We start from the raw sequence: 115,343 nt of genomic DNA, 5'->3' as shown, positions 1-115,343 counted from the left end.
GCTTGCGGTACATAAGCTCGACGGTGAATCGATAGAAACCGGTGAACATGTCAAATCATACTCCACCACGCTGCTCGCGACGGTATCGTTGCGTACTGCGGATGGGCTGTTTGCCGCTTCATTCTGGCTGGGCGATGGGGCTATCGCCGCCTACGGCCCGGTGGGCAAAGTGCGTCCATTAGGCAAGCCAGATAGCGGTGAATATGCAGGGCAGACCCGCTTTCTGGATCTGAATGCTGTACAGGATCCTCAGTTTCATGAGCGAGTCATTATCGGCAAATGGAGCGATATTTCGCACCTGATCCTGATGACGGACGGGGTGTCCGATCCGTATTTTGAAACCGATAACGGGCTAAAAAACCCGGAAAAATGGGATGTGCTGGTCGCCGATATTGCCCCCTGTCTGAATGACAGCGAACAAGCGGCAGAACAACTGGCTGAGTGGCTAAACTTTTTCTCGCCCGGAAACCATGATGACCGGACGATCGTCGTGGCATGGTGAGTCTCAGAAATGGATCGCTGGTGATAATCAATGGCTAATATTATTAGTTGTACTACCCGAGACGGTGAGCCTGTCCAATACGTTGACGAAATCATCGGTTCGGGTTCGATGAAGGATGTCTATTTTTCCCCTGATAAGACCTACGTGGTGGCTTTCTACAAAAAGCCCCAGAATGAGCAGGCGAAAGAACGGATCGCGATGATCACCGGCCGCTATCGGCAAAGTATTTTTGAGCAAGCGGGGGGCGACTACTGGCAAGACCTGTTCTGCTGGCCGACCAGCGTGGTTGAGCATCAGGGGCGGATAGGGATTGTGGTGCCAACCTACCACAGCCACTTTTTCTTTAAGTATGGTTCTAAGAATGATGATTTTCTTGGTATCAAGGGGCGGGAAAAAGAAGGGAAATGGTTTGCCAGTGCGAATAACCAGAATAAATTCCTCGATCCGCGTGAGCGCGGCAACCTGCTCAATTACCTGAAAGTCTGCCTGTTGTTGACCCGTGCGGTACGGCGCATGCACGCAGCGGGTTTGTGTCATAGCGATCTGAGTTATAAGAATGTGCTGGTGGATCCTGAAGCCGGACATGCCTGCGTGATCGATATCGATGGTTTGGTGGTGCCGGGGAAATACCCGCCGGACGTTGTCGGCACGCCGGACTTTATCGCCCCTGAAGTCGTGAAAACCACTCATCTGGCGAAAGAGGATCCCAATCGGATCTTACCGAGCATCAGCACCGATCGCCACGCGCTGTCAGTATTAATCTATATGTATCTGTTTTACCGACACCCGCTACGGGGCGGTAAAATTCATGACATGGATGATGAAATGCGGGACGAATCCCTGTCTATGGGGAAAAGGCGCTGTTTATCGAGCACCCGACAGACCGCAGCAATGCGGTTAAGCTCAGCCAGGTTAGCCCATCATCCTTACCGTGGGCAGATACGGATAAGATCCCCTATACCGTTCTCGGGCCTTATCTTACGCCTCTCTTTGAGAAAGCCTTTATTACCGGTTTGCATGAGCCAACCAAGCGCCCAACGGCCGACGAGTGGGAAACGGCACTGGTGAAAACGGTCGATCTCATCCAGCCGTGCCAGAATGCAGCCTGTGAGCAGAAATGGTATGTATTTTCCGGTAAAACGCAGCCTTCATGCCCTTACTGCGGCACGCCGTATAAAGGAAAACTGCCGATACTGAATCTGTATTCTTCACGGACAACGGGAAGCTATCGTCCCGATGATCACCGCCTGATGGTATGGAACGGCCAGTCCTTGTACGCGTGGCACGTGAACCGATTAATTGCCCCCAATGAGCGCACGACACCAGAACAAAAGAAGCGTGTTGGCTATTTCGTGTTTCATAATGACCAATGGTGGCTGGTTAATGAAGGCATTGAGGAACTGATGTCGTTACCCGATAAAAAGAAGGTCGCCATCGGAGATAAACTGGCGTTGACGGACGGTGCCCAGTTTGTGCTTTCCACCCAAGAGGGGGGAAGGCTGGTGGTGGTGCAGTTGGTCACAAATTAACACGGCACTATGTTAGCAGAGGACATGTGCTAACCGGTATCGCTGCCCTTGTGCGTCTCTGTTGATCAGCGCAAGGGCAGGAATGAGGTTTACTTCATGCTGGCGGCGAGGGTATCGACGTTGTGCTTAAACGCCGCCGTGTAGGTTGCCGCGGGGCCGGAGGCGTCGGTCAGAGCCTCCGGGTACAGCTCACCGCCGGGCTGTGCGCCGCTGGCCGTCGCGATTTGCTTCACCAGACGTCCGTCGGTCTGGTTTTCAATGAAGTAGCTTTTCACCTTCTCCTGCTTGATTTGCTTAATCAACGAAGCCACTTTTTTGCTGCTGGCTTCCGATTCCGTGGAGTAGCCCACCGGTGACAGGAACTTCACGCCGTAGGCCTGGCCGAAATAGCCGAATGCGTCATGGCTGGTCAGCACTTTACGTTTTTCTGGCGGAATGGTGGCGAACGTTTGCTTCGCGTAGTTATCCAGCCCCTGTAACTGTTTGATATAGGTTTCACCCTGCTGGCGATAGTAATCGGCATTCGTTGGATCGGCTTTCACCAGCGCGTTGACGATGTTGTGCGCGTAGACCACGCCGTTGCTCATGCTGTTCCAGGCATGCGGATCGGTTTCCGTTTTTCCGTCTTCGACCATAGTGCGGGTTTCAATCCCGGTTGAGGCCGTAATGACGTCGCCACGGTAGCCGGAGGCGGTGACCAGCCGGTCGATCCATCCCTCCAACCCCAGACCGTTAACGAAAACCAGATCGGCGCTAGCCAGCGTTTTGCTGTCTTGCGGAGAAGGCTCAAACTCATGCGGATCGCCATTGGGCTTCACCAGATCGGTGACGGTAACGCGATCGCCGCCGATGTGGCTGACCATATCGCCCAGCACGGAAAAGCTGGCGACAACCTCAAGGTTCTTTGCCATCGCCAGTGGGCTAAGCAGCAGGCCGGATAACGCAATAGCTAACAGTGAACGTTTCATTTTTCCCTCACAGACAGTTGCAGATAACGAGATTCATCGGTCACCGACGCAGGCGTAACAGCCCACCGTTGTGACCAACGCAGACCGAGAAACAGAAAAACAGCGTAATCGTCAGAATGATGGCAGGCCCGGCGGGCAGCTCGGCATAGTAGGACCACAGCAGCCCGATCAGGCTGGCGAGCATCCCTTGCAGCACCGCAATGCCGAGCATGACAGGCAGGCGCTGCGTCCAGAACCGTGCGCTAGCGGCAGGCAGCATCATCATGCCGACCGTCATCAGCGTGCCTAACAGCTGGAATCCCGCGACCAGATTCAGCACCACCAGCGACAGAAACAGCCCGTGGATCAACGCCCGATAGCGCCCTGAGCTGATGCGCAGGAAGGTCACGTCAAACGATTCAATCACCAGCGCACGATAGATCACCGCTAGCACCAGCAAAGAGGTCGATCCGATCAGCGCAATGTCGATCAGTGCGTCGCGATCCACCGCGAGGATCGAGCCGAACAGCACATGCAGCAGATCGACGCTGGAACCGCGCAGTGACACCAGCGTGACGCCGAGCGCCAGCGAGCCGAGGTAAAATCCGGCGAAGCTGGCGTCCTCTTTTAACTCCGTGTGGCGTGTGACAAAGCCGGAGAGCATGGCGACGGCCAGTCCGGCGATAAAGCCGCCGATCCCCATTGCCAGCAGTGACATCCCGGAGATGAGGTAGCCGATGGCGACGCCGGGTAAGACCGCGTGCGACAGCGCATCGCCAATCAGGCTCATACGCCGCAACAGCAGGAAACAGCCCAGCGGCGCGGCGCTCAGCGTTATCACCAGACAGCCGACCAGCGCACGGCGCATAAAACCGAACTCGGCAAAAGGAGAAGTAATGAGGTGAAATAGCATCATGACGTGACGATCCTGAGCGTTGGCGTATCGCTGTCGGCCTTGCGCAGGCTGTGTAATATGGGCTGAGTCTCTCCCCAGTGAGGGCCGTCTGGGGTGAGGTGCAAGATGTTGGGAAAATGCTGCCCGACCAGTTCCAGATCGTGCAACACGGCCAGAATAGTCCTGCCTTCGGCGTGAAGCTGCTCGATGATCTGCAAGAGTGTCCGCGTGGTGTGGCTATCGATGCCGGTAAAAGGCTCATCCAGCAGAATGATGGGAGCCTGTGTCAGCAGCAGCCGCGCGAAGAGCACGCGCTGTAGCTGCCCACCGGACAGGACACCAATATGCCGATCGGCGAAGTCCGTCATGGAGACGGCGTCGAGTGCGTCAGTCGCTTTTCGATGCCAGTTGGCGTTGATACCTCGCAGCAACCCGCGATGGGGCAGCGACCCCATAAGCACCAGATCGCGCACGCTGATAGGGAATTGCCGATCGAATTCGGAGAGCTGCGGTAAATAGCCGATAGCATTATCTTTGCAACCGTTACCGAGGCTGAACGAACCAGAAAGCGGCGGCAACAGACCCGCCAGCGTTTTCAGCAGTGTAGATTTTCCGCTGCCGTTCGCGCCAATAATTGCCGTTAGCGAGCCTTGATGAAAGCATCCGCTGAGCGTCGCGAGCGGTGGCTGATGACGATAGCCAAAGGCCAGTTCCTGAAGGGCAATCATGGCAACACCACCGCCCACTCAACCAATAGCCACAACGGCACCAACAGCAGGGAAACCAGTAACATGCGCTTCAGCGCGGAGAGAGAGTAAAAACTTGTCATTATCATCGGTAAAATCTAAATTGTTATATTATAACATACCGATTTTTATCGATGATGATAGAGGGAATAGGTAAAAAATTATGTAAGCGGATTAGGTTTGGTTGTAAGTGGTTTCTGGGGCGGGAGTGCAATATTTCGTGCGCTGCAAGCACTGTTATCATCATGCTACGTCGTAGCACGCGCCCGACATAGGGGGCTACGCCAGCCCCCTATGAACCCCGGCTTTTGGCGGAAATTATGCCGCTAACGCGGTTCCTTCGGTGCCCATGCCCGCTTTTCGAGCCGCCAGTGACGCGTTCCCGACGCGGCACTGGCTTTCGCGGCGTCCATGCCGCTCACTCGGCGTTCATGTTCACCTCAGCATAATTTTTTACGCCGTGAAGAGAAGACCCGTGAGCAATATGAGTTGGCTCAGCTTTATCTTCAGTGTGGCGCACGAAACCGTCTCCGCATGTACATAACCCATGTGACTAAAAGAAAACATCACACTGTTAAAAAATTCCCCTGGATATCAACCACAAAGCGAGTCGCTGGCTCATCATTGATATAACCGGCGAGGATTTTTAGCATCAGGCCGAAGCGATATTGCAGGCTATCCGGCGGTAGCGTGGCCGTTGGCGTGTAGGCCGCCAGCAGAGCGCGGTACTGTTTCACCCGCGCAGACGGAATGTCCTGCCAGGCGAGATCGCTGCCGTTGCGCAGGCAATACCAGTCGGTCACCAGCGTGAGCAACGAAATATCCTGTAACCCATCTGTGCCTGCAACCGCATTCTGTTTGCGCTCGGAGGCGTCGGGCAGAGTTTTGGCGCTGAGCGGTTCCTGTTGCTGCGCGATCCACAGGAGATCGGCGCAGTTCAGCGTATTGATGAGGGGCGATAAATCTTCCGGCCAGTCTTTCACCAGAAAACGCTGGCGTACCAACAGCGCCAGATGATGGTGCAGGAAGTCGTAATAATCGCGGCTTTTCAGAATGTCGCCCAGCGGTTCACCGGTGCGATCCAACTCTTTCTGATAGAACGGGAACAGATGGTTGAACTGCGGCACGTTGCGCAGGACCAGCGTATCGATATCGACTCGGTCACTATGCAGCGTCGCCAGCTTCATGGCGGGCGGGTAAGCGGCCAGCGACGGCACCGCGACATTCACCAGCGTTCCCTGTGAACCGCGATACACACCGGTGTCGTTAACGTGCAGGTGACCGCTGAAGTGCAGGCGAATTCCAGCCGCCAGCGCCTGTTCTGCAACCTCCGGCCGTGGCGTGCGTTTAATGAAGCTGTTGCTGCCAAACAGCTGTTTTTCGTCTTCTACCGTGCCATCGAGGAAATCGACCAGCGGATAGTGTGAAAACACCAGCAGCTTCTTGTTCTGCGCTTTCGCCCGCTGTACCACCGATTTCACCCACGGCAGCATGAACGGTTTCTCGGTCAGTAGTGCGTTCCAGCCGGTGTTGCTACTGGTGGAGTAACCTTCAATTCCTTCGCGTTTCTCCGGGCCGTCTTTGACCTGATATACGTTGGCATCGATGGAAAGCAGCCACAGTCCCGCTTCCGGCTCCACCAGATAGGACGCGTCCACGATATTCCACTGCTTGCTGCCGTCCGGCGAGCGGGCGAGATACTGGCGTTTACTGAGTTCGTCGCTGTCGCCAAACGGCGTTTCCCAGTGCAGGAAGTCGTCGCGTTTAAAGAAACCAAACGGCTTCATCAGCGGCAGGCCGCGTTCATAGCCGAGTGCCTGCATCTTGGCGGTGACAATCAGCGACTGCGCGTCGCCAAGTTTAACGCCGGGTTTGCTGCTCAGCATGGTGCTGCTGCCGTCGGCGTTGAGCATTCTTTGCCAGGAGTCATCACCCTGTGGACGATTGACATCGTGGTTGCCGGGCGTGGCGAAGAAGCGCATGCCGTGGCGCTGTTCATACTGCGTCAGGATAGCGGCAATCCCTTCAACGGTAGGCTGTTGGCCGTCATCAGAATAATCGCCGGACAGCACCACGTATTTCACCTGCTGTTTTGCCAGTTCGTCCAGCGCGGCTAGCAGCGCAAAGTAGGGCTCGTTGAAGATGCGGGTCGAATTCACCGAATCTTTCAGGGTGCGAATGGTCAGCTTTTTTCCAGTCTGCGCATCGGGCAGGCCGTCAAAATCGTAGTTGCCATAGATATTGTGGACGTGGACATCCGAAATAATGGCGATACGCAGCGGCCCGGCGGGGGCGGCTGATTCGCCATTCGCGTGAAAAAAGCCGCCAGCCAGCGTAATGGCGCTGCCTGCGCCGAGCTTGACGAAAGTTCTACGAGTGAGTGATTCCATGACTATCTCCATAGTGGGGTTGCTGGTCGAACCCAAAGGACTAGCGGTATAACGCATAATCATGACAGGCAATCAATCGTGCGCCGTCGAGCGCATCGCCCATCGGGGCGGCGAGTTGGGATTGCCACTCGTCCGGCAGCCACGGGCGAATGTGTAAGCCGATGCTGCCCATGAGCGATAAGCGAGGCGTCGCGTGGCGTGCCACGGCGGCCAACAGCAGGCTGATTTCGCTGGCCGTCTGCGCCAGCAGCGCGTGAGAAACGGCATCGTCCTGCTGAGCGCAGTCAAATACGTGGCGAGCGAATTGCGCATAGTCGCCCGGTTTCGCCTGCTGGCTAAATGTCTGTAGCGCGTCGAGCGTGTTGGTAGCCTGCGTGGGCGCTGCGCTGACGGAAAAGACGTCGTCGATACTCTGGCTGAGCGCAGACGGTGCGCACCAACCTTGCAGCACATTATAGGTATGTTGCAGCGCCGCCAGCCCAAGCCGTGCGCCGCTGCCCTGATCGGAAATCGGGAATTCATGGCCGCCGTAGGCGGTAATCGTCTGGTTCTGCCACGCCAGCCCGCAGGAGCCGGTCCCGGCAATGACCACGCCGGCCTCTTTCCCTTGGTTGACGGCCAGACAGGCACCCAGCGCATCGGTATTGAGCACCTGACTCGCGTAAGGATGTGGCAACGCCAGAAATGCCTCATAGGCGGCGCGATGTTCTGCGCTGGCGAGCGCCAGCCCGACGTTCAGCCGGGATACGTCATCCGGTGACAGCCCGCTGTGCTTCAACGCCTGCGCGATGGCATCGTCCACCGATTGGCGCACGCTCTCCACGCCGAGCAGCAGATTGGCGCGACCGCCGTGTCCCTGACCGAGCGGCGTACCGTCGGCCTGATAAATACGAGCCCGACAGCCTGTACCGCCGCCATCCACGCCAGCATAGAGCCATGTCGTCATGATGCGTGTGCTCCAGAATCCAGATAGGGAAGACAGGCCACCGCCAGATCGCCGCTGAGGCTGACCGCTTCCGTCTGCGAGTCAGGTAGGCTGTTGAGCAGCAGAGCCAGCTCACCTGCGCAACGGGTCAGCAGTTGCACCGCCAACGCGTCCTGTGGATGTGCCAGCACAACGTGCCCGAGCGTGGTGTAGTCTGCGGCCTGCACCTGCTTTGACCAGTCGATAACCCGATCGACATGCTTATCGAAGTGCAGGAACAGCGCTTCACTGAGTGGCGTCAGCAGAGTGATGCCCTCAACCGCCTGAAGCATCTCCTGCACCGCCCACAGCCCCAGTCGCGACAGGCTGGCCGGGTTGCCGATGGGGAAGCTGTCACCGCCGCGACAGGTCAGGAGGCCGTCATGCCAGTGCAGCAGTCGGGTGAAGCCGCCGGTGACCAGCAGATAGCGGTTTTGCCCCGGCCAGCGCTGTTCGCATATCGTGCTTTCGCTAATGCGATCAAAGGGGCGATCGCCATCGATGCCGATCGCCCTCAGATGCCATTTCACGGTGCGTTTTTCCGCTGTTGTTGATTCGTCGCGATCGTTTCGTTGAGGCGCTTCACATCGTTTGACGTCAGACGCAGATACTCATCAAACGACACTTGATCGTTCAGGTATTGGGTAAAGCGCGTCAGGATGATCGGGTACAGCTCGTTCGCGCCCAGACTTTCCATACGTTCCCAATCAAAGACATAAGACGGGATCTTTTTGATCTCTTCGCGCGCGGTGTTCAGGCCGTCGATCACGTGCTTATCTTTGGTCTGGTAGTGCAGATCGGTAATATCCGCGCCGACGATGATATTGAAGCGCTCGGCGATCTCACGTTGCAGCGGTTCGCTGCCCAGCCACTCCATGAATTCGGCGACTTCCTGCGGGTGTTTGGTGGTGGTGAACGGCATGATGAAGGTCGCGCCGCCCATCGAGATGCATTTCTCTTTGCAAGGCGCAGGCAGCACTTTCCAGTCAAAACCGTCGCCAATCTGCTTACTGAACTGGTTCAACAGCCAGTTGCCGGAGAAGTAGGTCACGATGTTGCCGTTCACGAAATCGTCCGCCATGCTCTTGTACTGGCCGCCGCCTGCCGCACCCCACATTTCACGCGGGAACACGCCTTCGTCCGACCAGCGTTTCAGATCTTTAATCCACTGCTGCGCTGCTGCGTCCGGGAAGTTGATCAGCCCGTCTTTATCGTACCGTGCGCCGTAAGAGTAGGCCGGACCGGAGAAGCGGAAACCGCTGCGGTCGATGGTGAAGGGGATATGCACGCCGGTTTTTTCTGCGACCAGCTTCGAGGCTTTCATCAAATCATCAATCGTATAGCCCGGCTGCGGCAGAGGAACACCCGCCTGTTCAAACAGCGTGACGTTAACGAACGGCAGGTCGGCAGTCCAGGAAGCGACAAAACCCGGCAGCGCATCCGCTTTATGCACGCCTTTCACGCGCATGATCTTTTCGATACCGGCGCTATAGCGTTTCTCAAAGGCAGCTGGGTCTTTCAGATAGGGGCGCAAATCCAGCGTATAGCCGAGCAGCCCCATTTGCGTGGTTTTGGCAATATCCGGGCCTAAACCCGCCGCCAGCTGCATCGGTAATTGTGTTTGCAGCGCGTTATAGCCGGTGCTGACAAAATTCACATCGATGCGCTCATTACTCTGGGAGAAAGCTTTTACTTTCTGCTCCATGAAATGCACTAATTCGGGATCGTCGTCACTATATAAAAATGTTATTTGCGTTTTGGCGGCTAACGCGCTGCTGCTGAATAACCCCAGTGCAAGGGCGGAAAAAAATAACGCGGTGTTGGAACGCATCATAAACCTCTCCGTTGGTGAGCACATCTTATGTTTGATTAATGACGTAAATACCCTGGCGTTGGCGGCGGGGTTTATTTTATTCCTGTGATTTATGCTGTCTTTTAATTAATGCAAATTTGCATTCATCTGTCATTTTCATCATGCAATCATGGACAGAACGCTGATTGATTTATGTGAAGCAGGTTAAAGATATTTTAAATGTTGATTTAAATAAAGCATTTTTGTGATATTAATCACATATATAAACGCGATAATCTTATTTATTAATGCGAAATGTCAATAAATGAATGCAAATGACAATTTAATGCAAATTTGCATTCTAATTGCGATATCACGGTGCAGGGAATGACCCGCTGCCCTAAATATTGGCAGGGTGTGCACAGCGAGAGTGCAAATAAGTGCCGCCATACATTTTCGTTATTTTATTTTTCAACGCCGTAAACAGGATTCCGTATGAATATCGGTTGGAAATTAAAGAAGAACGGCGTCATTAATCGGTTTCTCATCACCGAGTTGACGGAAAAACGTTATTTCGCCGAGCCGGATACGCTGCCGGATAAGGTGAATTACCGCTTTATTAACGGTTTTGTCGATGTCGGCGTGCTGCCCTGTCGCGTGCGTTTTTTACAGGAAGAGGCAAAGCGCGACGTGGCGCTGCCGGACGATTTACGCTTCCCGCTGATGTGGAGCGGCGGCGATGAAAGCCGCAGCGTGAATTTCAGCGATTTCTGGCCGTGTCCGGTTCACGTGCAGCGCTTTTCCCGCTGCGTGATCCACAGCGACAGCGCGCAGGCGGCAGCGTTTACGCTCAGCACCTGTGGTGGCGTTACGCTGTGGCTGAACGGTGAGCCGATTACCCGCTTTACGCCGTTTACCCGCAATACCGAACAAACCTGTGCTATCACGCTGCCGCTGCAAGCAGGAGCGAACACGCTGGTGGTGCATAGCGAAGAGCTGTGCGAGCGCGATACCGACTACCTGTTCAGCCTGTGTTATCAGGGAGACGGCACGCTTTTCTGGCGTCTTGATGAAGATGCGGCGCTCAGCGCACAGCTGGCCGCGCTGGATAGCTGGGTGAATGGGCTGACGCTGGAAAATAATCTGATCCAACCACCTGTGCTGGTGCTGAACAGCACGCAACCGCTGCCGGAATCCGTGACGATGGCACATCGGCTGATTGGCAACGTCAACGAATCCGTCCCCGCATGGCAGCAGAAACAAACGCTGCCTGCTGGCAATCTCGGCTGGCAGGTGGATCTGCCTGCGGTTCTGGTGGGCTATTACGATCTGGTCTGTGCCGCGACCTGCAACGGCATTACGTTGACGCGAACGCTCAGCTTTGGGCGCTTGCCTGAACAAACGATGCCCGCGTTATCGACGCTGGCGGCACGGCGTGAAGCGGTACTACGCCATACCGCGCTGCACGGTTTTGAGCGCCTCGGGCGGCTGCTGGCGATTGTCGCGACGGGCGCGGGCAGCGATGCCGCCGTGCCGATTCTCAACAGCGCATTGCAGAAAATCAGCCGCCGCGAAGACTGTGCTGATTTCCAACTGGTGCCGTTGATTTGGCTGTGGCAGCGCTATCAGGGGCAACAGTTGCCGCCGCAGGACTGGCGGCGCGTGCGCAGCGCGATTCTCGGCTTCCGCTACTGGATTGATGAACCGGGCAACGACACCATGTGGTTCTGGAGCGAAAACCACTGCCTGTGTTTCCACGTCGCACAATATCTGGCTGGGCAAAACTTCCCTGATGACACCTTCCCATGCAGCGGCCGTCACGGTCTGGAGCAAAAGGCGATTGCCCACGAACGCCTGACGCGCTGGTTTGATTCTATTCTGGAACACGGTCTGGTGGAGTGGAATTCGGCGGCCTATTACCCCATCGATCTGATTGGGCTGGTGGCGCTGTATGAACTGGCGCAGGACGCCGATCTGCGCGAGAAGTCTCGCGTGGTGATTGACCGCATCATGCTGATGACGGCGTGGGTGCATCAGAACGGTGTCGCGGTTGGCACCATGGGACGTGCCTACGATAAAGAGCTGCGCTCCGGTATGTTGACCGAGCTGTCCGGCCTATGTGCGCTGATGTGGGGCGAGGGCTGGCTGATTCCACACTGTGCCGCGCTGCCGCTGCTGTGCCTGAGCGACTATCAGCCGCCGGAAACGACTGATCAGATCGCGCACTGGTCACTGCCGCACGGTGCAGAAGCACGCTGGGTGCAGGGGCTGAACCGCAGCGCCCGCATCATCGCTTGGAAGCAGCGCGACGTTGCGTTTTCCTCCGTCTTCGATCATCACCCCGGTCAGCCAGGACACCAACAGCATCTGCTGGATGTGCGGCTGGGTTCGCACTATGCCGCCCGCCTGTGGGTGAACCACCCCGGCGAGGATCGCCCTGACGGCGTGCACCGTCCTTCTTATTGGGCGGGCAACGGACGCTTGCCGCACCTGATGCAGCATCGCAATCGCGCGCTGATGGTGTTCGATCTGCAACAGGATATCCGCCCGTGGACGCACCTCTATTTGCCGCAAACTGCGCTGGATGACGTCATCGTTGAAGATGTCTGGTGCTTCGTGCGCGGCGGTAACGGCTATGCCGCCTTCCATAATCCCGCCGGATTACAGCCGTTTGCGACCGCAGGCCAGCAGGCGGAAGGCGAACTGCGAGCTTACGGCGAGCAGAACGTCTGGTTCGTTGCCGTGGACTGCGGCGACGGTGAGGCAGGATTCGCCGCGTTCGCTGACCGCTTCCGCGGGCGCGTTCTGACCCTCGATAGCAACGGCGTACGTATCGACGATCCCGATTACGGCGAACTGGCCTTTAGCTACGCGGCAGGATTCAGCGTGGCGCAGCAGCCTTTTGTTTTCCCCGACGATGTCCCGGTCGTCCCGCAGTTCAACACAGGAAACCCATGACATGCAGACAGGTTCACTTAACCGACAACAAACTGAAGCGCTGCTGGCGCAGGTGGCGCGGGCATTTTGCCGCCTGAAAGCGATCGACAGCGTGACGCAGGACGATGCGCTGGACGCCGGACTGACGATTCAATTCGAAGAGTGGGACTGGGAAGTGGGCGTCGGGCTGTATGGTTTCTGGAAACTGGCGCATTTGACGCAGGACGACACCATGCTGACGACGCTGGCGAACTGGTATCAGCAAAAGCTGGATGCTGGGCTGCCGCCGCGCCAGATCAACTCGACGGCGCCGATGCTGGTGCTGGCCTTGCTGTGTCAGGACAAGCCAGATGCCCCTGCGCAGTGGCGTGAAACTGTGAGCGACTGGGCTGACTGGCTGCTGCATTCGCTGCCGAAAACCGAGGACGGCGGTTTCCAGCACACGGTGAAAGAGCGGCCGAATACCGGACAACTGTGGGACGACACGCTGTTTATGGCGGGTCTGTTTCTGGTGGTCGCAGGGAAATTACTCTCCCGCCGCGATCTGATCGAAGAGGCGGAATATCAGCTCGTCACGCACGCGCGCTATCTGGCTGATGTGCGCAGCGGGCTGTGGTATCACGGCTGGACGTTCGTCGGCCGTCATCACTATGCGAATGCGTTCTGGGGGCGCGGCAACGCCTGGATCACGCTGGTGCTGCCGGAAATGCGGGTGCTGGCGGAGGATCAGCTGTCCGCGCCAGTGCTGCGCACGCTGGAGGCGATTCTGGAACAGCAAACGACAACGCTGGCACGCTGCCAGCACGATTCCGGCCTGTGGCACACGCTGCTGGATGACCCGGATTCGCCGCTTGAAACGTCTGCCAGCGCCGGATTTATCGCCGGGATTTTGACGGCACGTCGATTGGGCATGCTGCACGATTTCCCGCAGGACGTACTGGAAAAAGGCTATGCCGCCGTGGTGGCGCAGATTGACGCACAGGGCGTGGTGCAGGGTGTCTCGGACGGCACGGCGATGGGACACGACTTACAGTTCTATCGCGATATTCCCAATGTCGCCGTGCCTTACGGGCAGGCGCTGGTCATGCTGATGTTATTGGCACAGTTAGATTCTGTTTGCGAGGGCTGACAATGGCGAGTCTGGAACTAAAGAACGTCCACAAAAATTATGGTGCGGTGAGCATCATCAAAGGCGTGGACTTAACGATTCATGATGGCGAGTTCATGGTCTTTGTCGGCCCGTCGGGCTGCGGAAAATCCACGCTGCTGCGCATGATTGCCGGGCTGGAAGAGATCAGCAGTGGCGAGCTGTGGATCGACAACCGTAAAGTGAACGATCTCACCCCAGCGGAGCGCAAGATTGCGATGGTGTTCCAGTCTTACGCGCTCTATCCGCACCTCTCGGTGCGCAAGAACCTCGCGTTCGGGCTGGAGAACCTGCACTTCCCCAAAGACGAAATCGCCCGCCGTATTGATGAAGCCGCCCGCATGTTGGGGCTGGAACCGTATCTGGATCGCCGACCACGTGCGCTGTCGGGTGGGCAGCAGCAGCGCGTGGCCATTGGTCGCGCTATCGTGCGTGAACCCGACCTGTTCCTGTTTGATGAACCGCTCTCCAATTTGGATGCCAAGCTGCGCGTGCAGACGCGCGGCGAGCTGTCTCGTCTACACCAGAAGCTACGCACCACCATGATTTACGTGACTCACGATCAGGTGGAAGCGATGACGATGGCGCAGCGCATTGTGGTACTGAATGCCGGCCGCATCGAGCAGGTTGGCACGCCGCTGGAGCTGTTCAATCGGCCGAAAAACAAATTTGTCGCGGGCTTCATTGGTTCACCGCGTATGAATATGTTCCCGGCGCAGATTGTCGCCACCTGCGCGGACGGGGTTGAAGTGCAGTGCCCGTCCGGCAATCGTCTGGTGCTGCCGTTTATCGGCACCGTCGGGCAGAACGTCACGCTCGGCATTCGTCCTTCACACTGCGAGCTGGTAGAGGACGGCGAGGGAATGGCACTGTGCGTCGATCGCTGCGAGATGATGGGGCATGAGACCTTTATCTACGGGCGAATGAGCGGTATTGACGATGAGATGATCGTCCATCTGGCGCAGCACCGTGAGTTCGCCGCGGGTGAATCGGTGTTCGTCCGCTTCCCGCCGACGTATTGCCATCTGTTCGACGGCAAAACGGATGACACATTGCCGCGCTGTACCGAGCACTAATTATCGCGACGGGAGAGGACGACATGAAAAAGATTGCCTTACTGCCCGCAGGATCGCTGATCGATAAGCTGGTAACGCCAGTGGAAAAAGCGGTGAATCTGCTACAAAAACTCGGTGGTCGCAAAGTGATGCCGTGGTTTTTTATCGCGCCGAATATGCTGCTGTTCGCCGTTTTTGTCTTTATTCCGATTCTGCTGGCGGTGTGCTACGCCTTTACCGGCGGCACCAATATCCTGCTGTGGGAGCGCCCTTACGTCGGCGTGGATAACTTTTCCACATTGCTGAGCTGCGGCAATTACGCTGAGCCATCGACCTGTGAACAGGATCTGTTCTGGACCGGCGTCTACAACACGGTGTCGTTCACCTTTTTCAACGTGCTCTGCACGCTGCTAGTGGCATTGGTGACGGCGCTGATCCTCAACCGCAAGATTATCGCCCGTGGCTTTTTCCGCGCCATGTTCTTCTATCCGGTGCTGCTGTCGCCGGTGGTGGTGGGGCTGATCTGGCAGTGGTTCCTTAACCGCAATGGCCTGCTGAATCTGGTGCTGTCGTCACTGGGCGGGCAGCCGATTACCTTCCTGCTCGACCCGACGTTTTCGCGCTTTTGGGTGGTGTTTGTCTCCGTTTGGTTTCACGTCGGGTTTTATACCCTGATCCTGCTGGCCGGATTGCAGGCGATCCCGCGTGATATTTATGAGGCGGCGGCGGTGGACGGTACCTCGCGCTGGCGCGGTTTCTATCGCCTGACGCTACCGCTGTTGGCACCGAACATTTTGGTGGTGGTGATTTTGCTGACCATCAACAGCGTGCAAATCTTCGATGAAGCCTGGGTGCTGACCAACGGCGGCGGCCCCGGCACGGCCAACAGCTTTATCGTGCAGTACATCTACCAGACGGCCTTTTCGTCAAACGCGTCACTCTACGGGCTGGCTTCGGCGGCCTCGGTGCTGATGGGCGTGGTGCTGATGATCCTGACGGCGTTGCAGTTCCTGCTGACGCGTCGGCTGGAAGGGAAAAAATAACGGGAGCCATGATGAAAATAATCGCATTTCTCACCCGTACCCGTCATCCGGGGCGCATTCACATAACGGATATCATGAGCTGGGTCTGGCTGGTGGTGGGTACGCTGCTGGTGATGATTCCGGTGATGTGGGCGGCGATGTCGTCGTTCAAAACGCCCGCAGAGATCAACCGCTTTCCGCCCAGCTTTCTGCCGCAGGCGGCGGATACCATCACGCTGCCGGAGTACCCGAAACCGCTGGAGCTGTGGCAGGTTAAGCAGGACGACGGCGAAGCGAAAACCATGGCGCTGGTGCGGCGCATCGGCCTGATTGCACAGCTGGTGAACCCGGATGCGCCGAGTGAAGTGGTGCGTGTATCGACGAAAGATCTGGTGCCGATGAAGGCCTTGCATCTGGAGACGGAGAACTACACGACGCCGATAACGAAGTTCCACTTTGCCACCTACCTGAAGAACACCGTGTTTGTGACGGTGATGGCAACGCTGCTGACCCTGTTGCTCAGTTCGATGGCGGCGTTTGCGCTGTCGAAATACGAGTTTCGCGGGCGCGGGACGGTGCTGACGCTGTTTCTCTCCACGATGATGATTCCGCTGTCGGTGGTGATGGTGCCGACGTTCCTGGTGGTGATTGGCCTGAACATGGGCGATAACCTGTGGGGCGTGATTATTCCCACGGTGGCGACGCCAACTGGCGTATTCCTGCTGCGGCAATACATGCTGACGATCCCTGATGAACTGATCGAGGCGGCGCGTATCGATGCCGCCAGCGAGTTCCGTATTTACTGGAAGATCATCCTGCCGTTAACCGCCCCCGCGCTGGCGGTGCTGGCGATCTTCTCGGTGATCTGGCGCTGGAACGATTTCCTCTGGCCGCTGATCGTCCTCTCCAGTCAGGATAATTTTACGCTGCAAATCGGTCTGAATGCGTTTCAGGGGCAGTTCTCGGTGCAGTGGCATTATATACTGGCGATGACGATGCTCTCGCTTCTGCCGGTGACGGCGGTGTTCGTCTTCCTGCAAAAATACATCACGACGGGGATTGCCAACACGGGGATGAAATAATGGCGACACTCAAGGATATTGCTGACCGCGCGGGGGTTTCCATCAGCACGGTGTCCCGCGCGTTGAACGGGACGGCACCGATCAGCGCCAAAGTCAGGCAGCACATTATGGCGATTGCCACCGAGCAGGGCTATCCGCTGCATAAAGTGGCTAAAGCGACCGTCGCGCAGACGGAACCGCTGCGCCACATTCTGCTGGCGACGCCGCGCAATCTGATGCTGGAGAGTGAGTACAATCTGGTGTCGCTGACGCTGATTAACGCTCTGAAAACGCTCTGTCTGCAACGCAATATCCAACTGCGTCCGTTTCTGGGGGAGCACGATACCATTAACGAACAGCAGCTATTGCGTGAACTTCAGGGTGGAAAAGAGAGCGGCATTCTGATTGTGAATGACGATCACCCGACGCTGCTGAACGCTGTGGCAGAAAGCGGCATTCCGGCGGTGTTGATCAACGGTGAAGATCCCTCAATGCGCTTGAGCAGCGTCACGCCAGCCAACCACTATGCGGCGGCGGCGGGCGTGCGTTACCTGATCGAGCAAGGGCATACGCGGATCCTGCACCTGACCTGGACGTCACGCATGACGATCAAACAACGTGAGCGCGGCTATCGGGATGCGCTCATGCAGGCGGGGATTGCGGTCGATGAGGATCTGATCCTCTCGCTGCCGGATTTCCATCCGCGCACGGCGCGTGATGCGCTGCTGCGCTGGCTGACGGCTAACCCTGACAGACTGGGCGTCACCGCGATTTTCTGTGCGGCGGATAATCAGGCCATCGGCGTGATCGATGCGCTGTATCAGCATGGGCTGCGGGTGCCAGAGGACATTTCCGTCATGGGTATGGACGACATCCTGCCGTTTGATATGCTGCCAGTTTCGCTCACCACGGTACATCTGCCGTTTGAGACCATCGCCCGCGCGGCTCTACAGCTGCTGGCGCAGCAAATGACGCCTGCACAGGCGCTCGGCATCGCCCAGCGCACCGAGCTGGCCGGACAGGTAGTGCTCAGAGAATCGGTGCGGCGGGTGGGGTAGGGCGGGGCGTTATTTACAGGGACGTTTCACCCCGCATAAGCACTATAGTTTCTGCATAAGTACTATAGTTAAAGCGGCATTCTGTATTCTATAACGCCCGGTTTTTCCGCCACCCAATCATAAAGTCGCTGGGCTGTTTTATTGGTTTCCTGAGTATGCCAATACAGTCGATCGCAGCTTTTTTCCTGTGCCTGTTCTCTCACGTATTCAATCAGTTTTTTCCCGACGTGTTTACCGCGAGCGGTCGGAGCAACAAACAGATCTTCTAAGTAACAATAAGAGTTTACTCCCCAGGTGGAATCGTGAAAAACAAAGTGCACGAAGCCCACAATATGTAATCCTTCTCTCGCTACCGCGCAATAAACAGGGATATCGGCTTTAAAAAAGCGGCTCCAGGTGGCTTCCGTGACCTCATCGGAAAGCTGCACCTTATAGAATTCCTGATAACTCTTCCAATAGGGCAGCCACTGCGCGTGATCTTCTGGCTCAACGGGATTAACAATAATTTCTTGTTCTGTATTCATCATTTTATTTTCCTATTATCGTGGATAAGTGCTGGCAATCAGGCTGATATGTACCGGAATAAAATAGCAACCAAATAGACGGATGTGCCCATCCACTTATTGAGAGAGAACCAGACCAATTTTCACTCCCTATAGCCCGATACATGAAATGACATAACTTGCCGGTTTTTTGGCGCACTTTGCATATATCCAGCATTGCGCGTTGGCATATACTCATTTCAGTAGGGTTAACGTGTAAGTCTGCTTCTCACGCGACAATGGAGATTGAATGACTCGTAATCAGGGCTTTCCTTTAGATATTGGCTGGCGGACTCTGCTAAAGGATTTTGGCTTTCGGCCTGAGCATGTATTACGCCGGGCGGGGTTACCGGAAGACCTCTTTTCCCGTGGCGAGCAGACGCTTTCCGTGGAGGATTACTTTCGATTTTGGCGCAGTCTGGAGACGGAGGCTGACGATCCATTATTTCCCTTGAAACTTATCGAACTGGTCAGCGTGGAACTGTTTGATCCTCCTCTTTTCGCGGCGCTTTGTAGCGCGAACCTGATGCAGGCCACGCAGCGGCTTGCCAGATACAAACAATTGATACTCCCTATGCGGCTGGATATTGATGTTGCCAGCAATGGGGATTTGGACGTGTCACCGCATTGGTTATTAGCACAGAGCGATGTACCCCATTCATTACAGGTTGCGGAGATTGCCTTTCTGGTTCGCTTGGCTCGGCTGGCGACACGCGAGCCGGTTAAGGCCAAACGCGTTAATCTGCCAGTCCTTCCTTCTGCCGCTTATGCGCCGCACTATAAGGCATTTTTTGGTGTCGCAGTACACTACGATCCGAACTTAAGTGTGACATTCTCCGCCACCGATGCCCTTCGCCCGTTTTTGACCGTCAACGAAGGCATGTGGCGAGTATTTGAGCCTGAATTACGTCGACGCCTGAGCGAGCTGGATGCCACGGCAGCCACCACCGAGCGTGTGCAAGCTTTACTGCTGGAGCTAATTCCCAGCAACACGGCAACCATTGATGTTGTTGCTGAGCGTCTGGCGATGAGCAAGCGGACGCTACAGCGCCGCTTAGAGGAGGAGGGCGAGAACTTCCGGACGCTGGTTAACCATACCAGAGAGAAACTGGCTCGGCATTATTTGGCTAACTCCACGCTGTCCGGCGGTGAAATCGCGTTTCTTCTTGGTTTTGAAGACCCTAACTCGTTCTATCGTGCATTTCAGGGCTGGACGGGGCAAACGCCCGACAATGCACGTCAGACGATGCGGTTAAACTGATGCCTTAAACCGAAAGCGGAGAAATCACACGTTCATTAGAGCGAGTGAGTATTAACGTCTAATCAACGCGTTAAGCCGTGCTGGTGAAATCTTCTCTCGATATCTATTCCGCAACAATTCCCAGTGAAAAGCACCCAGTAAAAATCCCCAGTAAAAACACCCACAAACCTGCCTTAGGCAATCCAATCGCGACGATCAATTTCATCCTCTCCATCGCGCCGCAGAACGTTCGTCGAACGCGCGGAATACGGCTGGCGCAATCTGCAAGTGCTATGGCGCATGGCGCTAGATGATTGGCGCACGCGGCCTTATATAGTGGCACCCATATTCATGCGGTGCTGAAAACGGCCGCTTGCAACCTCTACGTCAAGACAGGAATAGCCAATATGAATGCGAAAGTTTCTTTAGTCACAGGGGCTTCTTCTGGAATCGGGCAGGCAACTGCTCTCAGATTAAAAGCGCTGGGCCACACTGTATACGCTGCCGCTCGCCGCGTCGACAGAATGAAAAATCTGGCCGATGCCGGTATTCACACGCTGGCGATGGACGTAACCGATGACGCCTCTATGCAGGCTGGTATTAATGACATTCTCGAAAAATCGGGACGTATCGACGTGCTGATCAATAACGCGGGGTATGGCTCATACGGGGCGCTGGAAGAGGTTTCACCTGATGAGGCTCGCGAACAGTTTAACGTCAACATCTTTGGCGCGGTTCGCCTGATCCAACTGATTCTGCCCCACATGCGTGCTCAGCGCTCGGGCACCATCGTCAACATCTCTTCGATGGGGGCAAGATGTATACCCCGCTGGGGGGCTGGTATCACGGAACAAAATTCGCGCTGGAAGCGATAAGTGACTGCCTGAGGCTGGAGGTAAAGCCGTTCGGTATTGATGTGGTGATCGTTGAGCCGGGAGGTATCAAGACCGAGTGGGGGAGTATCGCCGCGAATAAACTGCGCGACGTCTCCGGCACGGGCCCCTATGCGCCTCAGGCGGTGGCAATGAGTGAATCGATGATTGGGGAAGCGAATAGCAAACGCCTGTCACCGCCAGAAATCATTGCTGACACGATTGCTCGTGCGGTAAGCGCACGGCGACCAAAAACACGTTATGCGGTTGGCTTCAGTGCCAAACCCATGATCTTTTGGCGCGGGCTGTTACCCGATCGGGCCTTTGACTGGCTGATCGGCAGCGCGACGGGCGTATCTCGCCACTGGAAAAGCTAAGGCGTATTTCTTTTTTAACCACCAGCTTAATCGCAGATCACAAGAGGAAGAGTCTATGTCACAAAAAGTATGGTTCATCACCGGCGCTGGACGTGGATTTGGCCGTATATGGGCTGAGGCTGCTCTGGCACGTGGCGATAAGGTCGCGGTTACCGCGCGAGACATTTCGGTGCTCAATGACATCGTTGAGCGTTATCCCGAGCAGGCGCTGGCCCTCTCGCTTGATGTGACTGAGGCAAGTGAGGTTGCTGGAACTGTTTCTCAAGCATATCGTCACTTCGGTCGTTTAGATATGATTTTAAATAATGCGGGTTATGGTCTTTTCGGTGCCGCCGAGGAAGTGAAGATTCATGACGTGCGGGCTGAATTCGATACCAATTTTTTCGGCGTTCTAAGCGTAATACAAACCACTTTACCCATTCTGCGAGCGCAGGGTCATGGGCACATCATTAGCGTTTCCAGTATTGCCGGAGTGATTACTCATCCGATAGGTGGCCTGTACAACGCTTCCAAATGGGCATTGGAAGCCATGCATGAGAGCCTGGCTGTTGAGGTCGGCAGCTTCGGCATCAAGGTCATGCTGATTGAGCCCGGTGCGTACGCGACAGATTTTTCGACGCCTTCATCTCTTAAGATTGCCGACGGCTTAGAAGCCTATGTCGCACTTCGTGAGCAGATTTTTGCCTATGCTGCACAGATCGATTTCGGCGATCCCTATGCGACCACGGACGCGGTTCTGCAACTTGTCGACACAAATGAACCACCTCTCCGGCTTTTTCTCGGCACCGAAGGGCTGCCAGCTGCGCGGGCGGCGTATGCCGCAAGATTGGCCGAGTGGGAAAAATGGGAGGAGGTGTCTAATGCAGCTCAGGGCGTATCCCGCCGTCAGACTATCGCAAACTAGTTAGAACCGCAGAGTTGGCCCCAATAACAAAAACCACCGCTTCAGGATGAAGGCGGTGGTTTTTGTACATATGAACTACGAATGGAGGATCGAAATCAGAACGGAATGTCGTCGTCGAAATCCATTGGTGGTTCGTTGCTTTGTGCTGGAGCGCTGTTCTGTGCTGGGCGTTGTTGAGACTGCGCGCCGCCGCTGAACTGGTTGCCGCCCTGCGGCTGCTGAGGTTGACCCCAACCGCCTTGTTGCTGACCGCCACCTGCATTGCCACCGCCTGCTGGTGCGCCGCCGCCTTGGCGTCCACCCAGCATCTGCATGGTGCCGCCAACGTTAACAACGACTTCGGTGGTGTAGCGCTCTACGCCAGCCTGATCGGCCCATTTACGGGTTTGCAGTGCGCCTTCGATGTAAACCTGAGAGCCTTTACGCAGGTATTCGCCCGCGACTTCTGCCAGTTTGCCGAACAGGACCACGCGGTGCCATTCGGTCTTCTCTTTCTGCTCACCGGTTTGCTTGTCACGCCAGCTTTCCGACGTAGCCAGCGTGATGTTGGCAACTGCACCACCATTCGGCATATAGCGGACTTCCGGGTCTTGACCCAGATTCCCGACAAGAATCACTTTATTAACGCCTCTGCTGGCCATGCTCGTCTCTCCTGATGAATCGATAGATTTATTTTAAGTCTAAACGATCAATCTTACCATGTGGAAAACTCTCTGTCATACCTGCGAAATGGCTTCAGAAATGAAAGTAAGGTTTGCAGCGTTTGCAAAGTAAACGGGTTTAATACTGGATATCCATTCAGTTTTTTTTGTGCCATAATTGCTCGTTTCGTACCGGTTCTCTCCGTTCGAGAGGCGATGACAAACCGTTTTTATTCCGGGAAGTGTGTGAATGGATAAGATCGAAGTTCGTGGTGCTCGTACCCATAATCTCAAGAATATCAACCTGATAATTCCTCGTGACAAGCTGATTGTAATCACCGGTTTGTCTGGTTCGGGTAAGTCATCGCTGGCGTTTGACACGCTGTATGCCGAAGGGCAGCGGCGCTATGTGGAATCACTCTCCGCCTACGCCCGTCAGTTCCTGTCGCTGATGGAAAAACCGGACGTCGATCATATCGAAGGGCTGTCGCCCGCCATCTCCATCGAACAGAAATCCACCTCGCATAACCCGCGTTCCACGGTCGGGACGATTACCGAAATTCATGACTACCTGCGTTTGCTGTTTGCACGCGTGGGTGAGCCGCGCTGCCCGGAGCACGATGTGCCGCTGGATGCGCAGACGGTCAGCCAGATGGTGGACAACGTGCTGGCGCAGCCGGAAGGCAAACGCCTGATGCTGCTGGCGCCGATTGTGAAAGATCGCAAAGGCGAACACAGCAAAACGCTGGAAAACCTGGCTTCACAGGGCTATATCCGCGCCCGTATCGATGGCGAAGTGTGCGATCTGTCCGATCCGCCGAAGCTGGAATTACAGAAAAAGCACACCATTGAAGTCGTCGTTGACCGGTTTAAAGTGCGCGAAGATTTGGCGCAGCGGCTGGCTGAGTCGTTTGAAACCGCGCTGGATCTGTCCGGCGGTAGTGTAGTGGTGGCGGATATGGACGACCCGACGCAGCCAGAACTGCTGTTCTCGGCGAACTTTGCCTGTCCGGTGTGTGGCTACAGCATGCACGAACTGGAACCGCGTATGTTCTCGTTCAACAACCCAGCGGGCGCGTGCCCAAGCTGTGATGGTCTGGGCGTGCAGCAGTTCTTCGATCCGTCCCGCGTGGTGCAAAATGCCGAGCTGTCGCTGGCTGGCGGCGCGATTCGCGGCTGGGATCGCCGCAACTTCTACTATTTCCAAATGCTGCGTTCACTGGCGGAGCACTACAAATTTGACGTCGATGCCCCGTTTGAAAGCCTGAGCGCCGCGGTTCAGAAAGTGATTCTGTACGGCTCCGGTAAAGAGAACGTCGAATTCAAATACATTAACGATCGCGGCGATACCTCGGTGCGTCGCCATCCGTTCGAAGGCGTGCTGCACAACATGGAGCGCCGCTATAAAGAAACGGAATCCACGGCAGTGCGTGAAGAGTTGGCGAAATTCATCAGCAACCGTTCCTGCGCCAGCTGCGGCGGGACGCGCCTGCGTGAAGAAGCGCGTAACGTGTTTGTCGAGCAGACGACGCTGCCGCAGATTTCCGATATGAGCATCGGCCATGCGATGACGTTTTTCCAGAATATGAAGCTCAGTGGGCAGCGCGCCCAAATCGCCGAAAAAGTGCTGAAAGAGATTGGCGATCGACTGAAGTTTCTGGTGAATGTCGGGCTGAACTATTTGTCGCTCTCCCGTTCGGCGGAAACGCTGTCCGGCGGCGAGGCGCAACGTATTCGTCTGGCGAGTCAGATCGGTGCCGGGTTGGTTGGCGTCATGTACGTCCTAGATGAACCGTCTATCGGCCTGCATCAGCGTGACAACGAGCGCCTGCTGGAAACCCTGATTCACTTGCGTAATCTGGGCAATACCGTCATTGTGGTGGAACATGATGAAGATGCGATTCGTGCCGCCGACCATGTGATTGATATCGGTCCCGGCGCGGGTGTGCACGGCGGCCAGATTGTCGCAGAAGGCACGATGGAAGAGATCATGGCGGTGCCGGATTCGCTGACGGGGCAGTTCCTCAGCGGTAAGCGCAAGATTGAAATCCCGAAACAGCGCGTGCCTGCGGATCCGACCAAAGTGCTGAAGCTGATTGGCGCGAAGGGCAATAACCTGAAAGACGTCACGCTGACGCTGCCGGTTGGGCTATTTACCTGCATCACCGGCGTGTCGGGGTCGGGCAAATCCACCCTCATCAACGATACCTTGTTCCCACTCGCGCAGCGTCAGTTGAACGGCGCGACGCTGGCGGAACCCGCAGCTCACCGCGAGATTCAGGGGCTGGAGCATTTCGATAAGGTGATCGATATCGATCAAAGCCCGATTGGTCGTACGCCGCGCTCCAACCCAGCAACTTATACCGGTATTTTCACACCGATTCGTGAACTGTTTGCCGGCGTGCCGGAATCCCGTACTCGTGGTTACAATCCGGGCCGTTTCAGCTTTAACGTGCGCGGTGGACGCTGCGAAGCCTGTCAGGGCGACGGCGTGATCAAGGTCGAAATGCATTTCCTGCCGGATGTCTATGTGCCGTGTGACCAGTGCAAAGGCAAGCGCTATAACCGCGAAACGCTGGAAATTCAATATAAAGGCAAAGGCATCCATGAAGTGCTGGATATGACTATCGAAGAAGCGCGAGAGTTCTTTGATGCCATTCCGGCGCTTGCACGGAAGCTGCAAACGCTGATCGACGTCGGTCTGTCCTACATTCGCCTTGGGCAGTCGGCCACCACGCTGTCCGGCGGGGAAGCGCAGCGTGTAAAACTGTCCCGCGAGCTGTCAAAACGCGGAACCGGACAGACGCTGTATATTCTCGACGAACCTACGACTGGCCTGCACTTTGCCGATATTCAGCAGCTTCTTACCGTTCTGCATCAACTGCGCGATCAGGGCAATACCATTGTGGTGATTGAGCACAATCTGGATGTAATTAAAACGGCAGACTGGATTGTCGACTTAGGGCCAGAAGGCGGCAGCGGCGGCGGAGAAATTCTGGTCTCCGGTACGCCGGAAACGGTGGCCGAGTGTGAACAGTCTCACACCGCGCGCTTCCTGCGACCGATTCTGGCACGCGAAGCCTGATAGCAGGATACGGCGATGTGGATACAATATGAAATCCGCCTGAAGCAGAAAGCCAGAGGCTTCCATCTGGTGACCGACGAAATACTGGCGCAGGTTATCGCACTGCGCCAGATAAACGTCGGGCTGATACAGGTGTTCATCAAACATACCTCGGCGGCGCTAACGATTAATGAGAATGCCGACCCCACGGTGCGGCAAGATTTCGAGAGTTTCTTTAATCGTTTAGTGCCGGAGAATGAACCGTACTACCGTCATACTTATGAAGGTAGCGACGACATGCCCGCGCACCTGAAAGGCAGCCTGCTGGGCAACAGCCTGACGATTCCCATCACCAATGGACGCCTGAACATCGGCACCTGGCAGGGCATCTACCTGTGCGAACATCGTAACCACGGCGGTAGCCGCTCGCTGGTTGTCACGCTCAGCGGGGAATAGCTCCACGATATGCATCGCGCCAGCGACGCATTCTGATAAGCATCTGGCTGCCTGTACGGCAGTGAACGCTGACCGTATACGCTCTGCGCGCGTCACTTTTTCTAAGCGGCTTCGCGGCAGCTTAGAAAATCTGCGGATGCCGGCAAAGTGCCGCTGTATTAGTTCACGCTGTCGATCCTAACCTACATTTATTTCCCGCCAGTTCAGCCAGATTCGCATATCAAATTCCAACTGGTGATAATCAGGATCCATATGGCAGCAGAGTTGATAGAAAGCCTTGTTGTGGTCTTTTTCTTTGAGGTGAGCGAGTTCGTGTATCACGATCATCCGCAGGAAATCTTCCGGCCCGTCACGGAATAGCGTCGCTATCCTGATTTCGTTATTGGACTTTAATTTTCCACCCTGCACGCGCGCCACAAACGTATTAGTGCCCAGCGTCCCTTTTATCGGATTCTGTTTATTGTCGTAAAGCACCTTTGATATCGCCGGGGCGTTTTTTAGATAGCGCTGTTTCAGCTCGGCGACAAATTGATAGAGCGATTTATCACTCTGGATCGGATGGCGAGCAGGGTATCTTTTTTCCAGCCAGAGGCCGAGTTTGCCTTGATCGAGGAGCGTTTGCGCTTGTGCAACAATCGTTGGGGGATAGCCGTTCAGGTAGCGTAACTGGGTCATGGGATTTTTATCACACAGGCCACTGAGTTAAGCGAGTTCACAACGGTGAGTCGGTTAAGCCAGTGGCGTTGTCATTTACAATTTACTGAATCGCGGCGAAAGCCGCAGCGACGCGCTGGACGTTGCTGTGGTTTAGCCCTGCCATACACATACGGCCGCTGGCGATCAGGTAGACGCCGAATTCTTCACGCAGACGATCGACCTGTTCCGGGCTGAATCCGGTGTAGCTGAACATGCCGCGCTGGGTGAGCAGGTAATCGAAGTTACGGTTCGGCAGCGCGTTTTTCAGTGCCGAAACCAGCTCCTGACGCATGCTCAGAATACGGGTGCGCATCTCTTCGACTTCCGCTTTCCAGTCAGCGTTCAACTGCGCGTCGTTCAGGACTTTAGATACCACCTGTGCACCGAAATTCGGCGGGGAAGAGTAGTTGCGGCGAACGGTGGCTTTTAACTGACCCAGCACGCGCTGTGCGCTGTCGGCATCGTCACACACCACGGAAAGGCCGCCGACGCGCTCGCTATACAGCGAGAAAATTTTGGAGAACGAGTTGGCGATGAGTGCCGGAACGCCCGCGCTGGCAACGGCGCGAATCGCATAGGCATCCTGCTCAATCCCGAGGCCAAAGCCCTGATAGGCGATGTCCATAAACGGAATCAGCTCACGCTGGATGATGACCTCAATGACGCGATCCCACTGTTCTGTAGTGAGGTCAGAACCGGTCGGGTTGTGGCAGCACGGGTGCAGCAGCACGATGCTGCGTGCTGGCAACGCTTGCAGGGTGGCGAGCATGGCGTCAAATTTCACGCCCAGGTTTTCGCCATCGAAATACGGATAGGTGTGAACGTTAAAGCCCGCGCCCTCAAAGATCGCAATATGGTTTTCCCATGTTGGATCGCTGACCCACACCTCTGAGTTCGGGAAGTAGCGTTTCAGGAAATCCGCACCGACTTTCAGCGCACCGGAACCGCCCAGCGTCTGGATGGTGGTGATGCGACCGGCTTCCAGCGCCGCGTGGTTTTCACCAAACAGCAGGTGTTGGATCGCGGTACGGTAAGGCTGTAACCCTTCCATCGGCAGATAAGAGCTCGCGCTCTGCGCCGGCTGTTTCAGGCTGCTTTCGGCCGCGCTGACGGATCGCAACTGCGGGATAATATTCTGCTCGTTGTAGTAGAGCCCGATACTCAAATTGATCTTATCCGCTCTTGGATCCTGTTTGAATTTTTCCATCAGAGACAGGATAGGATCTCCGGCATAGGTATCAACGTTTTGAAACACAGTGTAGCTCTCCTGAGTGTGTCATTTTTATGGGTACCGCAACCCCGACAATGGTGGGGGACAATCAGGCCGCGTAACGGCCGGGGCGATGGTTCATCGCGATAATCAGGTTCAGGATGGTTGCCCCCAGAATCGAAGCAATCAACATCGGTATGCTTACCACGAACAGGGAAGTCAGCACAATCACAACATCAACGCCCATCTGGAGTTTTCCTGCCCGCAGGCCGTATTTGTCCTGAAGATACAGCGCCAGAATATTCATACCGCCGAGGCTGGCCTTATGGCGGAACAGCACCACGAAGCCGATGCCGGTGATGATATTGCCAAACAGCGTGGCGTAGAACGGGTTGAGCTGATCGAAATGGACGAACATCGGGTGCAGGTCGGAAAACAGAGAAACCAGCCCGACGGCGCAGAACGTTTTCACCGTGAATTCCCACCCCATGCGGCGCACGGCCAGATAATAGAAGGGCAGGTTCAGCAGGAAAAAGGCAACGCCAAAGGAGACGTTAGTCAGATAGTGGGTAAGGAAAGCGATGCCAGCGGTGCCGCCGGTGAGGGCACCGGCCTGACGCAGCAGAATGACGCCAAACGACACCATCAGCGTGCCGATCAGTATCGCCAGAATATCTTCCAGCAGCGTGTGTGATATTTTTTGTGTGGGAATAACGTTATCCATGGTGAGCACTCAACAGACTGTCGTAAAAACATGTGCTTACCAAAGCAAGAATCGCACCAGATAGTGCTGCTTAGCGTCTGGCGTCTGCATAATCTCGCCTGCGATAAGAGCAACGTATTGAATTATATAAATGAAAATAATGCGTTATTCATGCGTTTTTTATTATCCGTTTGTCTTTTTTGTGCGTTTTTGTGGTTTTTTTTGCGTGAAATGTTCATTTTCTGCACCAAGGAGATGCAATCGCCCCAATTCAGGGCAACGCAGGCAGTTCTGGCATCATCAAACCGTTCTCTTTGAGGCGGTTCAATACCACGGAGGTTTTCAGGTGCGCGACGCTCTTATTCTGCGACAGAATCTGGCTAATCAGCGTGCTGAGCCCGGGCAGATCTGCCACGGCGACTTTTAACAGATAATCGGCATCACCCGTGGTTTTATAGGCGTCGATGATGGCGTCCACTTCCCCCAGCATCTGGTGAAAGCGCTCAACATATTCGCTGGTGTGGTTGATCAACCGCACTTCAATCAACCCCAGACATTCCAGCCCGACCGCGTTCGGCGACAGGCGTGCATGATAGCCGAGAATCATCTGTGCCTGTTCCAGCGCGATGCGACGGCGGGAACACTGCGAGGCGGAAAGCCCAACCAGATCGCTCAGTTCCTGATTGGTCAGGCGGCCGTTCGTCTGTAGCAGCGTCAGGATTTTCAGATCGAAGTCATCAATGTGGTACATCGCGTTTCCTAAACAGTATCAGGCAGTCGGCCAAACAGACTACCAGCTTTTTAGGCCACGTTGCCTATGAGTTTTTTATTGCTGATTTTCGGCGCGTTTTATTTTCGTAACTGCCTGTGCGGCAGTGAACACCTCTTCTTTCGCATTGAGAAAATCGCGCATTTTCTAAGCTGCCTATACGGCAGTGAATCGTAAAAATTTCATGCTAATCATCAGATTATTAAAGAGAATACTCTGTTTTTTCAGAAAAACCCTTTTTTATAGTCTCGGTTTTGGGTGGTTAAAAATCAGTAAGTTACGACTAACCGTTAAAAAAGGGTTGAGAAGAAGCTCGCTACAGATTTTATTCTCCACCCCATCTGATTCAATCCCCATCACTCCACAATAATCCGCTCGTCATTGTCTCCCAGACATACCGTTAACTGCTGACCGCTGGGGCTAAAAGCGCAGTAGGGGAGAGGTTCACGTAGGTAGAGGTGCAGAGGCAATGCCAGATAAAGCGCGATCAGCAGCAATGCGGCGACCGTTTTAGCACTCGTTGGACGTGGAGCGACTGGGTTGCGACGCGCGTGTCGATATTTCACAACGCCGATGGCGGTCATGCCTGCGCCTACCAGCATGGAAACATACAGTTCGCCGGGCATCGGGGAAAGTATCAGCTCTTCGTTTTCATACGCTTGCCAATATTGAATGCGCCACAGGGCGCTGATACCGATTTGCACCAGCCCCGCGAGTATCCAGGCAACACGCCATCCCGAGAGTCGAAAGAGCGCCAGAAAGCAGAATCCCGATGCCGCACAAGACCAGTAGATCAGATCGAACATCGCATCGAACATGCCGCCAAATAGCGTGCCGCCGACATCCGTTGGTTTCAGAGTATAGAAATTAATGAGGGCAAACAGCGTCAGGATAGCGGAGACGGCAAGCCAGCTCGCCGCATAGTAGATAACTCGTTTTAAGGTCGGCAAGCCAGGAGCCTGCCGATAAAAACCAGTCGGTCCGTTTTTACTCACCGTCGACGTATTCCAACGCAGTACGCTGGGTTAAGCGCGTGATGAGTTCGTAGGCGCTGGCACCCGTATGCGCGGCAATGCGTTCAACCGGTAGCGTTGGGCCCCAAAGGATGACCTCATCGCCGACCTTGTCCTGCGCATCCGGCCCTAAATCCACCGTAATCATATCCATTGATACGCGGCCGGAAAGCGGCACTTCACGGCCGTTGATGAGCACCGGTGTACCAGCCGGGGCGCAGCGCGGGTAGCCATCACCATAGCCGACGGCGACCACGCCCAGACGGGTATTGCGTGGGCTGGTCCAGGTGCCGCCGTAACCGACAGATTCACCTGCATTGTGCTCGCGAACGGCGATCAGGTGAGACGTAAAGGTCATCGCAGGCTGAAAGCCGAAATGCGCGGCGTCTTCATTATCCAACGGTGACACACCATAGAGAATAATACCGGGGCGAACGCGATCGCGGTGCGACTGCGGCCACAGCAGAATGCCGCCGGAAGCCGCAATGGACTGTGCGCCGGGCTTACCCTGCGTAAAGGCATCGAAGCAGGCGAGCTGGCGTTCGGTGGTTCCCGCCTCAGGTTCATCGGCGCGGCAAAAGTGGCTCATGATATTGACTGGCTGAACCACATTGCGGCATTCGGTCAGGCGCTGCCAAAATGTGTCGGCGTGTTCCGGCAGAACGCCAAGGCGGTGCATGCCGCTATCGAGCTTCATCCACACGGGTATCGGCTGTGGCAGCGTGGCCTGTTCCAGTGCGGCAAGCTGTTCAGGGCTGTGAACGGCGGTTTCTAACTGGTGCTCCACCAGAAGCGGGAGATCGTCGGCGGAAAAAAAGCCTTCCAGCAGGACGATTGGCTTGGTGATACCCGCGGCGCGCAGTGCCAGCGCTTCGGAGAGCCGCGCGACGCCGTAGCAATCAGCGTCGGAAAAGGTATGGGCAGCGTCGATCATGCCGTGGCCGTAGGCGTTGGCTTTCACGATGGCAACGACCTGACTGCCAGGCGCTAGCTGACGGATACGTTGCAGGTTGTGGCGCAAAGCACGCCGGTTAATGACGGCAGTTGCCGTTTTCATTCTTGTTCCTTAGTGCAGTGTTGTCATTGCTGAGCGCTGCGTTATTCATCGTCATATTGTGGGCCGGCATAGTTATCAAAGCGCGACCACTGCCCGTTAAAGGTTAAACGAACGGAACCAATCGGGCCGTTACGCTGTTTCCCCAGAATGATTTCAGCGATGCCTTTCAGGTCGCTGTTTTCGTGATAAACCTCATCACGATAGATAAACATAATCAGGTCGGCATCCTGCTCGATGGAGCCGGATTCACGCAGATCCGAGTTAACCGGGCGCTTATCGGCGCGCTGCTCCAGACTACGGTTAAGCTGCGACAGAGCGACGACCGGAACCTGCAATTCTTTTGCCAGCGCTTTGAGCGAGCGGGAAATTTCCGCAATTTCCAGCGTACGGTTGTCGGACAGTGACGGCACACGCATCAATTGCAGGTAGTCGATCATGATCAGACTCAGACCGTCATGCTCACGGAACACGCGGCGAGCGCGGGAACGAACGTCGGTCGGCGTCAGGCCGGAGGAATCATCAATGTACATGTTACGTTTTTCCAGCAGGATACCCATGGTGCTGGAAATACGCGCCCAGTCTTCATCGTCCAACTGACCGGTACGAATGCGGGTCTGATCCACGCGAGACAGGGACGCGAGCATACGCATCATGATCTGTTCGCCGGGCATCTCCAGACTGAAGATCAGCACGGGCTTTTCCTGAGTCATGGCGGCATGTTCACACAGGTTCATCGCAAAGGTGGTTTTACCCATCGATGGACGGGCTGCCACAATAATCAAATCGGATTTTTGTAAGCCGGCGGTTTTCTTGTTGAGATCCTGATAGCCCGTATCGACCCCTGTCACGCCATCGTGCGGTTTCTGGTAAAGTTGCTCGATACGGGAAACGGTATCTTCCAGAATGCGGTCGATGCTTTTCGGGCCTTCATCTTTGCTGGCGCGGTTTTCGGCGATTTGGAATACGCGGGATTCCGCCAGATCGAGCAGATCTTCACTGCTGCGGCCCTGTGGATCGTAACCTGCATCGGCGATCTCATTGGCGACGGAGATCATTTCACGCACCACCGCGCGCTCGCGCACGATGTCGGCGTAGGCTCCGATGTTGGCAGCGCTCGGCGTGTTCTTTGCCAATTCAGCCAGATAAGCGAAGCCGCCAGCGGATTCCAACGAGCCTTGCAGTTCGAGCGATTCGGACAGCGTAATCAGGTCGATCGGCTTGCTCATTTCCAGCAGGCGATGCATTTCGGTGAAGATCAGGCGGTGGGCGCGGTTATAGAAGTCGTTCGCGACAACACGCTCGGCGACATTATCCCAGCGCTCATTGTCGAGCATCAGGCCACCCAATACCGATTGCTCCGCTTCCAGCGAATGTGGCGGAAGTTTCAGACCTTCCATCTGGCGGTCACGGGGTTCATTCGATTTATTGGTGGGTCTTTTCTCTGCCATGAAACGGGTTCTTTACCGGTTGATTTGCCATTGGATTAGGGGGCATTGTATATGCCACTCGTCCGAAATAACACAATATACCCGTCATACTTCAAGTTGCATGTGCGTTGGCTACGATCAGTCGCCCGAATCACTTACTCAAGTAAGCTCATCGTGCTCCTTCGCTTGCCGCCTGCCTGAAACTCGAATTATTTAGGGTATACGTATTATAGAGAGACAACGAACCTGTCACGATTAAGGAGATAACATGGCAAAACGCGTTCAGTTCCGAGCTTATGGTGGCCCAGAGGTTCTGCAATATGTGGATTTCACGCCTGCCGACCCCGCAGCGGGAGAGGTTCAGGTTGAGAACCGCGCCATCGGCATTAATTTTATCGATACCTATATTCGCAGCGGCCTGTATCCGGTGCCTGATTTGCCTTCCGGGCTGGGAACCGAAGCGGCGGGCATTGTCACGAAAGTCGGGGCCGGGGTTAGCGTGCTGAAAGTTGGCGATCGCGTGGTGTATGCGCAGTCCGGACTCGGCGCGTACAGCGACGTGCATAACGTGGTGGCGGAGAAGGTGGCGTTGTTGCCGGATGCCATCAGCTTTGAGCAGGCGGCAGCCTCTTTCCTGAAAGGGTTGACGGTTTACTATCTGCTGCGCCAGACGTATGAAATCAAGCCAAATGAAGTCTTCCTGTTCCATGCCGCAGCAGGTGGCGTTGGGCTGATTGCCTGCCAGTGGGCGAAGGCGCTGGGGGCGAAGCTGATTGGGACGGTGGGCTCCGATGAGAAAGCTGAGCGGGCAAAACAGGCAGGTGCCTGGGCGACCATTAATTACCGTACCGAGAATATTGCACAGCGCGTCGCAGAACTGACCGATGGGCAGAAGGTGAGCGTCGTGTATGACTCCGTTGGGAAAGATACCTGGGAAGCTTCTCTCGATAGCCTGCGCCGTCGCGGATTAATGGTCAGCTTCGGTAATGCGTCCGGGCCGGTCACCGGCATCAATCTGGGGATTTTGAACCAGAAAGGCTCGCTGTACGTCACGCGTCCGTCGCTGTTTGGCTACGTGACGAACCGTGCCGAACTCGAACAGGCCAGCAATGAACTCTTTTCACTGCTCGCCAGCGGGGCGATTACGGTAGACGTGCCGCAGAACCAGAAATTCGCGCTAGCAGATGCGCAAGCCGCTCATCGGGCACTGGAAAGCCGCAGCACGCAAGGCTCCTGCCTGTTAATTCCGGGCTAATCACTCAATGAGGTTATCGCGTTCTGGCGATAACCTCGCTTCTCCTTCCTCGCTTTTTCCATGCAGGGAAAAGGGAGGCCGATAGTATTACTTCTTAACAAAAAAACCAAAATACTCTGTTTGTTTTTTAAACACCCCTCTGTAGGATTTGACGAAAAATAGATTAAGACGGTCATTCAGATCCTGTGCCTTGCTCGTTATCTGCGCCGTATATCAATCCCAATAAGCAGAGTCGAACGCATATGTCGCGTCTGGCAGTGAGCATCGGTTCCACGGCATTTTTTCAAAAATGGTTCTCTCTTTACCTCTTCGCTATCTCGATTGTTGTTTTCACAGGTTATTTCTCGCCTGATTTTGAACACACTAAAGAAGGATGTGAGTATGAGATCCATCAAGCGCCTGCCAACACCCCCAACCCGAAGCATTCTCGGGCATATTGATTACCTAAAACGAAGTGATGTTCATCTACAGATGCTGCGGTGGAAAGAGCAGTACGGCCGCTTTTATCGCTTAAGGCTGGGGCTTACGTCCGCGATAGTGATTGCCGACGTGGAATGTATTCGCACCATCATGAAATCCCGCCCTGACGAATTTCGGCGAATCAACAGCATTGAATCCGTGTTTCAGGAAGCCGGGTTGAACGGTGTTTTCTCATCGGAAGGGCAACGCTGGGAGCATCAGCGCAGACTGACGGAGCCGATGTTTCAGCCCGCCCATCTGAAATATTTCTATCCCAGTCTCAGGAAGGTAACCTCCCGGCTATCTGACCGTTTCGCGATGCTGGCTGAAACTGGGGAAACCGTTGTCCTCGTGGAAGAATTCAAGCGCTATACGGTTGATATCACGTCATTACTGGCTTTTGGTGAAGACGTGAATACGCTCGAACAGGGGGAGAACCCGCTGTCGCAAAGCTTGCGTCGCCTATTTCCTATGATTAATTCCCGCAGTGGTTCCTTGTTTCCTTTATGGCGGTACATCAGGCGGGAGCAAGATAAGCAGTTCGATGCAAGCCTGAGCCTGATTCGTGAATACGTTGATGGATTTATTTATCGCCAGCGGAAACGCATCCGGTTAAATCCGCAATTAATGGAAGCGCCGGAAAATATGCTACAGGTGATGCTCGCCGAGCAGAAAAAAGACGGGACGCTGACAGATGACGACATTATGGCGAATGCGATTACGCTCCTTATCGCAGGGGAGGACACAACGGCGAATACGCTGGCTTGGATGAGTTTTCTCCTGTGTTCGTCGCCTTCGGTAGAAGAGTGCGTTTTTCAGGAGTGCAAAGAGGCGGCTGATGGAGCTGGGGCTATCCTTCCGTGGCCGCTGCCGCGTATGCCTTGGCTCACCGCCGTGATGTATGAGTCAATGCGGCTCAAGCCCGTTGCGCCTCTGCTGTATCTTGAGCCAACGAAAAACACCGTCATTGATGATTTCCTGATCAAAAAGGGCACGCCTTTGTTGCTGATGCTGAATGCGAGCGGGTTCGATGACGCGCTGTTTCAGCAGCCCTATGATTTCATGCCTGAGCGGTGGCTTGAACGTGGAAAGGCCTCTTTTTCCGATCTCCAGCCTTTCGGTGGTGGTCCACGCATGTGTCCCGGACGGTCGCTGGCATTAATGGAAATTAAACTGGGGTTTCACGCGCTGTGCAGTGGGTTCCGCGTCGAGGCGCAGCAGCCTGCATCGGACGTCACCGAGAACTTTGCTTTTACGATGTCGCCATCGGGTTTTCGCGTGAAGTTACACAAGCGCGAGCCGTTGCAGTAGCAAAGCTGGACGTGGTGTGTGAGTGAACGTGCTGAGGTCAGGGAAGGCGGTTGCTGAGTGACAAAGCCTGACAATAATACCGACTCGTTAAGAGTCGGTATTATTGCCTGAAAGGCCTTGGCCGTTACGCTAATTTCATCAGACTGTATGTAGGGTACAGCGTGGTGATCGTCACGAAAGTGCCGCTGTGCGGCTATTATTTCCCTGACGATGATGAAATCGTGTGGCTTTTTGCCACCATGGTTTATTTACCATGTGTAGTTTGCTCACCCTTTAAACCACAATCGGGTGTCAAACTGTGGCGTCATCCTAGCAGCCACATCAGGGAAAAAATATCTGCTGGCGCACACTTTTGTACTAAAACAGGCCGTACTCAAACATGTAGTATTCAAACAAGGTGGTGTTAAACACGGCCTTGCCCGTCATTTTCGCGCGCAACTCATTTTCGTGTAACCCAGATTTTTCCCTTTCTGGCATTACCACTCATTTCCGTTGCGCTGGCGATACGTGTATTTTCGATAGGTATAGCGGTGCGAGTTGTAGACAGGTCGACCGCTAAATTTTCGCCACAGCCACACCGCCGCGACGGCTACAATCAGCCACGGCAGCACCTTTATCGCGATGCTAAACAGCCCACCAATCAACATAAAAAGGGACGCCACAAACAGTGCTGCAATCACGCCCAGCAGTGACACGCCCGTCAACATCAGCATGATAAAAAAGCCAATAACGAAGAAAATTTCCAACATGGTGTGCTCCTGTAGCGGTTAAACCGTATCTTACGCAGGGAAGAAAGGGTTCTGCGTGCTACATAAGCTATAACAAGAATCATGCCAAGATGCGCCGCTGGTAAGTGATTGATTTACCAGCGGCGTCAGGAAGAGAAATGAAAGAGTGTTGATGAAAAACACTAACTGTTAGTATTTTTTAAACCAGATTAACCAGCGCCAGCGCACGCTCAACCACCGCAGCATCGGCACCGGGTTTGTGGGCGTTTTCGCTCAGATAGCGTCGCCACTGGCGAGCGCCGGGAATGCCCTGAAACATGCCGAGCATGTGACGCGTGATGTGGCCTAATGACGCGCCGCCAGAGAGTTCGCGCTCGATATAGGGATACATGGCTCGCACCACGCCAGCCAGATCCGGCGTGGCGGTATCGATGCCAAATAGCTCACGGTCGACCTGCGCCAGAATACCAGGATTTTGGTAAGCCTCACGGCCCATCATCACGCCGTCCAGATGCTGTAAGTGCGTTTTGGCTTCTTCCAGCGTTTTGATGCCGCCGTTGATGGCGATAGTGAGCGCCGGGAAATCGCGCTTGAGCTGGTAAACGCGCGGATAATCCAGCGGCGGAATCTCCCGATTCTCTTTCGGGCTCAGGCCCGATAGCCAGGCTTTGCGCGCGTGGACGATAAAGGTATCGCATTCGCCGCGTTCGGCGACGGTTTGAATAAAGTCGCACAGGAATTCATAGCTGTCTTGATCGTCAATGCCGATGCGGGTTTTCACCGTAATCGGGATTGAGGTACTGTCTTTCATCGCCTTGATACAGTCTGCCACCAGCGCCGCTTCGCCCATCAGGCAGGCACCGAAACGGCCATTCTGTACACGGTCAGACGGGCAGCCGACGTTCAGGTTAACTTCATCATAGCCGCGTTGTTCTGCCAGTTTGGCACACTGCGCCAGCGCTTGCGGATCGCTACCGCCGAGCTGTAGCGCCAGCGGATGTTCTTCTTCGCTGTAGGCCAGATAGTCACCTTTGCCGTGAAGAATCGCACCTGTCGTCACCATTTCAGTATACAACAGCGTCTGACCAGTCAACTGGCGAAGAAAATAACGGCAATGGCGATCGGTCCAGTCCAACATCGGCGCGATGGAGAAGCGGTTAAGGTGAGAAGCGCGGGAGTCGGTGGATACCGTGTTGTGTGTACCTGATTTTACGTCGGTCATGGTTTGTCAGTCATCGTTTCGTGTGTGTCTGGCGGTATTGTCTGAGGTTATCTTTGCTGGCGCTGACTATAGCACAGGGAGCGGGCCGTGACTGATAGCTATCTTACTCAGGTTAGGGGACATGCGTCTTTAGTGCGCGACAACCTGAGATCAATAAATATAAATTACGACGTTAGCTAAGCATTAATAAATATTTTAACAAACTTGTCGATGTCCCATTCTTTGGTATCAGAGACTTGGCCATCACCAATTTCTATCAGGCGAAGTTCACCAGAAGCGTTTTCAACCATATCAATCGAGAAAAAGGGTGAACTGATATGCTGTGCTATTTCAATAACAAGATCTGGAACAATACCGTCAGAGGAGTACACGTTATTTCTAAAGGAAAAATAGCGCCTTTCACTGGTTTTTATAATATCTTCAACTTTTCTTAGACTAATTCCACCTTCGATGTCGCCACGGAATTTCTTAATAGAGGCTATTATTTCTCGGATCTCTTCAGCATTTTTAGCGATAGAACCTCTGGATGTGGTTAGTGACTTAACATAGTCTTTAACGAAATAGGTGGACCATTTTAGCTGGTTAATAATCTGGTCGAAGTCATCATCTTCTTTTACGAAAACCGTGTCAGGTGTGTATTTCCCACATGATTTATACCATCCTGTAATATGATGGCTTGAGAGATAGTCCTCTAAGGAAACGAGCATGTTACCGCCATTCTGATTTACAGCGTCGCTCAATCCTCTATATTCATCAGATTTGAGCATCCAGCCTCGCCAAATGGCGGGCGTATTCGGTTCAAAGCCCTTTGAAAATTTGTATTTTCCGTTTGATACATGCTGTGTTGATAATAATAGGCAGGATAAACCACTTTCTTTTGCAGAATGATATTCCGCCTCAAAAATCTCATCTGCTTTGGAACCATCAAAGTAATCACTAGGGTAAATTATATTCATGTAAATTATCTCAAAATGGATAGTATTAATATCACATAATTTATCACACTTCTTAAAAGTAAACAGCTTATCTCCAGCATGAAAGATATCTCTTTCGTCAGTGCAGGAGTTGGTTAATTACTGGTGTTCTACGCTGAAGTTATAAATCAGATTAATAAAACATCTCCGGTGTTTTTTATACACTAACTAAGTACTGCATATCTCATATTATATTTAGAATGCTGTTGGCTATAATTAATGCCTCAGGGTCTTTTTATTATGGATGTGACAGAACGTTAATTCCATTCCCTAAATAAATTAATATAGAGAGGTTAATTATGTTAGAAGCCGGAACGTATTCTAGTGAAGATGGTAAACATACACTAGTCATTACCGATCCTGATTTTGCAGGAGCAACATTTACTGGGACATTCACCGCAAAAGATACACCTGTAGGTGAATACATTTATCAAGGCGAGTCTTTCTCTGGGTCATGGCTCTATACTGCTGGACGGGCCACGATTAATTTAGGTGTTGCATGTACCTATCGTAATAATATTGGCGGTTATAACTATGTCATTCGTGACTATTGGGTTGGAACATCAACGGATACCCCTCAACAAATTACGTTAAGCGGCAGCCGTTCATATACCACGATTAGTGGTGGCCAACAGCGCTTCTCGTTTGAAGACGTTGTTTTTACCCGCCAGCCAGACTGATTACATTCGTCATAGCCTATCATTAATTCGGGTTTCTGCTAAGCCTCGACCATTTCGTCGAGGCTTTTTTGATCAAGTAATCCCTAGGGAAAATCAATGCAGTTCAACTTCCCAGTCTTCATAAGGCGGTTCGACGGTGAAACTGGGGTCGCAGTATTGTCGTAAATAGTCTGTCGCCGGTTTACGTGCAGAGTTTTGCTTTAGGCAGGATTCATCGTTACAACATTGGAAGGTTTTCAGGTAGGTTAGATTGCTTGATTCAACCCTAAAAGCGCTAACAAATTTCTGAAGGTTCGGCGAGAGGGTCGTTGTGATAAATGCTGGTATTTAAAAACTTTTTTCAAAAAAGCATGATCGTTATCAATAGTATTTTTTTGAGTCTTCTTTACTCTGCCACGAGGTTCTTCTCTAACTAAAAATCATGAAAAAAATACTGATAATAGCCTTATGCCTATTAATGACAGGTTGTGCTGCGCGTGACGATCAAGGTCAGATTATCCATAATGCCGATGGGAGTGAAAAAATTAGTTTTTGGAGAACAACAGGGCTCATTGTTGGTGTACCGCTATTCATTTTGAGCGTAGTAGTCGCTGCTGAATCCGATGATGAGGATTCAAAGAATGACTACCCAGGAAGGTGTCGCTATGAGTACGATATTGCAATTGATGGTTCTAGGTGTGGTTTGAGAGCTACAGATTCACGTCTTGGCGGTTATTAAAAGAAAAGGGAGCAGGCCGTTGGCGTACTCCCTTAATGAAGGTTGATGCGGACGATTATGCGGTGGCGTGGCTGACCATCTGTGTCAGCACCTTGCGCCATGCGTCTACCTGACCCAGATAGTTTGAGGCTGGGATTTGCTGGAAATTCCCGTTGGCGTCTTCCAGCGCAAAAGTAGGGAAGCCTTGTCCACGTACTTTCGCCAGTAATTCCCGGCTAGCGTTGATGTGTTTTGACAGCGTTTCTGCCTGAATAAAAGCGAACTCGGTGCTGAAAGCCTCGCCATCCAGACCGATTGCTTCCGCACACTGACGCAGCACGGCGGCGTCGACGATTTTTAGCCCGGAAACGTAGTGCGCACGCTCGATCTCGTGCAGCATCACCATGCCTTTATCATCCATCGCTTCCGCAGCGAGTACGGCAGCAGTCGGCGGCGCGGAATCCAGCACGACGCTGGTGTCGCGTAGCAGCCCTTCGTAATACGCTTCCCCGAAGGTTTGCCCGGTCATTTGTGCAATGCGGCGATCGTGGGGGATCACGTAATCGTGCCACTCCGGGGTGATGGTGCGGCTATTGCTGCCCGTCATCATACCGCCGCCGTGGAGGATCAGATCCAGCCCGTCAATCTCCAGCGCTGCCAGCGCGAGTGGGGCGGCACCGTAGCACCAGCCACACAGCGGATCGTAAATGTAATGCAGTCTTACTGTGGCCACTTCATTTCACCTTTCAGGACTTTGGCGCTCAGTTCAAGACCCGACTCTTCTTTCAGCGTCGGGTAGTGTTTTTTCATTGCTGCGATCAGCTCGGCAGAATCTTTGCTTTTTGCCAGCTCTTTTTCCACCGTATCCAGATATTGCAGCGTAAACGTCACGTTTTTCAAGGTGTAATCCGTTGGCGCGATAAAGTGACCCGGCGCGACGGTTGTTGGCTTCAGCGCTTCAATGGATTTCAGCGTGTCACGCCAGTGAACGCGAGATTCTGGCGTTTGGGTATCGGCAAGCCAGACGTGGATATTGGCAGACACCGGAATACCGCCGACTACGGCTTTCAGCGAAGGGATCCAAACATAAGTGCGATCCGGCGTTGGCCCTTTCAGTCCTTTCACTTCCAGTTTTTTGCCGTCAACGGTAAAGCTATCGCCTTCCAGTGCTTGAGGAACCACGATCTCCTTCGGCGCGTTTTCTTTCAGGACCGGGCCCCAATGCGCAACCTTGCCGTCTTTGCTGGCGTTGATCGCGTCGATAGTCGCCTGAGTCGCAATAATTTTCGCGTCTGGGAAAGCGGCTTTAATCACGTCCAGACCGAAATAGTAGTCAGGGTCGGAATGGCTGATATAGACGGTAGTCAGTTTTTTTCCGGTGGCTTTGATGCGATCAACCAGCGTTTGAGCATCGTTACGCTGGAACTGTGCATCGATCAGCGCAACTTCTTTATCGCCGCTGATAATTTCAGAAGAAACCGGGAATATGCTGGCTTCACCTGGATTAAACACGTCGATTTTTAACTCGGCGGCGTTAGCCGCAGAAGCCAGACCCAGCGATGCAGCGAGTAAAGATACGGTAAAAGCGACAGATTTAGACATGGTGATACTCCACAGGTATGACAGAAAGTGGGTTCATGTTATGTTGCATTAATCGTACGAAAAACCGCAAAACGGGCAATTGTTTGTTGCATAAAACGGACTAATTTATGGATCGTATTACAGCTGCTGAAGTGTTTGTAACGATTATAGACCGCGGTAGCATGATTGCGGCGGCAGAGACGCTGGATATGTCTCGGGCGATGGTGACGCGCTATCTGGCGGAGATGGAAGCATGGGCGGGAGCGCGGCTATTGCACCGCACCACGCGCAAGCTGAGCCTCACGGATGCGGGTGAAAAAACGCTGGTGCGCTGTCGGGAAATGCTGGCGCTGACGGAGGATATGCGCGTCGAGGCCGATACCGACGATGCCACGTTAAGTGGTTTGCTGCGCGTCAGCTGTTCGCAGTCGCTGGCACAGGGGGCGCTCGGTATGGCGATAACGGCTTTCCTGCGACGGCATCCTCGAGTCGCTATCGATCTGCAAATGAATAACCGAACGGTGAATCTGGTCGAGGAACGTATCGATCTAGCGCTGCGCATCACCAACGAGCTGGATCCCAATCTGATTGCCCGACCGCTTTCAAGCTGTGAGTCGGTGCTGTGTGCATCGCCTTCTTATCTGAATGAGCACGGGATTCCGCGACAGCTGACCGACCTCTCGATTCATAACTGCCTGACCTACACCTATTTCGGCAAAAGCCTGTGGCATTTTTCCCGTGGTGATGAAAAATTTACGATTCCCGTTAGCGGTAACCTGAGCGGCAACGAGTCGCTGGTGCTGCTGGCGGGCGCGCTGGAAGGGGCCGGCATCGCGCTGCAACCGCGCTATTCTGTTGCACCTTATCTCGCTAGCGGACAGTTGGTGGCGCTGTTGCCGGAATACCGCCCGCAGGCGATGGGGATTTACGGTATTTACACCTCGCGCCGCCAGATGCCTGCTGCGCTGCGTACCCTGTTGGATTTTCTGGTGGAATGGTTTGCTCACGATCCTCGCTGGCGGGCGCTGGCACAGCCATCTACGATGTGACGGCGCTAATCGCAAGCGAATTACGTTATTAGCGCTGCAAGACCTGCTCCAGACGGGAAGGCACATCGGCGGCATACTGCTTGAGTTGAGCAATCACGGTATCGACCAACGCCGAAGCAGGGCGATGCAGCGGACGAATCAGGCTGACCGTAAAGGGCACGTCGATGCTGAAAGGCCGCACGACCACGCCGGAGGCGGCATAATCCAACGCGGTGAGTGGGTTAACGATCGACAGCCCGATGCCCGCCCGCACCATCGCACACACGGACGCCGCGCTGTGAGTTTCCAGTACCATCCTGCGCGACACGCCCTGTTCCTGAAACAGCTTATCCAGCAACTGGCGATAGCTGTCGGCGCTCGACAGGCTGATAAAGGGTTCATCGGCAAAATCCTGCGGCGTGAGTACCGCTTTTTGCGCCAGCGGATGCCCGGCAGGTAACACGCACACTTCATTGAGTAACATCAGCGTTTGCCGTTCTGTACCCGCGGGCGTGAGGCTGTTTTCCGTTAAGCCCAAATCGTGGCGCTGGGCAGACAGCCACTCTTCCAGCAGCGGCGACTCTTGCGGAATGATGTGCAGATTAAGCAGTGGGTAACGCGCCAGCAGCGTTTTGCAGGCATCGGGCAGCAGCGACTGCGAGAACACGGGAAGGCAGGCAATCGAAAGCTGTGCCTGCTGAAAACGGCGAATATCGCTGGCGGCGTTGATGATCCGATCCAGCCCATAATACGAGCGCTGCACTTCTTCAAACAGCTGTAGCCCCTGCGCGGTGGGGTAAAGCCTGCCGCGCAGTCGTTCGAACAGCGTCATCTGAATTAGCTTCTCAAAGCGTGCCAGTTCGCGGCTGACGGTCGGCTGCGACGTGTTCAGCAGGTCCGCTGCTTCCGTCAGATTCCCGGTCGTCATGACTGCGTGGAAAATTTCGATGTGCCGTAAGGATATTGTCATGATGTTTTCCCTCTACCCATATCAAAAATGAATAGAGTCTGCGTAAAACGATATTTGTTTACCAGAATGGTAACGCCGTATAGTTAATTCAACCACTTTTGGTAACTTTTAATGCATTTATGGATAATTGGTAATTATTTATGCCACACGATCTGAATGACGTAACCCATGCTCTGAACGCGCAAAGCCTGCGTGAACTGCCTGCCCGCTTTGGTTGCCCGGTTTGGGCCTATGACGCGCAGACTATCGTTAACCGCATCGCCCAACTGCGCCAGTTCGACACCATCCGCTTCGCGCAAAAGGCGTGTTCCAACACGCACATTTTGCGCCTGATGCGTGAGCAGGGTGTGAAAGTGGATTCGGTATCGCTGGGTGAGATCGAGCGTGCGCTGATTGCAGGATTTGTACCGGGCACCGACGCGCATGAGATCGTGTTTACTGCCGATCTGCTGGATCGTCCGACGCTGCAACGTGTTTCTGAACTGAACATTCCGGTGAACGCCGGCTCGGTCGATATGCTGGAACAGCTGGGTCAGCAGTCGCCGGGGCATCCGGTGTGGCTGCGCGTGAATCCGGGCTTTGGTCATGGTCACAGTCAGAAAACCAATACCGGCGGTGAGAACAGCAAGCACGGTATCTGGTACGGCGATTTGCCGCTGGCGCTGGCGCACATTCAGCGTTATCAACTGAAGCTGGTGGGAATCCACATGCACATTGGTTCCGGCGTCGATTACGGCCATCTGGAACAGGTGTGCGAGGCGATGGTGCAGCAGGTCGTTGAACTGGGTCAGGATATCGAGGCGATTTCAGCGGGCGGCGGGCTGTCGATTCCCTATCGTCACGGCGAAGAAGCGATTGATACCGAACACTATTACGGGCTGTGGAACGCGGCGCGTGAGAAAATTGCCGCGCATCTCGGTCATCCGGTGACGCTGGAAATCGAGCCGGGACGTTTTCTGGTCGCGGAATCCGGCGTGCTGGTGGCGGAAGTACGGGCGATAAAATCCATGGGAAGTCGCCACTTCGTGCTGGTTGATGCCGGGTTTAACGATCTGATGCGTCCGGCGATGTACGGCAGCTATCACCACGTTTCTCTGCTGCCGGGCGATGGCCGCGATATTAGTCAGTCCACGCTGCGCGACAGCGTGATTGCCGGGCCGCTGTGTGAGTCTGGCGATGTGTTTACCCAGCAGGCGGGTGGCGGCGTGGAAACGTTCGCGCTGCCGGATGCGCAGGTTGGCGACTATCTGGTCTTCCATGACACCGGCGCGTACGGTGCATCCATGTCCTCGAACTACAACAGCCGTCCGCTGTTGCCAGAGGTGCTGTTTGAAAACGGTGAACCGCGCCTGATTCGCCGTCGCCAGACGCTGGACGAGCTGCTGACGCTGGAAGCACTTTAATCGAGATTATTCGACTGGATCGGGGGAGAAGCCTTCTGCTTTTCCCCCGAATGTGCAGCCTGACGCAGGCGATCCCTTTTCCTGTTGAAGGTGATACGCCAGTCGAACGTCATTCCGGCGGCGGACAGCAGAATGGCGACCGCCCCGGCAAGTTGCATCGCGTCAAGTCGATGCCCAAAAGCCACCCAGTCGACCAGCGCCGCGATAACGGGATAGATAAACGACAGTGCGCCAACCAGCGCGGTCGGGATCTTCTGGATCGCGCTGTATAACAGCGTCGACATCAGCCCGGTATGGATCACGCCAATCGCCACAAGCATTCCCCACTGCGAAGTCGTAGGAGAAGTAGGCACTGCCGCGAAGGGTACAAGAACCACGACGCCAACGAGCAACTGTATCAGCACCAGCAGGTGCGGCGGGATCCCTGACAACTTTTTCGTTATCGCAGCTGCCACGGCGTAGAAGAATGCCGCACCCAATGCCATCAGCACGCCGGACAGATAGCCTTTGCCATCGCTGTCGGCTCCCGTTTGGGCGCTGACGATCAGGACGATGCCGCCAAAGGCGCACAGTAACCAGCTGGTTTTGTTGAGGGTCAGCGCTTCCCTGAAAAAGATCGCGCCTAGCCCCACGAGCATAAAGGGCTGCGTGTGATAAACCACTGTGGCGACGGCGATAGAGGCGTGTGCATAAGCGCCAAATAGCAGCGTCCAGTTGAGCACCAGTGCCAGGCCGCCGAGTACGGCAATGCCCGCCTGCTTTCTGCTAATGATGCCTCGCCGCAGCAAGCCCAATAGCCCGCAGACGATTAACATCGTCAATGCGCCTAACGCGCAGCGCCAGAAGACGGCTGTCATCGCGGGTTGCCCTGCTGTTAAAACGAACCAGCCAACCGTACCGGAAATGATCATCGCGAGAGTCATTTCTATCGTGCCGCGAGTCTGTGGTGTCATCTTTTTCCTGCCTGTCAGTGTGAAAAGTGTGCTGCTATAGCGAACAAAATTTTTTATAATGAACAACAGGACAAAATAATGAACACAAACCACTTGTTCGTCAAGTCGAACAAGTGGACATTATGGTGAACACTATGACGATCGATAATCAGGAAAATGGCGCGCAGGAAATCACGCCTATTGCACGGCTGGCCGTTGCTATTCGGCGTGAACGTGAGCGGTTAAACCTGTCAGTCACCGAGCTGGCAAAGCGCGCAGGGCTGGCAAAATCAACGCTTTCGCAGCTGGAAACCGGGGTCGGCAATCCAAGTCTGGAAACGCTCTGGGCGCTGGCGATGGCGCTTGACGTGCAGGTCAGCCAGTTGATTGGTCAGTCTCGCCAGCATGTGCAGGTGATTCGGGCTAACGAAGGCGCAGCAACTTATTCGGAGCAGGCAAACTATGCCGCAACGCTGCTGGCGGCGTGTCCAGCAGGTGTGCATCGTGATATCTATCGGCTGAAGGTACAGCCGGGGGAAGCCAGAGTCTCCCAACCGCATAAACCGGGGACGATCGAACACGTGATTCTGAGCAGCGGTCGCGCCAGAATTGGGCCTGTCGCACAGCCCGTTGAACTGAGCGCGGGGGATTACATCAGCTACTCCGCCGATGTCCCGCACCTGTTTGACGCGCTGGAAGCGGATACGAGCGCGGTGATGCTGATTGAGCATGGCTAAAGAGGCAAACCCCGTGCAGGCTGTTTGCGCGGGGCGTAATTTTACGGTGAGTTTTACTTAGCGTAATACGGCCCTTTCTGTACTGACTCGCGCAGCTTGAGTTCGCCAGTGAAGGGCTGTAGCGGATTGACGTCTTTGCCTGCGAGCAGATCCAGCACTTGCGTAATTGCAGTGGCGGCCATTTCTTCAATCGGCATGTAGACGGTGGAAAGAGAAGGGTGCAGATAGGTCGCGCAGGGTTCATCGTCAAAGCCGAAGACGGAGACATCCTGCGGTAATTTTTTCCCTGCCTCGTACAGCGCTTTCATTGCGCCAATCGCCATGTGATCGTTGCTGACAAACAGCGCGCTAAAGCTGACGCCGCTGTCCAGCAGCTGGCGTGCGGCCTGATAGCCGCTGGCGACCATGCTGGTTCCGTGCGCCACCCGACGCGGATCAACCTCGATCTGATGGGCGGTTAATGCCTGCTGATAGCCCGCGAGCCGCGCTTGCGCCGTCGGCGTTTTCATCGGTGCGGTGATAAAAGCGATCTCACGGTGGCCCTGCTCAATCAGGTAATTGACCACGTCAAACGCGGCCTGCTGCTGACGGAAGAAAATACAGCGTTCCCGTGCCTGCGGCAGATCGCGATTCATCACGATCATCGGAATGGTCAGCGTGTCGAGCAGCGTCATGAGGTCCGATTCGGACATATAGCGGGTATAGAGGATAATGGCGTCGCATTGTCTGTCAGACAGAAGCTGTACCGCACGATGCTCATCTTCCGGCGTATCGTGCCCGTCGGTAACGATGAGGTGCTTACCGTTGCTTTCCGCGATATCCGCCGCACGACGCAGCAGGCGTCCAAAGTAGGGGCCGTCAAAATTGGAAATAACGAGACCAATACTGTTTGAAGTACGACGAGCCAGCGAACGCGCCAGAAAGTTAGGACGGTAGCCTAACTCCTCCATTGCCTGATATACGGCATCGCGTGTTGCCTGTTTGACCTGACCTGTGCCGTTGAGCACTCTGGAGACGGTCGCTTTAGACACTCCTGCACGTCTTGCCACCTCAAGCATGGTTTTCATCGCTGCACCTTAATTGAGTATGATGACGGGCTAAAAACGCCTATTCATCCCTGTTACGAACATCATGCGCCATGTTACCACAGGCATATTGTTGGATTTAACGCCTGATGTTCGTTTCTCAACCAGATTTTTGTCAATTTTGTGATGCAGCCATTTCACGGCGTAACAAGACAATCTCTTCCGCCAAATCCCGGCATAGCATGGCGGTCATCAAATGATCCTGCGCATGTACCATGATCAGGTTGACGGGCACCTTGCCTTCCCCTTCGTCCAGGCCGATCAGCCGTGTTTGAACGCGGTGAGCCGCACGAGCCGCTTCTTGTGACGCCGCGAGCAGATCGTCAGCCTGTTGCCACTCCCGTTGGCGCGCCGCCTGAATGGCCATCATGGCGTTTGAGCGCGCTTCACCCGCATTAATCAGCAGTTCCATCACGGTTTGTTCCATATCGAATGCAGGAACGTTTTCTGTGTCTTTCATCGTAGGTTTCCTTATCGCAGTCAGGAAAGCAGCCTCAGCCGGCTGAGAATTTATATAGTAGAGAGTTTATGGTATGCCAAAAATCACATTTTCATCATATTGGAATTCCAATATCGTCTTGTGAGAATCATGTCACAGAAAAATAATTCATTATGGTTGATTTTTGGTATGCCAAACGCGAAAGCGCGGTACCTGCATTTACCCTGCGCGTAACGGCCATCCCGCGTGTCACACGCGATATAACAATATGATGATGAAAGAGGTGGTGTTATGTCATTTAAGGACCAACTGATTGATTCATTGGGCTCCTTTGCCAATAAATTTAACAGTCTGCGTTACATTATGGCGATTAAGGCATCCTTTATTACGCTGATGCCTGTCATTATCGTCGGGGCGTTCTCCGTTCTGATTTCCAACATGGTGATGGACCCGAAAAATGGTCTGGCCAGTTTTTCTATGTTTTCGTTTCTGGCGGAACTGAAACCGATTATGAGCGGCATTAACTACGCCACGCTCAGCTTTCTGACTATCGGTGCCGTCTTCCTGATTGGTATTGAACTCGGGAAGATTAACGGTTCACGCGGGTTGTTTCCTGGCCTGCTGGCGGTGATCTGCTTTATTGCCGTCACGCCAACCACGATCGAAATGGCCGTCAACGGGCAGATGATGGTGGTGAAAGATGTGCTGGCGAAACAGTTCTCCGATACCAAAAGCCTGTTTCTAGGGATGTTCATCGCCATCCTGTCTGTCGAGATGTATACCAAGCTGCAAAATGTCGATCGGCTACAGATTAAAATGCCAGACAGCGTGCCGCCCAACGTCGCGGCCTCTTTTTCGGCGCTGTTCCCTTCCATCATCACGGTGGTTGCTATCGCCACCTTTGGGTTTGTGTTTCACCGCGTGACGGGCATGTACCTGTATGACGCGGTTTATAAAGTCGTACAGCAGCCGCTGGAATCCGTGGTGCAAAGCCTGCCTGGTTTACTGGTGCTGATGTTTGTCGCTCAGCTGTTCTGGGTGATCGGGATTCACGGCAACCAGATGATTAAACCGATTCGTGAACCGCTGCTGCTGGGGGCGATTGCCGTCAACATGACCGCGTTCGAACAGGGGCATGAGATACCGAACATTATCACCATGCCGTTCTGGGATGTGTACATGAGCATCGGCGGTTCCGGCCTGACCATTGGCCTACTGCTGGCGGTGATGATTGCTTCCAAGCGCAAAGAGATGAAAGAGATCGCCAAAATTTCTTTCGGCCCCAGCGTGTTCAATATTAATGAGCCGGTGATTTTTGGTATGCCGATTATGCTCAACCCAATTCTGGCTATTCCCTTCATTATCACACCGTTAGTGACGGGCACGATTGGCTATTTCGCCACTAGCATGGGATTCGCGGGCAAAGCCGTGGTGATGGTGCCGTGGACGACACCGCCGATCATTAACGCCTGGCTGTCGACGGCAGGATCGATGGGGGCCGTCGCGACACAGATCGTATGCATCATCGTCGCGATGCTGATCTATCTGCCGTTTGTCAAAGTGGCGTCCCGTCGTGCCGAGCTGGCGCAGTTGGAAGCAGAAAAGCAGGCCGCAGCGGAAAAAGCCTGAAATGGATGAGAAGAGAGGTAATGCATGAGTAAGGTTGCACTGACTATTCCACCGGATTTTATTCTGGGCGCGGCGGCATCGGCATGGCAAACGGAAGGATGGAGCGGCAAGAAAGCCGGGCAGGATTCCTATCTGGATCTCTGGTACAAGCAGGATCGTCAGGTCTGGCACAACGGCTACGGCCCGGCGAAAGCGACGGATTTCTTTAATCGCTATCGGGAAGACGTGGCGTTGATGAAGCTGGCAGGGCTGACGCACTATCGTACGTCGATCAACTGGTCACGCTTTATGCTGGACTATGAGAAAGGCATCGTCGATGAGGAGTACGCAGCCTATATCGATAACCTGCTGGATGAAATGCACCGGCAGGGGATCGAACCGATGATCTGCCTTGAACATTACGAGCTGCCCGCTTGCTTGCTGGAGAAGTATCAGGGCTGGTCATCCAAGCAGGTGGTGGAGTGGTTTGTGCTGTACGCCGACGCGGTTTTTTCCCGCTATGCCGGGAAAGTGAAGCGCTGGTTTACCTTCAATGAGCCGATTGTGGTGCAGACGCGCGTTTATCTGGACGCGCTACGCTACCCTTATGAGCAGAACACGCACACGTGGATGCAGTGGAATCACCATAAGAATCTGGCGACGGCAAAAGTGGTGCAGCGGTTTCGTCAGCAGGGTTATCACCGGGATGGCGGCTCGATCGGCGTGATCCTCAATCCCGAAGTCACCTATCCGCGATCCCGTGCGGCGCACGATGTGAAAGCCGCGCACCTTTACGATCTGTTCTATAACCGGGTTTTTCTCGATCCGGCGTTAAAGGGCGAATATCCGGCTGAGCTGGTGGCGCTGCTGACGCAGCATCAGGTGAAGTGGGATTACACGGAAGAAGAGCTGGCGATCATTCGGGACAATACGGTCGATGAGGTGGGGATCAACCTGTATTACCCACATCGGGTCAAAGCGCCCAGTCGTGAGTGGAACAAAGAGACACCGTTCCATCCGGCCTATTATTACGAGCATTTTGAGCTGCCGGGGCGTCGGATGAACACCTCGCGTGGCTGGGAGATCAATCCCAAAATCATTTACGACATGGCGAAACGCATAGAGCACGACTACGGCAATGCGCCGTGGTTTGTGGCGGAAAACGGCATTGGTATCGAGAATGAGGCGCGCTTTAAAGACGATGCGGGCGTGATTCAGGACGATTACCGCATCGCGTTTATTGCTGAGCACCTTTACTGGACGCTGAAGGCGAAGGAAGAGGGCGCAAACTGCCGTGGCTACATGCTGTGGGCCTTTACCGACAACGTCTCGCCGATGAACGCGTTTAAAAACCGCTACGGATTGATCGAAATCGATCTGGAGCAGGATCGGCAACGGCGGCCGAAAAAATCCGCCGCCTGGTTTCGTCAGCTACACGACACGCGTCGGCTTGAATTGACGCTGGATGATGAAGAGAAATAGGTGCAGATAACCAAAATGAGGAACGGAATATGAAAAGAATCGTACTGGCCTGCTCAGCAGGAATGTCGACCTCACTGGTGGTCACCAAGATGGAGAAGGAAGCGGAAACGCGGGGAATGGAACTGAAGATCTACGCGATCCCAGAGCAAAACTTGCGTGATGAGTTGCAGGAGTTTGGCGGCGACATTATTGCGGTTCTGCTGGGGCCGCAGGTGCGCTTCAAGCTTAACGAAAATAAAAAGCTGACGGACAGCTACCAGATTCCTATCGCGGTGATCGACCCCGTCGCCTACGGCACATTAAATGGCGCAAAAGTACTGGATCAGGCTCTGAGTTTGGTAAACTAATGCCCCACCGCCACGTCAGTACGTGGCTGGAGACGTGCCCGTCATCATTCAAATTGCAGCTTGAAGTATGACGGGCAAAATCAGAGCGGGCCTGACGCCCGCACTCAGGGCGAAAGTGCATGTAGGGTGAAAGCGTGGCGAAGGATGTGGTTCTGCAAGAGAAGAAGCAATATCAGGAAATCGGCTGTGATTTACGCCAGAAGATTCAGTCAGGGGATTACCCCGTCGGATCGCGCCTTCCTCCTGAACGAAATATTGCGGAAACCTATGGCGTTAGCCGGACGATAGTGCGCGAAGCGCTACTGATGCTTGAGCTGGAAGGCACAGTCGATATTCGTCAGGGCTCCGGGGTTTATGTCTTGCGTATTCCTGATGAAGACGACGCGGCAGACGGTGGCAAAAATCATATCGGCGCGTTTGAAATGCTACAGGCTCGCCAACTGCTGGAAAGCAACATTGCGGCGTTTGCAGCACGTATGGCAACGCGTGCAGATATCGAAAACCTGCGTAAGACGCTGGAACAAGAGCAGGCCGCGATTGCCGTAAAAGATTACCGTGGCGATTTCGATCGCCTGTTCCATCTGCAAATTGCCGGTGCGACGCAAAACCAGATGCTGCTGGAAACGGTCAGCAATATCTGGGCGTGCCGTGACGATAACGCGCTCTGGCAGCAGCTTTATACGCACGTCGGGACGCAAGGCTATCGCCTGAAATGGCTGGCGGATCATCAGGCTATTCTGGCGGCGCTGCGGCGTCGCGATGTGTCTGGTTCTTATCAGGCGATGTGGCAGCACCTCGAAAACGTCAAAAATACGCTGATGGAAATCTCTGACGCCGATGCGCCGGAATTTGACGGCTATTTGTTTGAGTCTGTGCCGATCTTCCAGGGGAAATTGGTGTAATCATGGCGGACATTTCTAGCGTAAAAATTGTTTATCTGGCGGATCACCCCCAGCATCAAGAGCAGGTGATCGACTGGATATGGCAGGCGTTCGGCAGCCAGAACAGCCGTGAATTCTTTGCCAGCGTGGTGCGCAATAGCCTGAACCCAGAGGCGCTGCCGCTGACGTTTATCGCGCTGGAGGGGGAGCGTTTAGTCGGGACGGTGGGCTTATGGCGCTGCGATTTAATCAGTCGACAAGATCTGACGCCCTGGCTGGCATCGCTGTACGTGGAAGAAAGTCAACGTGACAAAGGGCTGGGCATCGCGCTGCAACAGCACGTACTGGATTTCTGCCGCCGTCAGGGTTTTGACGATCTCTATTTGTTCGCCACGTTTAGCGGCTATTACGAAAAACACGGCTGGCGTTACATCGGCGACGGGCTGGACTACCCGGACAAAACCGTGCGCCTGTATCACCAGTCGTTATCAAGCGAGAAAACGCGCTAAAAGGCGGCTGCCTTACATGATTCACCAGAATCTTACAGTTGGTTGCACTTATAGAATAACTCTTTCGATTCATCGCTGGTTATGAGAGGTGACGATCTTTAGAGTTACAAGTCCCAGAGGTATTGATTGGTGATATGCCGATGTACTCTGTACATTGGAATCATTTGATTACACCAACCTACGCGGATGCGTAGGTTTTTTTTTGCCTGAATTTCCCGCTTTCGTTATTTCTAGCCATTTTAATGCGATGTGAATACTGTGCCGTCGGCAATCTTCGCGTTTAGCCGCGTACCCGTCGCTTGAAGTATGGTGCATATGTAGTATTTTGACGTATCGCTTGGTGGTTTTTGCGCTTCAGCAAGCTGCCCGTTTATCTGTCTATTGGGAGAAGGCATGATTCATACCCTGTTACGTTGGGTGTTCCAGCGTCTGTACCGCATCCGGATCGAGGGCGACAGCAGCCAGTTTCAGCAATCCAAATTGCTCATTACCCCTAATCACGTCTCGTTCCTTGATGGCGTTTTGCTGGCATTATTCTTACCGATAAAGCCCGTCTTTGCCGTGTACTCCTCCATTTCCGATCGCTGGTTTATGCGCTGGCTGAAGCCTTATATCGATTTCGTGCCGTTAGATCCCACTAAGCCTCTGGCAATCAAAGGGCTGATCAAGGTGATCGAACGCGGCCAACCCGTCGTGGTTTTCCCGGAAGGGCGGATCAGCGTAACCGGATCGCTGATGAAGATTTACAGCGGCGCGGCGTTTGTCGCGGCGAAATCGGGTGCAACGATCATCCCCGTGCGCATTGATGGCGCAGAACTGACGCCGTTTGGTCGGCTGGCGGGCGTCTTTAAACGCCGCTGCCTGCCGCAGATTACGATCACCTATTTGCCCCCCACCACGTTGCCGATGCCGGAAGCCAGCAGTGCCAGAGAACGCCGTGCGTTGGCTGGTGAGCATTTGCACCAGATTATGATGAAGGCGCGGATGGATACGCGCCCGCAGCACACGCTGTATCAGGCCTTTCTGGCCGCGAGAACCCGTTACGGACGGCACTCTCCCAGCATTGCGGATATCTCATTCAATGAAGACAGCTATCAGGGCTTACTGAAAAAATCACTGGGCGTGTCGCGCATTTTGCAGCGCTTCACCCGTGCCGATGAACATGTCGGCATGCTGTTGCCCAACGCGACCATTACCGCAGCATCTATCCTGGGCGCATCGCTGCGTAACCGTATTCCTGCCATGCTGAACTACACCGCTGGCGCGAAAGGGCTACAAAGTGCGATGAAAGCGGCGGGGATCAAAACCATCGTCACGTCTCGCCAGTTTCTTGAAAAGGGCAAGCTGACAGATCTGCCGAAGCAGGTTAGCGAGGCCAACTGGGTCTATCTGGAAGATTTGAAAGACACCGTGACGCTGACGGATAAGCTGTGGATCCTGTTTCATCTGCTGTTTCCTGCCCGCGCGATGCTGCCGCAGAAGCCTGACGATGCGGCTATCGTGCTGTTTACCTCGGGTTCCGAGGGGAATCCGAAAGGTGTCGTGCATTCCCATGACAGCCTGCTGGCGAACGTTGAGCAGATTCGCACGGTGGCGGATTTCACGCCGCGCGACCGCTTTATGTCCGCGCTGCCGCTGTTCCATGCGTTTGGCCTGACGGTGGGGCTGTTAACGCCGCTGATGACGGGCGCTCGTGTGTTCCTCTACCCCAGCCCGCTGCACTATCGCATCGTGCCGGAGCTGGTTTATGACCAGAACTGCACCGTGCTGTTCGGGACGTCAACGTTCTTAGGCAACTATGCGCGTTTTGCCCATCCGTATGATTTCGCTCGTCTGCGCTACGTGGTTGCCGGGGCAGAAAAGCTGTCTGAAACCACGCGTCAGGTCTGGCAGGACAAATTTGGTATCCGCATTCTGGAAGGCTACGGCGTGACTGAGTGCGCGCCGGTGGTGGCGATCAACGTGCCGATGGCGACGAAAATTCATTCCGTCGGCAAGCTGTTGCCGGAAATCGAATCGCGTTTGATTACGGTGCCGGGCATCACGCGCGGTGGCCGTCTACAGCTGCGCGGGCCGAATATCATGAAAGGCTATCTGCGGGTGGAAAACCCCGGCGTGCTCGAAGCGCCGGCGGCAGAAAATGCCCAGGGCGAGTTGCAGCCGGGCTGGTATGACACCGGTGATATTGTCGAACTGGATGAAAGAGGCTTCTGCACCATCATTGGCCGCGTGAAGCGCTTTGCCAAGCTGGCGGGGGAGATGGTCTCGCTGGAAAGCGTAGAACAGCTGGCAGTGAAGATATCGCCGGAAGCGCAGCATGCGGCCAGTGCGAAAAGTGACAGCAGCAAAGGCGAGGCGCTGGTGCTGTTTACGACGGACAACCAGATAACCCGTGACGCATTGCTTGCACAGGCACGCAGCAGTGGCGTACCGGAACTGGCGGTGCCGCGCGATATTCGCTATGTGAAAGCCTTACCACTACTCGGCAGCGGCAAGCCTGACTTTGTCACGCTGCGCCAGATGGCCGAAGAACCTGCAACTAACGCGTCGGAGCCGAATGCATGAGTCAACAGACTGAACCCGCGACGCCTTTGCTGTCGCGTAGTATGAGCGCGGTGATTATCGCGCAGTTCTTCTCCGCGTTTGGTGATAACGCGCTGCTGTTTGCCACGTTAGCGCTGATCAAACAGCTGGTGTATCCCGACTGGAGCCAGCCGTTTTTGCAGATGGGGTTTGTCGCTGCGTACATCATTCTGGCACCGTTTGTCGGGCAAATTGCGGACAGCTTCTCCAAAGGGCAGGTGATGATGTTCGCCAATACCCTGAAGCTGGCGGGCGCGCTGCTGATTTGCGTGGGCGGGAATCCGTTTCTGGGGTACACGCTGGTGGGCATTGGCGCCGCCGCGTATTCCCCAGCGAAATACGGCATTTTGGGTGAGATCACGCGTGGTGGCCAGTTGGTCAAAGCGAATGGTCTGATGGAAGCTTCGACGATTGCGGCGATCCTGACCGGTTCAGTCGCAGGCGGCGTGCTGGCGGACTGGAACATTTACGGGGCGCTGTCGGTTTGCGCGGTGGCTTACGGCATAGCGCTGGGGGCGAATATGCTGATTCCTCGTCTCAATGCGGCACGACCGGGGCAGCCGTGGCATCCGGTGCAGATGGCGAGCAGCTTCTTTTCCGCCTGTCGTGTGCTGTGGCGCGATGGCGACGCCCGACTCTCGCTGATCGGCACCAGTATGTTCTGGGGCGCGGGTGTGACGCTGCGCTTTCTGCTGGTGCTGTGGGTGCCGCATGCGCTCGGCATCACCGACAATGCAACGCCAACGCTGCTTAACGCGATGGTCGCCGTGGGCATCGTAGCGGGTGCGGGTGCGGCCGCGAAGCTGGTGACGCTCGATAATGTACGGCGCTGTCTGCCTGCGGGGTTCCTGATCGGCGTGGTGGTGGTGATTTTCACGCTTCAACACAACCTCATGAGCGCCTATTCGCTGCTGATTCTGCTGGGGGCGCTCGGTGGGTTCTTTATCGTCCCGCTGAATGCGCTGTTGCAGGAACGTGGGAAGGCCAGCGTCGGTGCGGGGAATGCGATCGCCGTACAGAATTTGGGTGAGAACGGCGCTATGCTGTTAATGCTGGGGCTCTATTCTTTGGTGGTGAAACTGGGTGTGTCGGTTATCACCATCGGGATTGGTTTTGGCGTCTTGTTTGCGCTGTCAATTGCGCTGCTGTGGGCATGGCTGATTCTGGCTAAGCGCCGCGATCGTTCCGTCGGCGCAGGTAAAGAATAAACGTCTCGTGTAATGAACACATTGTGTAATGGGGAAAGGTATGAGTTTGATATGGCATGACTGGGATGTGGCAGACCTTAACGTGTATTCACTGCATGACATATTGGCGCTGCGCAATCAGGTATTCGTGGTCGAGCAAACCTGCCCCTATCTGGATATTGATGGTCGCGATCTGGTGGACGGCAATCGCCATATTACGGCATACCGTGACGGCAAGCTGGCCGCCTGCGCCCGGCTGCTTGCGCCCCATCCGAACAACGATGTGGTAACGATTGGGCGCGTGATTGTCGCGCCGCATGCCCGCGGGCAACACTTGGGGCACCAGTTGATGGAACACACGTTGATTGCCTGCGCACGCCACTGGCCGCAAAAGCATCTTTTCCTGTCCGCGCAGGCTCACCTGCAATCGTTCTACGGTGCGTTTGGCTTTGTGGCGACCGGTGAGGAATACGACGAAGACGGCATTCCGCATATTGATATGCTGTCGGCGTTCTGAGGGATACCGAGCCAGCTGCGGAAAGAGTAGAGATCGCGGCGTAAACAAAAAACCGGCTAACGTATGGCCGGTTTTTTGTTGTCTGACGGAGGGTTAGCTGGCGGCGTGGGAGATTTTACTACCCAACTTCTGCACATCCTGACCAAAGCCGCGCGTGGTGTTACAGCCGCTCAATGTTGCTGTGACCAGCAACGCTACTACGATCGTTGTTATACGTTTCATCATCGTTACCCGCAGGTTGTTGATAAACAGAGCGTGACAGGTTTCTACTGTGTCATAACCGCAGGTAAAAATTCAATCCTCGATAGCACTGAACCAGCTGATATTGTTTGAGATTATGTTGCGGCTGATGTGTGTTAGCTCTGGCCTGATCCGGTACGGTTACGGCATAGAGATAAATCTAATCTGACGGGCAGTTTTGTGCCAACAGCGGACGGACATTGCTGACATCAAAATGTGTTGATCAACTGGGAACATGTTAGTCAGTAGGTGATGGGAGTGAGTTGTCAGAAGTTGTTGCCCGCCATCACCGCTAGCGAGGATTCTTGACTGTACGCGTTCTAAGATACAGTTGCTTCATTAAGTGGGCTACCATACTTGAATTTTAAAATGATTCCCTTTAGAAAATATATTTTAAAATAATATACAAGATAAATTATTATCATTGAAACAATTAAAATATCTGAAGTGGTATTGGATTTTAGTCAGGAAAAGGAGTTTTTAGTTTCAAGGAGAATAAGGAACTTGCCTAGTTATGAATCTTGTCATAAGTTAACTTTTTATATCTGAATATAAATGCAATTAATGAGTCGGTGGGGATGATGAATACAGTGAAACTTGAACACTTTATAAGAGCTATTGAAGATGTTGGCGCTCACGGCGACAATGACATGTTGCCTTTTGATATCGATACAGTTTTCATTTCAGATTCAAAAACGCAGATAGCAAATATGGCTTTTGACTTCTTTGAAAGGCTTGAAAAAGATGGCAAAACGAATGCAAGAAATTCTTTGAATGGAATTCAGGTTTACTCGGAGAGATTGCTTTCGCCAACTGGTGCAAGCGGCTTTAGAATTTCTACAAAGATACATCCATTTTGGAATATATATCTTAATGGTCTGGCTATCGCGATTGCAGAAATAAATGAATCAAAAAGAAGTCCAAATGCACACTCATATCGTTACGTAGAAACTGGTGAGAACTTATTTGATAGAGACAAGTCATGGAGGGCATATAAAGAAGCAACAATTAATGATGCAGCATTAATTAATGACGGGGCTGTTGTTATCCAAACGGATATATCAAGCTTTTACGAGCACATTTATCATCATCGTATCGAGAATTGTATTAATGATTTATTTGGTGAAGGTTCTACAGTTGCAACTCAAATAGATAGGTTATTAAGTCAGTTGTCAGCTGGTAGATCATTTGGCTTGCCGGTCGGAGGGCAATGCTCAAGAGTTTTAGCCGAGTTGCTAATGACCTCAGTTGACCAACTTTTGACATCATCAAAACTTAAGTGGCATAGGTATGTGGATGATTTTACTATTATTGCCAATGATCAAGCTGAAGCGTATCGTGCTATTTCAATTCTTTCGAACGCTTTGGCAGATTATGGATTGTCATTAAACAGAACTAAAACAACAATTTTAAAAGCCCAACACTATAAAAACTTTGTTTATACACAATTGTTTGTTGATGATGATAAATCTAGTAAACTAAAAAAAATTGACTTACATTTTGACCCCTATTCAGACAATCCTGTTTCTGATTATGATGAACTAGTTGAAACTGTCGAGAAACTAAATGTACAAGCCTTACTTGATTTAGAGATCCATAAAAGTCAGCCAGACACTTTCTTAGTTAATCAAATAAGTAGAACATTAAAACTTCATGAGCCAGCTTTAGCATTACAGTTATGTAGGACATTACTCTCTCCAGAAAATTTACATTCCTTTAGAAGTTCATTTTCTACAATTATTAAAGGTGTGATTTCTATTAGGAATGATGAGCGGTATTCTTCTATCTATCAAATGCTTGATAGGATGGTAGATGATATTGTTGTGCACTCTGAGCATCTACTGCTACCAGAAGCGAACTGTTTGCATTATTTACGTTCTCTAAGAGTAATTCGAACAAATAATCGAGCTGCTTACGTTCATAGTTTATTAAATGAAAGCTCATCTGAAACAATTAAAAGAGCGTGTCTTGATTGTATAAGAAATTGGAAAGATAGACCTTCATTCGTTTCTGAGAGAAATAAGTGGTCAAAATTGACACCGGAAGTACAAAGAATACTTTGGCTCGCATCCTATAAATTTGGTGATGACGGAAAGCATTTTAGGGATCAAGTAAAAAAATCAATACCTAACTCTTGGTCATTAGGAATTGAACAAAAAGGAAAAACATCATTTTGTGAAATATTTATTAATTGGTGCCAAGGGGCTGAGAATAAATGAGATTTTTAAGGTTACCTGTCAAAGATCCCAGAACTGTAGCGCGAGATATTCCCGGTATCTGTGATTTGTTATTTCCACAATTGCTACCGGCAATCGTTGCACATCTCAATCGTGAGGCACAACCTATACCCGGCTGTACGATTATTGATGAAAGTATGTTGGCAGGAATAGATACAAATGCAGCTATGCTATTTGAAGTTGCCTATGTAAGAGCAGAGCAAATGCTTGAAGAAAAAAATGAAGATTGGAATGAGTGTTTGTCTATCGCCCTGAGGCGGCAATCAAGGTATTTTGATGCAGTTTTACCCGATAATTTATCAGATATTGAGATTGAAATAGCTAACCAAACTGCAACTAATATAATAAAATCAATAAGATACCTGAGTGAAGGATGGAGTGATGGTAATGTAGTTAGGTCTCCAATCATTCCTGGATTTCAATGGATAGCACAAGGTCAAGGAGATTTCTCAATCGGCCAGCGGCTGATCGAAGTAAAATGCACAAATAGAAATTTTTCGTCTTCTGATTACCGGCAGATTTTAATTTACTGGCTATTGAGTTTCTCATCCTCAATTGAGGGTGGTGCGGATGAATGGAAGACAGGTCTTCTATTGAACCCTAGAGCAAACAAATACATTGAAATTGATTTCAATGAATTAGTTAGCATAGCAGCTTCTGGAAGAACTAAGTTAGAGTTGTTGGAGTTGTTTTCGTCAATTGTGGGTGATTATGCATACAAATTAGGAGAGTAAATTCTACGAAATGAGTATGAGTGCTATGCCTTCGCAGCCTGTAGTGGATGGCTAAATTTGGCCGCTTTAACAGATATGTTAATTTCCGCTTCTCGCTCTTAGCTGACCAGAGGTCACTTTGGTTGACCGCTACAAGCCAAGAGTGAGTGTTATACAATAAAAATTAAAGCCGTATTCCATAAGTCTAAATAGTTCGGTTATTATCTGGTGCTAAAATCATCATTTTTTCAATAGCTGAGTCAACTTCTTACGGTCATTAATAAGTTGCTGCTTAATATGTGAATAACCTCTATTTTTATATCTTGAGTCAAAAGCATTAAATGTCTGTAAGGGCGCTAACCTCTGAAGTCGTTTTTCTCCCAGTTTTTCAGTCAACCAATTTTGAATTTCAGTATTGAAAATTACATGAATAATATGAGACTCTTTATGCAGTGCAATAGCATTCACTTCAGTAACTTTGAGAATATCCATTACGTCTTTGTCAAATGTAACAATATTAGCGACATAAAAGGCAGAACCATTACAATCTGGAATTGAATTTGTAAGGAAGTCCATCATTCTTACCATGCTGAGATCTCCTGCACAATTCCTGATTAAACTTAATGGATCTTTATTGTTTTGCAAACTGTGTAGTTTTTGAGAAAGTTGTGTTTTATTGCTTCGAAAAAGAATGTCTGCACAAATAATTAACTCTCGAAACATAAACATAGATAAATCACTGTTTGCCACACTCATTAGTTCCTCAAACTTATTCTCCGGTGAGCGATTGGAACCATACTCAATTAGTTTTGTTTTAATTAGCATCAACTCCATGACATCGGTTAAATAATCAATTTTTGAAATGCTGCCAATCTCTAGATCAGTATAGAATTTACTTAATAAAATATCTGCTTTTCTCTTGGCGTCCTGTGAATATTTACTCCTAAATTCTTCACCCCATACTAGACCTAGACTCAAATTTTTATTCATCATTTCAATAGCAATAACTGCACTAATTGTCTCTCTTACTTTCTCAATGCTTTTTTCTGACTTATTATGCTGATTTTCAAATAAGTATAAGTAAGGGTTAAAATTTTTGATTTCATCAAAATCGATATTTTTAGCCATAGTAATACAATTACTAACTACGTCATTCGTAGGTTTTTCCTCATATGCTAGTGAACGGATATAGCTTGCAGCATTTGAATCCAAAAAAGTTCCCATTCCAATTTTAAATGTTAAGGTTTCAGTATTGGAAACTACATCATCATCAATAATCCAAAGGGAGTTTCCACGAAAAATAGTAGAAATAAAACATTTTTCATCGAATGTCATTCTTCTTAATTTGAAAGGACCATTTTGGGATTCGTCAGCATAAATGAATCTCCATTTATTTAAAAAATCCTTTTTTTCAGTATATCGACGCAAAGCCTCAGTTCGATTAATGGAGGAACCAACATATTGTAGGGTTGTAATTAAATCGTATTTTTCACCACTATTATTCATTTCCATAGTTAACATCCTGTGATAAAGATAGATCATTCATTAGAATGAACTCATTTAATTGATGGTAATAAATACCATACCACAAAAAAAATCCAACGCCAACTCTTCAAAAATACAGATTGACGAGTCAAAATAATATTTACTTTAATTGTAATTTTATACATGAGGAAATTAAGTTATTACTTTATTGTGCCTTTTATTGCAATCAATTTTCATCGAAATATATATGGATTTATATTTTTATCGTAAATGTATTTGTCTATTTTAAATGGGATTTTTATTAATAAAAATATAGTTTGTCGAGTACGATTAACCATTTTGACCTGTTCTCTATTGATTAACATACTCCACTTTTAGTAATTCCTGAATCGGTTGTTAGAACAATTGTGAACTTCCGTTCCTGCTCATTACAGCCTGTCAGATTTGATTGTGTTCTGTCCGCGAAAACTGTCAGCTCAAGTCTTAGCTAATGCTATTTATGGCCGCTGAAAAGGGCTCATAGCCACTTAAGATGCCGCACAATGTCCTGCGACTGATGAAGTATTCGAACAACAATGATGCTATCTGTTTCGTACAGAAAAAATAGCGTATGTCTGACGACGGGAAATGAGTACAAGCCCGGCCCAAGTTCCTTGCGTTCGATGCCTATCTTGTTGTGCCTGATAGCGGTAAACGCGTGTTCGATGGTTTCCAGATAGGTGTTGGCGCTTTCCTCATTAAAATGCTGTAAACCGTAGAGGTAAATTGCTTCCAGATCGCGTTGCGCCAGCGGTGTTAGCTTGATTTTATCGGGCGGCTGTTCGCGTCCTGTTTCTGATTTTTTGCAAGAACTCATCTTTATTCCACTCCTGTGGCTCTCCGCTGTTTATCCCTTCAGCGAGTAAATGACGCAGCGTTTGCAGATCTGACTCCGCCTGTTTTTCCCGTAGCATTCTCAGCGCTTCCCGAATGACTTCACTTTGTGTGCGGTAATCACCAGATGCCACCAGCGATTCCACGTAATGGCGAAGTTCATCTCCAAGGTCAATTGTCATGGTTCTGGCCATCATGCCTCCCGATTCTCAGATGTAAGATTTATTCTTACTAGAAGCACGTAGCGTACTTAAAGACGAAATCGTCGTCCAGTACAAGGAAAAAGGATTTCCGCGCTACGGGCAAGCGGAGTGTGATGGAAAAGGGAGACGGCTCGACATAAGCGCTGTAAGCATTGCAAAAGGAGAAATCGGGTGAGAAGTAATGGGCAGGTTTACCAGAGAAAACCTGCCCACGGAATGATTACTCTTCTTCCGCCAGAAACAGCTCCAGCAGGGAATTCAGGAACAGTTTACCGTGTTCGGTGATTTGCCAGTGTGTGGCGGTTTCCGTCAGATAGCCTTGTGCCACTGCCTGATCCAACTGCGGGCGGATGCTGTGCTCTTCCAGACCGGTGTATGCCGTGAAATCTTCGCGCGGAGCGGCTTCCAGCAGGCGAAAGCGGTTCATGAAAAACTCAAAAGGCCGATCGTCGTTGGCGACGTCGTGTTGCTTATCCAGATACGTGCCCTGCATATAGCCACGAGGATGGCGGACTTTTACCGTGCGCAGAATGCGGCCGTCGCTGAAGGTCAGCTTGCCGTGTGCGCCACAGCCAATCCCCAAATAGTCACCGAAACGCCAGTAGTTCAGGTTGTGCTGACACTGATAGCCCGGTTTGGCATAGGCGGAGGTTTCATATTGCTGGTAACCCGCTGCACTCAGTAGCGCGTGACCCTGCTCGTAGATGTCCCACAGCGCATCGTCGTCCGGTAGCGTCGGCGGGCGCGAGCTAAACAGCGTATTGGGCTCGATAGTCAGCTGATACCACGATAAATGCGGTGGATTGAGCGCAATGGCCTGACGCAGGTCGTCCAGCGCTTCGTCCAGCGATTGATCCGGCAAGCCGTGCATCAGATCCAGATTAAAGCTGCGTAATCCCAGACCTGTCGCCAGGTGCGCTGCGCGCTTGGCTTCGTCCGGGCCGTGAATACGCCCGAGGCGCGTCAGCTTTTGCGGATCGAAACTCTGCACGCCGATGGAGATACGGTTAATACCCGCGCGCTGATAGCCGCTGAAACGGTCGGCTTCAACCGTACCGGGGTTGGCTTCCATCGTAATTTCGGCATCCGGCGTTAGCGGAATTCTTGCCCGAACGCCGTCGAGCAGCGCCTGCATCGCTTCCGCACTCAGCAGGCTGGGCGTGCCGCCGCCGATAAAGATCGAGTGCAGTTCACGGCCACTCGCCAGCGGCAAATCGGCGTCCAGATCCGCCAGCAGGTGATCGACATATTCCTGATGCGGCACGTCGCCTTTCAGCGCGTGAGAGTTGAAATCGCAGTACGGACATTTTTGTACGCACCACGGAATATGGATGTACAGGCTGAGCGGGGGAAGCTTAAGCATTGCGTAGCGCATCCAGCAGCAGGCGCAGCGCCTGACCGCGATGAGACTGTGCGTTCTTCTCTTCACGCGTCAGTTCCGCCGCTGTTTTACCCAGCTCCGGCACGAAGAAGATCGGATCATAGCCGAAGCCGCCGTTGCCTGCCTCTTCGTGCGTCAGTACACCTTGCCAGCTACCGTGGCAGACAATCGGCGTCGGGTCTTCCGCGTGCCGCAGATACACCAGCACGCAGTGGAAGCTGGCGCGGCGCTGTTCGTCCGGTATGTCTTTTAGTGTTAGCAGCAGCTTGTCCAGATTTTGCTGGTCGCTGGCATCCACGCCCGCGTAGCGTGCCGAGTAAATGCCCGGTGCGCCGCCCAGCGCATCGACAGCCAGCCCAGAATCATCGGCAATCGCCGGCAGTCCCGTAATTTGTGCTGCGTGACGTGCTTTCAGGATGGCGTTTTCGATAAAGGTCAGGCCGGTTTCGTCGGCGGAATCCACGCCCAGCTCGGTTTGAGCCACAATATCCAGACCGAAATCGGCCAGCAAGCTGGCGAGCTCGCGCACTTTACCGGGGTTTCCGGTAGCCAAAACCACTTTTTGCATCGTCTTGTCCTGCGTATTTATTCAATGAAGTCCGCGACGTCAGCCGGGATGTGTTGCGGATGGGTAATTCTAATCTGTTTATGCCGCCCGAGTTCGCCTTTTTCAATCACGACCAGACTCTTGGCGACCCGAAACTGTTTGGCGAGAAATTTGGTCAGATGGGCATTGGCCTGCCCATCAACCGGTGGTGCAGTGATGGCGACTTTCAGTTCGTCGCCATGCAAACCCACGATCTGATCCCGGCTGGCTTTCGGCTGAATATACAGCCGAATCACCAGCGCATCGCCGTGGCGGGTAATGGCACTCACAGCAGGAACCACAGCCCCGGGAACAGGTCCATGCCCAGATAGTTGAGCATATACAGAATCAGAATCACGGCCATCGCAGAGAAATCAATGCCGCCCATAACCGGAATAACGCGGCGGAGCGGTGCCATTAGCGGCTCGGTCAACTGGTGCAGCAGGAACTCGATTGGGCTACGGCCCTGACTGACCCAGCTCATGATAGAACGGATGATGATGACCCAGAAGACCAGATATCCCGCGGATTTAATCAGCGAGATGAGCCCGACCAGCAGGTTCATTGGGCTGAGGGAAATCGCGCCAACCTGAATCAACAGCAGTAACGGGTATTTGATCGTCGTGAGAATAAAGGCCAGCAGCAGCGAGGCGCTGTCAATCGGCCCTAACGACGGCAGAATGCGGCGCAGCGGCCCGACAATCGGCTGGGTGATTTTGACGACAAACTGCGACAGCGGGTTATAAAAATCGCTGCGTGACCACTGCATCCAGATGCGCAGCAGCAGGACCATTACATAGAGGTCGACCAGCGTTTTGACCAGAAAAGTCAGGGTGAGCATAAGTACGTCTTTTCCTTAATAAGATAAAGAATCGGGGAACCCGCTTTGGTTAAAAAAGCGTTTCCATTTCCTGTGCGCGAGCAATTGCCGCCTGCATGGCTTCAGCCACGGTTTGCGTCAACTGCTGTTCGTTAAATACCCGCAGGGCTTCTGCCGTGGTGCCGCCCTTGGAGGTGACATTCTCCCGCAGGGTCGACAGCGGCGTATCCGGGTTGGCTTCAACCAGCGCGGCAGCGCCGGACGCAGCCTGCTGCACCAGCAGGCGAGCTGTGTCCTGGCTGAATCCCTGACGGATGGCTTCCTGCTGCATCGCTTCCATAAACAGGAAGAAGTAGGCTGGTGCGCTGCCCGCCGCGGCGATCACGCCGTTAATGCCTTGCTCGCTATCCACCCAGCAAATTTTACCGACGCTCTGCATCAGCTGTGCCGTGAAGTCTTTATCAGCCTGATTGACGGAGGCGGGGGCATACATTCCGCTCATGCCTTTACCGACCAGAGACGGCGTGTTGGGCATAATCCGCACGATATTCAGCGGTTCACCCAGCAGCGCCTGAAAACGGGCGATGTTGATGCCTGCCGCAATCGAGAGCACCAGCTTACCGCCGAAGTTGACCTGCTCACGCAGCGGTTCGCAAACTGTTGCCATCATCTGCGGTTTGACGGCCAGCACAATGACGTCCGCTTCCTGAGCGCAACTGACATTGTCCGCGCTGCTGATGACGCCATACTGTGCCGCCAGCGCATCGCGGTTCTTACCCGAAGGCGCGCAGACGCTGATGTGTTGAGCGGGATAACCGCCATTGACCAATCCGGCGATAATGGCCTGCGCCATGTTTCCGGCACCAATAAACGCTATTTTACGTTGCTGCATCTGCATTATCGCTAATCACCTGTTCCGTTTGTATTCTGTCAAAGATGACGTGTCGTTCAGCGCGTACTCTGCTGTTTATGGACCTTTTACTGACAGCTACACGCTTGACTGACTGTTTAGGCGCCTTTTGCTGAATAGTCGCGCGCGCCAAAGATTGCCGTACCAATGCGTACCAGCGTGCTGCCCGCGGTAATCGCCGCGCGCATGTCGTCCGTCATCCCCATAGAAAGTGTATCAATATGCGGATAATTTGCGGACAGCGTTTGCAACAGCGCGGCCATTTGTTTGAAAACAGCCAATTGCTGCTCGTAATCGGTTTCCGGTGCCGGAATCGCCATCAGGCCACGCAGACGCAGGTTGGGCAGTGCAGCGACGCTGGCGGCAAGCTCTGCCAATTCAGCGACCATAATGCCTGATTTGCTCGGTTCGCTGCTGATATTAATCTGCAACAGAACGTTTAGCGGTGGCAAGGTAGCTGGGCGTTGTTCACTCAAACGCTGTGCGATACGCAGGCGATCCACGGTGTGAAACCAATCAAAATTCTCGGCCACCAGTCGACTTTTGTTTGACTGTAGCGGGCCGATAAAGTGCCACTCTAACGGCGTGTCCGGGTGGTTTTTCTGGAAATAATGGATCTTCTCCACGCCTTCCTGAACATAGTTCTCGCCAAACGCTCGTTGCCCTGCCGCGATGGCTTCTTCGATCGCGCTCACAGGTTTGGTTTTACTGACTGCAAGTAGCGTAATTTCTTCTGGTGCCCGCGCGCAATGCGCAGCGGCGGTGGCGATTTGCTGCCGGATGTCCTGTAGATTCTGCTGGATTGTCGTCATGGTTATTCAGGAGGTTATCTATGGAGTTGGATGAGTGGATGGCGCGTAGTGTAAAACATAATGCCTCGGATCTGCACCTTTGTAGCGGTCACCCGCCGGTGTTGCGTGTGGACGGGCGGCTACAGCCTGAAAATACCTTACCACGTTTAACGCCGGAGCAGGTGGCACAATGGTGCGATGCCTGGCTCGAACCGGCTCAGCGCGAGCAACTGCGGCAGGCTGGGCAGGTGGACGGCGCGTTAATGCTGCCCGATGGGCAACGCCTGCGGGTGAATGTGTTTCGCCAGCGGGAAGGGTTGTCTGCGGCGCTGCGCATTATCCCGTCCGCTCAGCCTTCATTGGAAGCGCTACAGGCGCCACCCGTTCTATCGACGCTGCTGGAGAAACCGAACGGACTGATCCTGATTACCGGGGCGACGGGGAGCGGCAAATCCACGACGCTGGCGGCCATGCTTGGGGCGTTAAACGACAGCAGTGATCGCCATGTGATTACGCTGGAAGACCCGATCGAGTTTATCCATGCCAGCCGGCGCTGCCTGATTCAACAGCGGGAGATTGGTGCGCACAGTTCATCGTTTGCACAGGCGCTACGAGCCGCATTGCGGGAGGATCCCGATGTCATTCTGCTGGGAGAATTGCGCGATACGGAGACGATTCGGCTGGCGCTGACGGCGGCGGAAACCGGTCATCTGGTGTTGTCGACGCTGCATACACGTAGTGCATCGCAGGCGGTCGACCGTTTGATTGATGTCTTTCCCGGTGAAGAGAAAGCCTATGTTCGCAGCCAGTTAGCCACCTGTTTGCAGGCGGTGGTGACGCAAAAATTATTACCCGCCGTGCAAGGTGGGCGAATCGCACTGTATGAAGTGCTGACTGCGACTGCGGCAGTCAGTAACCTGATTCGGGAAGGGAAAACGCACCAGCTTCCCGGCCTGATTCAAACCGGAGCCGCTGCGGGAATGCAAACGTTCGAGCAAAGCTACCAGCAGCGCTGTCGGGATGGGCTTATTTCACACAGTTGCGACCTTGCCGTTTAGCCGCATAGAGGTTTTCATCGGCTAACTGAATCCAGTCTTCAACGGAGGCAAGATCGGAACAGTAGGCGGCAATGCCCGCGCTAATCGTGAAATGCAGATTTTGACGATCGTATTCCAGCGTATGTTGCTCAATCGCTTGACGAATACGCTCAATCGTTACCACTGCTGTTTGGTAAGAGACATCTTTTAACAGAATGATGAATTCTTCTCCGCCGAGGCGGGCGACCAGATCTTCCTGACGTAGCGACATGCGCATGAGCATCGCCAGCTCTTTGAGGACGGCATCGCCAGCCAGGTGGCCATATTGATCGTTAATGTTTTTGAATAAATCGATATCGATAATCGCCAGACAGCTTTTGTCCGTGTGCTGGTTTTGCTGTTTGAGGAGAAAGAAAGCGCTGGCCTGCTCGAAGAAACTGCTGCGATTCGGCAGTCCGGTAAGAAAATCATGTCCCGCGTTAAAGCGCAGAGACGCTTCTATCTGTGTGCGTTCATCCTCAAGCGAACGCGCGTGAATAATGATGCCGAGCGTTTTCACCAGCGGTGCCAAGAGCTCGATCATCGTTTGATCGTAACCTTCTCGGCGATTCGCCAGCGCGATCATCCCGATCGCTTTGCCGTTGTGGGTGATTGGAATCCCAAGCAGCGAATACAGCGCGGGATGGATAGGCGGGAGATCTCGGCCAGCTTTTTGCCTCAGCAGGTTGTTGGTGCACACCACCGTATTGTGGGTCACCACGTGGCCAAACAGATTATCCAACTTACGGAGCCTCAGGCCGCCGTGGGTTCTGCGCTGGTGCCTGTACCAGTTCAGGGTTTCGTCATCCCAGGCAAGGTTGGAGATCGCGGGAAGATAGAGCGACTGGCCGTTTTCATCTTCCTGCAATGTGGCGATAAAGCCGAAGGTGCTGTTGGTGACGCTCAGCAGCCGCTCAAAGACTTTATCGCAGGCGGAAGGCAGATTGTGGTCGAGCAGAAAGCTGTCGTGGACTGACAGCAGAATATCGAGAATGATGCCTTGCTGATGGGCTTTCTTTTCGGTTTCGACGTTTTGCGTGATGTTGTGAGCATATTTAATGATTTTTCTCACATTACCGTCGCTATCCATAACTGGGCTGTAAGTCGCCTGTATCCAGAATGAGTGGTTGTCTTTGCCCAGTCGGTGGAAGCGGCCGCTGATGGGATGACCGCGATGCAAGGTTTCCCAGAATGTTTGGTAGTCGGCTTGTTCGGTATAGATGGGATCGCAAAGCGATTTGTGGTGCAAGCCGAGAATTTCTTTCTCTTCGTAGCCCGTCAGCATCAGGTAGTGTTTATTGGCGTGGGTGATATAGCCGTCTTTATCAAACTCGATCACGCCTTGCGAATTTTCAATCGCGTCTAGCTGTGCCCGATGATCCGACATCAGACGCTTTTCCTGCGTAATATCAAGCGCCAATTTTATGACGCCAACGCGGCGACCGGAATGATCAATAATCGGGGTATAGGCGGCGTGGAGCCAAATGATGTCTCCTTTTTGGGTTTTCCGTTGGAATTCCCCTGCATTAATATTCCCTTTAATCACATCGTGCCAGAAATGATCGTGTTTTTGGCGCTGCGCTTCTGGCATAAAAAGCGTGTGGTTCTTCTGAATAATGTCTTCTTTTTTGTAGCCCAGCATTTTGCAAAAAAGAGGATTGGCTTCAATCAGTTTCCCTGCCAGGTCGAATTCGGCTATGGCATAAACGGAATTGAATGCGTGCAGTTTGGCTTCATTGTCAAACCTGGTAATCAAATCAACATCAACTGACTGATTATTCATGTTTATATTTGCCTATATTCTTTCTGTCTTTACCCTTGATTCGCTGTTGTCAGAGGCATCCGTTTTATCATGATGCCATCTGTGATGTTATCGGGTGATTGGCTGTCCCCTTTTTTTGTACGCGAAAACCAATGGGTCGAATTAATAAAATAGCGCGCTATTAATTAAATTAATAAATATTATATCGAGATATAATTAATAGACTAAAACGCATGATGAATATTACCAATAAGAGACGTCTCTCATTGTCTTTTTATTCAATGTATTGCCGTAATTGATTTTGCCGCTTTTACGCAGAAACTCTATTTATACGCTCATGTGTAAAAACAGAGAATAGCGGTAAAAAAATAATACTCAAATTATCTGAAAGTATATCTATGAAATAGGTGTGTCAGGAGGGAAAAGGGTTCCTGCCTTCTCCCATTATTTATTCGATTTTTTAGGGAATAGGCGAAAGCGGAGCTATCTTCGGGGGATACCTGTAGTCAACGCTGGGCTGACTACAGGCGGTGCAATATACCCGTAGATTAGGAAAGGCGAGGATCGACCTGAAACAGCGCCATGGACCGCATCAACTGCTGAGACTGCTGCTCCAGCGACTGCGTCGTTGCCGATGAGGCTTTGACGAGCTGTGCGTTGTGCTGAGCGACCTTGTCGATCTGTGTGAAGGCGACGTTAACCTGCTCTATACCGCGATGCTGTTCTTGCGTGGCGGTGGAAATGTCTCGCATCAGCTGTGTAATACGGATGATTTCGTCGGTCACTTCATCCATGGTTTCACCCGCTTTAGAGGCTAATTCAAGCCCTTCGGACACGCGTGTCTGGGAATCCAAAATCAATGCGCGGATCTCTTTCGCCGCCTGTGCACTATGCTGCGCAAGATTACGCACTTCTCCGGCGACGACGGCAAAGCCTCTGCCTTGTTCGCCTGCACGAGCGGACTCGACGGAGGCGTTCAGCGCCAGAATGTTGGTCTGGAACGCGATGCCGTCAATGACGCTGAGAATGTCATTGATGCGTTTGGCGCTGGTGGCAATCTCCTGCATTTTTTCAATGACGTAACAGACGGACTCGTTGCTGCGGCTGCTGGTGTTCGAGACGTTATTGGCGAGCTGATGCGCGAGTTCCGCGTGATCGGCATTGAGTTTCACCGTTGCGCTCAGTTGCTCCATGCTCGCTGCCGTCTGTTCCAGTGCAGCAACGGATTCCTCAGTACGTTGGGACAGCTGAGCGTTTTCTTCAAACAGTTCGCGGCTACCGAGATCGATTTGCGTGCTGGCATCGCGCACCTGACTGACCGACTCCAGCAGAGCCCCTTGCATGCGGCCGATAGCATCATTGAGCCGACCCAGTTCGTTATCTCCGCCTTGAATCAGGCGGCGCGTCAGATTACCGCCAGCAACCTGCTCCAACTGCTCAATCGCATAGTCCAGCGGTTTGAGCAGCATGTGCCGTAGTGCGACCCAGGCTAATGCCACCAGCGTGATAGACAACAGGCTGGCAATGGCAATGAGCAGCAGCATGATGCGTTCATTGCTCTCGGACTGTGCCAGACCCTGTTCGGAAAGTTGCTGAGCATACTGACGGAAATTCTGGATCGACAAATCAAAGGCTTCACTCAGCGGGCCGAGCTGTTTTTCCAGAACTTCATAATATTCGTCGGTATACTGTTTTTGCAGTGCACTCAGCATCGGGGTCATACCCTGCTGAAAATAAGCCTGATAGGTTTTCAACACGTCCTGCGCCAGCGCCTGCTGTTTGGGATCGGCATTGGCCGATTTGATCACGCGTTCAATGTCTTCCTGCGATTGGTGAAGATGTTTCTCCACGACTCCGGTTTCCTTGGCTCCATCGTCCAGCAGGCCGATCTCGATTTTCCTGACGGCGAGCGTTGCCGAGGCTCTCGCGCTGAGCGTCTGGTTATAGCCGCTCATCAGGTTACCCAGCTCAATGCCCTGAATCTGGTTTTGTGCTGTCAGCGTTTCCCTGTCTTTCTTAATGGCAACCACGCCCATGCTGCTGACGATAAGCAGCAACAGGGTCGTTAGCAGCAATAACGTTAATAAGCCGGTACGAATAGAAATATTTTTCAACCCCATGGTGTCCTTTTCCTTACGCCGCCTTCGTGGGTGATAACCCAGTCATCATTGGATGTGGTGTGTGCAACGGAAGAGAATACGTTATCTGTGTTGCGGTGAGATAAAATTAAAAAGCTATGGCAGGCGTAAAAAGGGGCGGGCAAGAAGGGCATAAGCGAGAGCTTCCCACAACACAGGCTTCTCTTCACACGGGTTTCTCACAACGCAAAGGGTATAAATAATTAGCCGTAGCGTTTACGCCTGGTTTATTATCTGTTAATAGCGTTGGTTTTTCAGGGGCGTACTCAATACGCCAGTTAATGATACCCAGAGGTATCCGAGGTTTATGTGCAGTTAACAAGTTTTACGGATTATGGTTTGCGGGCGCTGATTTACATGGCATCGCTGCCGAGCGGGAAAATGACCAGCATTTCGGAAGTAACGGAAGTGTATGGCGTATCCCGTAATCATATGGTCAAAATTATCAATCAACTTAGTCGTGCTGGGTTGGTGATGGCCGTGCGCGGCAAGAATGGCGGTATCCGTCTTGGAAAACCGGCAGAAACCATCCGAATTGGCGATGTCGTGCGCGAATTGGAACCACTGACGCTGGTTAACTGTAGCCATGAATTTTGCCACATTACGCCAGCCTGTCGCTTAAAGCAGGTGCTTCAACAAGCGGTACAAAATTTCCTGCATGAGCTGGATCAATACACGCTGGCTGATATGGTCAAAGAAAACCCGCCGCTTTATAAATTATTGTTGGTTGAATGAGTTTTGTTCAGCCTCCTGCTGATGACAACGGAGGAACCGCAATGTCACAAGATCCATTCCTGGAACGAGAAGCAGAAAAATACGAATCCCCCATCCCCAGTCGTGAATATATTTTGGCGCACATCGCCAAGCGCGATACCCCGATTAGCCGGGAAGAATTAGCCACCGACCTGCAATTAACCGGAGAAGAAGCGCTCGAAGCGCTGCGCCGTCGCCTGCGTGCGATGGAGCGTGATGGTCAGCTTATCTTTACCCGCCGTCAGTGCTATGCGTTGCCGGAAAAGCTCGATCTGCTGCGCGGTACGGTCATTGGTCACCGCGATGGTTTTGGCTTCCTGCGCGTGGAAGGCCGTAAAGACGATCTTTATCTGTCGGCTGAAGAGATGAAACGGACGATTCACGGCGATGTTGCGTTGGCACAGCCGCTGGGTGCGGATCGTAAAGGACGCCGTGAAGGGCGTATTGTGCGCGTGCTGGAACCGCGTACCGGGCAAATTGTCGGCCGCTATTTTGTCGATGCCGGTGTCGGGTTCGTGGTGCCGGATGATAGCCGCCTGAGCTTCGATATTCTGATCCCGAAAGAAGAAATTAACGGCGCTCGTATGGGCTTCGTGGTAGTGGTCGAACTGACGCAACGCGCCACGCGCCGCACGAAAGCCGTGGGTAAGATCGTCGAGATCCTCGGTGACAACATGGGCACCGGGCTGGCGGTAGATATCGCCCTGCGTACCCATGATATTCCGCACACCTGGCCGCCTAAAGTGGAAGAGCAGGTAAAGGATCTGTCCGAAGAAGTGCCAGAAGCCGCGAAAAAAGGCCGTGTGGATCTGCGTAAGCTGCCGCTGGTCACGATTGATGGCGAAGATGCTCGCGATTTCGATGACGCGGTGCACTGTGAGCCGAAACGCGGTGGTGGCTGGCGCTTATGGGTTGCGATTGCGGACGTGAGCTATTACGTTCGGCCGAATACGCCGCTCGACCATGAAGCGCGGGCGCGTGGCACCTCGGTGTACTTCCCGTCGCAGGTGGTACCGATGCTGCCGGAAGTGCTGTCGAACGGACTCTGTTCGCTTAACCCGCAGGTCGATCGCCTGTGTATGGTCTGTGAAATGACCGTCTCGGCGCAGGGTAAGCTGTCGTCCTATAAGTTCTATGAAGCAGTGATGAGTTCACATGCGCGCCTGACCTACACCAAAGTGTGGAATATTCTGCAAGGCGACGCCGAACTGCGCGAGCACTACAAGCCGCTGGTCGGTGGGTTGGAAGAGCTGCACCGCATGTACAAGGCGCTTGAGCATGCGCGTGAAGTGCGTGGCGGCATCGCGTTTGAAACGGAAGAGGCGAAGTTCATTTTCAACGCCGAACGCCGTATCGATCGTGTGGAAGCGGTGGTGCGTAACGATGCGCACAAACTGATCGAAGAGTGCATGATTCTGGCGAATATCTCCGCCGCGAAATTTGTGGAGAAAAACGAAGAACCTGCGTTGTTCCGCGTGCACGATCAGCCGAGTGAAGACCATGTCTTAGCCCTGCGTAGCGTGTTGGGCGAACTGGGGCTAACGCTGAAAGGCGGCATGAAGCCACAGCCGAAAGATTACGCAGAATTGATGAATGAGCTGGCTGACCGTCCCGATCGGGAAATGCTGCAAACGATGCTGCTGCGTTCAATGAAACAGGCGATTTATGACCCAGAGAACCGAGGCCACTTCGGTCTGGCATTAACGTCTTACGGCCATTTCACGTCACCGATTCGTCGTTATCCAGACCTGTCACTGCACCGCGCCATTAAGTATCTGCTGAGCGATCGTCATGAGCGCTGGACGTCAACGGGCGGCTGGCATAGCGACATGAATGAAATGCTGCAACTGGGCATGCATTGCTCGATGACGGAGCGCCGTGCGGATGAAGCTACGCGTGATGTGGCTGACTGGCTGAAATGCGACTTTATGCAGGATCACGTGGGTGAGGTCTTTACGGGGATTATCGCCAGTGTGACTGGTTTCGGTTTCTTCGTGCGCCTGAAAGATCTGTTTATCGATGGGCTGGTGCACGTTTCCACGCTGGATAATGATTACTACCGCTACGATAATATCGGCCAGCGGCTGATCGGCGAATCGCGCGGGCAGGTTTATCGTCTGGGTGATGAAGTCGAAATTCGTGTTGAAGCGGTTCATATGGATGAGCGCAACATTGATTTCGCGTTGATCTCCAGCACGCGCAAGGTGCGTGGCGAAGGGAAAACCGCACGCGATCGTGTGAAGAAACCGGAGTCGCGTGAGGCCAAGCCAGCTCGACGTCGTCGCAGCGCGAGCAAAGCGCCGGCCAACTTTGAGCCGGATGCCGCATTCCGCAAAGAAGGCGATAGCAACGCGAAATCGGATAAGCCAAAAGCCAAGCCGAAAAAGAACCGCGATAAAGCGAAAAAGAACGCGGAAAAAACGCGTAAAATCGCCGCCGCGACGAAGGCTAAACGAGCAAAGAAGAAATCTGAGGAATAACGAACGGCTTGACGTTGTAGAGACTTCGGTCTCTACAACCCGCAAGACGCATGTTATCTCGCTTTACACAATTTGAAGAGTATCAATGAGCGAAATTATTTACGGTATCCACGCGGTTAAGGCACTGCTTGAGCGCGATCCACAGCGTTTTCTGGAAGTTTTTGTTCTGAAAGGACGCGACGATCGTCGCCTTCAGTCCGTGATTGCGGAGCTGGAAGCGCAGGGCATCGTCATTCAAGTGGCGAATCGCCAATGGCTGGATAAGCAGGCTGAAGACGCGGTGCATCAGGGGATCGTAGCGAAAGTCAAAGAAGGGCGGAAATATCAGGAAAACGATCTGCCTGCGATGTTAGACAATCTGGAAACGCCTTTCCTGCTGATATTGGACGGCGTGACCGATCCACATAACTTGGGCGCTTGCCTGCGTAATGCGGATGGGGCGGGCGTGCATGCGGTGATTGTGCCACGCGATCGTTCCGCGCAGCTCAATGCGACGGTGAAGAAGGTGGCCTGTGGTGCGGCGGAAACCGTACCGGTTATCAGCGTGACCAATCTGGCCCGTACGATGCGCCTGTTGCAGGAACGTAATATCTGGATCGTTGGCACAGCGGGTGAAGCGGATCATACGCTGTACCAAAGCAAGCTGACTGGGCCGCTGGCGCTGGTCATGGGCGCGGAAGGGGAAGGTATGCGTCGTTTGACCCGTGAACACTGCGATGAATTGATCAGTATTCCGATGGCGGGCAGCGTGTCTTCACTGAATGTGTCGGTTGCGACTGGCGTGTGTCTGTTTGAAGCCGTTCGCCAGCGCGCATAGTTGCTGTAGTTATCAATCATAACGAGGTGCCATCAGGCACCTCGTTGATTTTTTTGGTTGGTGTTCTAAATAGTGCTTATGCTGCTGGGCTCGCCAGTCTGCGAACGTCTTGCTGCGAAGGCTGTAAAAGCCGGAAAACAGACACCGCATCAGACAGCACGATCGCCTGCTGCTCCAGCGACTGAGCGGCAGATGAGGATTGCTCCACCAGCACGGTGTTTTGCTGTGTGTTCTGATCCATTTCTATAATGGCCTGACCGACCTGAGAAATGCCGCGATGCTGTTCGTCAGAAGCGGTAGTAATGTCTTTCATGATGTCGTGGACCTGTGTCACTGACTGGACAATCCCTTCCATCGTTTTCCCCGCGCCGTTAACGAGTGCTGCACCGTTATTAATCTGCGAAACCGACTCGGCAATCAGTGTATCGATCTCTTTGGCTGCCTGTGCACTGCGTTGTGCCAGACTACGCACTTCGCTGGCGACGACGGCGAAGCCACGACCTTGTTCACCGGCTCGCGCTGCCTCTACCGCGGCATTCAGCGCCAGGATATTGGTTTGAAACGCGATACTGTTGATCATTGAGGTAATTTCAGCGATGCGGTGGGAGCTTTGCGCGATATCGTGCATGGTGTTGACGGCTTTAGAAACCTGTTCTCCCCCTTGATTCGCAGTGTCAGAAGCATCCATAACCAGTCGATTAGCCTGATGGGCGTTATCAGCATTCTGTTTCACCGTTGACGTCAACTGCTCCATACTGGCGGCGGTTTCTTCAAGCGCAGCAGCTTGTTGCGTTGTGCGAGAAGAGAGGTCGGTATTACCGGCAGAAATTTCCCCTGCGGCATAGGAAATCTGGTTCGCGCTGAGGCGAATTTTATCAATCATGCTGTGCAGATTGCTGTTCATCTGCCCCATGGCTGAAATCAACTGGCCTAATTCATCATGACGATCGTTGTGAAGCTGCACGGTGAGATCGCCTTCCGCAATCGCACGGGTGGCGTGTAATGCCTGATGCAGCGGGCGTACGATCTGCCGTGAGATAACAATGGCTGTGGTCAGGCCGAGTATGATGGCAATCAGCGTAATCACGCCCAGCTGTATGTCGCTGCTAATGACGTTACGGCCCGCGCGGTTCTCTTCCGTGAAGTAAAGTTTGTTGATGTTTTCCTGCAACACCGCCATCTGCTCGTTCAATTCACTGAGCCGCTGTTGGCTCACTTCCGGGCTCATCACCTGCTGACGCTGTGAAATATAAGCGCTGAGTGACGCATTGATATCCTGAATGGCACTTTTGTCTTCCGCTGGCCAATGGCCCGTGTCGATCGCTTTCAGCAACGCGGACAGCTCTTCCTTAATGTTACCGATCGCACTGTCGTGCTGTTCCAGATATTGTGCTTTACGCTCCAGCGCATAACCAAAGTTGCCTTCCCGCGCGACCACTGTCTTGTCATACATGGCACCAAGACGGCTGATGCGTTTTAACGATTGGTCGCTATTGTGTAATCCGTAAAAGCCGACCATTGAGAGGATGACTCCCATGATGAGCAATAAACCAAACCCTACCAATAACTTTCGCGTTACAGACAGGTTTTGAAATGACATCCAGCGCAGCATAAACCTCTTCCTTTCGTTCATTAATTATTTACCGTCATCGCAGGTCAATAACGGATTAGTTGTTGTTGTGTGTTTGCATAAAAAGCAGGTGATGAAGGTGAAACAGGCACTATCTAACTGATAAAAAATGCCTTATCTGTTATCGGCATTTCAGGCGCAATGCTTATCCGTTTTCTTAAAAAATGTGAGGAGACTCGTGCGGGTATGAAGGCTGGGGGTAAAGTGTTGCGCTGGGGATTCCTGCGTTGTTTATCACGTAAAGTCATGTATAAACGCTTTGCTATGCAATAATCATCTATATTCTTCATGCTTCCTCTTATTTATTGCTGATGCGCCAACGGGGCTCATTTAAAAGGAATATCGCTATGCCTATTGTTACGTCGCTACTCGCTTTCGCCTCCTATTTCTTTATCGGGTTTGCCATGGTGCTGGCCTTTCTGTTTATCTACACCCGCATCACGTCGCATGATGAGTGGGCGCTGATTAAAGAAAACAACGGTACGGCTGCTATTGGGTTCGGTGGGGCGTTAATTGGCTATGTGATCCCGCTTTCCAGTGCGGCGATTAATTCGGTGAGTCTGGTGGATTACATCACCTGGGGTGCGGTTGCGCTGGTGGTGCAATTACTGATTTATTTCGCGGTGCGCCTGTATATGCCGCGCCTCAGCCAACATATCCAGAATAACGATATCGCCACCGGTACCTTTCTCTGTGCCGCCTCGCTTAGCGGCGGGATTCTGAATGCGGCGTGTATGTCGTATTAATTTGCTGTTGCATGACAATACCGGGAATCTGCCCGGTATTGTTTGGCGGACACCTTTGCCTGCCAGCCTTGTTTACCACGTTTTGACAACCTGCCCGTATATTCAGCGGTATAGCACGGCGCGCGCGAACCACATGCCGGGGAGCGTTGTGGCCTCGGATTTCAGTACAATCACATAATAATGCGCGCCGGAGGCATCGGCTTTTTGTTGAAGGGCGCGATCCACATCATCAGCATTTCCGCGCATGCTAACCGAAATCGTCCCCATTTTTTCCAACTGGCTGGTTTGTGCATAGCGAATTTCGAGCGCGTTCTCCGCAGGCGGTGGTGGCGCGACAGGCTTCCCTTGGATGATCTGGCAGCCGGACAGCATCAGTATTAAGGGTAAGAAAAGTATCCGCACGATGTTCATCGTTTCAGCCTGACAGGGGTAGATAGCGGGAGTGTAGCGCCATCATCGGGTCGATGGTATTCTCTTTAAGCGGGAAAATGACAGGCGGGCAACGAGTGCCCGCCTGTGAGTTGAGGTTAGCGCGACGTGACCAGCGTAAAGTCTTCGCCTTTGAAGACTTTTACTGGATTGCCGCGTTCGATCTGGTGGTGGAACAGACGCCGCTGTGCCCGTAGTTCAGCATGCTGCTGTTGCTGTAACGCTTCCAGACGATAGGCGATGAGATAACAGGCCAGACGCTTGTTAGCATGCTGGCTGCGTTCACTCTGCACCTTCACCGTGATGCCGCTGGCGACATGGGTGGCGCGGACGGCAGACTCGGTTTTATTCACATGCTGCCCACCGGGACCAGAGGATTTGGTGGCTTCAAAGCGAATCTCGTTATCGGCAAATGCCTGTTCCTGATGAAAGCGTGCGACGCCGATAAACCAGTTCTTACGTCCGCCACCCTTACGCCAAGGGCTATTGCACGTCCACTGGAGTGTACCGCACCAGCTGGCAGCCAGCGTTTCCGCCAGTTCACCGTTTAACAGAACCAATGCGGAACGTAGTGTGCCAGCGCGTTTCCCCGCTTCGGTTTCGATAACTTCACATTCGATGCCTTGCCGTGCGGCATCTCGCGTCAGAGCCTGCAAAGCCTTTGCGGTTGCCAACATGCATTCGTCCGGCCCCTGCGCGGCGGAGAGTTGAAGTAATATCATTTATCCTCCCCGCGCGTTTTGTAGGTGAGTACCGGTTTCAGGCGGGCAATCAGCGTGATTAATCCCGCCTGCTGCATCGCACCGATCACACTGTCTATTGGCTTGTAGGCTTCCGGTGCTTCCTGAAAAATCAACTGCCTGTCCTGACAAATCACGCGGCTGCCGAAGCGGGTACGCGCGAGTTGTTGGACGCTGTAACGTGAAGACAGCCGATCTTTACACTCCGTGCGCATCCACTTCCTGCCCGCGCCATGTGCCAGCGAATACAGGCTGTCGGCGTGAGGAATAGGCTGCACGATATAACTGTAGTCGCCGCGTGAGCCGGGAATGATGACCGGACCACAGTCGGCGGGTGTCGCGCCTTTGCGGTGCAGCCAGCCGGAAATACCCTCAATTGTTGCTGATGTCACCAGATTGTGGTTCACATCCAGTGCGGCATCGCCTTCCGTATGCCAACGTTCCAGCATCCGTTGCGCGATCAGTCGCCGATTGTGGGTGGCAAACGTCAGTGCGAACTGGTGCTGTTCCAGATAGGACTCTGCGGCAGGCGTGTTGGCTTCAAGCCCCTGATGGCCGAATTCCCGCACGTGAGCTTCCAGTATGGTTTGCCCTAATCCGCGCGAGCCGCTGTGGACGAGCAACAGCAGCTGTTTAGGATCAAGGTGCAGAGCGTGCAGCGTATCTGGCTGATAGATCTCATCAAGCTGCTGCAATTCCGCAAAGTGATTACCGCCGCCGATGGTGCCCAGCGAATAGCGGAAATCCGCCAGCGATGCGGGAATCTCGATATCGTCTTCCAGTGGCCCATCGATATTACCCAGCCGTTTCTCCAGCTTATCCAGCGAAATTTTGTTGGCGTTCAGGCTTGTGCGCCAGAGCGCCATGCCGCAGCCGATGTCGTTTCCGACCAGCGCCGGATAGAAACGCTGCTGTGAAAAAAAGGCGGCACCGATAGGGTAACCCCGGCCTGGATGCAAATCTGGCATGCCGGCCACGCGAACCATATCGGGAAGTTGTGATGTAATTTGAAGCTGTTGGATTGCTTTATCTTCAATCCAGGTATTTTCCGTCGCGATCACACTGACGCGCGCCGAAATAGAGCGAATAGCATTGCCCATAGATCATCCTGCTGATCAATTTAAAAATAGGGTAAGGCAGGCTACAGCTGGGGGGGATAACGCAAAGCGGAAAAGAATGCGGAATTAGTCCCGAGATGTCCTGCAAAGAATCAGAGTAAGTGTTGTCATGATGTCGTCTCCTTTGTCAGTGTGGGGGATAGGTGAAAAAACGTCGGCATAATACGTAAATGGCGGCCATCGTGCAATACCTATGACACGATGGCCATGACGGACGGTTAAATACGGAAGACGCTGACCAGCTCGCTGAGGTGGTGGCCCTTCTGGCGCAGGTTATGCGCGGTGTCTTCCGAATTGTTGACCAGAATGGCGTTTTCCTGCGTTGCCTGACCAATCTGTACAATCGCGATGTTCACCTGACTGATACCGGCGGACTGCTCGCGTGAAGCGATATCGATATCGTTCACGATGGTGCTGACTTGCAAGATGCGGTTACGCAAGTCGTCCATTACCGCCTGCGTTTTTTCTGAGAAATGATAACCCGCTTCGATTTTCTCCAGTGATTCATCAATCAGGGTTTCAATCTCTTTCACCGCAGTAGAACTGCGCTGTGCCAGCGCCCGCACTTCAGCGGCAACCACGGCGAAGCCTCTACCGTGCTCACCCGCACGAGCGGCTTCGACTGCGGCATTCAGCGCCAGAATATTGGTCTGGAAAGCGATAGATTCGATGACTGTCGTGATATCAGCAATCCGCTGCGATGAGTTCTTGATGTCGCTCATCGTCGAAACGGAGTCGGTAACGGTCTGGCTGCCGTTTCGTGCTGCGGCTGCGCTCTGCTCTGCCAAATCTTTGGCGGCGGAGACGTTATCGGCATTCTGCTTCACGCTGGCGGAGAGTTGCTCCATGCTGGCAGACGTCTCTTCGACGCTGCTGGCCTGACGGGCAATCTGCTCGCTGATGTTTTCGCTATCGGCAGCCAGCGCATCGGTGCTGGCACTGATTTCTTCGGACGAATTTCTCACCTGCGACACGATGGTCGTTAGCCCTTGCCCGATGCCGTTAATGGCATCGATCAGGCGGCCAACTTCATCGTAACGGTTGCTGGAAAGCGTCGCGGTCAGGTTACCAGCAGAGAACTGTTCCGCCACTTTGACGATTTCAACCAGCGGCTGGCTCAACCATTTGCGCGTCAGGACGACAAAGAATCCAGCGAAGAGCAGAACCAGAATAATGCCGCCGCCCAAAAACAAGTTACGGGTGTGATTAATTTCTGCCATTAGGCTTTCTTTGCTCACCGTGCCTGCAACAATCCAGTTCCACTGCGGAATACTGCGGTACACCATGATTCGGGTTTTTTCTTCGCCCGTCATCGTGTTGTTGTCGTATTCGATCGTACCATTACCGGTTGCCAGCACGTTCTCTAACGCACCTTCTGACCAGTCAGGGCGCTGGTTAGCATTGCTTTGGTGGTAAAGATAGTTGCCCGCATCCTTTCCTTTTTTCGTGCTAAGTACAAAGAAATGGCCGGTTTCACCCATTTTCTTGTTCAGAATCGTTTGCTGCATCTCGGTAAATTGCTTCGTGATGTCGACGCCGACGAACAGAATACCGATCACCTTGTTTTCACTATCGCGTATCGGTTGATACTGGGTGATGTACTGTTTGCCGAATAGCGTGGCTAACCCGCTGTAGGTGTCACCTTTCATCACGGGCGCATAGGCTGGGCTTTCACGATCGAGCTTGGTGCCCATCGCACGCGATCCATCTTCTTTTTTCAGCGACGTGGTAACGCGCGTAAAATCCTCTCCATCGCGGACAAAAATCGTTGAAATCGCGTGAGTACGGCTCAGAAAGTCGTCCGGGACTTCAGTATTGAGGTTCAATACCGTATCGCCAGCTTTAAGCGTTGGGTGAGAGGTGTTACCAAAAGGCGTGCGGTTAACGGTATCCAGCGAAAACCGCGTCGGCAGAAAGCTCGCCAGCAGCCGCGTATAGTTGCTGACCTCGGCTTGTAGGCTGGTATCGTACATGTTGATCATGTCGGTGACGCCATTCACCTGGCTCTGCATGTCGTTAAGGGTCAGGGTCTTGAGCTGATTGCCTGCTGATCGGGTGAGGGATAGGGTGAATGCAATGAAAAGTATCGCCACGCTCAGTGAAGCGATGACTGATAGCTTGATACCCAGGCCCCAGTGTTTAAAAGAAAGTCCCAACATATGTGTGTCTCTTATAATAAAAAAGGTTATTTTTTAGTCTTGCTTCACATGCGTTAACGGCAGTAAGTGAAAAAAAATTAATCACGGAGTGTAAACATTCATTTCAGTTATTGATCTAGATCAATGTGATTTTTTTATTTACATAAATACGCCGATTAAACCAGCACGGAATCAGTGACGACACGGAGATAAGAAAATGGCTGTGAGTGGGTTATCGTAGAAGGTCATCCCCTTTCTGCTAAATACGATTTCGCTACATAAGCATAGGCTGACAGAACAGAAAACGAGGGAAATATGGTCGAAATGTCACTGGATAAACTCGGTAGCGGTATTGAAACGATTCACGCGGCACCTGCGGGAAGGAGAGAGCAGCCCCTTCCGACGATTTTTTTCTTCCACGGTTACACTTCATCAAAAGAGGTGTACTCGTATTTTGGCTATGCGTTGGCTCAGGCCGGGTTTCGGGTGATTTTGGCCGATGCGGCCATGCACGGTGCGCGCTATGACGGAGATGACGCACGGCGATTGCGTCACTTCTGGGATATTCTGCAAACGAATATTGAAGAACTCCCCGGCTATGTAGCGGAATATCGGCAGCGTGGCCTGATTGATGGCGAGCGGATTGGCGTTTGCGGCGCGTCGCTTGGTGGAATGAGTGCGCTTGGGTGTATGGCGCGTTATCCGTGGATTACCGTAGTGGCAGCGTTTATGGGATCGGGCTATTTCTCTACGCTATCGTCCGCGCTGTTTCCTCCGGTTCCGGCCGATAGTGAGGAAAATCAAGCGGTGTTGCAGACGTTAGCGAGCAAACTGGCTGATTATGATGTCACCACACGTCTGGACGCGTTGTCCGAACGTCCGTTGCTGGTGTGGCACGGTGAAGCGGATGATGTTGTGCCGGCGGCAGAAAGCGTCCGTCTCTATCAGGCATTACAGGCGCGCGATAAGCTGGCTAATCTGACGTATTTGACCGAGCCGGGCGTGGGGCATCGCATTACGCCAACGGCGCTGCAGGCGGGCGCTGATTTCTTCCGGCGGACGCTGTAATCCTGCCCCGATGGCTTAAATATTGCCACGCAGAAAACTCCTGTGTTTCCTCCTTGTGTTCTTTAATGTCGGGCACTATACTTACGCGTCATTTTTTCAGCCGCACATACACACGTTCCTTGCCTCCACGGGCCGCGGTTGACCCAGACAGGAGGCTGAATAATCCGTAAGGAGCAATTCGATGCGTCATTACGAAATCGTATTTATGGTTCATCCTGACCAGAGCGAACAGGTTCCGGGCATGATCGAGCGCTACACTGCCACTATCACTGGTGCGCAGGGCACGATCCACCGTCTGGAAGACTGGGGCCGCCGTCAACTGGCTTACCCGATCAACAAACTGCACAAGGCACACTACGTTCTGCTGAACGTTGAAGCGCCGCAGGAAGCGATCGATGAGCTGGAAACAAACTTCCGCTTTAACGATGCCGTTATCCGCAGCATGGTTATGCGCGTTAAGCACGCGGTAACTGAAGCATCTCCAATGGTGAAAGCGAAAGACGAACGCCGTGAGCGTCGTGAAGATTTCGCTGAAGCTGGCGATGATGTGGATGCAGGGGATTCTGAAGAGTAATTGTTGTGGTGACGGTGAATCGTCTGGTGTTGTCCGGCACAGTGTGCAAGACGCCCATTCGTAAAGTCAGCCCGTCAGGCATTCCTCACTGTCAGTTTGTGCTTGAGCACCGCTCGACACAGGAGGAAGCCGGATTGAGTCGGCAAGCATGGTGTCGTATGCCCGTGATTGTCAGCGGACTCTCGTCACAAGCAGTTACCCACAGTATAACGGTCGGCACGCAACTTACCGTGCACGGGTTCATTAGCTGCCATCAAGGGCGCAATGGCTTGAGCAAGATAGTGTTACATGCCGAGCAGATTGAATTGATAGATTCTGGAGACTAGCCACATGGCACGTTATTTCCGTCGTCGCAAATTCTGCCGTTTCACCGCGGAAGGCGTTGTAGAGATTGATTATAAAGATATCGCTACGCTGAAAAACTATATCACTGAAAGCGGCAAGATTGTTCCGAGCCGTATCACCGGTACTCGTGCAAAATACCAGCGTCAGCTGGCCCGCGCTATCAAGCGTGCGCGTTACTTGTCTTTGTTGCCGTACACTGACCGTCATCAGTAATCGGCCACTGTCCATTAACGAGACTTTGAGAGGATAAAGTAATGCAAGTTATTCTGCTTGATAAAGTAGCAAACCTGGGCAGCCTGGGTGATCAGGTAAACGTTAAAGCGGGCTATGCTCGTAACTTCTTGGTTCCACAGGGCAAAGCTGTCCCGGCAACCAAGAAAAACGTTGAGTTCTTCGAAGCACGCCGTGCTGAACTGGAAGCCAAATTGGCTGACGTTCTGGCTGCTGCTGAAGCTCGCGCTGCTAAGATCAAAGAACTGGGTAGCGTTACCATCGCGTCTAAAGCAGGCGACGAAGGTAAACTGTTCGGTTCCATCGGTACTCGCGATATCGCTGATGCGGTAACGGCTGCCGGTGTTGACATTGCTAAGAGCGAAGTTCGCCTGCCGAACGGCGTTCTGCGTACTGTGGGTGAGCACGAAGTGAGCTTCCAGGTACACAGCGATGTCTTTGCTGAACTGAATGTAGTTGTTGTTGCTGGAGCGTAATTCACGTTTATCGTTGAATTAACACTTTAGTTAACATGTGAAACGCTGGCCTAGTGCCAGCGTTTTGCATTTTAGGGATCGGGAAATGACCTATCATTACCTATACCTAAAAGCAGGCCGGAGGCCGCATGTCTGACTTGATTCATCTCACCCGCGTTTATGACGCGCACGCGCCTTTCTCTTCCCCCACTTTTCTGATTGACCGTCTGTGGCCGCGCGGCATCAGCAAAGCGCGTCTGGAGGGTGTTGAGTGGTTTAAAGATATCGCGCCGAGCAGCGAGTTGCGGAAATGGTTTCACGCCGATCCTGAACGCTGGGCGGAATTTGTGGATTATTATCGTAATGAGTTAGTGCAGGGCTCGGCGTGCGACAGGCTGCTGGCGTTACTTGAGCAGAAGCAGGCAATCACGCTGCTTTATGGCAGTAAAGACGCGCAGCACAACCATGCTATTGTCCTGCGCGATTTTCTATTGGAACGGCTGGCTCGTTAGCGAGTACGAGTAAAAGCACCGTCCGCACCGCGGGTGAACCGAATCGTCTGGTTCGCCGTGGTTTCGATCTCCAACTCGGCGACCATACCTTGTGCATTCAGCTGTAATTTGACTGCCTGACCCGCCCGTAAATTGCTGAGCGGCTTATCCCTGCCTTCCACCTGAGCCATCGCGAACACATCGCTGACGGGCAGATTGTTATCGCGAAAGAGCTGGGCCAGCGTTTGCCCCGAGGCGATCTCATACTGTCGCCACGGTGCTGATGATTGTGCTGGAGGCTCGGTAGCCGCAGGTTGCTGCTGGGGTATGGAAGGCTGGTTTTCAATAATCACGGCCTGCATCGCCGCCTGATTATCTGCCTGCGTAAGAGGGACGGGCGTGGTACGGGCAGGCTGCGGATGTTGGGCACTGTAAGGCCAGAGCAACACGACGAGCAGCAGTGCGATAGCGATTAAAATCCAGCGACGATGGAGGAACGGCAACGGTTCCATCCAGTGATAGCCATCGGGCAGATGCCAGATTTTTTGCAGTATGGCACCAAGACGCTCGCGCAGGGAAGGAGAAGGTAACTGTTCCTGCTCTTCGCGTTCCCCGTCGTTTTCTACGGCTACAGCATGTGAGGGCTGCCGCTGGATGATTCGCTGGCAGAAGCGTACTAGCGTTTGATAATCCCAGGTGGTTTTCCGCTTCCTGGGCGCAATTCTGCCCATGGTGACCTCTCTTACTACGGTTTAATATAAAAACAGTTCAGTATAAAAACAGCATCATATAAAAATGATGCCATTAACAACGCTATGCCAGTCACTAAAACTATGCCAGTAACTAGGCTACATCACTAGCCAGACGGCGTCGGCATAAAAACAGTATCGGGATAATAACGCAATCCAGTATACCGATAATCCGTATTAGCTGACCAGTTAACGCGTTGATGATTAAGGCAACCGGTGCGATAGAAACATCAGAACTACCAGTATAGGCCAGCTTCCCGGAATGGCTTGGCTGGCGTGCGGTTAACGTGATTACCTGCACACAGGATTTTACCCCAATCCCCGTCGCTGTTATGCTGCGCTTTCAGTTTTTTACAGATTAAAAGGAACATCCATGACAACTCCTTCTTTTGATAGCGTCGAAGCGCAGGCAAGTTACGGCATCGGCTTACAGGTTGGTCAACAGTTACAGGAATCAGGTCTTGAAGGCCTGATCCCAGAAGCCCTGCTTGCTGGTCTACGCGATGCGCTGGAAGGTAATGCGCCAGCTGTGCCTGTGGATGTGGTTCATCGTGCGCTGCGTGAAGTTCATGAACGTGCTGATGCGGTACGTCGCGATCGCCAACAGGTGCTGGCGGTAGAAGGTCAGCAGTTCCTGGCCGAAAACGCGCAGAAAGAAGGCGTGAACAGCACGGAATCTGGTCTGCAATTCCGCGTGTTGACTCAGGGTGAAGGTGCGATCCCGGCTCGTCAGGATCGCGTACGTGTGCATTACACGGGTCGCCTGACTGACGGCAGCGTGTTCGACAGCTCTGTTCAGCGTGGTCAACCTGCTGAATTCCCAGTAAGCGGCGTGATTCCAGGCTGGATTGAGGCGTTGACGCTGATGCCAGTCGGTTCCAAGTGGGAACTCTATATTCCGCACAATCTGGCGTATGGCGAACGTGGCGCGGGTGCTTCCATTCCGCCGTTCAGCGCGCTGATTTTTGAAGTGGAACTGCTGGAAATTCTGTAATCTCCAGACAACAAGAAAGGCGCTCACTGAGCGCCTTTCTTGTTTTTACTGAATGGTTTCTACTGACTTTCTTTTTTTATTGAAACGACATTACTCACCGCGCAGCGCGCGTGGGAACAGCAAATTGTTTTCCAGATGGATGTGTTCCATCAGGTCGGTAATGAACTCGTTGATACCGGAGTACAGCGCACGCCAGGTATTGCAGGCCCCTTCCGGTGGTACGACACCGTTGGTCAGTTCTTTGACCACTTCCACATCACGCCCAGCGTCATCGTGCTCATGCTCCATCATTGAAATCGGTGCAGCAGCATTCGCGCCCATTCCCTGACTAATCATTGGGAAGAGGATGCGTTCTTCTTTCATCATATGCTGAGACAGCTCGTTATAAATGGCGGTCAGCTGGTTTGCGAGTCCGTGCGGGCAGTCGGCTTTATCGTGATGCACACGCTCGACTTTTTCTGCCATCAGAATCAGCTCTGGCAGTTGTTCGCGGTGACGATCGTGAAAGCGAGGGATGATGTACGCGATAATGTCAGCCAGCGGCGCTTCACGCCAGTCCCGTGCGTCAGAAGGCTGCGCGGCCAGTTTTTCTAGCTGTGCTTCCAGATCGTCAAGATTGAGATCTTTTTTGCCAGCGGCGCGGCTGAGCGTTTGCTTTCCGCCGCAGCAGAAGTCCAGATTGAGTTCACGAAAGAGTTTGGTCGCGCGCGGAATAGCGATAGCCAACTCACCCAGGGATTGATCGCGGTATGCCATGATGATGCCTCTCAACGAATGCAGTTTATAAATTGCATTTTAAATGCATCTTTAATCGTTGAATATACCGCTTACGAGGTAGGCGGTAAAAAGTATGCCGAGGTTGCTGACAAAATCCGTATGGCGGTAGTAACGGATAGATCGTAAAGACGCTGTAAATACATCCCTGTACGCTCGGATTGCGCCATCCCTGGCGCAAACGCTTTACTCTTCTATTCCGTTACTCCCGTTCTCGTTCAATAAATAGGTTCGTTAACAGTCTGACCGTTCTACTGCACGGTATTGCGGGTCTCAAGCGATTGCGTGATGGTGTGTAAGAGCGCGGGAATATCCATTTTCGGTAATACCACCTCAATGAGCGAGAAGCGAGATGCGGCATTCACCTGTTCAAGCACCTGCGCGAGTGCCGCTGGTGAACACACCTGTTTACAGAGTATCTCGTTTTCATCTGCTCCTAGTGCAGCGGGAAGCTGTGTCCAGTTCCAGGCGGCAATATCGTTGTAACGCTGTTCTGGGCCGTGAATGGCGCGTTCGACCGTGTAGCCTCCGTTATTCAGCACCACAATGACCATGTTCAAGCGATCCCGAATGATAGAGCCAAGCTCTTGTACGGTGAGTTGTAGCGAGCCGTCGCCGATCAACAGCACCACACGCCGTTCTGGTTCAGCAATTTGTGCGCCAAATGCGGCTGGTAGAGAATAGCCTATCGATCCCCACAGCGGCTGGACGATGAAGTGGCAGTTATTCGGCAGCCGGAGTGCCGCGGCCCCAAAACAGGAGGTGCCCTGGTCGGTCACGAGAATATCGCCAGAGCGGAGGAAGCGCTGCATCTGTTGCCACAACTCCCGCTGATTGAGTGTGTCTGTGTGCTCTGATGGCGGTAAAGCCGGAGGCGTAATGGTGCGGTGATCCCAAAGGGGCGCGAGTGTCGCGGTGATGTTTTCCAGCGCGGCGATAGCGTCTGGCATTGGAATAGCTGGGAAAACCTGACCTCCGACGCGCGCCAGCGTGGGCTGGATATCGATGTTTTTTTCGCTGGGAATCTGGTGGCTGAAGCCAGCGGTAATCGTATCGGTGTAACGTACGCCAATGCTGATGATGGTATCCGCATCTTCGATGTGTGCCCGGATCGCTTCGTGACTGCCGCCACCCGCGTAGGTGCCGGTAAAGCTATGGTGCTGTTCGTTTAGCGTGCCTTTTCCCATCAGCAAGGTGGCGTGGGGGAGTGGCGTTTTATCGAGCCAGCGTTGGATTTGCTCTGCAACGCCAACACGCTGAGCCAGAAAATCAGCCAGTAATGAGACTGACTTTGCCTCGCTCAGCATCGCTGTGGCGGCGGTAACAAAGGCTTGCAGCGACTCATCAGAGCGTAATGGTTCAGGGATAACGAGCGAATACGGTCGTGTACCAGCGGGTGCCGCAGCCACGTCCAAGGGCAGAAACAGGTAGACCGGCTTGTGTTGAGCAAGCGCTTCTCCAATGACCCTGTCGATCTCCGTGGTGGCGTTCTCGACGGTGAGGCTGGCTTGCGCAACGGTGACTTCTGCCGCCATGCGGGAAAAGTGGCTAAAGTCGCCGTCGCCTAATGTGTGATGGAGTAATTCACCGTTGTGTTGTGACGCGAGACTGGGCGCAGCGGCAATGTGAATGACGGGCAGGCATTCCGCATAGCTGCCTGCGATACCGTTAATCGCACTGAGCTCGCCCACGCCGAAGGTGGTGAGCAGGGCTGCTGCCGGACGGCATCGTGCATAGCCATCGGCGGCGTAAGCGGCGTTTAATTCGTTCGCGCAGCCCACCCAAGTGATTTCCGAGTGCCTGATGACATGATCGAGAAAATGCAGGTTGTAATCGCCCGGCACCCCGAAGAGATGCTGAATACCAATCTGTGTCAGACGATCCAGTAAATAGTCGCCTACCGTATAGTTTTCGCCCATCGCTGCTTCCTCTATGAATGACGGATATTCTGAAATTAAGTATTAGCGCTAAGGTGAATATTTCTAATATTTATTCCCTATGGTTAATCCTTAAGTCGGCATTTATTCGTGCTTGAGCGGATTTTTAGCATTAAATTTATTAATGAATTAATAGGGTGCTGATGAATAGCGTGCATTGGCGTTAGCGAAACGTTAAGAAAGGTAAAATCAGGAAAATAAGTATTTATCTGATAGTGGCGCAGAGGATTTCCCCGTATATCTCTGTCAGGCCGCAGTCGCGGTGAGCAAGGAGTTACCCTATGTTTAAGCCACTCGTCATCAGTGCCCTGTTTGTGGGAATGTTTGCGGTCATGCCAGCGCCAGAGGCTAAGGGTGCCAGCATCGATCTGATGCCCGGCGTCACGTTGAATATCGGCGAGCGTGACAGACGAGGTAATTACTGGGATGGCTATGACTGGCGCAGCGAGCGCTGGTGGCAGGAGCACCGGGGTTACCAGCGTGGTGAACGTAATCGGCACGGTTACTATTGGGATGGTTGGCGCTGGCGCGATGCCCGCGAGTGGCGTGAGAGTCAGCGAGACAGACGTGATTATGATAAGCGCCGTTTTGATCCCCCTCGCTACGTTGACGATCGCGGTCCGCGTCGCGGTGATTGGGACAGACGCGGGCATGAGCGGGGTAAGGGTTACTATCGCAATGGCCGGGGATCGTTTCGCGATTAGTGGATAAAAAAAGCGCCGCGAAAGAGCGGCGCTTGTGCGTTGGATAAGGGTATTTAGATTGTATCGCTGACTAGTTAGCCAGTTTTGCGGCGATGTCAGCGATGCGCTGACCATACAGCTTACCGGTCGCCAGATCTCCCGCGACCACTTCATCTACGCTGGCGTCGGACGGCGTCTGCGCCAGCAGACCGACAGAACCACCGAGGTTATTCAAATCATCGCGTTTTGCCGCTTTGGCATTGGAAGGCAGTTGGTTCAGGCTGACCCAAATTCCGCCGTGCTGTGAAGCCAGCGTTTGCAGATAAATCAGGGTGACCTGCTTGTCGCCGTTCAGGCTGGCGCTGTTAGTAAAGCCGCCAAACACTTTGTTGCTCCAACTGCGGGAGAACCAGGCTTTAGAGCTGGCATCTGCGAATTTCTTGAACTGCCAGGTCGGGCCGCCCATGTAGGTCGGTGTACCGAAAATAATGGCGTCAGCCGCGGCGAGTTGCTCCCACTCGGCATCGCTGATATTCCCTTCCGCATCGATGGCAATCAGCTCGGCATTAGCGCCTTCGGCAACGGCAGTCGCCAAACGCTGGGTGTGGCCGTAGCCTGAATGATAAATAACGACTGCTTTTGACATAACCTATCCTCATTTCTCTGTGTTTATCAACGATACGCCGTGGCCGTTATGTAGCCTGCGAGTGATACGTGCTTTCTAATGGATACTAACTCTATAATGTGAGGACTATATCGGAGCCTCATGGTTCTGTTAAGACAGCACTTTTAAGTGAGTTGGTATCTTCAAGGTAACCATACCCGTCATACTTCAAGCTGCTTGTACGTTGGCCGCCCTTACTCACCCCAGTCACTTACTTATGTAAGCTCCTGGGGATTCGTGCGGTTGCCGCCTTCACGCAACTCGAATTATTTAGGGTACAGATGGAAACTCGATAATGAGCAAACGCTATGATGTTTATGCGCAAAACTGCCCGACCCGTATGATTTTGGATCGCGTGGGGGATAAATGGACGTTGCTGATTCTGAATATTCTGGTTGAACGACCGATGCGCTTTAATCAGTTAAAACGCGACGTGGAAGGGATTTCACAAAAGGTGCTGTCACAAACGCTGAAGAATCTGGTGCGCGACGGTTTTGTCGAACGAACCGTCTTCCCAACCATTCCGGTGACGGTGGAATATGCCTCAACAGCGATGGGAAAAACGCTGGCCAAGCCGATTGCTGAACTTACCTATTGGGCCGAGCAGAATATGGATAACGTGCTGTTGTCCCAACAGAAGTTTGATGCGTCAGCAAATAGTGCGGTTGAGCCGCTATAAGACCACTATTCAGGCTCCTGCCGAAACAGGAGCCTGTGGATGACATCGCTGTCAGTCTTTATTTCGCGTGTTGCAGGTCAAGGCGATAAACCGCAAAGCCCGTTTCGTCATTGCCGACGGACGTCATCGGGTACTGTGCTTTCTCTTTGATAAACGCCGTGGCTTTCTCAGACGGTGAGGTTTCAAAACGGATATCCAGCGGCGTATCGCTGACGATAGGGGCCAGACGCCAGTTGTTATCCGCCTGCGGCTTCACTTCTCCCGATTTTTGCGTTTCCGCGCTGATGTAAGCCGCCAGAACAGAGCGGTTTTCATCCGGCGAGGCGAAGGCCACGTACTTCTCACCCGTACCGGCAAATTTCTCACCGTAGGCGCGATAGTTATTGGTGGCGATCAGGAAGGTCGCTTTGGGATCGATCGGTTTGCCGTTAAACGTCAGCCCTTTGATACGGTGCGATTTATCATTGATCAATGCGCACTCGCTGTCATAGCGGGCAGGCTGCGTCACATCAATCTGATAATTAACACCATCGATCACGTCGAAGTTATAGGTGCGGAAGCCGTCCCAGTTGAGTAAGGATTGTGGTTCGCGCTTGCTTGGATCGATTTGTTTGAACTGACCCGCAGAGCATTCCAGCCACTCCTGCACCTGCTGTCCGTTGACTTTCACCACCACCAGCGTATTCGGGTAGAGATACAGATCGGCAGCGTTACGGAAGGTGAGCTGGCCTTTTTCTACTTCGACATAGCTGGCCGGATCGTTTTTACGTCCACCGGCTTTAAACGGTGCGGCGGCGGAAAGTACCGGCAGATCGGCCAGATCGGGATCGCCCTGAATAAAGTGTTCGACATAGGCGCGCTGCGCATTGTTGACGATCTGCACGGTAGGATCGTCCTGAATCAGCGACAGGTAGCTATACATGTTGTCGGCGGATTTGCCGATAGGCTTGCTGACAAACTCGCGCGTATTCTGGTGCGCATCGGACAGCACTTTCACCAGTTTGTCGTCTTCCGCCGCCAGTGATTTCTTCTGCGCTTTGTCATAGATCGGTCTGGCTTCCGCTTTCGCCTGTTCCACCTTCCATGTGCCGCTGTCGTTATTCAGCGTGAAATCGACGACGCCGAGGTGGTCACCCCATTGCCCCGGCATCACCGCAGGCACGCCGTTGAGCGTTCCCTGTTTGATGTCGGCACCCTTGATGTTCGCAAAGTCATTGCTAGGGAAAACGGCGTGAGCATGGCCGAACATGATCGCGTCGACCCCAGGAATTTGGCTGAGGTAGTAAACCGAGTTTTCCGCCATCGCCTTATACGGCTCGGCAGAAAGGCCGGAGTGAGGGATAACGATCACTAGATCGGCACCTTGCTTACGCATTTCCGGCACCCACTTTTTGGCACTCTCCGTGATGTCTTCGACGGTGACTTTTCCTGTCAGATTAGCTTTATCCCACACCATGACCTGCGGCGGGACGAAACCAATATAGCCGATACGCAGGGTATGCTGTTTGCCATCGCGATCCGTAACTGACTTGTTTTCAATGTGGTAAGGCGTAAACAGCGGTTTACCCGTTTTCGCATCCAGCACATTGGCATTCACATAAGGGAATTTCGCGCCGGACAGCGCCTTGTGCAGATAGTCCAGACCATAGTTGAATTCGTGGTTACCGATGTTGCCGACAGAATAATCCAGCGTGTTCATCGCCTGATAAACCGGGTGCACGTCGCCCGCTTTCAGCCCCTTCGAGGCCATGTAATCGCCTAACGGGCTGCCTTGGATCAGATCGCCGTTATCCACCAGCACGCTGTTGGTGGCTTGTTCGCGTGCGGCGTGAATCAGGCTGGCGGTACGCACCAGACCAAATTTATCGGTTGGCGTATCCTTGTAGTAATCGAAATCCATCATATTGCTGTGTAGATCGGTGGTTTCCAATACCCGCAGATCAACAGTAGCGGCATGAACGGTCGTGGCGACCAGCGTAGCAAGCAGGCTGAGTGCCAGTGAATGCTTCATTGCGTAACTCCTTGTGAGGTAATTGTCGACGCGTGAGGCGATCGGGGGTGTTTTTCATATCATGATGAAGTTAAAGTGATTATCGTCTCTAAATGCTGAGGATGACATCAATAATGGCAATAATCGTAGATTGCCTCACAGATGTATAATGAATGACAGAGATGAAGTCTGCGTTACGCGCAACCCATAACGACGAGGTCGATCATGCTAGAAACTATTTGCCAACTGGCCCGTGACGCCGGTGCCGCCATTATGCAGGTTTACGAAGGGCAACATCCTGTGGATGTCGCGCACAAGAAAGACGATTCACCGGTGACTGCTGCTGACCTTGCGGCGCATCGAGTGATTAAGGACGGGCTGGCTGCGGCGTATCCCGATATTCCTTTGCTGTCAGAAGAAGATCCGCCTGAATGGGAAATCCGTCGGCACTGGCAGCGCTATTGGTTGGTCGATCCGCTGGACGGCACCAAAGAGTTCCTCAGCCGCAATGGCGAATTTACGGTGAATATTGCGCTGATCGAGAACGGTGAAGCCGTGCTGGGCGTGGTGTATGTGCCGGTTACGGGCGTGATGTATTCTGCGGCGGACGGCAAAGCTTGGAAAGAAGAGAGCGGCCAGCGTCGGCAGATTACGGTGAAGCAGGCTAGTCTGCCGCTGGTTGTGGTCAGCCGCTCTCATGCCGATCGGGAATTAAAGGACTATCTCAGCCAACTGGGCGAACACCAGACGGTGGCGATTGGGTCATCGCTAAAATTTTGTTTGGTGGCGGAAGGCGAAGCGCAACTTTACCCACGCTTCGGGGCGACTAACATCTGGGATACCGCGGCAGGTCATGCGGTGGCAGTCGCCGCCGGGGCGCAGGTTAACGATTGGCAAGGGCGTCCGCTGTCCTACACGCCACGTGAATCGTTCCTCAACCCCGGCTTTCGCGTCTCTTTATTTTAATCAGCTAGAGTCTAGATTCGTTATTTCTCTTCCAGTAACTGGCGCAGCAGGGACATCACCTGCTGCACTTCCTGTCCGCTCAACGCGCCATCCTTCACGAAACGGATTTTCCCCTGTTTATCCAGCACCGCGATAGCCGAGCTTTGTGGCTGGAGCTGCCAACTCTTCCGCACGTTACCGTTGCTATCGACAATAAATTGCGACCACGGGAAGGCTTTCTTGTTGTCCTCAAGGCTACTGCGCACAAACATGCTGGTGCCAATGATGGCATCGTCGGTATTCACGATTGTCGTCGTTTGGTAATAATCATGCGGTAGGTTAGCGGCCTTCAGTGCGGAGATGAGTGGATCGTTCATCTCTTTGGCAGAGGTGCGGCCAGCGATATGTTGTATCACCCGTACTTTTCCGGGTAACTGCGCGCTGTTCCAGTTTTTATAACTAAACTGATTATTAAGGTACTGAAGTTCTCCCCGGTCTGCGACGCCGACGGGAGGAACCAATTGGTTAAGTACCAGCGTATGGGCCGAAGCTGGGAGTGAGAGCAGCCCCAACAGAGGCGTGATAGAGAGCGCGAGGAGCAGGTGGCGTATTTTTATCATGGTATGTCCTTCAGTGTGGGTGGCCCGATGCGATGTCAATGATGGGAAATATCGGGCTATGGAATAAGCGTAGATTCAGGAAACTGGTCTGTCCTGCTCCGCGATAAAACGCTTTGTGCCCGAGTGCACAAAACCCTTATTTTTGAAGGTTTATACTGATGACTAGGGGTTTCCTTAAACACTACTCTGTAAAAATCTGTAAAAGCAGTTAAGAATACTGAATAGTGGGGAACTAAATACTGTTTTACGGTACTAATTAGCAGTATCCGTTATCTCATTAGCGCTCCAGAACCTCAGCCATGTTGGCGAAAGGGAGAGCGTAGAAAAATAAAACGGGAGAGTAAAACGATGAGGATCTTCGAACGTTACAATCCTTTGAAAGTCGCCAAGTATGTGAAAACCCTGTTTCGTGGGCGGCTGTACATAAAAGGGGTTGGTGCTTTTGAGTTCGACTACGGCAAAATTCTATTGCCAAAGAAACAGGATAAGCAGCATCTTCTGGTGATGTCAGAAGTCAATCGCCAGGTCATCCGGCTTCAGGCCGAGATGGGATAAGTGATAAAGAAACGGCCCGTAGCGGGCCGTTCTGGTTTTTATGATATGCATGTCTGTTAGCGGTTAATCGTCGCTATCAATCTTCGCGCTTGATGAGACAATCGGGCGGTCTTCCAGACGTGTTACCAGCAGCTGATCGATCTTGTAGCTATCGATATCTACCACTTCAAACTTATAGCCTGAGAAGCGCACCGCATCGGTACGTTTCGGGATTTTCCGCAGCGTATACATCATGAAGCCGCCGATGGTTTCGTAGTTGCCGGAATGCGGGAAATCATCAATGTTCAGCGCGCGCATCACGTCTTCTATTGGCGTGCCGCCTTCAACCAGCCATGAATTCTCGTCGCGTGCGACAATCTGTTCTTCCATTCCCTGACCGACGAGATCGCCCATCAGCGTCGTCATCACGTCGTTAAGGGTGATGATGCCGACGATCAGCGCGTATTCGTTCAGAATAACGGCGAAATCTTCGCCCGCGGTTTTAAAGCTTTCTAACGCTTCGGACAGTGTCAGCGTATCCGGCACGATCAGCGCCGGACGAATCTGTACGCCGCTACTCAGCGTCAGGCTCTGATTTCCCAGCACCCGAATCAGCAGGTCTTTAGAATCCACGTAGCCGATGATCTGATCGATCGTGCCATCGCAAACCAGAAACTTGGAATGTGGCTGCTGGGCGATCTTTTCCTTAATACTGTCTTCCTGCTCGCGCAGATCGAAATAGACCACGCTTTCGCGCGAGGTCATCGAAGACGGCACCGTACGGGATTCCAGCTCGAACACGTTCTCAATAAGCTCATGTTCCTGTTTACGCAGTACGCCAGCCAGCGCACCCGCTTCCACTACGGCATAAATATCATCGGACGTAATGTCATCTTTGCGCACCATTGGCAGCTTGAGCAGGCGGAAAATGACGTTAGCCAAGCCGTTAAATACCCAAACCAGCGGACGGAAGAGAAACAGGCAGAAGCGCATGGGGTTGATTATGCGAACCGCGACGGTTTCCGGCGCAATCATACCAATGCGTTTCGGGGTGAGATCGCCAAACAGGATAAACAGGCTGGTGACGAGGACGAATGAGCAGATGAAACTGACTTTATCTGCGGCTTCGGGTGACATGAAGCGTTCAAACAACATGGAAAACGTCGGGGAAAATGCCGCATCACCGATGATACCGGCCAGAATCGCGACGGCGTTGACACCAATTTGAATTACGGTAAAGAAGATGCCCGGCGTTTCTTGAAACTTGAGCACCAGATCGGCATTGAGGTTTCCCTCATCGGCCATCAGTTTGAGTTTAATTTTACGGGATGCCGCCAGCGAGATCTCGGAAATCGAGAAAAACGCACTGATGGCAATAAGAAAAAGAATCAGTAATAGACTGTTTAACATCATTTTTAAAGTTTTCGCATGAGCCTAAGTTAGCGCAGCGATCCTCAGAAAGGTGAATATACTCGTCATACTTCAAGCTGCTTGTGCGTTGGCTACACTCAGTCACCCGAATCACTTACCTGAGTAAGCTCATCGGGACTCCTTCCCTTGCCGCCTTCACGCAACTCGAATTATTTAGAGTATAAATTAATAGCAATAATTGAAGGACTATAACCGGGCAACGATCCGCCCGGTTCGGACGCAGTATAGCAGGAGCGGTGAAATTACCGCCAGTGGTCAACGCTGAGGCGGAAGACAGACGCCGATGCCGCCTAATCCACAGTAGCCGTTCGGGTTCTTGTACAGGTATTGCTGGTGATCGTCTTCCGCGTAATAGAACGGACCCGCAGGCTCGATTTCTGTGCTGATGGCGCGGCCGTCACCGTTTTCCCTCATCGCCTGCTGAAAGCGTTGAAGGCTTTCCTGTGCCGCCTGTTCTTGCTCAGGCGTGAGCGTATAGATAGCGGAACGGTACTGACTGCCGATATCCCCGCCCTGACGCATACCCTGCGCGGGGTCGTGATTTTCCCAGAACAGTTGCAGCAACTGTTCGTAGCCGATCACCGTAGGATCGAAAACGACACGCACCGCTTCGGCGTGGTCGGTCTGCCCGCTGCACACTTCACGGTAGGTCGGGTTGGGGGTATAACCGCCGATGTAACCCGCCGCCGTGCTGTGGATCCCCGGCTGTTGCCAGAACAAACGCTCCGCGCCCCAGAAGCAGCCCATCGCAAAAATCGCGACAGACATCGAGTCCGGCACATGCGTCATGGAATGTTCATGCACGACATGCAGCCTGGCGACGGGCATAGGGGTGGAACGCCCCGGTAAAGCATCGGATTGCGTAATCCGCTGCGTTTTATCAATTGAATTCATCACGTTGTTAACTCCAGCTAGACTGGGTAAATAACCCGCTTTCATGGAAAGCATAACCAAGAAGCAAGGTGCTGTCTTTATATCTTCATGGTGTTTAATGTTAAGGTAATGTTTATCTGTAATGCCGCATATTGATGTTTGTAGGTGAAAATCTATTCTTAAGATAGAAAATTAGTATTTATCACTAATATCATGCAAAGTTGGTAGGAGATTTCGGCGCTGCGTGGCGGATTGTCAGGTAAGCGTAAAGCGACGGCCGTCAATGCGGCGGGCGAAGTGATAAAAGCCATGCTATAGGTTTTAGGCGACAGACCGATTTATCAGGGAGCTCAGTGACTATTTTCATCTCAACGAAAAGTTTCATTGGAAAAAAAAGCGTTACCGGGCAAAAAGGCATAGCAGGACAAAAAAATAGCTTTGCTGGCTGCGGTGCGCCACGATACCGGGTTCTTGGCCTGATGTGTGCGCTGCTGATGCTGGCCCCAGAGAGCCAGGCGGCGAATGTGCGTCTGCAAGTCATGGGGCTGGAAGGGCAGTTACAAAAGAATGTACGGGCACGCTTATCGACCATTTCGGTCGATGAGATTAATGCCGATGGGCGTTTCCGCTCACGCGTCGATGAAGCGATCCGTCAAGGATTGCGCGCGCTCGGCTACTACGATCCACAGATTGGTTTCGAATTCCGGCCTGCCGTTAATGGCGGACGACCCGTATTGATTGCCACCGTGACTCCCGGTGAACCGGTAAAAATTGCCGGGGTGAATATCACCCTGCGCGGCGGTGCGCATGACGATAAAGACTACCAACAGCTGGTTAAAGACGATCGCCCTGAAATCGGTTCGGTGCTGAACCACGGTGATTTCGATCGTTTTAAAAGCGGGCTGAACGGTTTGTCATTACGCAAAGGCTATTTCGATGCGCGCTTCCAGCAAAGCCAGCTTGGCGTGATGCGGGAAGAGAGAGAGGCGTTTTGGGATATCGACTTTGACAGCGGTGAGCGCTATCGCTTTGGTGCCGTACATTTTCAGGGCGCACAAATCCGCGATGACTATCTGCAAAATCTGGTGCCGTTTCACGAAGGTGACGCTTACACCAGTGAAGATCTCGGTGAGTTAAACCGCCGTCTTTCTGCAACGGGGTGGTTTAACTCTGTCGTGGTCTCGCCTGATTTCGAACGGTCAAAAAGCTCCAAGGTACTACCGCTGGAAGCCGTGGTGACGCCACGAACCCGTAACCGTATTGAAACCGGGGTCGGCTATGCCACGGATGTTGGCCCACGCTTTAAAACGACCTGGAATAAACCTTGGGTGAATTCACGGGGCCACAGTCTGGAAAGCAGCCTGAGCGTGTCCGCGCCGGAGCAATCGCTCGATTTTAGCTACAAAATCCCCTTACTGAAGAACCCGCTTGAACAGTATTACCTGCTGCAAGGCGGTTTCAAGCGCGAAGATCTCAACGATACCAAATCCGATGGCACCACGCTGAACGTGGCGCGCTACTGGGATCTCTCCAGCGACTGGCAACGGGCGATTAACCTGCGCTGGAGCCTCGATCACTTTACGCAGGCAAGCGTGACGGATACCACGATGCTGATCTATCCGGGCGTCAGCATTAACCGAACTCGCCAACGCGGCGGGCTAATGCCGGTGTGGGGCGATACGCAGCGCTATTCTATCGATATTTCTGACACCATTTGGGGATCGGATATCGACTTTGCCGTGGTTCAGGCGCAAAACGTCTGGATTCGTACGCTGGCGGATAAACACCGTTTTGTCGCGCGCGGTAATCTGGGCTGGATTGAAACCAATAATTTCTCCCGCGTTCCGCCTTCACTGCGTTTCTTTGCCGGTGGCGATCGCAGCATCCGTGGCTATAAGTACAAATCGATTTCGCCGCGCGACAGCGACGGCAAACTGACCGGTGCGTCCAAGCTGGCGACCGGCTCGCTCGAATACCAATACAACGTCACGGGAAAATGGTGGGGCGCAGTTTTTGTTGATTCAGGTGAAGCAGTGAATGACATCAAACGCAGTAACTTCAAGACCGGCACGGGCGTCGGCGTACGCTGGGCCTCGCCGATTGGCCCAGTGAAACTCGATGTTGCTATGCCGATCGGCGATGCAGAGAAGAAGAACGATGTTCAGTTCTATATCGCGCTGGGGCCTGAATTATGATGGATGAGAAAAACGAAAAAAAAGCCCAGGATCCGGTGACAGAAGAACACGTCGCACAGGATAACGCGACGACGACGCCAGCACGAAAAGGGCGCTGGTGGAAAAGAGTCGGCATTGGGTTTGTTGCCTTCTTACTGCTGCTCGTGGTTGGGCTGGGATTGTTGGTAGGCACCACGCCGGGCCTGCATCTGTTGCTGAATACCGCAGCACGGGTGGTGCCGGGGTTGGATATTGCCAGCGTGAGCGGCGGCTGGCGTGATTTAACGCTGAAAAATGTCAGCTATGAGATGCCGGGCGTGACGGTAAAGAGCGAGGAGTTTCATCTGTCGCTCGCGCTCGCGTGTCTGCGTAAAAGTCAGCTGTGCATTAACGATCTCTCGGCAAACCGCATTGATGTGGTTGTGGATACCAAAGCCTTGCCTGTGGCGGCAGAGCCACCGCCACCTTCAACGCCGGTCACGGAAATCTCTGCACCGTTCCCGATTTCACTGCGTCAGCTAACGCTCAGCAACGTTCAGGTTACCGTGGATGACACGGCGATTTCACTGAGCGAATTCCGCACGGGTATGCAGTGGGAAGGGCGCGCATTGACGCTATTGCCGACCAAAATCAGCGCACTGCTGGTGGCCTTACCGAAAACCCCTGTGGACGTGCTGGAAGATGGCAAAGTGACAGCAGCGGAAATGGCCGCGGTTATTAAAGAAACGGCGGCGAACGTACGCGATGCGGCGGAGCAAGGCACCTCGCAAACCGTTCATATCGATAACGCGCTGGCGGCAAATAATAGGGTCGCGGCAGCTACCACCACGACACCGATACCGACGGCATCGACATCCAAAACGGATAGCACTTCTGACAAGCCAGCCGTGCCTGAAAAACCGCTGGGTGAACGCCTTAGCGAGCTGTTCTCCAAACCGCTATTACCTGATCTACCCCAGTTCACGCTGCCGTTGGATCTGAACATTGTCGAGATTCACGGCGAACAGCTGCGGCTGACGGGCGATCAGGACATTTTGATTAATAACCTGTTCGTACAGGCCTCTACCCAGCAACAGCATTTGCGTCTGGACAAGCTGATCGTGCAATCGCCGCAGGGCGGACTGAATGTTCGCGGTGAAGCGACGCTCAGCGATAGCTGGCCCGTCTCGCTGACGGCGAACGGCGTGTTGAACGTCGATCCGATCAAAGGCGAGAAGCTTAAACTGACGGTTGATGGCGGCCTGCGCGAACAGTTGAATGTGGCGCTGAATCTCTCGGGACCGCAGCGTGCTCAGCTGGATTTGCAAACCAAACTGGCGGAAGCCGGGTTGCCGCTGGCGTTGACGCTGCAAACCGAGCGCGTGCGCTGGCCGCTGACTGGGGCAACGCAGTATCAAGCTGACAACGTCAGGCTGCGTTTTAACGGCAAAGCGACCGACTATGCGCTGTCGCTGCGCGGCGATTTGAGCGGGGCGGACATTCCCCCGCGACGCTGCTGCTGGATGGCAAAGGCAACGAACAGCAGTTTACGCTGAGTCGCCTGCGATTGGCGGCGTTGCAGGGGCATGCCGATCTGGCGGCGCTTATCGACTGGAGCAAAGCCATAAGCTGGCGCAGCGAGCTGCTGCTCAACGGGATTAACACCGCGAAACAGTGGCCTGAATGGCCAGCTAAAGTAGACGGCAAGATTACGACGCGTGGCAGCGTTTATGGCGGTAGCTGGCAGTTGCAGGTGCCGGAACTGCGTCTGGACGGCAACGTGAAAGCGAATAAGCTCACGGCCAGAGGCGAACTGCGCGGTAACGCGGCGGGTCAGTGGACAATTCCAGCGCTGAATCTGGCGTTAGGCCGCAACCAACTGAACGTCAAAGGTGACCTGAGCGACAAGTGGCAGTTGGATGCGGACATCAATGCGCCGTCGTTGGACGGCATGTTGCCCGGTCTGGCGGGGCGAGCCATCGGAACACTCAAACTCCGCGGCAATCTGCGTGAACCGCAGATGCTGGCAGACATCACGGCGTCCGGTCTGCGCTGGCAGGCGATAACGATTAGCCAGGTGAGAGTAGAAGGCGATGTGCGTTCCGAGCAGCAGATTCAGGGCAAGCTGGCCGTTCGTCTTGAAGCGCTCAAGCAGGACGGCCTGAATATTGCGCTGTTGACGCTGGATGCCAGCGGCAATGAAAAGCAGCACCAGCTTCGGCTGAATATGCAGGGTGAACCGGTCGCGGGGCAACTGGCACTTTCGGGCAGCTTTGATCGTCAGGAACAGCGCTGGCGCGGCACACTGAACAATACCCGCTTCGACACGCCGGTGGGTGAATGGCGTCTGACGCAGGATATGGCGCTGGATTACCTGAATGCGCAGCAGAAGATCACTATCGGCACGCACTGCTGGCGGAATCCGAATGCAGAGCTGTGCGTACCAAAAGCGATTGAAGCCGGGCCGAGCGGACAGGCGAGTATCCGACTGAACCGCTTCGATCTCGCCATGTTGAAACCGTTCCTGACGGCGGATACGGTGCTGGCTGGGACGTTTACTGGCGGTGCCGATATCAGCTGGCAGGCGGGACAAGGCTTACCGCAGGCGAAAGTGTCGCTGGTGGGTAACGGCGTCAGCGTTCGCCAGCAGATACAGGGCAACACGCTGCCGATTGATTTCGATACCTTTACGCTGAATGCCGGGCTCGATCGCGGGCGGGCGCAGCTCGGCTGGCTGATGGCGATTCGCGAGAACGGACGCTTCAGCGGTGATATTCAGGTGACCGACCCACAGGGCCGACGTAATCTCGGCGGCAGCGTCACGATCAACAATATTTCGCTGGCGCTGCTCAACCCTGCATTGAGTAAAGGCGAGAAAGCGGCGGGGATACTGAATGCGAACCTGCGTCTGGCGGGGGATGCGGCGCGTCCTCAGCTCTTCGGCCAGATGGTGCTGGAGCGGTTGGATATTGACGGCAACTGGATGCCGGTCGATCTGACCAACGGGCGGCTGGCGGTGAATTTCAGTGGAATGTCGTCAACGCTGCAAGGCTTCCTGAAAACGGATAACGGGCAGTTGAACCTTGGCGGGAATGCGGACTGGTCGCAGCCTGATGCCTGGCGTGCGCGGATTGCGGCGAAAGGCCAGAAGCTGCGGGTCACGATTCCGCCGATGGCGCGGCTGGATGTCTCGCCGGATATTGTCTTCGAGGCTACGCCGCAGCTGTTCGCGTTAAACGGATCGGTCAGTATTCCGTGGGCGCGCATTGTGGTTAAAGATATGCCGGAAAGTGCGGTGGCGGTATCATCGGATGAAGTGATGCTGGATGCCCAGCGACAGCCGCTGAAGAAAGCCAGCGCCGCGATTCCGATTAACAGCAACCTGACGATCCGCGTCGGTAATGATGTGCAGTTGGATGCGTTCGGGCTGGCGGCTCGCCTACAGGGCGACCTGAAAATGGTTCAGGACGAGCGCGGATTAGGGCTGAACGGCCAGATCGACATTCCGTCTGGCCGCTTTAAAGCCTACGGGCAGGATCTGATCGTCCGCAAAGGGCTGATTCTGTTCTCCGGCCCGCCGGATCAGCCGATCCTGAATATCGAAGCCATTCGTAACCCAGACAACACGGCGAATGACGTCATTGCCGGCGTGCGCGTCACGGGTATGGCCGCGACACCGAAGCTGGAAATCTTCTCCGACCCAGCGATGTCACAGCAGGAAGCGCTCTCTTATCTGCTGCGTGGACAGGGTTTGGACAGCGGTGGAGCAGATAGCTCGGCAATGACCTCAATGTTAGTCGGTTTAGGGGTTGCACAAAGTGGTCAAGTTGTGGGTAAAATCGGCGAGGCCTTTGGCGTAAGTAATTTAGCTCTGGATACACAGGGTGTTGGCGATAATTCTCAAGTTGTCGTCAGCGGCTACGTCCTTCCGGGTCTGCAAGTGAAATATGGTGTTGGCATATTCGATTCTTTGGCAACGTTAACGCTACGTTATCGCCTGATGCCAAAACTATACTTGGAAGCGGTGTCTGGCATTAGCCAGGCATTAGATGTGCTCTATCAGTTTGAGTTCTAGCGATGCGAATTATTGTTTACGGCAGTTTACGACGCAAACAGGGAAACAGTCATTGGATGACAAATGCGCAATGGTTAGGGGACTGTCAGCTCGCAGGTTTCGAGCTGTACGATCTCGGCCATTATCCGGCAGTCGTACCCGGCGATGGAGAAATCCATTGCGAGGTCTATCGCATTAGTTCGTCGATTTTGACAGAGCTGGATGCCTTAAAGCGGGACGGCCACGAATACCAACGTGAGCTGATTCGTACGCCTCTGGGCAGTGCCTGGATCTATCTGTACAAGCACCCTGTTGTAGGGCTGACGCGTATTGCCAGCGGTGACTGGCTAAAGCGCAGTGAAGAAGAGGCTTGAGGCAGAGTAGCCAATCAAGTCATGGTCGCCATAAATAAAAACACCGCGCAAGGCGGTGTTTTTGATCATGCGATATCTTGAGCCCGTAAGGGCTTTAATGCATATCGTGTGGCGCTTATTTGTTTTTCGCGCGCTCGAAGGAAGCAACGATCTCGGCTTTCGCCGCAGCCGCGTTATCCCAACCTTCAACTTTCACCCACTTGCCTTTTTCCAGATCTTTGTAGTGTTCAAAGAAGTGGCCGATCTGTGCACGCAGCAGTTCAGGCAGGTCGTTAACATCTTTAATGTGATCGTATTCTTTGGTCAGCTTGCTGTGCGGAACGGCAACCAGCTTGGCATCTTCGCCCGCTTCGTCGGACATTTTCAGCACGCCAACAGGACGGCAGCGGATCACTGAGCCTGGCTGCAACGGATACGGGGTTGGAACCAGAACGTCAACCGGGTCGCCATCCAGAGACAGCGTGTGGTTGATGTAGCCGTAGTTGCATGGGTAGAACATGGCCGTAGACATGAAACGGTCTACAAACAGCGCACCGGTATCTTTATCAATTTCATATTTGATCGGATCGGCGTTCGCGGGAATTTCAATCACTACATAGATATCTTCCGGCAGATCTTTACCCGCCGGGACATTGTTCAGACTCATGTCGGTTTCCTTCTCTTAAACCTGAAATAGCGTGGCCGTCATTATAGCCAAAAAGCGTTTAATGTCCCCGATTTTTAGCGTGTGCAAGGCGCGATGCGCTTGCGCGAGTCGTTTAAGTAAAAATACTTTCGTTACTAAAGTTTCTTTAAAGAAAGCAGGTTTGTTACCGATAGGAACATGATCTAGATCACGTTATGCGGAGCCTTTCTCCGCATTTATTTATCATTTGTAATGTCAGGGAAACAAAAATGTTAAGAAACATCACAATCAAGACGAGCTTGATTGCTTTGTTAGGAACGATGGTACTGCTGTTATTGCTGGTGTGCGGAATTGGCATCACCTCAATCAATCAGGGAATCACTTCGCTTACGACAATCGACAAGATTCAGGGCAAAGAAGTCACGGCGCTGGCGGGGAGCTATACCGCTTCACTGCGTGCAAGAACCGGGGCAGCGTTGGCTGCTCGTCAGATGGAAAGCGGGCTGACCGATCTGGCGAATGCATCGGTCGCGCGGGCAGAAGCCTACACGGCGCTTTCTCACAAAGAAATGACACGCTTTCTTTCCTACGGCACCGTAACGGAGCGCGGTGCCAAAATGGCCGCAGAGGTTAAAAGCAACTACGAGCAATACATGAATCTTGGCGTTCAGCCGATGGTTGATGCGCTGAAACGTGGCGATGTCGCAGCCTATTACGTGCTGTTGCAGGACGTTTTACCACCGCTCAGCGTTAAGATGGATAAGGTGGCGAACGAATTCCGTGATTTCGGTCTGGAAGTCGGGGAAAACATGCTCGCAGAAGCGGAAAGCTTCGCGTTCAACCGCCTGATGATCATCGGTATTGCCTGTATATCCGTGCTGCTGCTGGTGTTAGCTGCCTGGATTGCCTTGAAGCGCTCTATTCTGTCTCCGCTTGAAGAGACGGTCGGCCAGCTGGAGTTTATTGCCCGTGGTGATTTGACCCAGCGCATTGCCGATGGCGGTAATAATGAAATTGGCCGCCTGATTCAGGCGATGAAGGCCATGCAGCATTCGCTGGCAACCGCCGTGGGCCGCGTCCGTGATGCTGGTATGCAGATTGACGTCGGCACGCGCGAGCTGTCTTCCGGCAATACCCATCTGGCTGCGCGTACGGAAGAGTCAGCTTCCTCGCTGGAAGAAACCGCAGCCAGTATGGAGCAGTTGACCGCGACGGTAACGCTGAATGCGGAAAGTGCGGAACAAGCGCATACGCTGGCGCAAAATGTGTCCGACATCGCTAATAAAGGCAGCGAAACCGTGGGGAGCATGATTGAGAAAATGCAGATGATCTCCAGCAGCTCCGCACGCATTGGCGATATTCTGGCGGTGATCGACGGCATCGCGTTCCAGACCAACATTCTGGCGCTGAATGCGGCGGTTGAAGCGGCACGTGCGGGTGAGCAGGGGCGTGGATTTGCGGTGGTTGCGGGTGAAGTCCGCAGTCTGGCGCAGCGCAGTGCGCAATCGGCCAAAGAGATCAAAATGCTGATGGAAGAGTCTCAAAGCCGAGTCAGTGAAGGCACCGTGATGGCGAAAATGGCGGGCGAAACGATGAACGATGTTTCTGATGCCGTGGCGCGCGTGACATCCCTGATGCGTGAGATCTCAACGGCCACGCGTGAGCAAAGCAATGGCATTGGGCAGGTAAATCTGGCGGTATCGCAGATGGATGAAGTCGCACAGCAAAATGCGTCTCTGGTAGAAGAGTCTGCCGCTGCCACGCGCTCACTGGAAGATCAGGCTCGCCTGCTGGCAGAAAGCATGTCTCAGTTTAAAGTGCAGTCGCAGGAATTTGCCGCCATCGGCCGATTCTAATTTCCCCTTCATACTTCATAAAAAAATTCCCGTGAAAACGGGAATTTTTTTGTCTTATTCTTCGGAGGACGTCTGTTCGTCTTCTGGCTGTTTCTTCTTACGTAGCTTATTCCAGATTTTACTTTCCTGTCCGCGCCAGAGGCGTTGGATATTGTCATGATGACGCATCAGTATCAGGCAAGAGAGCATCGCGACGGGGAAGGTAAACTGTGGCTTGAACCACCAGACATAAAACGGTGCGATGAGCGCACTGACAATTGCGCCAAGCGAGGAATAGCCGCTGAGCAGCACGGTCAGTAGCCAGGTGCCAGTCATCAGGCCTGTCAGATCCCAGCCAATCGGGGCGATGGCACCCAAAGCCGTTGCTACACCTTTGCCACCGCGAAAGTGGAAAAAGACCGGATAGATATGGCCGAGGCAGGCAGCGATAGCGGTTAACCCGAGGTACAGCGGGGGAACGCCCAGCTCGTAAGCGGCCCAGACTGGCAGCATGCCTTTCAGAACATCAAACAGCAATACGGTGGCAGCGGCCGCTTTGCCGCCAATACGCAATACGTTAGTGGCTCCGGGGTTCCCAGAACCATGCTGACGCGGATCGGGCAGCCCAGCAATTCTGCAGAACAAAATCGCACTGGAAATAGAGCCACACAGATACGCGATTAACATCATACCAAGCGCGGTAACACTCATAACGCTATTCCGTTTAGTTTGTATAGAGAGACGTTTAATAAGGGTCGTTTTACTCTTCTCATCTGTGGATAATACGCACATTCCGTCGGAAGTGGTATCCGACAGCGACAAAAACAGAGAATGGCGTGATGGATATCGTATTTATTGAAGAACTTACTGTAATCACTACTATTGGTGTTTACGATTGGGAACAGACCATCCAGCAGAAACTGGTGTTCGATATCGAAATGGGCTGGGATAACCGTCAGGCAGCCGCCAGTGACGATGTGAATGACTGCCTGAGCTATGCCGATGTCAGCGAAGCGGTGATTGCCCACGTGGCAAACCAGCGCTTTGCTCTGGTGGAGCGCGTTGCTGAAGAAGTTGCACACATGCTGATGCAGCGCTTCTCGATTCCCTGGCTACGGATCAAGCTCAGCAAGCCGGGCGCTGTCGCACAGGCACGTCAGGTTGGCGTCATTATTGAGCGCGGCACGCGATAAATCTGATTTAACAGAATAAATACTGATTTACGTGCAACTAAACCGTAACCCAAATAGTCTATAAGCCAGTTATACCCGTCATACTTCAAGCTGCATGTGCGTTGGCTGCGTTCACTCACCCGAATCACTTACTTGAGTAAGCTCATCGGGACTCATTCGCTTGCCGCCTTCCTGCAACTCGAATTATTTAGGGTGTGTAGCGGCTCGCGGAAGTACGCGGCCGCTTTTTTGTGCGCTGCATTTTCGTTTTTATTAGAGGCAAGGATTTTTAGATGACTGACCTGCATTCATTGCTAATCGCATTTATTCTTGGCGTGGTCGAAGGACTGACCGAGTTTTTGCCCGTATCGTCTACAGGGCATATGATTATTGTTGGTCATTGGTTAGGGTTTGCTGATGAGAAAGCCAAGACGTTTGAAGTTATCATTCAGCTTGGCTCAATTCTGGCCGTTGTCGTGATGTTCTGGCGCCGCCTCTTTGGTCTGATAGGGATTCACTTCGGTGAAGTTCCGCACGAGGGGAAAACTGCTGGGCGTCTGAAACTGACGCACATCTTGCTGGCAATGATTCCCGCAGTGGTGCTTGGCCTGATTTTTCATGACTTCATCAAGTCGCTGTTTTATCCGCAGAACGTGATGTATGCGCTGGTGATCGGTGGCTTCCTGCTGCTAGCGGCGGAATGGTTCAAGCCAAAAGAGCCGCGTGCTGTCGGGCTGGATGACATCACGCACCGTCAGGCATTTATGATTGGCTGTTTTCAATGTCTGGCGCTGTGGCCCGGCTTTTCACGTTCGGGGGCGACTATTTCCGGCGGGATGCTGATGGGCGTCAGCCGCTATGCCGCTTCTGAGTTCTCTTTTATTCTGGCTGTTCCCATGATGATGGGCGCGACCGTTCTGGATCTGTATAAAAGCTGGCATTTCCTATCGCTGGCCGATGTGCCGATGTTTGCCGTTGGTTTCGTGACGGCATTTATCGTAGCGCTGATTGCGATTAAAACCTTCCTGAAAATCATCAAACGCATCTCGTTTATCCCGTTCGCGATTTACCGTTTTATCGTCGCGGGCGTGGTTTACATGGTGTTTATGTAAGACTGAGTGCGTAGATTTTAGATAGACCGTTATAGAGAGAAGAGGCCACGCATTAGCGTGGCCTCTTTGTTTCAGGACGTGCCCGAACTATCCGGCTGTTGTGCTTTCCAGTCTGCCAGTGCATGAATGCGGCGACGTGCCAGTTCGTTGCGTACGTCAATGCCCTTAAACCCATCGGCAACGACGTCCGCACTGCTGACCTGAGTGGCGACACGGAAGGCTTCACGCAGGTAATCACCTTGTGGATACGGGTTCTCTTCAAAACCGGCACGGCCTCTGGCATCGGCTTCGCTCGTGAGCGCTAACTGCTCCAGACGTTGCGGTTTACGCCAGACGTCGATCGCATCAAATAACTTCAGCAGGGTTTTGGGTTGCAGCACCTGCACGGTATGAACCAAATCATGATATTCAGCAACCAGCTTTGCCAAATCGCGAATCGGATTTGGCACGCGCAGGCGCTGGCACAATGCTTCAACCAGTTTGACGCCCGCTGGGCCGTGGCCAAGATGACGCGGCCAGAGTTCAGGCGGCGTCAGCCCTTTTCCTAAATCGTGGCACAGCGTTGCAAAACGTACGTCAATCTCAGGGCTGAGGCGTGCGGCCATCGCCACCGTCATCATCGTATGAATGCCGGTATCAATTTCCGGATGCCATTTTGCGGGGGCGGGCACGCCGTACAGGTTATCGATTTCAGGGAACAGCACGGCTAGTGCGCCGCAGTCTCGCAGCACCTGAAAATAGACATCTGGCGACGATGTGCCGAGTGCTTTCTCTGTCTCTTTCCAGACGCGCTCTGGCGTCAGGTAAGCCAGCTCGCCTTCATGCGCCATTTTTTGCATCAGCGCCATGGTTTCTTCTGCAATCTGGAAGCCGAGATGAGCAAAACGCGCGGCAAACCGGGCGACGCGCAGCACCCGTAACGGATCTTCGCTAAATGCCTCGGAGACGTGGCGCAGCACGCGATTTTCAAGATCGCGACGGCCGTGATAAGGATCGATAAGGTCGCCCCGCTCGGTGCGAGCAATGGCATTGATGGTCAAATCGCGGCGCAGCAAATCCTGCTCTAACGTGACATCGGGGGCGGCATGGCAGACAAACCCGGTATAGCCTTTGCCAGATTTGCGTTCGGTACGCGCGAGGGCGTATTCATCGCGGCTAACGGGGTGTAAGAAGACGGGAAAATCCTTTCCAACCTGCTGGTAGCCCTGCGCAAGCAGGTTCTCCGGCATCGCGCCGACCACCACCCAATCTTTCTCGGTGACGGGTAAACCCAGCAGGCTGTCCCGAACAGCGCCGCCGACAAGGTAAATCTTCAACGTCGGGCTCCTGAATAAATAACCAATACTTCACTACATACTACCATCTTTGCGCCGCAGCGTTGGCCGCAAAGAAAAATGCCTGCAAGAAGCAGGCACGTGTTCTGATTAGCTCATCCAGCGATCATTTTTCTTTTTGCGAGGGATGATGTGCGGTAACAGCAGACCCAGCAGCAAACCTATGCCAGCAACACCGCCGCCATACATAAACCACTGTAAAATGATGGTGCGCTGCTTATCGTCAAGCTGGACATTCGCCGCGCTGACTTTCTTCTGCGCGATGATAAGCTGATTTTTCAGATCCTGATTTTCCTGACGTAACCCGTTGATAACACTATCGCTGGCAGCGACTTTCTGCTGCATATCTGCGGTACGTTGATTCCAGGTCTGATCGATATTATTCAGTTTGTCAGTCAGGTCTTTGACCTGATTTTCCAGCGCCGGCACCCGCGTGCGCAGGCTCGGCGTATTGCTAAGCTGGTCGAGTGGGATCCAGGTCGTACGGTTTTTATCATCACGGATCTGCGCATAGCCTGCGCTTTCATTAACGCTGAGTAGCGTGACTTCAGCGCCAGCATTCACGGTGCCGACGATACGATATTGATTGCCCGGCCCGCTGTGGACATACGTCAATAACTCATCGGAAATGTAGCGTTTTTCTTCCGCTTGTGCGGTCCAGCTCAGCGTGAGAGAAAATAAAGTAAAACAGAGTAAGCCTAATTTCTGCATAAGATCATCATGTTGCGTTAATGGTGGTCCGATAGTAGAGGCTTAAGTCTGACGAGGCAATGTATAAACCGAAATGAGAACAGTCTTAGAACCTATCCCATGAGGGCTATTTCGCCCCAATAACGCCTACTGGGATAGGTTCTTAGAAGGCGGCGATCGGCGTGTTTAAGCGGGGTAAAACCGCGCAGTTGATGACAGGTTTGCATAAGAAATGCGCGCTTGTTCGCAGGTGAAAAAGAGTCTGTGCGGTAAGAGTAGTCAGGTAAGGTAAAATGTTATTTACTGACATAATAATGAACGCGGTCTTGGTGTTGTGAATGCTATGAGTGAAGAAATTGAGCTGAAGTTTATTGTTCATCCCGACAGCGTTGAATCGCTGCTGACGCAACTGGCTGACTGGGAGAGTGATTACAGTCAATATGAGCACATGCGTGCTCAGCGTCTGAGCAATACCTATTATGAAACGGCGGATAATTACCTGCGCCGCAATGGCATCGGCCTGCGTATTCGCGGCGAAAATGAACGCTACGAAATGACGGCGAAAACGGCTGGCAAGGTGATTGGCGGGCTGCATCAACATCCAGAATATAACGTTGAGCTGGAGAAAGCCGAGCTGGATCTCAGCCTGTTTCCAGCGGACGTCTGGCCGGAAGATTGCGATGTTAAGGTGCTGCAATCGTCGCTCAACCCGCTGTTTAGTACAGATTTTACGCGTGAAAAGTGGGTGTTTACTTACTATCAAAGCGTGATTGAGGTTGCTTTAGATCGCGGTGAGATTCGTGCTGGGGATCTGAGTGAACCGCTGTGCGAACTGGAGATGGAGCTTAAGGTCGGGCAGACCACCCATCTGTTGGAGCTGGCAAAGGAAATCGCAGAGTTTGGCGGTATGCGGCAGGGCAGCCTGAGTAAGGCAGCGCGCGGATACCATCTGGCTAAAGGTAACCCAGTTCGCGAGTGCCAGCCTCTCAATCGACTGGTTGTGGATCCAAAAACCAATATCGATCAAGCCATCCGCGCGGCGCTGGAACTGGGGTTGAGTCACTGGCAATACCACGAAGAACTGTGGGTAAGAGGGAATGCCTCTGCCCGTGAAGCTCTGCCAGAGGCCAGCGCGTTGATGCGCGAAATGCTGGTGCTGGTGGGAGGCGTCGTGTTACGCAAGGTCACCACACTTTTTCGCTCTGCACTCGCGACTCTGGAGGCTCGGCTACAAGGCCCCGATGGCGCGGATGTGTGCTACAGCGCTGAGTACCTGCAAAGTAAGTTAGTACTGACTTCTTGGTTGGTCGAGTCTGGCTGGCGTGACCATATGGGTAATAAAGATCGCATTAAGCTACAGGGCTCGTTCAAACGCTTTGCCGACATTATGCTAAGCCGCAGCACTGCGGAGCTGAAAAGCGCCTTTTCTTCTAAATTGACGGAAGCGCAGTACGAACAGCAGATCCCTCGCCTGCAACGTAATATCTACGCTTTTCTTCTCTTATCCGGTGCCTATCCGGCGGAGCAAGTGGAAGCCTACGTTGAACACTGGCAGGCGTTACTGCACGAAATTGAGCGGCTCGCTGCCGGGAAGGCTCCTTCTGCGTATCTGGAAGCCTACCGTAAAGAGGTGCTGAACTTGTCCCCGTTCTGGTTACATAGCGGCGGACCATCACAGTAACCGTTAACTGCCGCTTGTCAGTGAGGATAGGCGGCGCATCAAGGGAACCCCCATGTCGATACTTCCTTTGCCCGCTTTACCTGTGCTTCTGACGGAACAATCTCAGCGTGCTCTGTCGCGTTTGCGGGAAGCCGCACCTGATGAACCGATAACCGACAGTGACTCTGCTGTTCTGGCATTGAGCGATTTTGTCAGCGATGCGCTTGCGCTGCATCCTGACTGGTGGCAAGGGATTCATCAGCAACCGCCGCAGCCCGAAGAGTGGCAGCACTACGCCGACTGGTTGAGCAATGCATTGGCCGATGTTAACGATGAAAATGCGTTGATGGCCGCATTGCGACGATTTCGCCGACATATGTTGACGCGAATTGCGTGGTCGCAGGCGCTGCAAACCAGTACGACGGAACACACGCTGCGTCAGTTGAGTGAACTGGCCGAGGTGATGATTGTGGCGGCCAGAAGCTGGCTATATCAGGCCTGTTGCCGCGAGTGGGGTACACCTTGCAATGCGCAGGGCGTCGCTCAGCCTCTGCTGATTCTTGGCATGGGAAAATTGGGTGGGGGAGAACTTAACTTCTC

The 115,343-nt window shown here is 53.1% G+C and carries 106 protein-coding genes and 3 pseudogenes (2 of these 109 running past the window's edge); 54 read left to right on the top strand and 55 right to left on the bottom strand.

Annotated features, from left to right (window positions below):
- Both BJJ97_RS01295 and BJJ97_RS01290 read left to right on the top strand, forming a co-directional pair.
- Positions 1–502, top strand: partial view of a PP2C family serine/threonine-protein phosphatase gene (locus BJJ97_RS01295; protein WP_095992858.1) — the final stretch only. Its footprint begins 1,106 nt before the window's first position; 502 of the gene's 1,608 nt are visible here — the last part of the coding sequence; its start codon lies beyond the left edge, outside the window; its stop codon occupies positions 500–502.
- Between the two features lie 30 nt (positions 503–532).
- Positions 533–2,031, top strand: a pseudogene (locus BJJ97_RS01290) (protein kinase domain-containing protein).
- An 89-nt stretch (positions 2,032–2,120) separates the two neighbouring features.
- Here the strand turns inward: BJJ97_RS01290 and BJJ97_RS01285 are convergent.
- From BJJ97_RS01285 to BJJ97_RS01255, 7 genes are all read right to left on the bottom strand, one after another.
- The gene (locus BJJ97_RS01285; protein WP_095992857.1) at positions 2,121–2,999 is read right to left on the bottom strand and encodes a metal ABC transporter substrate-binding protein; all 879 of its coding nucleotides are present in this window, start codon (positions 2,997–2,999) and stop codon (positions 2,121–2,123) included.
- 40 nt (positions 3,000–3,039) lie between these two features.
- Positions 3,040–3,894: a metal ABC transporter permease gene (locus BJJ97_RS01280; RefSeq protein WP_095992856.1), complete on the bottom strand. Its 855-nt coding sequence runs from the start codon at positions 3,892–3,894 to the stop codon at positions 3,040–3,042.
- The gene (locus BJJ97_RS01275; RefSeq protein ID WP_095992855.1) at positions 3,891–4,601 is read right to left on the bottom strand and encodes a metal ABC transporter ATP-binding protein; all 711 of its coding nucleotides are present in this window, start codon (positions 4,599–4,601) and stop codon (positions 3,891–3,893) included. Before BJJ97_RS01275 ends, BJJ97_RS01280 begins: the two co-directional genes overlap by 4 nt.
- Before the next feature lie 584 nt (positions 4,602–5,185).
- Positions 5,186–7,009 (bottom strand): metallophosphoesterase family protein, encoded by a 1,824-nt coding sequence (locus tag BJJ97_RS01270; protein WP_095992854.1) that lies wholly within the window; start codon positions 7,007–7,009, stop codon positions 5,186–5,188.
- Positions 7,010–7,049: 40 nt separating this feature from the next.
- Complete coding sequence (locus tag BJJ97_RS01265; protein ID WP_095992853.1) at positions 7,050–7,955, bottom strand: BadF/BadG/BcrA/BcrD ATPase family protein; 906 nt, start codon at positions 7,953–7,955, stop codon at positions 7,050–7,052.
- Positions 7,952–8,503: a glucosamine kinase gene (locus BJJ97_RS01260; RefSeq protein WP_095992852.1), complete on the bottom strand. Its 552-nt coding sequence runs from the start codon at positions 8,501–8,503 to the stop codon at positions 7,952–7,954. Before BJJ97_RS01260 ends, BJJ97_RS01265 begins: the two co-directional genes overlap by 4 nt.
- Positions 8,500–9,807, bottom strand: coding sequence for an ABC transporter substrate-binding protein (locus tag BJJ97_RS01255; protein WP_010286561.1), 1,308 nt, complete (start codon positions 9,805–9,807; stop codon positions 8,500–8,502). Before BJJ97_RS01255 ends, BJJ97_RS01260 begins: the two co-directional genes overlap by 4 nt.
- Positions 9,808–10,260: 453 nt before the next feature.
- Between BJJ97_RS01255 and BJJ97_RS01250 the strand changes: the two genes are divergently transcribed.
- Genes BJJ97_RS01250 through BJJ97_RS01225 form a run of 6 tightly spaced genes read left to right on the top strand, consistent with a single transcriptional unit; the run spans position 10,261 to position 18,045 of the window.
- Positions 10,261–12,723, top strand: a complete 2,463-nt coding sequence (locus BJJ97_RS01250) for a hypothetical protein (protein WP_095992851.1) — start codon at positions 10,261–10,263, stop codon at positions 12,721–12,723.
- A gap of 1 nt (position 12,724) precedes the next feature.
- Positions 12,725–13,831: a beta-galactosidase BglB gene (gene bglB, locus BJJ97_RS01245; RefSeq protein ID WP_095992850.1), complete on the top strand. Its 1,107-nt coding sequence runs from the start codon at positions 12,725–12,727 to the stop codon at positions 13,829–13,831.
- 2 nt (positions 13,832–13,833) lie between these two features.
- Complete coding sequence (locus BJJ97_RS01240; RefSeq protein WP_095992849.1) at positions 13,834–14,925, top strand: ABC transporter ATP-binding protein; 1,092 nt, start codon at positions 13,834–13,836, stop codon at positions 14,923–14,925.
- 23 nt (positions 14,926–14,948) lie between these two features.
- Complete coding sequence (locus BJJ97_RS01235; protein ID WP_039470140.1) at positions 14,949–15,947, top strand: carbohydrate ABC transporter permease; 999 nt, start codon at positions 14,949–14,951, stop codon at positions 15,945–15,947.
- An 8-nt stretch (positions 15,948–15,955) separates the two neighbouring features.
- Positions 15,956–17,008, top strand: coding sequence for a carbohydrate ABC transporter permease (locus BJJ97_RS01230; protein WP_039483648.1), 1,053 nt, complete (start codon positions 15,956–15,958; stop codon positions 17,006–17,008).
- A complete protein-coding gene (locus BJJ97_RS01225; RefSeq protein WP_095992848.1) occupies positions 17,008–18,045 on the top strand; it encodes a LacI family DNA-binding transcriptional regulator in 1,038 nt (345 codons plus the stop codon). Before BJJ97_RS01230 ends, BJJ97_RS01225 begins: the two co-directional genes overlap by 1 nt.
- A 68-nt stretch (positions 18,046–18,113) precedes the next feature.
- On the opposite strand, the gene BJJ97_RS01220 is transcribed toward BJJ97_RS01225, so the two are convergent.
- Positions 18,114–18,572: a GNAT family N-acetyltransferase gene (locus tag BJJ97_RS01220; RefSeq protein ID WP_095992847.1), complete on the bottom strand. Its 459-nt coding sequence runs from the start codon at positions 18,570–18,572 to the stop codon at positions 18,114–18,116.
- 265 nt (positions 18,573–18,837) lie between these two features.
- Here BJJ97_RS01220 and BJJ97_RS01215 point away from each other — a divergent pair, with 265 nt between their 5' ends.
- From BJJ97_RS01215 to BJJ97_RS01205, 3 genes and pseudogenes are all read left to right on the top strand, one after another.
- On the top strand, positions 18,838–19,848 hold the full coding sequence (locus BJJ97_RS01215; RefSeq protein WP_095992846.1) for an AraC family transcriptional regulator: 1,011 nt from the start codon (positions 18,838–18,840) through the stop codon (positions 19,846–19,848).
- A 386-nt stretch (positions 19,849–20,234) separates the two neighbouring features.
- Positions 20,235–21,076: pseudogene (locus BJJ97_RS01210) on the top strand (oxidoreductase).
- Positions 21,077–21,131: 55 nt separating this feature from the next.
- Complete coding sequence (locus tag BJJ97_RS01205) at positions 21,132–21,980, top strand: SDR family NAD(P)-dependent oxidoreductase (protein ID WP_095992845.1); 849 nt, start codon at positions 21,132–21,134, stop codon at positions 21,978–21,980.
- Positions 21,981–22,075: 95 nt separating this feature from the next.
- Here BJJ97_RS01205 and ssb1 read toward each other — a convergent pair whose 3' ends face one another.
- The gene (gene ssb1 / locus BJJ97_RS01200) at positions 22,076–22,621 is read right to left on the bottom strand and encodes a single-stranded DNA-binding protein SSB1 (RefSeq protein ID WP_010295128.1); all 546 of its coding nucleotides are present in this window, start codon (positions 22,619–22,621) and stop codon (positions 22,076–22,078) included.
- 250 nt (positions 22,622–22,871) lie between these two features.
- Between ssb1 and uvrA the strand changes: the two genes are divergently transcribed.
- Entirely contained in the window at positions 22,872–25,706 is a 2,835-nt protein-coding gene (gene uvrA, locus BJJ97_RS01195) for an excinuclease ABC subunit UvrA (RefSeq protein ID WP_095700538.1), read from the top strand.
- 15 nt (positions 25,707–25,721) lie between these two features.
- The gene (locus tag BJJ97_RS01190; RefSeq protein WP_095992844.1) at positions 25,722–26,141 is read left to right on the top strand and encodes a secondary thiamine-phosphate synthase enzyme YjbQ; all 420 of its coding nucleotides are present in this window, start codon (positions 25,722–25,724) and stop codon (positions 26,139–26,141) included.
- A 177-nt stretch (positions 26,142–26,318) separates the two neighbouring features.
- Here BJJ97_RS01190 and BJJ97_RS01185 read toward each other — a convergent pair whose 3' ends face one another.
- The 7 genes from BJJ97_RS01185 to dnaB all read right to left on the bottom strand — a co-directional run bounded on the left by BJJ97_RS01185 (position 26,319) and on the right by dnaB (position 33,037).
- Positions 26,319–26,816: a M48 family metallopeptidase gene (locus BJJ97_RS01185; RefSeq protein ID WP_095992843.1), complete on the bottom strand. Its 498-nt coding sequence runs from the start codon at positions 26,814–26,816 to the stop codon at positions 26,319–26,321.
- 82 nt (positions 26,817–26,898) lie between these two features.
- The gene (locus BJJ97_RS01180; RefSeq protein ID WP_095992842.1) at positions 26,899–28,092 is read right to left on the bottom strand and encodes an amino acid aminotransferase; all 1,194 of its coding nucleotides are present in this window, start codon (positions 28,090–28,092) and stop codon (positions 26,899–26,901) included.
- Positions 28,093–28,156: 64 nt separating this feature from the next.
- Positions 28,157–28,771, bottom strand: a complete 615-nt coding sequence (locus tag BJJ97_RS01175) for a YitT family protein (protein ID WP_039483668.1) — start codon at positions 28,769–28,771, stop codon at positions 28,157–28,159.
- Positions 28,772–29,021: 250 nt separating this feature from the next.
- The gene (locus BJJ97_RS01170) at positions 29,022–29,501 is read right to left on the bottom strand and encodes an Lrp/AsnC family transcriptional regulator (RefSeq protein ID WP_039483666.1); all 480 of its coding nucleotides are present in this window, start codon (positions 29,499–29,501) and stop codon (positions 29,022–29,024) included.
- A 374-nt stretch (positions 29,502–29,875) separates the two neighbouring features.
- Entirely contained in the window at positions 29,876–30,514 is a 639-nt protein-coding gene (locus BJJ97_RS01165; RefSeq protein ID WP_095992841.1) for a hypothetical protein, read from the bottom strand.
- The gene (alr, locus tag BJJ97_RS01160; protein ID WP_095992840.1) at positions 30,507–31,589 is read right to left on the bottom strand and encodes an alanine racemase; all 1,083 of its coding nucleotides are present in this window, start codon (positions 31,587–31,589) and stop codon (positions 30,507–30,509) included. Before alr ends, BJJ97_RS01165 begins: the two co-directional genes overlap by 8 nt.
- A 41-nt stretch (positions 31,590–31,630) precedes the next feature.
- The gene (gene dnaB / locus BJJ97_RS01155) at positions 31,631–33,037 is read right to left on the bottom strand and encodes a replicative DNA helicase (RefSeq protein ID WP_039306476.1); all 1,407 of its coding nucleotides are present in this window, start codon (positions 33,035–33,037) and stop codon (positions 31,631–31,633) included.
- Between the two features lie 247 nt (positions 33,038–33,284).
- Between dnaB and BJJ97_RS01150 the strand changes: the two genes are divergently transcribed.
- Together BJJ97_RS01150 and BJJ97_RS01145 are read left to right on the top strand one after the other, a co-directional pair.
- Complete coding sequence (locus BJJ97_RS01150) at positions 33,285–34,271, top strand: quinone oxidoreductase (RefSeq protein ID WP_095992839.1); 987 nt, start codon at positions 33,285–33,287, stop codon at positions 34,269–34,271.
- A gap of 381 nt (positions 34,272–34,652) precedes the next feature.
- Positions 34,653–36,041, top strand: a complete 1,389-nt coding sequence (locus tag BJJ97_RS01145) for a cytochrome P450 (protein ID WP_095992838.1) — start codon at positions 34,653–34,655, stop codon at positions 36,039–36,041.
- A 476-nt stretch (positions 36,042–36,517) separates the two neighbouring features.
- On the opposite strand, the gene pspG is transcribed toward BJJ97_RS01145, so the two are convergent.
- From pspG to BJJ97_RS01130, 3 genes are all read right to left on the bottom strand, one after another.
- On the bottom strand, positions 36,518–36,790 hold the full coding sequence (gene pspG, locus BJJ97_RS01140) for an envelope stress response protein PspG (protein ID WP_095700514.1): 273 nt from the start codon (positions 36,788–36,790) through the stop codon (positions 36,518–36,520).
- Positions 36,791–36,968: 178 nt separating this feature from the next.
- A complete protein-coding gene (gene dusA / locus BJJ97_RS01135) occupies positions 36,969–37,991 on the bottom strand; it encodes a tRNA dihydrouridine(20/20a) synthase DusA (protein WP_095992837.1) in 1,023 nt (340 codons plus the stop codon).
- 176 nt (positions 37,992–38,167) lie between these two features.
- Positions 38,168–38,947, bottom strand: coding sequence for an ATP-grasp domain-containing protein (locus BJJ97_RS01130; RefSeq protein ID WP_095992836.1), 780 nt, complete (start codon positions 38,945–38,947; stop codon positions 38,168–38,170).
- A 317-nt stretch (positions 38,948–39,264) separates the two neighbouring features.
- On the opposite strand from BJJ97_RS01130, the gene BJJ97_RS01125 reads away from it, so the two are divergent.
- Positions 39,265–39,645, top strand: coding sequence for a hypothetical protein (locus BJJ97_RS01125; RefSeq protein WP_095992835.1), 381 nt, complete (start codon positions 39,265–39,267; stop codon positions 39,643–39,645).
- Between the two features lie 93 nt (positions 39,646–39,738).
- Here the strand turns inward: BJJ97_RS01125 and BJJ97_RS22500 are convergent, their stop codons facing one another.
- Positions 39,739–39,885, bottom strand: coding sequence for a DUF7677 family protein (locus BJJ97_RS22500; RefSeq protein ID WP_422662169.1), 147 nt, complete (start codon positions 39,883–39,885; stop codon positions 39,739–39,741).
- A 181-nt stretch (positions 39,886–40,066) separates the two neighbouring features.
- Between BJJ97_RS22500 and BJJ97_RS21805 the strand changes: the two genes are divergently transcribed.
- Positions 40,067–40,363: a hypothetical protein gene (locus BJJ97_RS21805; RefSeq protein WP_099606215.1), complete on the top strand. Its 297-nt coding sequence runs from the start codon at positions 40,067–40,069 to the stop codon at positions 40,361–40,363.
- 55 nt (positions 40,364–40,418) lie between these two features.
- Here the strand turns inward: BJJ97_RS21805 and BJJ97_RS01120 are convergent, their stop codons facing one another.
- Positions 40,419–41,075: a DsbA family protein gene (locus BJJ97_RS01120; RefSeq protein ID WP_095992834.1), complete on the bottom strand. Its 657-nt coding sequence runs from the start codon at positions 41,073–41,075 to the stop codon at positions 40,419–40,421.
- Positions 41,063–41,944, bottom strand: coding sequence for an MBL fold metallo-hydrolase (locus tag BJJ97_RS01115; protein ID WP_095992833.1), 882 nt, complete (start codon positions 41,942–41,944; stop codon positions 41,063–41,065). The genes BJJ97_RS01120 and BJJ97_RS01115 overlap by 13 nt, the downstream gene beginning before the upstream one ends.
- Positions 41,945–42,051: 107 nt before the next feature.
- Between BJJ97_RS01115 and BJJ97_RS01110 the strand changes: the two genes are divergently transcribed.
- Complete coding sequence (locus tag BJJ97_RS01110) at positions 42,052–42,972, top strand: LysR family transcriptional regulator (protein WP_095992832.1); 921 nt, start codon at positions 42,052–42,054, stop codon at positions 42,970–42,972.
- A gap of 28 nt (positions 42,973–43,000) precedes the next feature.
- On the opposite strand, the gene BJJ97_RS01105 is transcribed toward BJJ97_RS01110, so the two are convergent.
- Complete coding sequence (locus tag BJJ97_RS01105; protein ID WP_095992831.1) at positions 43,001–43,924, bottom strand: LysR family transcriptional regulator; 924 nt, start codon at positions 43,922–43,924, stop codon at positions 43,001–43,003.
- 137 nt (positions 43,925–44,061) lie between these two features.
- Between BJJ97_RS01105 and lysA the strand changes: the two genes are divergently transcribed.
- Positions 44,062–45,324 (top strand): diaminopimelate decarboxylase, encoded by a 1,263-nt coding sequence (lysA, locus tag BJJ97_RS01100; RefSeq protein WP_095992830.1) that lies wholly within the window; start codon positions 44,062–44,064, stop codon positions 45,322–45,324.
- Here the strand turns inward: lysA and BJJ97_RS01095 are convergent.
- A complete protein-coding gene (locus tag BJJ97_RS01095) occupies positions 45,321–46,277 on the bottom strand; it encodes a DMT family transporter (RefSeq protein WP_095992829.1) in 957 nt (318 codons plus the stop codon). The genes lysA and BJJ97_RS01095 overlap by 4 nt on opposite strands.
- 122 nt (positions 46,278–46,399) lie before the next feature.
- Here BJJ97_RS01095 and BJJ97_RS01090 point away from each other — a divergent pair, with 122 nt between their 5' ends.
- Positions 46,400–46,993, top strand: coding sequence for a helix-turn-helix domain-containing protein (locus BJJ97_RS01090; RefSeq protein ID WP_095992828.1), 594 nt, complete (start codon positions 46,400–46,402; stop codon positions 46,991–46,993).
- A 53-nt stretch (positions 46,994–47,046) separates the two neighbouring features.
- Here BJJ97_RS01090 and BJJ97_RS01085 read toward each other — a convergent pair whose 3' ends face one another.
- On the bottom strand, positions 47,047–48,060 hold the full coding sequence (locus tag BJJ97_RS01085) for a LacI family DNA-binding transcriptional regulator (protein WP_095992827.1): 1,014 nt from the start codon (positions 48,058–48,060) through the stop codon (positions 47,047–47,049).
- Between the two features lie 133 nt (positions 48,061–48,193).
- A complete protein-coding gene (locus tag BJJ97_RS01080; protein WP_010279161.1) occupies positions 48,194–48,538 on the bottom strand; it encodes a PTS lactose/cellobiose transporter subunit IIA in 345 nt (114 codons plus the stop codon).
- Between the two features lie 270 nt (positions 48,539–48,808).
- Here BJJ97_RS01080 and BJJ97_RS01075 point away from each other — a divergent pair, with 270 nt between their 5' ends.
- From BJJ97_RS01075 to BJJ97_RS01040, 8 genes are all read left to right on the top strand, one after another.
- Positions 48,809–50,146, top strand: a complete 1,338-nt coding sequence (locus BJJ97_RS01075; RefSeq protein WP_010279159.1) for a PTS sugar transporter subunit IIC — start codon at positions 48,809–48,811, stop codon at positions 50,144–50,146.
- A 24-nt stretch (positions 50,147–50,170) separates the two neighbouring features.
- Positions 50,171–51,607, top strand: a complete 1,437-nt coding sequence (locus BJJ97_RS01070) for a glycoside hydrolase family 1 protein (protein ID WP_095992826.1) — start codon at positions 50,171–50,173, stop codon at positions 51,605–51,607.
- 29 nt (positions 51,608–51,636) lie between these two features.
- Positions 51,637–51,954: a PTS sugar transporter subunit IIB gene (locus BJJ97_RS01065; RefSeq protein WP_010279152.1), complete on the top strand. Its 318-nt coding sequence runs from the start codon at positions 51,637–51,639 to the stop codon at positions 51,952–51,954.
- A 134-nt stretch (positions 51,955–52,088) separates the two neighbouring features.
- Positions 52,089–52,856, top strand: coding sequence for an FCD domain-containing protein (locus BJJ97_RS01060; protein WP_095700503.1), 768 nt, complete (start codon positions 52,089–52,091; stop codon positions 52,854–52,856).
- 2 nt (positions 52,857–52,858) lie between these two features.
- Positions 52,859–53,344, top strand: a complete 486-nt coding sequence (locus BJJ97_RS01055; protein ID WP_095992825.1) for a GNAT family N-acetyltransferase — start codon at positions 52,859–52,861, stop codon at positions 53,342–53,344.
- 393 nt (positions 53,345–53,737) lie between these two features.
- On the top strand, positions 53,738–55,909 hold the full coding sequence (gene aas / locus BJJ97_RS01050; RefSeq protein ID WP_095992824.1) for a bifunctional acyl-ACP--phospholipid O-acyltransferase/long-chain-fatty-acid--ACP ligase: 2,172 nt from the start codon (positions 53,738–53,740) through the stop codon (positions 55,907–55,909).
- The gene (lplT, locus tag BJJ97_RS01045) at positions 55,906–57,135 is read left to right on the top strand and encodes a lysophospholipid transporter LplT (RefSeq protein ID WP_095992823.1); all 1,230 of its coding nucleotides are present in this window, start codon (positions 55,906–55,908) and stop codon (positions 57,133–57,135) included. Before aas ends, lplT begins: the two co-directional genes overlap by 4 nt.
- Before the next feature lie 40 nt (positions 57,136–57,175).
- Positions 57,176–57,631: a GNAT family N-acetyltransferase gene (locus BJJ97_RS01040; RefSeq protein ID WP_039487998.1), complete on the top strand. Its 456-nt coding sequence runs from the start codon at positions 57,176–57,178 to the stop codon at positions 57,629–57,631.
- Positions 57,632–57,724: 93 nt separating this feature from the next.
- On the opposite strand, the gene BJJ97_RS01035 is transcribed toward BJJ97_RS01040, so the two are convergent.
- Positions 57,725–57,853, bottom strand: coding sequence for an entericidin A/B family lipoprotein (locus BJJ97_RS01035; RefSeq protein WP_039347108.1), 129 nt, complete (start codon positions 57,851–57,853; stop codon positions 57,725–57,727).
- Positions 57,854–58,449: 596 nt separating this feature from the next.
- On the opposite strand from BJJ97_RS01035, the gene BJJ97_RS01030 reads away from it, so the two are divergent.
- Together BJJ97_RS01030 and BJJ97_RS01025 are read left to right on the top strand one after the other, a co-directional pair.
- Complete coding sequence (locus tag BJJ97_RS01030) at positions 58,450–60,090, top strand: RNA-directed DNA polymerase (protein ID WP_227003557.1); 1,641 nt, start codon at positions 58,450–58,452, stop codon at positions 60,088–60,090.
- Complete coding sequence (locus BJJ97_RS01025) at positions 60,087–60,842, top strand: hypothetical protein (protein ID WP_095992822.1); 756 nt, start codon at positions 60,087–60,089, stop codon at positions 60,840–60,842. Before BJJ97_RS01030 ends, BJJ97_RS01025 begins: the two co-directional genes overlap by 4 nt.
- 219 nt (positions 60,843–61,061) lie before the next feature.
- Here the strand turns inward: BJJ97_RS01025 and BJJ97_RS01020 are convergent, their stop codons facing one another.
- From BJJ97_RS01020 to BJJ97_RS00980, 9 genes are all read right to left on the bottom strand, one after another.
- A complete protein-coding gene (locus tag BJJ97_RS01020) occupies positions 61,062–62,333 on the bottom strand; it encodes a hypothetical protein (RefSeq protein ID WP_095992821.1) in 1,272 nt (423 codons plus the stop codon).
- Positions 62,334–62,823: 490 nt separating this feature from the next.
- Entirely contained in the window at positions 62,824–63,162 is a 339-nt protein-coding gene (locus tag BJJ97_RS01015) for a type II toxin-antitoxin system RelE/ParE family toxin (protein ID WP_095992820.1), read from the bottom strand.
- Positions 63,113–63,373, bottom strand: a complete 261-nt coding sequence (locus BJJ97_RS01010; RefSeq protein ID WP_095995301.1) for a type II toxin-antitoxin system ParD family antitoxin — start codon at positions 63,371–63,373, stop codon at positions 63,113–63,115. The genes BJJ97_RS01015 and BJJ97_RS01010 overlap by 50 nt, the downstream gene beginning before the upstream one ends.
- Positions 63,374–63,602: 229 nt before the next feature.
- Positions 63,603–64,745 (bottom strand): radical SAM family heme chaperone HemW, encoded by a 1,143-nt coding sequence (gene hemW, locus BJJ97_RS01005; protein ID WP_095992819.1) that lies wholly within the window; start codon positions 64,743–64,745, stop codon positions 63,603–63,605.
- Entirely contained in the window at positions 64,738–65,331 is a 594-nt protein-coding gene (locus BJJ97_RS01000) for an XTP/dITP diphosphatase (RefSeq protein WP_095992818.1), read from the bottom strand. The genes hemW and BJJ97_RS01000 overlap by 8 nt, the downstream gene beginning before the upstream one ends.
- 17 nt (positions 65,332–65,348) lie before the next feature.
- A complete protein-coding gene (gene yggU, locus BJJ97_RS00995) occupies positions 65,349–65,639 on the bottom strand; it encodes a DUF167 family protein YggU (protein WP_010279110.1) in 291 nt (96 codons plus the stop codon).
- A complete protein-coding gene (locus tag BJJ97_RS00990; protein WP_039486302.1) occupies positions 65,636–66,190 on the bottom strand; it encodes a YggT family protein in 555 nt (184 codons plus the stop codon). Before BJJ97_RS00990 ends, yggU begins: the two co-directional genes overlap by 4 nt.
- A 49-nt stretch (positions 66,191–66,239) precedes the next feature.
- Complete coding sequence (proC, locus tag BJJ97_RS00985; protein WP_095995300.1) at positions 66,240–67,061, bottom strand: pyrroline-5-carboxylate reductase; 822 nt, start codon at positions 67,059–67,061, stop codon at positions 66,240–66,242.
- A 116-nt stretch (positions 67,062–67,177) separates the two neighbouring features.
- A complete protein-coding gene (locus BJJ97_RS00980; RefSeq protein WP_095992817.1) occupies positions 67,178–67,891 on the bottom strand; it encodes a YggS family pyridoxal phosphate-dependent enzyme in 714 nt (237 codons plus the stop codon).
- 20 nt (positions 67,892–67,911) lie between these two features.
- Between BJJ97_RS00980 and BJJ97_RS00975 the strand changes: the two genes are divergently transcribed.
- Positions 67,912–68,928, top strand: coding sequence for a type IV pilus twitching motility protein PilT (locus BJJ97_RS00975; RefSeq protein ID WP_095992816.1), 1,017 nt, complete (start codon positions 67,912–67,914; stop codon positions 68,926–68,928).
- Here BJJ97_RS00975 and BJJ97_RS00970 read toward each other — a convergent pair.
- Together BJJ97_RS00970 and BJJ97_RS00965 are read right to left on the bottom strand one after the other, a co-directional pair.
- A complete protein-coding gene (locus tag BJJ97_RS00970) occupies positions 68,897–70,729 on the bottom strand; it encodes a sensor domain-containing diguanylate cyclase (protein ID WP_095992815.1) in 1,833 nt (610 codons plus the stop codon). The genes BJJ97_RS00975 and BJJ97_RS00970 overlap by 32 nt on opposite strands.
- Before the next feature lie 527 nt (positions 70,730–71,256).
- Positions 71,257–72,828 (bottom strand): methyl-accepting chemotaxis protein, encoded by a 1,572-nt coding sequence (locus tag BJJ97_RS00965; protein ID WP_095992814.1) that lies wholly within the window; start codon positions 72,826–72,828, stop codon positions 71,257–71,259.
- 327 nt (positions 72,829–73,155) lie between these two features.
- On the opposite strand from BJJ97_RS00965, the gene nsrR reads away from it, so the two are divergent.
- The 3 genes from nsrR to rlmB all read left to right on the top strand — a co-directional run bounded on the left by nsrR (position 73,156) and on the right by rlmB (position 76,896).
- Positions 73,156–73,581, top strand: coding sequence for a nitric oxide-sensing transcriptional repressor NsrR (nsrR, locus tag BJJ97_RS00960; protein ID WP_005974824.1), 426 nt, complete (start codon positions 73,156–73,158; stop codon positions 73,579–73,581).
- A 41-nt stretch (positions 73,582–73,622) separates the two neighbouring features.
- Entirely contained in the window at positions 73,623–76,079 is a 2,457-nt protein-coding gene (rnr, locus tag BJJ97_RS00955) for a ribonuclease R (RefSeq protein ID WP_095992813.1), read from the top strand.
- An 85-nt stretch (positions 76,080–76,164) separates the two neighbouring features.
- A complete protein-coding gene (gene rlmB / locus BJJ97_RS00950; RefSeq protein WP_095992812.1) occupies positions 76,165–76,896 on the top strand; it encodes a 23S rRNA (guanosine(2251)-2'-O)-methyltransferase RlmB in 732 nt (243 codons plus the stop codon).
- A 76-nt stretch (positions 76,897–76,972) separates the two neighbouring features.
- Here rlmB and BJJ97_RS00945 read toward each other — a convergent pair whose 3' ends face one another.
- The gene (locus BJJ97_RS00945) at positions 76,973–78,508 is read right to left on the bottom strand and encodes a methyl-accepting chemotaxis protein (protein WP_095992811.1); all 1,536 of its coding nucleotides are present in this window, start codon (positions 78,506–78,508) and stop codon (positions 76,973–76,975) included.
- A gap of 365 nt (positions 78,509–78,873) precedes the next feature.
- On the opposite strand from BJJ97_RS00945, the gene BJJ97_RS00940 reads away from it, so the two are divergent.
- Positions 78,874–79,272 (top strand): DUF350 domain-containing protein, encoded by a 399-nt coding sequence (locus BJJ97_RS00940; RefSeq protein ID WP_095992810.1) that lies wholly within the window; start codon positions 78,874–78,876, stop codon positions 79,270–79,272.
- Between the two features lie 102 nt (positions 79,273–79,374).
- On the opposite strand, the gene bsmA is transcribed toward BJJ97_RS00940, so the two are convergent.
- The 4 genes from bsmA to BJJ97_RS00920 all read right to left on the bottom strand — a co-directional run bounded on the left by bsmA (position 79,375) and on the right by BJJ97_RS00920 (position 83,718).
- Positions 79,375–79,683: a biofilm peroxide resistance protein BsmA gene (bsmA, locus tag BJJ97_RS00935; RefSeq protein WP_095992809.1), complete on the bottom strand. Its 309-nt coding sequence runs from the start codon at positions 79,681–79,683 to the stop codon at positions 79,375–79,377.
- A gap of 116 nt (positions 79,684–79,799) precedes the next feature.
- Positions 79,800–80,423, bottom strand: coding sequence for a peptide chain release factor H (prfH, locus tag BJJ97_RS00930; RefSeq protein ID WP_095992808.1), 624 nt, complete (start codon positions 80,421–80,423; stop codon positions 79,800–79,802).
- Positions 80,420–81,541, bottom strand: coding sequence for an RNA ligase RtcB family protein (locus BJJ97_RS00925; protein ID WP_095992807.1), 1,122 nt, complete (start codon positions 81,539–81,541; stop codon positions 80,420–80,422). Before BJJ97_RS00925 ends, prfH begins: the two co-directional genes overlap by 4 nt.
- 236 nt (positions 81,542–81,777) lie before the next feature.
- Entirely contained in the window at positions 81,778–83,718 is a 1,941-nt protein-coding gene (locus tag BJJ97_RS00920; protein ID WP_095700487.1) for a methyl-accepting chemotaxis protein, read from the bottom strand.
- A gap of 294 nt (positions 83,719–84,012) precedes the next feature.
- On the opposite strand from BJJ97_RS00920, the gene yjfP reads away from it, so the two are divergent.
- From yjfP to BJJ97_RS00890, 6 genes are all read left to right on the top strand, one after another.
- Complete coding sequence (yjfP, locus tag BJJ97_RS00915) at positions 84,013–84,765, top strand: esterase (RefSeq protein ID WP_095992806.1); 753 nt, start codon at positions 84,013–84,015, stop codon at positions 84,763–84,765.
- Between the two features lie 181 nt (positions 84,766–84,946).
- A complete protein-coding gene (gene rpsF, locus BJJ97_RS00910; RefSeq protein WP_005974793.1) occupies positions 84,947–85,339 on the top strand; it encodes a 30S ribosomal protein S6 in 393 nt (130 codons plus the stop codon).
- 5 nt (positions 85,340–85,344) lie between these two features.
- Positions 85,345–85,665: a primosomal replication protein N gene (gene priB / locus BJJ97_RS00905; RefSeq protein ID WP_015841576.1), complete on the top strand. Its 321-nt coding sequence runs from the start codon at positions 85,345–85,347 to the stop codon at positions 85,663–85,665.
- A 4-nt stretch (positions 85,666–85,669) separates the two neighbouring features.
- Complete coding sequence (gene rpsR, locus BJJ97_RS00900) at positions 85,670–85,897, top strand: 30S ribosomal protein S18 (protein ID WP_005974788.1); 228 nt, start codon at positions 85,670–85,672, stop codon at positions 85,895–85,897.
- A 41-nt stretch (positions 85,898–85,938) separates the two neighbouring features.
- Positions 85,939–86,391, top strand: coding sequence for a 50S ribosomal protein L9 (gene rplI, locus BJJ97_RS00895; protein ID WP_039486279.1), 453 nt, complete (start codon positions 85,939–85,941; stop codon positions 86,389–86,391).
- Positions 86,392–86,519: 128 nt separating this feature from the next.
- Positions 86,520–86,882, top strand: a complete 363-nt coding sequence (locus BJJ97_RS00890; RefSeq protein ID WP_095992805.1) for a DUF488 domain-containing protein — start codon at positions 86,520–86,522, stop codon at positions 86,880–86,882.
- Here the strand turns inward: BJJ97_RS00890 and BJJ97_RS00885 are convergent.
- Complete coding sequence (locus BJJ97_RS00885) at positions 86,879–87,592, bottom strand: LysM-like peptidoglycan-binding domain-containing protein (protein ID WP_095992804.1); 714 nt, start codon at positions 87,590–87,592, stop codon at positions 86,879–86,881. The genes BJJ97_RS00890 and BJJ97_RS00885 overlap by 4 nt on opposite strands.
- Before the next feature lie 391 nt (positions 87,593–87,983).
- Here BJJ97_RS00885 and fklB point away from each other — a divergent pair, with 391 nt between their 5' ends.
- A complete protein-coding gene (gene fklB / locus BJJ97_RS00880) occupies positions 87,984–88,604 on the top strand; it encodes an FKBP-type peptidyl-prolyl cis-trans isomerase (RefSeq protein ID WP_039486273.1) in 621 nt (206 codons plus the stop codon).
- Between the two features lie 90 nt (positions 88,605–88,694).
- On the opposite strand, the gene ytfE is transcribed toward fklB, so the two are convergent.
- Together ytfE and ipdC are read right to left on the bottom strand one after the other, a co-directional pair.
- Positions 88,695–89,360, bottom strand: coding sequence for an iron-sulfur cluster repair protein YtfE (gene ytfE / locus BJJ97_RS00875; protein ID WP_095992803.1), 666 nt, complete (start codon positions 89,358–89,360; stop codon positions 88,695–88,697).
- A gap of 269 nt (positions 89,361–89,629) precedes the next feature.
- A complete protein-coding gene (gene ipdC / locus BJJ97_RS00870; RefSeq protein WP_095992802.1) occupies positions 89,630–91,297 on the bottom strand; it encodes an indolepyruvate decarboxylase in 1,668 nt (555 codons plus the stop codon).
- A 299-nt stretch (positions 91,298–91,596) separates the two neighbouring features.
- Between ipdC and BJJ97_RS00865 the strand changes: the two genes are divergently transcribed.
- On the top strand, positions 91,597–92,019 hold the full coding sequence (locus BJJ97_RS00865; protein ID WP_095992801.1) for a DUF2502 domain-containing protein: 423 nt from the start codon (positions 91,597–91,599) through the stop codon (positions 92,017–92,019).
- A gap of 70 nt (positions 92,020–92,089) precedes the next feature.
- On the opposite strand, the gene BJJ97_RS00860 is transcribed toward BJJ97_RS00865, so the two are convergent.
- Positions 92,090–92,644 (bottom strand): flavodoxin family protein, encoded by a 555-nt coding sequence (locus BJJ97_RS00860; RefSeq protein WP_010279026.1) that lies wholly within the window; start codon positions 92,642–92,644, stop codon positions 92,090–92,092.
- Positions 92,645–92,957: 313 nt separating this feature from the next.
- Between BJJ97_RS00860 and BJJ97_RS00855 the strand changes: the two genes are divergently transcribed.
- A complete protein-coding gene (locus tag BJJ97_RS00855) occupies positions 92,958–93,341 on the top strand; it encodes a winged helix-turn-helix transcriptional regulator (protein WP_095700480.1) in 384 nt (127 codons plus the stop codon).
- A gap of 58 nt (positions 93,342–93,399) precedes the next feature.
- Here the strand turns inward: BJJ97_RS00855 and BJJ97_RS00850 are convergent, their stop codons facing one another.
- Entirely contained in the window at positions 93,400–95,352 is a 1,953-nt protein-coding gene (locus BJJ97_RS00850; RefSeq protein WP_095992800.1) for a bifunctional 2',3'-cyclic-nucleotide 2'-phosphodiesterase/3'-nucleotidase, read from the bottom strand.
- A 204-nt stretch (positions 95,353–95,556) separates the two neighbouring features.
- Here BJJ97_RS00850 and cysQ point away from each other — a divergent pair, with 204 nt between their 5' ends.
- Positions 95,557–96,297 carry a 3'(2'),5'-bisphosphate nucleotidase CysQ gene (cysQ, locus tag BJJ97_RS00845; RefSeq protein ID WP_167385185.1) on the top strand — a complete coding sequence of 247 codons (741 nt, stop codon included), beginning with the start codon at positions 95,557–95,559 and terminating at the stop codon, positions 96,295–96,297.
- A gap of 20 nt (positions 96,298–96,317) precedes the next feature.
- Here cysQ and BJJ97_RS00840 read toward each other — a convergent pair whose 3' ends face one another.
- The gene (locus BJJ97_RS00840) at positions 96,318–96,896 is read right to left on the bottom strand and encodes a YtfJ family protein (protein ID WP_039486258.1); all 579 of its coding nucleotides are present in this window, start codon (positions 96,894–96,896) and stop codon (positions 96,318–96,320) included.
- A 348-nt stretch (positions 96,897–97,244) separates the two neighbouring features.
- Between BJJ97_RS00840 and BJJ97_RS00835 the strand changes: the two genes are divergently transcribed.
- Positions 97,245–97,451, top strand: coding sequence for a DUF1107 domain-containing protein (locus BJJ97_RS00835; protein WP_005974755.1), 207 nt, complete (start codon positions 97,245–97,247; stop codon positions 97,449–97,451).
- Between the two features lie 63 nt (positions 97,452–97,514).
- Here the strand turns inward: BJJ97_RS00835 and BJJ97_RS00830 are convergent, their stop codons facing one another.
- Entirely contained in the window at positions 97,515–98,840 is a 1,326-nt protein-coding gene (locus BJJ97_RS00830; protein WP_095701960.1) for a hemolysin family protein, read from the bottom strand.
- Positions 98,841–99,116: 276 nt separating this feature from the next.
- Positions 99,117–99,755, bottom strand: a complete 639-nt coding sequence (msrA, locus tag BJJ97_RS00825) for a peptide-methionine (S)-S-oxide reductase MsrA (RefSeq protein ID WP_095992798.1) — start codon at positions 99,753–99,755, stop codon at positions 99,117–99,119.
- 458 nt (positions 99,756–100,213) lie between these two features.
- On the opposite strand from msrA, the gene tamA reads away from it, so the two are divergent.
- From tamA to BJJ97_RS00810, 3 genes and pseudogenes are all read left to right on the top strand, one after another.
- Complete coding sequence (gene tamA / locus BJJ97_RS00820; RefSeq protein WP_095995299.1) at positions 100,214–101,929, top strand: autotransporter assembly complex protein TamA; 1,716 nt, start codon at positions 100,214–100,216, stop codon at positions 101,927–101,929.
- Positions 101,926–105,962, top strand: a pseudogene (gene tamB / locus BJJ97_RS00815) (autotransporter assembly complex protein TamB). Before tamA ends, tamB begins: the two are co-directional and overlap by 4 nt.
- Before the next feature lie 2 nt (positions 105,963–105,964).
- Positions 105,965–106,315, top strand: a complete 351-nt coding sequence (locus BJJ97_RS00810; protein WP_095992797.1) for a gamma-glutamylcyclotransferase family protein — start codon at positions 105,965–105,967, stop codon at positions 106,313–106,315.
- A 115-nt stretch (positions 106,316–106,430) separates the two neighbouring features.
- Here the strand turns inward: BJJ97_RS00810 and ppa are convergent, their stop codons facing one another.
- Entirely contained in the window at positions 106,431–106,961 is a 531-nt protein-coding gene (gene ppa / locus BJJ97_RS00805; RefSeq protein WP_039486249.1) for an inorganic diphosphatase, read from the bottom strand.
- Between the two features lie 248 nt (positions 106,962–107,209).
- On the opposite strand from ppa, the gene BJJ97_RS00800 reads away from it, so the two are divergent.
- A complete protein-coding gene (locus tag BJJ97_RS00800) occupies positions 107,210–108,796 on the top strand; it encodes a methyl-accepting chemotaxis protein (RefSeq protein WP_095992796.1) in 1,587 nt (528 codons plus the stop codon).
- 54 nt (positions 108,797–108,850) lie between these two features.
- Here the strand turns inward: BJJ97_RS00800 and plsY are convergent, their stop codons facing one another.
- A complete protein-coding gene (gene plsY, locus BJJ97_RS00795; protein ID WP_095992795.1) occupies positions 108,851–109,486 on the bottom strand; it encodes a glycerol-3-phosphate 1-O-acyltransferase PlsY in 636 nt (211 codons plus the stop codon).
- 128 nt (positions 109,487–109,614) lie between these two features.
- Here plsY and folB point away from each other — a divergent pair, with 128 nt between their 5' ends.
- Both folB and bacA read left to right on the top strand, forming a co-directional pair.
- Positions 109,615–109,968: a bifunctional dihydroneopterin aldolase/7,8-dihydroneopterin epimerase gene (gene folB / locus BJJ97_RS00790; RefSeq protein ID WP_010287496.1), complete on the top strand. Its 354-nt coding sequence runs from the start codon at positions 109,615–109,617 to the stop codon at positions 109,966–109,968.
- 272 nt (positions 109,969–110,240) lie between these two features.
- On the top strand, positions 110,241–111,059 hold the full coding sequence (gene bacA / locus BJJ97_RS00780) for an undecaprenyl-diphosphate phosphatase (protein WP_095992794.1): 819 nt from the start codon (positions 110,241–110,243) through the stop codon (positions 111,057–111,059).
- Positions 111,060–111,130: 71 nt separating this feature from the next.
- Here bacA and BJJ97_RS00775 read toward each other — a convergent pair whose 3' ends face one another.
- Together BJJ97_RS00775 and BJJ97_RS00770 are read right to left on the bottom strand one after the other, a co-directional pair.
- The gene (locus BJJ97_RS00775; protein WP_095992793.1) at positions 111,131–112,375 is read right to left on the bottom strand and encodes a multifunctional CCA addition/repair protein; all 1,245 of its coding nucleotides are present in this window, start codon (positions 112,373–112,375) and stop codon (positions 111,131–111,133) included.
- A gap of 108 nt (positions 112,376–112,483) precedes the next feature.
- A complete protein-coding gene (locus BJJ97_RS00770; protein WP_039486237.1) occupies positions 112,484–113,104 on the bottom strand; it encodes a TIGR04211 family SH3 domain-containing protein in 621 nt (206 codons plus the stop codon).
- 322 nt (positions 113,105–113,426) lie between these two features.
- On the opposite strand from BJJ97_RS00770, the gene BJJ97_RS00765 reads away from it, so the two are divergent.
- Both BJJ97_RS00765 and glnE read left to right on the top strand, forming a co-directional pair.
- The gene (locus tag BJJ97_RS00765; RefSeq protein ID WP_095992792.1) at positions 113,427–114,764 is read left to right on the top strand and encodes a CYTH domain-containing protein; all 1,338 of its coding nucleotides are present in this window, start codon (positions 113,427–113,429) and stop codon (positions 114,762–114,764) included.
- Between the two features lie 52 nt (positions 114,765–114,816).
- On the top strand, positions 114,817–115,343 hold the start of the coding sequence (glnE, locus tag BJJ97_RS00760; protein WP_095992791.1) for a bifunctional [glutamate--ammonia ligase]-adenylyl-L-tyrosine phosphorylase/[glutamate--ammonia-ligase] adenylyltransferase. It continues 2,329 nt past the right edge of the window; the window shows 527 of its 2,856 coding nt (coding positions 1–527); its start codon is at positions 114,817–114,819; the stop codon falls past the right edge of the window.

The sequence above is a fragment of the Pectobacterium polaris genome (assembly GCF_002307355.1).
Classification (GTDB): Bacteria; Pseudomonadota; Gammaproteobacteria; order Enterobacterales; family Enterobacteriaceae; genus Pectobacterium; species Pectobacterium polare.
This window is presented reverse-complemented; position numbering and strand designations above follow the sequence as displayed.

Bases quoted from the DNA above. Each gene is read 5' to 3' on its own strand.
- BJJ97_RS01285 (WP_095992857.1), bottom strand. From the start codon at position 2,999: ATGAAACGTTCACTGTTAGCTATTGCGTTATCCGGCCTGCTGCTTAGC.
- BJJ97_RS01280 (WP_095992856.1), bottom strand. From the start codon at position 3,894: ATGATGCTATTTCACCTCATTACTTCTCCTTTTGCCGAGTTCGGTTTT.
- BJJ97_RS01275 (WP_095992855.1), bottom strand. From the start codon at position 4,601: ATGATTGCCCTTCAGGAACTGGCCTTTGGCTATCGTCATCAGCCACCG.
- BJJ97_RS01270 (WP_095992854.1), bottom strand. From the start codon at position 7,009: ATGGAATCACTCACTCGTAGAACTTTCGTCAAGCTCGGCGCAGGCAGC.
- BJJ97_RS01265 (WP_095992853.1), bottom strand. From the start codon at position 7,955: ATGACGACATGGCTCTATGCTGGCGTGGATGGCGGCGGTACAGGCTGT.
- BJJ97_RS01255 (WP_010286561.1), bottom strand. From the start codon at position 9,807: ATGATGCGTTCCAACACCGCGTTATTTTTTTCCGCCCTTGCACTGGGG.
- BJJ97_RS01250 (WP_095992851.1), top strand. From the start codon at position 10,261: ATGAATATCGGTTGGAAATTAAAGAAGAACGGCGTCATTAATCGGTTT.
- bglB (WP_095992850.1), top strand. From the start codon at position 12,725: ATGCAGACAGGTTCACTTAACCGACAACAAACTGAAGCGCTGCTGGCG.
- BJJ97_RS01240 (WP_095992849.1), top strand. From the start codon at position 13,834: ATGGCGAGTCTGGAACTAAAGAACGTCCACAAAAATTATGGTGCGGTG.
- BJJ97_RS01235 (WP_039470140.1), top strand. From the start codon at position 14,949: ATGAAAAAGATTGCCTTACTGCCCGCAGGATCGCTGATCGATAAGCTG.
- BJJ97_RS01230 (WP_039483648.1), top strand. From the start codon at position 15,956: ATGATGAAAATAATCGCATTTCTCACCCGTACCCGTCATCCGGGGCGC.
- BJJ97_RS01225 (WP_095992848.1), top strand. From the start codon at position 17,008: ATGGCGACACTCAAGGATATTGCTGACCGCGCGGGGGTTTCCATCAGC.
- BJJ97_RS01220 (WP_095992847.1), bottom strand. From the start codon at position 18,572: ATGATGAATACAGAACAAGAAATTATTGTTAATCCCGTTGAGCCAGAA.
- BJJ97_RS01215 (WP_095992846.1), top strand. From the start codon at position 18,838: ATGACTCGTAATCAGGGCTTTCCTTTAGATATTGGCTGGCGGACTCTG.
- BJJ97_RS01205 (WP_095992845.1), top strand. From the start codon at position 21,132: ATGTCACAAAAAGTATGGTTCATCACCGGCGCTGGACGTGGATTTGGC.
- ssb1 (WP_010295128.1), bottom strand. From the start codon at position 22,621: ATGGCCAGCAGAGGCGTTAATAAAGTGATTCTTGTCGGGAATCTGGGT.
- uvrA (WP_095700538.1), top strand. From the start codon at position 22,872: ATGGATAAGATCGAAGTTCGTGGTGCTCGTACCCATAATCTCAAGAAT.
- BJJ97_RS01190 (WP_095992844.1), top strand. From the start codon at position 25,722: ATGTGGATACAATATGAAATCCGCCTGAAGCAGAAAGCCAGAGGCTTC.
- BJJ97_RS01185 (WP_095992843.1), bottom strand. From the start codon at position 26,816: ATGACCCAGTTACGCTACCTGAACGGCTATCCCCCAACGATTGTTGCA.
- BJJ97_RS01175 (WP_039483668.1), bottom strand. From the start codon at position 28,771: ATGGATAACGTTATTCCCACACAAAAAATATCACACACGCTGCTGGAA.
- BJJ97_RS01170 (WP_039483666.1), bottom strand. From the start codon at position 29,501: ATGTACCACATTGATGACTTCGATCTGAAAATCCTGACGCTGCTACAG.
- alr (WP_095992840.1), bottom strand. From the start codon at position 31,589: ATGAAAACGGCAACTGCCGTCATTAACCGGCGTGCTTTGCGCCACAAC.
- dnaB (WP_039306476.1), bottom strand. From the start codon at position 33,037: ATGGCAGAGAAAAGACCCACCAATAAATCGAATGAACCCCGTGACCGC.
- BJJ97_RS01150 (WP_095992839.1), top strand. From the start codon at position 33,285: ATGGCAAAACGCGTTCAGTTCCGAGCTTATGGTGGCCCAGAGGTTCTG.
- BJJ97_RS01145 (WP_095992838.1), top strand. From the start codon at position 34,653: ATGAGATCCATCAAGCGCCTGCCAACACCCCCAACCCGAAGCATTCTC.
- pspG (WP_095700514.1), bottom strand. From the start codon at position 36,790: ATGTTGGAAATTTTCTTCGTTATTGGCTTTTTTATCATGCTGATGTTG.
- dusA (WP_095992837.1), bottom strand. From the start codon at position 37,991: ATGACCGACGTAAAATCAGGTACACACAACACGGTATCCACCGACTCC.
- BJJ97_RS01130 (WP_095992836.1), bottom strand. From the start codon at position 38,947: ATGAATATAATTTACCCTAGTGATTACTTTGATGGTTCCAAAGCAGAT.
- BJJ97_RS01125 (WP_095992835.1), top strand. From the start codon at position 39,265: ATGTTAGAAGCCGGAACGTATTCTAGTGAAGATGGTAAACATACACTA.
- BJJ97_RS21805 (WP_099606215.1), top strand. From the start codon at position 40,067: ATGAAAAAAATACTGATAATAGCCTTATGCCTATTAATGACAGGTTGT.
- BJJ97_RS01115 (WP_095992833.1), bottom strand. From the start codon at position 41,944: ATGTCTAAATCTGTCGCTTTTACCGTATCTTTACTCGCTGCATCGCTG.
- BJJ97_RS01110 (WP_095992832.1), top strand. From the start codon at position 42,052: ATGGATCGTATTACAGCTGCTGAAGTGTTTGTAACGATTATAGACCGC.
- lysA (WP_095992830.1), top strand. From the start codon at position 44,062: ATGCCACACGATCTGAATGACGTAACCCATGCTCTGAACGCGCAAAGC.
- BJJ97_RS01095 (WP_095992829.1), bottom strand. From the start codon at position 46,277: ATGACACCACAGACTCGCGGCACGATAGAAATGACTCTCGCGATGATC.
- BJJ97_RS01090 (WP_095992828.1), top strand. From the start codon at position 46,400: ATGGTGAACACTATGACGATCGATAATCAGGAAAATGGCGCGCAGGAA.
- BJJ97_RS01085 (WP_095992827.1), bottom strand. From the start codon at position 48,060: ATGAAAACCATGCTTGAGGTGGCAAGACGTGCAGGAGTGTCTAAAGCG.
- BJJ97_RS01080 (WP_010279161.1), bottom strand. From the start codon at position 48,538: ATGAAAGACACAGAAAACGTTCCTGCATTCGATATGGAACAAACCGTG.
- BJJ97_RS01075 (WP_010279159.1), top strand. From the start codon at position 48,809: ATGTCATTTAAGGACCAACTGATTGATTCATTGGGCTCCTTTGCCAAT.
- BJJ97_RS01070 (WP_095992826.1), top strand. From the start codon at position 50,171: ATGAGTAAGGTTGCACTGACTATTCCACCGGATTTTATTCTGGGCGCG.
- BJJ97_RS01065 (WP_010279152.1), top strand. From the start codon at position 51,637: ATGAAAAGAATCGTACTGGCCTGCTCAGCAGGAATGTCGACCTCACTG.
- BJJ97_RS01055 (WP_095992825.1), top strand. From the start codon at position 52,859: ATGGCGGACATTTCTAGCGTAAAAATTGTTTATCTGGCGGATCACCCC.
- aas (WP_095992824.1), top strand. From the start codon at position 53,738: ATGATTCATACCCTGTTACGTTGGGTGTTCCAGCGTCTGTACCGCATC.
- lplT (WP_095992823.1), top strand. From the start codon at position 55,906: ATGAGTCAACAGACTGAACCCGCGACGCCTTTGCTGTCGCGTAGTATG.
- BJJ97_RS01040 (WP_039487998.1), top strand. From the start codon at position 57,176: ATGAGTTTGATATGGCATGACTGGGATGTGGCAGACCTTAACGTGTAT.
- BJJ97_RS01035 (WP_039347108.1), bottom strand. From the start codon at position 57,853: ATGAAACGTATAACAACGATCGTAGTAGCGTTGCTGGTCACAGCAACA.
- BJJ97_RS01030 (WP_227003557.1), top strand. From the start codon at position 58,450: ATGATGAATACAGTGAAACTTGAACACTTTATAAGAGCTATTGAAGAT.
- BJJ97_RS01025 (WP_095992822.1), top strand. From the start codon at position 60,087: ATGAGATTTTTAAGGTTACCTGTCAAAGATCCCAGAACTGTAGCGCGA.
- BJJ97_RS01020 (WP_095992821.1), bottom strand. From the start codon at position 62,333: ATGGAAATGAATAATAGTGGTGAAAAATACGATTTAATTACAACCCTA.
- BJJ97_RS01015 (WP_095992820.1), bottom strand. From the start codon at position 63,162: ATGAGTTCTTGCAAAAAATCAGAAACAGGACGCGAACAGCCGCCCGAT.
- BJJ97_RS01010 (WP_095995301.1), bottom strand. From the start codon at position 63,373: ATGGCCAGAACCATGACAATTGACCTTGGAGATGAACTTCGCCATTAC.
- hemW (WP_095992819.1), bottom strand. From the start codon at position 64,745: ATGCTTAAGCTTCCCCCGCTCAGCCTGTACATCCATATTCCGTGGTGC.
- BJJ97_RS01000 (WP_095992818.1), bottom strand. From the start codon at position 65,331: ATGCAAAAAGTGGTTTTGGCTACCGGAAACCCCGGTAAAGTGCGCGAG.
- BJJ97_RS00990 (WP_039486302.1), bottom strand. From the start codon at position 66,190: ATGCTCACCCTGACTTTTCTGGTCAAAACGCTGGTCGACCTCTATGTA.
- proC (WP_095995300.1), bottom strand. From the start codon at position 67,061: ATGCAGCAACGTAAAATAGCGTTTATTGGTGCCGGAAACATGGCGCAG.
- BJJ97_RS00980 (WP_095992817.1), bottom strand. From the start codon at position 67,891: ATGACGACAATCCAGCAGAATCTACAGGACATCCGGCAGCAAATCGCC.
- BJJ97_RS00975 (WP_095992816.1), top strand. From the start codon at position 67,912: ATGGAGTTGGATGAGTGGATGGCGCGTAGTGTAAAACATAATGCCTCG.
- BJJ97_RS00970 (WP_095992815.1), bottom strand. From the start codon at position 70,729: ATGAATAATCAGTCAGTTGATGTTGATTTGATTACCAGGTTTGACAAT.
- BJJ97_RS00965 (WP_095992814.1), bottom strand. From the start codon at position 72,828: ATGGGGTTGAAAAATATTTCTATTCGTACCGGCTTATTAACGTTATTG.
- rnr (WP_095992813.1), top strand. From the start codon at position 73,623: ATGTCACAAGATCCATTCCTGGAACGAGAAGCAGAAAAATACGAATCC.
- rlmB (WP_095992812.1), top strand. From the start codon at position 76,165: ATGAGCGAAATTATTTACGGTATCCACGCGGTTAAGGCACTGCTTGAG.
- BJJ97_RS00945 (WP_095992811.1), bottom strand. From the start codon at position 78,508: ATGCTGCGCTGGATGTCATTTCAAAACCTGTCTGTAACGCGAAAGTTA.
- BJJ97_RS00940 (WP_095992810.1), top strand. From the start codon at position 78,874: ATGCCTATTGTTACGTCGCTACTCGCTTTCGCCTCCTATTTCTTTATC.
- bsmA (WP_095992809.1), bottom strand. From the start codon at position 79,683: ATGAACATCGTGCGGATACTTTTCTTACCCTTAATACTGATGCTGTCC.
- prfH (WP_095992808.1), bottom strand. From the start codon at position 80,423: ATGATATTACTTCAACTCTCCGCCGCGCAGGGGCCGGACGAATGCATG.
- BJJ97_RS00925 (WP_095992807.1), bottom strand. From the start codon at position 81,541: ATGGGCAATGCTATTCGCTCTATTTCGGCGCGCGTCAGTGTGATCGCG.
- BJJ97_RS00920 (WP_095700487.1), bottom strand. From the start codon at position 83,718: ATGTTGGGACTTTCTTTTAAACACTGGGGCCTGGGTATCAAGCTATCA.
- yjfP (WP_095992806.1), top strand. From the start codon at position 84,013: ATGGTCGAAATGTCACTGGATAAACTCGGTAGCGGTATTGAAACGATT.
- rpsF (WP_005974793.1), top strand. From the start codon at position 84,947: ATGCGTCATTACGAAATCGTATTTATGGTTCATCCTGACCAGAGCGAA.
- rpsR (WP_005974788.1), top strand. From the start codon at position 85,670: ATGGCACGTTATTTCCGTCGTCGCAAATTCTGCCGTTTCACCGCGGAA.
- rplI (WP_039486279.1), top strand. From the start codon at position 85,939: ATGCAAGTTATTCTGCTTGATAAAGTAGCAAACCTGGGCAGCCTGGGT.
- BJJ97_RS00890 (WP_095992805.1), top strand. From the start codon at position 86,520: ATGTCTGACTTGATTCATCTCACCCGCGTTTATGACGCGCACGCGCCT.
- BJJ97_RS00885 (WP_095992804.1), bottom strand. From the start codon at position 87,592: ATGGGCAGAATTGCGCCCAGGAAGCGGAAAACCACCTGGGATTATCAA.
- fklB (WP_039486273.1), top strand. From the start codon at position 87,984: ATGACAACTCCTTCTTTTGATAGCGTCGAAGCGCAGGCAAGTTACGGC.
- ytfE (WP_095992803.1), bottom strand. From the start codon at position 89,360: ATGGCATACCGCGATCAATCCCTGGGTGAGTTGGCTATCGCTATTCCG.
- ipdC (WP_095992802.1), bottom strand. From the start codon at position 91,297: ATGGGCGAAAACTATACGGTAGGCGACTATTTACTGGATCGTCTGACA.
- BJJ97_RS00865 (WP_095992801.1), top strand. From the start codon at position 91,597: ATGTTTAAGCCACTCGTCATCAGTGCCCTGTTTGTGGGAATGTTTGCG.
- BJJ97_RS00860 (WP_010279026.1), bottom strand. From the start codon at position 92,644: ATGTCAAAAGCAGTCGTTATTTATCATTCAGGCTACGGCCACACCCAG.
- BJJ97_RS00855 (WP_095700480.1), top strand. From the start codon at position 92,958: ATGAGCAAACGCTATGATGTTTATGCGCAAAACTGCCCGACCCGTATG.
- BJJ97_RS00850 (WP_095992800.1), bottom strand. From the start codon at position 95,352: ATGAAGCATTCACTGGCACTCAGCCTGCTTGCTACGCTGGTCGCCACG.
- cysQ (WP_167385185.1), top strand. From the start codon at position 95,557: ATGCTAGAAACTATTTGCCAACTGGCCCGTGACGCCGGTGCCGCCATT.
- BJJ97_RS00840 (WP_039486258.1), bottom strand. From the start codon at position 96,896: ATGATAAAAATACGCCACCTGCTCCTCGCGCTCTCTATCACGCCTCTG.
- BJJ97_RS00835 (WP_005974755.1), top strand. From the start codon at position 97,245: ATGAGGATCTTCGAACGTTACAATCCTTTGAAAGTCGCCAAGTATGTG.
- BJJ97_RS00830 (WP_095701960.1), bottom strand. From the start codon at position 98,840: ATGTTAAACAGTCTATTACTGATTCTTTTTCTTATTGCCATCAGTGCG.
- msrA (WP_095992798.1), bottom strand. From the start codon at position 99,755: ATGAATTCAATTGATAAAACGCAGCGGATTACGCAATCCGATGCTTTA.
- tamA (WP_095995299.1), top strand. From the start codon at position 100,214: ATGTGTGCGCTGCTGATGCTGGCCCCAGAGAGCCAGGCGGCGAATGTG.
- BJJ97_RS00810 (WP_095992797.1), top strand. From the start codon at position 105,965: ATGCGAATTATTGTTTACGGCAGTTTACGACGCAAACAGGGAAACAGT.
- ppa (WP_039486249.1), bottom strand. From the start codon at position 106,961: ATGAGTCTGAACAATGTCCCGGCGGGTAAAGATCTGCCGGAAGATATC.
- BJJ97_RS00800 (WP_095992796.1), top strand. From the start codon at position 107,210: ATGTTAAGAAACATCACAATCAAGACGAGCTTGATTGCTTTGTTAGGA.
- plsY (WP_095992795.1), bottom strand. From the start codon at position 109,486: ATGAGTGTTACCGCGCTTGGTATGATGTTAATCGCGTATCTGTGTGGC.
- folB (WP_010287496.1), top strand. From the start codon at position 109,615: ATGGATATCGTATTTATTGAAGAACTTACTGTAATCACTACTATTGGT.
- bacA (WP_095992794.1), top strand. From the start codon at position 110,241: ATGACTGACCTGCATTCATTGCTAATCGCATTTATTCTTGGCGTGGTC.
- BJJ97_RS00770 (WP_039486237.1), bottom strand. From the start codon at position 113,104: ATGCAGAAATTAGGCTTACTCTGTTTTACTTTATTTTCTCTCACGCTG.
- BJJ97_RS00765 (WP_095992792.1), top strand. From the start codon at position 113,427: ATGAGTGAAGAAATTGAGCTGAAGTTTATTGTTCATCCCGACAGCGTT.